Origin of the sequence: Chitinophaga sp. W2I13 (genome assembly GCF_050434005.1) — a bacterium.
In the GTDB taxonomy this organism is placed as follows: Bacteria; Bacteroidota; Bacteroidia; order Chitinophagales; family Chitinophagaceae; genus Chitinophaga.
On record NZ_JBNPWD010000001.1, the window covers coordinates 576,716 to 692,058 of the forward strand.

The 115,343-nt window shown below is 47.3% G+C and carries 91 protein-coding genes, 2 tRNA genes and 1 pseudogene (2 of these 94 running past the window's edge); 42 read left to right on the forward strand and 52 right to left on the reverse strand.

Annotated elements, in window-relative coordinates; translation table 11 throughout:
* The 5 genes from QFZ48_RS02330 to QFZ48_RS02350 all read left to right on the forward strand — a co-directional run.
* On the forward strand, positions 1-2 hold a 2-nt sliver of the coding sequence (locus QFZ48_RS02330; protein ID WP_370912694.1) for an esterase family protein. 706 nt of this gene lie to the left of the window's left edge; a 2-nt sliver of its 708-nt coding sequence is all that appears in the window; its start codon lies beyond the left edge, outside the window; its stop codon straddles the left edge of the window (only 2 of its three bases are visible, at positions 1-2).
* A 5-nt stretch (positions 3-7) separates the two neighbouring features.
* Positions 8-1,075, forward strand: coding sequence for an ATP-grasp domain-containing protein (locus QFZ48_RS02335; RefSeq protein WP_429046070.1), 1,068 nt, complete (start codon positions 8-10; stop codon positions 1,073-1,075).
* A gap of 140 nt (positions 1,076-1,215) precedes the next feature.
* Positions 1,216-2,316, forward strand: a complete 1,101-nt coding sequence (locus tag QFZ48_RS02340) for a carboxylate-amine ligase (protein ID WP_429046068.1) — start codon at positions 1,216-1,218, stop codon at positions 2,314-2,316.
* A 38-nt stretch (positions 2,317-2,354) separates the two neighbouring features.
* Entirely contained in the window at positions 2,355-3,251 is an 897-nt protein-coding gene (locus tag QFZ48_RS02345) for a type 1 glutamine amidotransferase (protein WP_429046066.1), read from the forward strand.
* 10 nt (positions 3,252-3,261) lie between these two features.
* Positions 3,262-4,467: a hypothetical protein gene (locus tag QFZ48_RS02350; protein WP_429046064.1), complete on the forward strand. Its 1,206-nt coding sequence runs from the start codon at positions 3,262-3,264 to the stop codon at positions 4,465-4,467.
* 41 nt (positions 4,468-4,508) lie between these two features.
* Here QFZ48_RS02350 and QFZ48_RS02355 read toward each other — a convergent pair whose 3' ends face one another.
* Positions 4,509-5,261: a hypothetical protein gene (locus QFZ48_RS02355; protein WP_429060979.1), complete on the reverse strand. Its 753-nt coding sequence runs from the start codon at positions 5,259-5,261 to the stop codon at positions 4,509-4,511.
* A 165-nt stretch (positions 5,262-5,426) separates the two neighbouring features.
* Here QFZ48_RS02355 and QFZ48_RS02360 point away from each other — a divergent pair, with 165 nt between their 5' ends.
* Entirely contained in the window at positions 5,427-6,560 is a 1,134-nt protein-coding gene (locus QFZ48_RS02360; protein ID WP_429046061.1) for a hypothetical protein, read from the forward strand.
* Between the two features lie 49 nt (positions 6,561-6,609).
* Positions 6,610-7,002 (forward strand): RidA family protein, encoded by a 393-nt coding sequence (locus QFZ48_RS02365; RefSeq protein ID WP_370912701.1) that lies wholly within the window; start codon positions 6,610-6,612, stop codon positions 7,000-7,002.
* 70 nt (positions 7,003-7,072) lie between these two features.
* Here QFZ48_RS02365 and QFZ48_RS02370 read toward each other — a convergent pair whose 3' ends face one another.
* The 5 genes from QFZ48_RS02370 to QFZ48_RS02390 form a co-directional block, all read right to left on the reverse strand.
* On the reverse strand, positions 7,073-7,378 hold the full coding sequence (locus QFZ48_RS02370; RefSeq protein WP_079468586.1) for a rhodanese-like domain-containing protein: 306 nt from the start codon (positions 7,376-7,378) through the stop codon (positions 7,073-7,075).
* A 34-nt stretch (positions 7,379-7,412) separates the two neighbouring features.
* The gene (locus tag QFZ48_RS02375) at positions 7,413-8,231 is read right to left on the reverse strand and encodes a PASTA domain-containing protein (protein WP_429046058.1); all 819 of its coding nucleotides are present in this window, start codon (positions 8,229-8,231) and stop codon (positions 7,413-7,415) included.
* Between the two features lie 26 nt (positions 8,232-8,257).
* Complete coding sequence (locus QFZ48_RS02380) at positions 8,258-8,776, reverse strand: D-alanine--D-alanine ligase family protein (protein WP_429060981.1); 519 nt, start codon at positions 8,774-8,776, stop codon at positions 8,258-8,260.
* Complete coding sequence (locus QFZ48_RS02385; protein WP_429060983.1) at positions 8,715-9,245, reverse strand: hypothetical protein; 531 nt, start codon at positions 9,243-9,245, stop codon at positions 8,715-8,717. The genes QFZ48_RS02380 and QFZ48_RS02385 overlap by 62 nt, the downstream gene beginning before the upstream one ends.
* Positions 9,246-9,392: 147 nt before the next feature.
* The gene (locus QFZ48_RS02390) at positions 9,393-9,740 is read right to left on the reverse strand and encodes a 4Fe-4S dicluster domain-containing protein (RefSeq protein WP_370912704.1); all 348 of its coding nucleotides are present in this window, start codon (positions 9,738-9,740) and stop codon (positions 9,393-9,395) included.
* 94 nt (positions 9,741-9,834) lie between these two features.
* Here QFZ48_RS02390 and QFZ48_RS02395 point away from each other — a divergent pair, with 94 nt between their 5' ends.
* Complete coding sequence (locus QFZ48_RS02395) at positions 9,835-10,833, forward strand: acyl-CoA reductase (protein WP_429046054.1); 999 nt, start codon at positions 9,835-9,837, stop codon at positions 10,831-10,833.
* Between the two features lie 508 nt (positions 10,834-11,341).
* Positions 11,342-12,916, forward strand: coding sequence for a trypsin-like peptidase domain-containing protein (locus QFZ48_RS02400; RefSeq protein ID WP_429046052.1), 1,575 nt, complete (start codon positions 11,342-11,344; stop codon positions 12,914-12,916).
* Between the two features lie 272 nt (positions 12,917-13,188).
* Here the strand turns inward: QFZ48_RS02400 and QFZ48_RS02405 are convergent, their stop codons facing one another.
* From QFZ48_RS02405 to proS, 3 genes are all read right to left on the reverse strand, one after another.
* Positions 13,189-13,950, reverse strand: coding sequence for a LytR/AlgR family response regulator transcription factor (locus QFZ48_RS02405; RefSeq protein WP_078672331.1), 762 nt, complete (start codon positions 13,948-13,950; stop codon positions 13,189-13,191).
* Positions 13,947-16,871: a histidine kinase gene (locus QFZ48_RS02410; RefSeq protein WP_429046049.1), complete on the reverse strand. Its 2,925-nt coding sequence runs from the start codon at positions 16,869-16,871 to the stop codon at positions 13,947-13,949. Before QFZ48_RS02410 ends, QFZ48_RS02405 begins: the two co-directional genes overlap by 4 nt.
* A 121-nt stretch (positions 16,872-16,992) precedes the next feature.
* On the reverse strand, positions 16,993-18,468 hold the full coding sequence (gene proS, locus QFZ48_RS02415) for a proline--tRNA ligase (RefSeq protein ID WP_429060985.1): 1,476 nt from the start codon (positions 18,466-18,468) through the stop codon (positions 16,993-16,995).
* Positions 18,469-18,752: 284 nt separating this feature from the next.
* On the opposite strand from proS, the gene QFZ48_RS02420 reads away from it, so the two are divergent.
* Complete coding sequence (locus tag QFZ48_RS02420; protein WP_429046046.1) at positions 18,753-19,763, forward strand: hypothetical protein; 1,011 nt, start codon at positions 18,753-18,755, stop codon at positions 19,761-19,763.
* Between the two features lie 158 nt (positions 19,764-19,921).
* A complete protein-coding gene (locus QFZ48_RS02425) occupies positions 19,922-21,475 on the forward strand; it encodes an OmpP1/FadL family transporter (protein ID WP_370912710.1) in 1,554 nt (517 codons plus the stop codon).
* A gap of 72 nt (positions 21,476-21,547) precedes the next feature.
* Here QFZ48_RS02425 and QFZ48_RS02430 read toward each other — a convergent pair whose 3' ends face one another.
* The 6 genes from QFZ48_RS02430 to QFZ48_RS02455 form a co-directional block, all read right to left on the reverse strand.
* Positions 21,548-23,911, reverse strand: a complete 2,364-nt coding sequence (locus tag QFZ48_RS02430) for an ABC transporter permease (protein ID WP_429060987.1) — start codon at positions 23,909-23,911, stop codon at positions 21,548-21,550.
* A gap of 203 nt (positions 23,912-24,114) precedes the next feature.
* A complete protein-coding gene (gene miaA, locus QFZ48_RS02435) occupies positions 24,115-25,014 on the reverse strand; it encodes a tRNA (adenosine(37)-N6)-dimethylallyltransferase MiaA (RefSeq protein WP_429046043.1) in 900 nt (299 codons plus the stop codon).
* Positions 25,015-25,141: 127 nt separating this feature from the next.
* The gene (locus QFZ48_RS02440) at positions 25,142-25,720 is read right to left on the reverse strand and encodes an IS1096 element passenger TnpR family protein (RefSeq protein WP_370912713.1); all 579 of its coding nucleotides are present in this window, start codon (positions 25,718-25,720) and stop codon (positions 25,142-25,144) included.
* 101 nt (positions 25,721-25,821) lie between these two features.
* Positions 25,822-27,258, reverse strand: coding sequence for a CCA tRNA nucleotidyltransferase (locus QFZ48_RS02445; protein WP_429046041.1), 1,437 nt, complete (start codon positions 27,256-27,258; stop codon positions 25,822-25,824).
* A 70-nt stretch (positions 27,259-27,328) separates the two neighbouring features.
* On the reverse strand, positions 27,329-27,895 hold the full coding sequence (locus QFZ48_RS02450) for an L-threonylcarbamoyladenylate synthase (RefSeq protein WP_429046039.1): 567 nt from the start codon (positions 27,893-27,895) through the stop codon (positions 27,329-27,331).
* A gap of 1 nt (position 27,896) precedes the next feature.
* The gene (locus tag QFZ48_RS02455) at positions 27,897-29,039 is read right to left on the reverse strand and encodes a glycosyltransferase family 4 protein (RefSeq protein WP_429046037.1); all 1,143 of its coding nucleotides are present in this window, start codon (positions 29,037-29,039) and stop codon (positions 27,897-27,899) included.
* A gap of 138 nt (positions 29,040-29,177) precedes the next feature.
* On the opposite strand from QFZ48_RS02455, the gene QFZ48_RS02460 reads away from it, so the two are divergent.
* Both QFZ48_RS02460 and QFZ48_RS02465 read left to right on the forward strand, forming a co-directional pair.
* The gene (locus tag QFZ48_RS02460) at positions 29,178-29,990 is read left to right on the forward strand and encodes a 2,3,4,5-tetrahydropyridine-2,6-dicarboxylate N-succinyltransferase (protein WP_429046036.1); all 813 of its coding nucleotides are present in this window, start codon (positions 29,178-29,180) and stop codon (positions 29,988-29,990) included.
* Between the two features lie 120 nt (positions 29,991-30,110).
* Positions 30,111-30,194 (forward strand) — tRNA-Leu (locus tag QFZ48_RS02465).
* A gap of 132 nt (positions 30,195-30,326) precedes the next feature.
* Here QFZ48_RS02465 and QFZ48_RS02470 read toward each other — a convergent pair.
* Entirely contained in the window at positions 30,327-30,869 is a 543-nt protein-coding gene (locus tag QFZ48_RS02470) for a hypothetical protein (RefSeq protein WP_429046034.1), read from the reverse strand.
* 411 nt (positions 30,870-31,280) lie between these two features.
* Here QFZ48_RS02470 and QFZ48_RS02475 point away from each other — a divergent pair, with 411 nt between their 5' ends.
* Positions 31,281-31,979: a hypothetical protein gene (locus QFZ48_RS02475; RefSeq protein ID WP_429046032.1), complete on the forward strand. Its 699-nt coding sequence runs from the start codon at positions 31,281-31,283 to the stop codon at positions 31,977-31,979.
* 51 nt (positions 31,980-32,030) lie between these two features.
* Here the strand turns inward: QFZ48_RS02475 and QFZ48_RS02480 are convergent, their stop codons facing one another.
* The 4 genes from QFZ48_RS02480 to QFZ48_RS02495 all read right to left on the reverse strand — a co-directional run bounded on the left by QFZ48_RS02480 (position 32,031) and on the right by QFZ48_RS02495 (position 37,660).
* Positions 32,031-32,594: a hypothetical protein gene (locus QFZ48_RS02480; RefSeq protein ID WP_429046030.1), complete on the reverse strand. Its 564-nt coding sequence runs from the start codon at positions 32,592-32,594 to the stop codon at positions 32,031-32,033.
* Positions 32,588-33,124, reverse strand: coding sequence for a hypothetical protein (locus QFZ48_RS02485; RefSeq protein ID WP_429060989.1), 537 nt, complete (start codon positions 33,122-33,124; stop codon positions 32,588-32,590). The genes QFZ48_RS02480 and QFZ48_RS02485 overlap by 7 nt, the downstream gene beginning before the upstream one ends.
* A gap of 247 nt (positions 33,125-33,371) precedes the next feature.
* Entirely contained in the window at positions 33,372-35,984 is a 2,613-nt protein-coding gene (locus QFZ48_RS02490) for a DUF7133 domain-containing protein (RefSeq protein WP_429060990.1), read from the reverse strand.
* A 128-nt stretch (positions 35,985-36,112) separates the two neighbouring features.
* Positions 36,113-37,660, reverse strand: coding sequence for a S41 family peptidase (locus tag QFZ48_RS02495; protein ID WP_429060992.1), 1,548 nt, complete (start codon positions 37,658-37,660; stop codon positions 36,113-36,115).
* Here QFZ48_RS02495 and QFZ48_RS02500 point away from each other — a divergent pair, their 5' ends adjacent.
* The 4 genes and pseudogenes from QFZ48_RS02500 to QFZ48_RS02515 form a co-directional block, all read left to right on the forward strand.
* A complete protein-coding gene (locus QFZ48_RS02500) occupies positions 37,661-37,942 on the forward strand; it encodes a hypothetical protein (RefSeq protein ID WP_429060994.1) in 282 nt (93 codons plus the stop codon).
* 5 nt (positions 37,943-37,947) lie between these two features.
* Complete coding sequence (locus QFZ48_RS02505; protein WP_429060996.1) at positions 37,948-38,358, forward strand: RagB/SusD family nutrient uptake outer membrane protein; 411 nt, start codon at positions 37,948-37,950, stop codon at positions 38,356-38,358.
* A gap of 151 nt (positions 38,359-38,509) precedes the next feature.
* Positions 38,510-39,805, forward strand: coding sequence for an AAA family ATPase (locus tag QFZ48_RS02510; RefSeq protein WP_429060998.1), 1,296 nt, complete (start codon positions 38,510-38,512; stop codon positions 39,803-39,805).
* 85 nt (positions 39,806-39,890) lie between these two features.
* Positions 39,891-40,094: pseudogene (locus tag QFZ48_RS02515) on the forward strand (RloB family protein); the annotation flags it as partial.
* 28 nt (positions 40,095-40,122) lie between these two features.
* On the opposite strand, the gene QFZ48_RS02520 reads toward QFZ48_RS02515, so the two are convergent.
* The 9 genes from QFZ48_RS02520 to QFZ48_RS02560 form a co-directional block, all read right to left on the reverse strand.
* A complete protein-coding gene (locus QFZ48_RS02520; RefSeq protein ID WP_429061000.1) occupies positions 40,123-40,296 on the reverse strand; it encodes a hypothetical protein in 174 nt (57 codons plus the stop codon).
* A gap of 49 nt (positions 40,297-40,345) precedes the next feature.
* A complete protein-coding gene (locus QFZ48_RS02525) occupies positions 40,346-40,903 on the reverse strand; it encodes a dihydrofolate reductase family protein (protein ID WP_429046009.1) in 558 nt (185 codons plus the stop codon).
* 102 nt (positions 40,904-41,005) lie between these two features.
* The gene (locus tag QFZ48_RS02530; RefSeq protein WP_429046008.1) at positions 41,006-41,797 is read right to left on the reverse strand and encodes a helix-turn-helix domain-containing protein; all 792 of its coding nucleotides are present in this window, start codon (positions 41,795-41,797) and stop codon (positions 41,006-41,008) included.
* Positions 41,798-41,840: 43 nt separating this feature from the next.
* Positions 41,841-44,216, reverse strand: a complete 2,376-nt coding sequence (locus QFZ48_RS02535) for a hypothetical protein (protein ID WP_429061001.1) — start codon at positions 44,214-44,216, stop codon at positions 41,841-41,843.
* Positions 44,217-44,242: 26 nt separating this feature from the next.
* Positions 44,243-45,376 (reverse strand): hypothetical protein, encoded by a 1,134-nt coding sequence (locus tag QFZ48_RS02540; RefSeq protein WP_429061003.1) that lies wholly within the window; start codon positions 45,374-45,376, stop codon positions 44,243-44,245.
* 32 nt (positions 45,377-45,408) lie between these two features.
* The gene (locus QFZ48_RS02545; protein WP_429061004.1) at positions 45,409-45,741 is read right to left on the reverse strand and encodes a hypothetical protein; all 333 of its coding nucleotides are present in this window, start codon (positions 45,739-45,741) and stop codon (positions 45,409-45,411) included.
* Positions 45,734-46,192 (reverse strand): hypothetical protein, encoded by a 459-nt coding sequence (locus tag QFZ48_RS02550; protein WP_429061006.1) that lies wholly within the window; start codon positions 46,190-46,192, stop codon positions 45,734-45,736. The genes QFZ48_RS02545 and QFZ48_RS02550 overlap by 8 nt, the downstream gene beginning before the upstream one ends.
* 186 nt (positions 46,193-46,378) lie before the next feature.
* Positions 46,379-46,894 (reverse strand): DUF4402 domain-containing protein, encoded by a 516-nt coding sequence (locus QFZ48_RS02555; RefSeq protein ID WP_429045992.1) that lies wholly within the window; start codon positions 46,892-46,894, stop codon positions 46,379-46,381.
* A gap of 237 nt (positions 46,895-47,131) precedes the next feature.
* Entirely contained in the window at positions 47,132-47,944 is an 813-nt protein-coding gene (locus QFZ48_RS02560; RefSeq protein WP_429045990.1) for a carbon-nitrogen hydrolase family protein, read from the reverse strand.
* A gap of 169 nt (positions 47,945-48,113) precedes the next feature.
* Here QFZ48_RS02560 and QFZ48_RS02565 point away from each other — a divergent pair, with 169 nt between their 5' ends.
* Together QFZ48_RS02565 and QFZ48_RS02570 are read left to right on the forward strand one after the other, a co-directional pair.
* The gene (locus QFZ48_RS02565) at positions 48,114-49,259 is read left to right on the forward strand and encodes a PepSY-associated TM helix domain-containing protein (protein ID WP_429061008.1); all 1,146 of its coding nucleotides are present in this window, start codon (positions 48,114-48,116) and stop codon (positions 49,257-49,259) included.
* On the forward strand, positions 49,249-49,431 hold the full coding sequence (locus QFZ48_RS02570; protein ID WP_429045985.1) for a hypothetical protein: 183 nt from the start codon (positions 49,249-49,251) through the stop codon (positions 49,429-49,431). The genes QFZ48_RS02565 and QFZ48_RS02570 overlap by 11 nt, the downstream gene beginning before the upstream one ends.
* 86 nt (positions 49,432-49,517) lie before the next feature.
* On the opposite strand, the gene QFZ48_RS02575 is transcribed toward QFZ48_RS02570, so the two are convergent.
* From QFZ48_RS02575 to QFZ48_RS02655, 17 genes are all read right to left on the reverse strand, one after another.
* A complete protein-coding gene (locus QFZ48_RS02575; RefSeq protein ID WP_429045983.1) occupies positions 49,518-50,321 on the reverse strand; it encodes a DUF4382 domain-containing protein in 804 nt (267 codons plus the stop codon).
* Between the two features lie 228 nt (positions 50,322-50,549).
* Entirely contained in the window at positions 50,550-53,360 is a 2,811-nt protein-coding gene (locus QFZ48_RS02580; protein ID WP_429045981.1) for a M14 family metallopeptidase, read from the reverse strand.
* Positions 53,361-53,377: 17 nt separating this feature from the next.
* The gene (locus QFZ48_RS02585) at positions 53,378-54,826 is read right to left on the reverse strand and encodes an amidohydrolase (RefSeq protein ID WP_429061010.1); all 1,449 of its coding nucleotides are present in this window, start codon (positions 54,824-54,826) and stop codon (positions 53,378-53,380) included.
* Positions 54,827-54,830: 4 nt separating this feature from the next.
* Positions 54,831-57,578 (reverse strand): M14 family metallopeptidase, encoded by a 2,748-nt coding sequence (locus QFZ48_RS02590; RefSeq protein ID WP_429061012.1) that lies wholly within the window; start codon positions 57,576-57,578, stop codon positions 54,831-54,833.
* 36 nt (positions 57,579-57,614) lie between these two features.
* Positions 57,615-58,235, reverse strand: coding sequence for a hypothetical protein (locus QFZ48_RS02595; RefSeq protein ID WP_429061014.1), 621 nt, complete (start codon positions 58,233-58,235; stop codon positions 57,615-57,617).
* 32 nt (positions 58,236-58,267) lie between these two features.
* Positions 58,268-59,878, reverse strand: coding sequence for a SusD/RagB family nutrient-binding outer membrane lipoprotein (locus QFZ48_RS02600; RefSeq protein WP_429061016.1), 1,611 nt, complete (start codon positions 59,876-59,878; stop codon positions 58,268-58,270).
* A gap of 17 nt (positions 59,879-59,895) precedes the next feature.
* Complete coding sequence (locus QFZ48_RS02605; RefSeq protein ID WP_429061018.1) at positions 59,896-63,498, reverse strand: SusC/RagA family TonB-linked outer membrane protein; 3,603 nt, start codon at positions 63,496-63,498, stop codon at positions 59,896-59,898.
* 205 nt (positions 63,499-63,703) lie between these two features.
* Entirely contained in the window at positions 63,704-64,666 is a 963-nt protein-coding gene (locus QFZ48_RS02610; RefSeq protein ID WP_429045971.1) for a FecR domain-containing protein, read from the reverse strand.
* 127 nt (positions 64,667-64,793) lie between these two features.
* Positions 64,794-65,399 carry an RNA polymerase sigma-70 factor gene (locus tag QFZ48_RS02615; protein WP_429045969.1) on the reverse strand — a complete coding sequence of 202 codons (606 nt, stop codon included), beginning with the start codon at positions 65,397-65,399 and terminating at the stop codon, positions 64,794-64,796.
* A 213-nt stretch (positions 65,400-65,612) separates the two neighbouring features.
* Positions 65,613-67,823: a Gldg family protein gene (locus QFZ48_RS02620; protein ID WP_429045968.1), complete on the reverse strand. Its 2,211-nt coding sequence runs from the start codon at positions 67,821-67,823 to the stop codon at positions 65,613-65,615.
* Positions 67,823-68,764 carry an ABC transporter ATP-binding protein gene (locus QFZ48_RS02625; RefSeq protein WP_429045966.1) on the reverse strand — a complete coding sequence of 314 codons (942 nt, stop codon included), beginning with the start codon at positions 68,762-68,764 and terminating at the stop codon, positions 67,823-67,825. The genes QFZ48_RS02620 and QFZ48_RS02625 overlap by 1 nt, the downstream gene beginning before the upstream one ends.
* An 83-nt stretch (positions 68,765-68,847) precedes the next feature.
* Positions 68,848-70,281 carry a RagB/SusD family nutrient uptake outer membrane protein gene (locus tag QFZ48_RS02630; RefSeq protein ID WP_429045964.1) on the reverse strand — a complete coding sequence of 478 codons (1,434 nt, stop codon included), beginning with the start codon at positions 70,279-70,281 and terminating at the stop codon, positions 68,848-68,850.
* A gap of 11 nt (positions 70,282-70,292) precedes the next feature.
* Positions 70,293-73,682, reverse strand: a complete 3,390-nt coding sequence (locus tag QFZ48_RS02635; RefSeq protein ID WP_429061020.1) for a SusC/RagA family TonB-linked outer membrane protein — start codon at positions 73,680-73,682, stop codon at positions 70,293-70,295.
* Between the two features lie 344 nt (positions 73,683-74,026).
* On the reverse strand, positions 74,027-75,226 hold the full coding sequence (locus QFZ48_RS02640; protein ID WP_429045960.1) for a FecR family protein: 1,200 nt from the start codon (positions 75,224-75,226) through the stop codon (positions 74,027-74,029).
* Positions 75,227-75,343: 117 nt separating this feature from the next.
* Positions 75,344-75,943, reverse strand: coding sequence for an RNA polymerase sigma factor (locus QFZ48_RS02645; protein ID WP_429045958.1), 600 nt, complete (start codon positions 75,941-75,943; stop codon positions 75,344-75,346).
* Positions 75,944-76,044: 101 nt separating this feature from the next.
* A complete protein-coding gene (locus QFZ48_RS02650) occupies positions 76,045-76,407 on the reverse strand; it encodes a hypothetical protein (protein ID WP_429061021.1) in 363 nt (120 codons plus the stop codon).
* Between the two features lie 134 nt (positions 76,408-76,541).
* Positions 76,542-76,955, reverse strand: a complete 414-nt coding sequence (locus tag QFZ48_RS02655) for a DoxX family protein (RefSeq protein WP_429045955.1) — start codon at positions 76,953-76,955, stop codon at positions 76,542-76,544.
* 135 nt (positions 76,956-77,090) lie between these two features.
* Here QFZ48_RS02655 and QFZ48_RS02660 point away from each other — a divergent pair, with 135 nt between their 5' ends.
* A complete protein-coding gene (locus QFZ48_RS02660; protein WP_429061022.1) occupies positions 77,091-78,998 on the forward strand; it encodes an AAA domain-containing protein in 1,908 nt (635 codons plus the stop codon).
* Here the strand turns inward: QFZ48_RS02660 and QFZ48_RS02665 are convergent.
* Entirely contained in the window at positions 78,985-79,908 is a 924-nt protein-coding gene (locus QFZ48_RS02665; protein WP_429061024.1) for an alpha/beta fold hydrolase, read from the reverse strand. The genes QFZ48_RS02660 and QFZ48_RS02665 overlap by 14 nt on opposite strands.
* A 195-nt stretch (positions 79,909-80,103) precedes the next feature.
* Here QFZ48_RS02665 and QFZ48_RS02670 point away from each other — a divergent pair, with 195 nt between their 5' ends.
* The 4 genes from QFZ48_RS02670 (at position 80,104) to QFZ48_RS02685 (ending at position 86,665) form a co-directional block, all read left to right on the forward strand.
* Positions 80,104-80,553, forward strand: a complete 450-nt coding sequence (locus tag QFZ48_RS02670) for a KTSC domain-containing protein (protein ID WP_370912759.1) — start codon at positions 80,104-80,106, stop codon at positions 80,551-80,553.
* 48 nt (positions 80,554-80,601) lie between these two features.
* Positions 80,602-80,988: a hypothetical protein gene (locus QFZ48_RS02675; RefSeq protein ID WP_429061027.1), complete on the forward strand. Its 387-nt coding sequence runs from the start codon at positions 80,602-80,604 to the stop codon at positions 80,986-80,988.
* Positions 80,989-81,170: 182 nt separating this feature from the next.
* Complete coding sequence (locus tag QFZ48_RS02680; protein WP_429061029.1) at positions 81,171-85,517, forward strand: CusA/CzcA family heavy metal efflux RND transporter; 4,347 nt, start codon at positions 81,171-81,173, stop codon at positions 85,515-85,517.
* Between the two features lie 11 nt (positions 85,518-85,528).
* Positions 85,529-86,665 (forward strand): efflux RND transporter periplasmic adaptor subunit, encoded by a 1,137-nt coding sequence (locus QFZ48_RS02685; RefSeq protein WP_429061031.1) that lies wholly within the window; start codon positions 85,529-85,531, stop codon positions 86,663-86,665.
* Positions 86,666-86,686: 21 nt separating this feature from the next.
* On the opposite strand, the gene QFZ48_RS02690 is transcribed toward QFZ48_RS02685, so the two are convergent.
* Complete coding sequence (locus QFZ48_RS02690; protein WP_429045947.1) at positions 86,687-87,529, reverse strand: chromate resistance protein ChrB domain-containing protein; 843 nt, start codon at positions 87,527-87,529, stop codon at positions 86,687-86,689.
* A gap of 38 nt (positions 87,530-87,567) precedes the next feature.
* Positions 87,568-88,470, reverse strand: a complete 903-nt coding sequence (locus QFZ48_RS02695) for an AraC family transcriptional regulator (RefSeq protein WP_429061033.1) — start codon at positions 88,468-88,470, stop codon at positions 87,568-87,570.
* Between the two features lie 252 nt (positions 88,471-88,722).
* On the opposite strand from QFZ48_RS02695, the gene QFZ48_RS02700 reads away from it, so the two are divergent.
* The 11 genes from QFZ48_RS02700 to QFZ48_RS02750 all read left to right on the forward strand — a co-directional run bounded on the left by QFZ48_RS02700 (position 88,723) and on the right by QFZ48_RS02750 (position 102,764).
* Positions 88,723-89,607 (forward strand): sugar phosphate isomerase/epimerase family protein, encoded by an 885-nt coding sequence (locus QFZ48_RS02700; protein ID WP_429045943.1) that lies wholly within the window; start codon positions 88,723-88,725, stop codon positions 89,605-89,607.
* A gap of 19 nt (positions 89,608-89,626) precedes the next feature.
* Entirely contained in the window at positions 89,627-90,793 is a 1,167-nt protein-coding gene (locus tag QFZ48_RS02705) for a mandelate racemase/muconate lactonizing enzyme family protein (RefSeq protein ID WP_429061035.1), read from the forward strand.
* 25 nt (positions 90,794-90,818) lie between these two features.
* Positions 90,819-91,307, forward strand: a complete 489-nt coding sequence (locus QFZ48_RS02710) for a VOC family protein (protein ID WP_429061037.1) — start codon at positions 90,819-90,821, stop codon at positions 91,305-91,307.
* Entirely contained in the window at positions 91,304-92,254 is a 951-nt protein-coding gene (locus tag QFZ48_RS02715; protein WP_429061038.1) for a 2-hydroxyacid dehydrogenase, read from the forward strand. The genes QFZ48_RS02710 and QFZ48_RS02715 overlap by 4 nt, the downstream gene beginning before the upstream one ends.
* A 40-nt stretch (positions 92,255-92,294) precedes the next feature.
* On the forward strand, positions 92,295-93,167 hold the full coding sequence (locus tag QFZ48_RS02720; RefSeq protein WP_429061040.1) for a ThuA domain-containing protein: 873 nt from the start codon (positions 92,295-92,297) through the stop codon (positions 93,165-93,167).
* 40 nt (positions 93,168-93,207) lie between these two features.
* Complete coding sequence (locus QFZ48_RS02725) at positions 93,208-93,792, forward strand: hypothetical protein (protein WP_429061041.1); 585 nt, start codon at positions 93,208-93,210, stop codon at positions 93,790-93,792.
* Positions 93,728-96,397 (forward strand): PVC-type heme-binding CxxCH protein, encoded by a 2,670-nt coding sequence (locus QFZ48_RS02730; protein WP_429061043.1) that lies wholly within the window; start codon positions 93,728-93,730, stop codon positions 96,395-96,397. The genes QFZ48_RS02725 and QFZ48_RS02730 overlap by 65 nt, the downstream gene beginning before the upstream one ends.
* Positions 96,398-96,832: 435 nt before the next feature.
* Complete coding sequence (locus QFZ48_RS02735) at positions 96,833-99,967, forward strand: SusC/RagA family TonB-linked outer membrane protein (RefSeq protein WP_429061045.1); 3,135 nt, start codon at positions 96,833-96,835, stop codon at positions 99,965-99,967.
* Positions 99,968-99,994: 27 nt separating this feature from the next.
* Positions 99,995-101,497, forward strand: a complete 1,503-nt coding sequence (locus tag QFZ48_RS02740) for a RagB/SusD family nutrient uptake outer membrane protein (RefSeq protein WP_429061047.1) — start codon at positions 99,995-99,997, stop codon at positions 101,495-101,497.
* A gap of 111 nt (positions 101,498-101,608) precedes the next feature.
* Positions 101,609-102,112 carry a DinB family protein gene (locus QFZ48_RS02745; protein WP_429045928.1) on the forward strand — a complete coding sequence of 168 codons (504 nt, stop codon included), beginning with the start codon at positions 101,609-101,611 and terminating at the stop codon, positions 102,110-102,112.
* Between the two features lie 229 nt (positions 102,113-102,341).
* Positions 102,342-102,764: a hypothetical protein gene (locus QFZ48_RS02750; protein WP_429045926.1), complete on the forward strand. Its 423-nt coding sequence runs from the start codon at positions 102,342-102,344 to the stop codon at positions 102,762-102,764.
* A gap of 78 nt (positions 102,765-102,842) precedes the next feature.
* Here the strand turns inward: QFZ48_RS02750 and QFZ48_RS02755 are convergent, their stop codons facing one another.
* Positions 102,843-103,556: a Crp/Fnr family transcriptional regulator gene (locus tag QFZ48_RS02755; protein ID WP_429045925.1), complete on the reverse strand. Its 714-nt coding sequence runs from the start codon at positions 103,554-103,556 to the stop codon at positions 102,843-102,845.
* Positions 103,557-103,622: 66 nt separating this feature from the next.
* Entirely contained in the window at positions 103,623-104,372 is a 750-nt protein-coding gene (locus QFZ48_RS02760) for a YoaK family protein (RefSeq protein WP_429061049.1), read from the reverse strand.
* Between the two features lie 194 nt (positions 104,373-104,566).
* On the opposite strand from QFZ48_RS02760, the gene QFZ48_RS02765 reads away from it, so the two are divergent.
* The 3 genes from QFZ48_RS02765 to QFZ48_RS02775 all read left to right on the forward strand — a co-directional run bounded on the left by QFZ48_RS02765 (position 104,567) and on the right by QFZ48_RS02775 (position 106,331).
* Complete coding sequence (locus QFZ48_RS02765) at positions 104,567-105,526, forward strand: DUF5996 family protein (protein WP_429045923.1); 960 nt, start codon at positions 104,567-104,569, stop codon at positions 105,524-105,526.
* Positions 105,527-105,605: 79 nt separating this feature from the next.
* Positions 105,606-105,689 (forward strand) — tRNA-Leu (locus tag QFZ48_RS02770).
* A gap of 300 nt (positions 105,690-105,989) precedes the next feature.
* Positions 105,990-106,331 (forward strand): DUF1016 N-terminal domain-containing protein, encoded by a 342-nt coding sequence (locus QFZ48_RS02775; protein ID WP_429045921.1) that lies wholly within the window; start codon positions 105,990-105,992, stop codon positions 106,329-106,331.
* Here the strand turns inward: QFZ48_RS02775 and QFZ48_RS02780 are convergent.
* Positions 106,303-107,676: an aspartate kinase gene (locus QFZ48_RS02780; RefSeq protein ID WP_429045920.1), complete on the reverse strand. Its 1,374-nt coding sequence runs from the start codon at positions 107,674-107,676 to the stop codon at positions 106,303-106,305. The two genes, QFZ48_RS02775 and QFZ48_RS02780, sit on opposite strands and share 29 nt — an antisense overlap.
* Before the next feature lie 207 nt (positions 107,677-107,883).
* Between QFZ48_RS02780 and QFZ48_RS02785 the strand changes: the two genes are divergently transcribed.
* From QFZ48_RS02785 to QFZ48_RS02795, 3 genes are all read left to right on the forward strand, one after another.
* Positions 107,884-111,960 (forward strand): hybrid sensor histidine kinase/response regulator transcription factor, encoded by a 4,077-nt coding sequence (locus QFZ48_RS02785; protein WP_429061051.1) that lies wholly within the window; start codon positions 107,884-107,886, stop codon positions 111,958-111,960.
* Between the two features lie 271 nt (positions 111,961-112,231).
* Positions 112,232-115,309 (forward strand): SusC/RagA family TonB-linked outer membrane protein, encoded by a 3,078-nt coding sequence (locus QFZ48_RS02790; protein WP_429061053.1) that lies wholly within the window; start codon positions 112,232-112,234, stop codon positions 115,307-115,309.
* Between the two features lie 29 nt (positions 115,310-115,338).
* On the forward strand, positions 115,339-115,343 hold the 5' portion of the coding sequence (locus tag QFZ48_RS02795) for a RagB/SusD family nutrient uptake outer membrane protein (protein WP_429061055.1). 1,495 nt of this gene lie beyond the right edge of the window; the window shows 5 of its 1,500 coding nt (coding positions 1-5); its start codon is at positions 115,339-115,341; the stop codon falls past the right edge of the window.

Below are 115,343 nucleotides of genomic sequence, written 5' to 3' on the forward strand. Positions count from 1 at the left end.
AAGTATCATGAAAAAAATCGGGATTCTATTCGGGCAGGAAAACACTTTTCCCCAGGCATTTGTAGACCGTGTAAACCGTATTAACCCTCCCGGCATCTTTGCCGAATTTGTAACCATCGACAAAGTAATGCAGGGCGCCGATCCGGGCTATGCAGTTATTGTAGACCGTATTTCGCAGGATGTGCCCTTTTACCGGTCGTTCCTGAAAAATGCCGCTGCTGCCGGTACTGCGGTGATTAATAATCCTTTCTGGTGGAGCGCCGACGATAAGTTTTTCAATAACGCCCTGGCAGAAAAGATCGGCGTAAATGTGCCACGCACCGTGTTACTGCCTTCTAATAAACTGCCGGATGATACTACCGATAAGTCGTTCCGTAACCTGATCTACCCGTTCGACTGGAACAGTATTTTTGAATACGTCAGTTTCCCAGCGTACATGAAACCCTATGCCGGTGGCGGGTGGAAAAACGTATACCGCGTAGAGGATAAGGACGATTTCTTCCATAAACACAGCGAAACCGGACAGTTGGTGATGATGCTGCAGGAAGAGATCGACTTCAGCCAGTATTACCGCTGCTTTTGTATAGGCGGTAAAGAAGTACGGATTATGCCATACAATCCAAAACATGCGCCGCACCTGCGTTACCAGGCAGATTATGAACCCGGCCCGGAACTCGCGGCCCGGATCACGGAGCAGGTGCTTACCCTGCACCAGCACCTGGGATACGATTTCAATACCGTGGAAATAGCGGTGCGCAGTGATGTCCCTTATGCCATTGATTTCTGCAACCCGGCACCGGACGCCGATATTCACTCCATTGGCGCCGAACATTTTGAATGGGTAGTGGAAACCAGCGCCAGGTACGCCATTGAAAGGGCCATTGCACAGAAACCAGGAAAAGACAATCTTACCTGGGGCAAATTTGTGCAACCCGGCCGGGCAAAAGCAAAGGCAGCAACGACGGTTGAGAAAAAGAAACCAACAGTTCCCAAAGCAAAGAAAACCGCTCCTGAAAAGGAGAAAAAGGTGGCCGCTAAAAAAAGCCCTGCTAAAAAACAACAAAAAGAAAAGTGAAACCGTTTTACTGCCCTACATTTGCAGACAGCGTTCATGTTTTTTAGTCTTTCGATTTGCGGAAAGCACTACACTAAAATGAATCGCTGTAATTACCGCTGCTGGCTATACGCCGCAGCTAAAAGCTAAAAGCTAACAACATGTTTAAGGCGTTCACGCTGGGGATCGAGGAAGAGTATATGGTAATGGACCCCGTTACCCGGGAACTGAGATCACATGAACAAAAAATAGTAGAACAGGCGCATAAAGTGATCAACGACCAGGTAAAAGCAGAGTTTCACCAGGCCGTAGTGGAAGTGGGCACACAGATTTGTGCGGACATACATGAAGCGCGGAAAGATGTAGCTTACCTGCGCCGCACCATTGCGCAAATAGCCGGCGACCTGGGATTCAGCATAGGCGCTTCCGGTACCCACCCTTTCAGCAAATGGGAAAAACAACTCATCACTGATCATCCCCGCTATTTTGAAATAGTGAATGAAATGCAGGACGCCGCCCGCTCCAACCTCATCTTTGGTTTGCATGTGCACGTAGGAATGGAAAACAGGGAGATGGCCCTTCATATCGCTAACTCTGTCCGGTATTTCCTCCCGCATATTTTTGCGTTGAGCACCAACTCCCCTTTCTGGGAAGGACGTAACACCGGCTTCAAATCATTCCGCACAAAGGTTTTTGATAAATTTCCCCGCACCGGTATTCCCGATTATTTCGCCAGCATAGAAGAATATGATAATTATATCAAGCTGCTGGTGAAAACCAATTGTATTGATAACGCCAAAAAGGTATGGTGGGATTTAAGGGTACATCCCTTCTTTAACACCGTGGAATTCCGCGTTTGTGATGTGCCGCTCACCCTCGATGATACCATCATGATAGCCGGGCTTTTCCAGGCGGTATGTGCAAAGATCTATAAGCTGCGGATGCAGAATCTCAATTTCATTATCTATAACCGCTCCCTGATCAATGAAAATAAATGGAGAGCTTCCCGCTATGGGATCGATGGCTACCTGATTGATTTTGGTAAAGAGATGGAAATAAATACCCGCGCGCTTATCTCGGAACTGCTCGACTTTATTGACGACGTAGTAGATGACCTCGGCAGCCGCGATATTATCAGCGCTACTACCCGGTTACTGGAAACCGGCACCGGTGCAGATAAGCAATTGCAGGTATATGCGGATACCAATGACCTTGTGGCAGTAACGGATTTTATCCAGGGTCAATTCCTCCAGGGCTGTTAGTACATTCCCATAAAATAAATTTCGCGTAATTTTGTGGCATGCATCCAATTAAAAATAGCTGGAAGGTGGCTGTGCTGGACATGTATGAGGGTGTTCCCAACGAAGGGATGCGCTGTATCCGTGAAATATTGGCGAAATACGCCAGCATGCATGCACTGGACCTGCAATTTGATGAGTTTGAAGTAAGGCAGCAAATACAGGTTCCTGATACTTCCTATGATATATATATTTCCACGGGCGGCCCCGGCAGCCCCGTGGCCAGTGAAGGCAGCGACTGGGAAACCGCTTACTTCTCCCTGGTAGAAAGCCTCCTGGAATGGAACCGTACCCACGAAGAAAAAAAGCCCGTCTTTTTTATCTGCCACTCTTACCAGCTCATGTGCCGCTATTATAAACTGGGAAATGTATGCAAACGCAAATCGTCTGCATTCGGCGTATTCCCCGTGCATAAAACCGCTGCAGGCATGCAGGAAAAAGTATTCAGCGCACTCCCCGATCCTTTTTACATTGTGGATAGCCGCGACTGGCAGGTGATTGAACTGGATTATGAAAATCTCCAGGCAATGGGCGGATATGTGATTGCACTGGAAAAAGAACGGCCGCATGTTCCGCTGGAACGTGCTACCATGGCCATTCGGTTCAATGAACACTTCATTGGTACCCAGTTTCATCCGGAAGCCGATGCTGCCGGTATGCACATGTACCTCCTCCAGGAAGAAAAGAAAAAACAGGTAGTGAAGCATCACGGCCTGGAAAAATACAACAGCATGATCCGTCAGCTCACTGATCCCAACAGGATTATGCTTACACACGATCGCTTTATTACCGCGTTCCTCGACTATGCTATTTATGGCCGGCTGTCCGACAGGCTGGCGGCCATTGAACGGCTGGTGCAGGTAGCGGCGCATAATGATAACGAGCACTCGTTCTTCTAATTAAAAACTTATGATCCCTGCAGTAAGAAAGGCATATAATCAACAATTCACACCAGCGCAATACCAGGCTTTTTTAGCAGGTATTGCGGCAGATACCGGTGTAGCGCCTGCTTTCCGGGTGGCTGAAACTCCTGTATTTGTGCCGGCAGCCCTACGTAATAAGCTGGTTCAGGCCTGCGAAGAAATAGTGGATGTGCTGCTGCGCCCCGATTTTAAAACCATTACCCGCGACGCTATTCCACCTTCACTAAAGGTGCCCAATGAAAATGAGCATCCGCATTTTATTGTCATTGATTTTGCCGTTTGCAAAGCCGCAGATGGTTCATTGGCGCCGCAGCTCATTGAATTGCAGGGATTCCCCACCATGATGGCTTTCCAGGAAGTGATGGCCCGCCGCTTTAAAACGCATTTCAACATACCGGATACCTTCAGTAATTTTTTCAACGGACTGGATGAAGCAGCCTATTACCAGCTGTTGCGTGAAATGATCATCGGGCCTTATGCGCCGGAAGAAGTGATACTGCTGGAAGTGAAGCCGGAAGAACAGAAGACCCGCATTGATTTTTACAGCACAGGAAAAAACCTGGATATCCCCACCATTTGCTTAACGGCCCTCATACAGGAAGGCAAGCAATTATTTTACCTGAAAGATGGTATAAAAACCCGTGTACACCGTATTTATAACCGGATTATTTTCGACGACCTGCAACGCCAGGCCGAAAGTATTGGCGCTCATGTCAATCTTTTCCAGGAACTGGATGTGGAGTGGATCACGCACCCCAACTGGTTTTACCGCATCAGTAAGTATATCATGCCTTTTATTCACAGCGAGTATGTTCCCAAAAGCTGGTTCCTGCATGAATTACCGGTGGTGCCTGCCGACCTGGAAAATTATGTACTGAAGCCGCTTTTTTCTTTTGCAGGGCAGGGAGTATTAATAGATGTGACTGCGGAAGATATTGACCGGATCAAAGATCCTGAGAACTGGATATTACAACATAAGGTGAAATATGTACCTGCCATAGAAACGCCTACGGGTCCGGCTATCTGCGAAATACGCATGATCTATATCTGGCAGGATGGCGCTGCGCGGCCGATGCTGGTGCATAACCTGGCCCGGATCAGCAAGGGTAAAATGATAGGCGTAGGATTCAACAGCAAAGATACCTGGGTTGGTGGCAGCTGTTGCTTTTTTGAATCCGGCGATACAAAATAAATAACGGGAAAGCATTTGGTATGGCTGCTTTCCCGTTAAGACTAAAATGCAAATTCTTCAATCAGCGGTCCGGTGGTGTATTCACTTCTTTTTCCCACCCCGATAGCCAATTCCTGGTTCTCGCTGTTTTTAACGATCAGGAAGGGCTGACCATATTTCTGCTTACCGGCAAAAATAACGGCAATGTCTGTGCAGGAATAAACGTCTTCGTTGGTGAGCGTAATTTCCTTGTTATCGTCCAGCACATTTTCCGTCTTTTTATTTTCTTTCCGGAGATGTAATTTTCTTCCTACATACTGCCGCTTCAACCATTCGTAGTTGCCGTTAATAATAACCGGTGTGTTAGAAAGATTGTCTTCCGGCACCTGGAAAAGCAATAGTTTCCGCTCCTCATCACGCAGCGTGAAAATAAGTGTGGAAATACCTTCCAGGTTTCTGCGGTCGTAGTCAACGATCCTGAATGTCTTATTTTCTATCGCCTTGTAGGGCGTATAAAAATGTCCGCCTTTGAGTACACTTTTATAAGGCACTTCCACTACGGCTTTCATTTTAAGATTATCCAGCAGGGTATCTTCCTTATTTCTCACCGAACGCCTGGGATTCAGTTTCAGGAAAGTGATTTCCTGTCCTACCAGCGTTAACTGGGCAATATCCGGTGTAAGATGCTGAAAGGCAATGCTGCTGTCGTAAGGAACTAAAGTCGGCTTCTTCTCGGTATCCCTGTATTTAATTTGGGCGGAAGCGCTGAAGGTAGCGGCCATTCCCAAACACAAGGCTAAATGTTTCAATTTCATATACACTAAAATATTGGCAAAGATATATTGTTTCCATGCTGCGGCTGACACAGCAATTTGTTAAAAAACATAACGGAGAGTTTGCAAATACATTGCGTAGTGCCCTTTTATCTTTGGTATAAATATTTACTTTTATGTAAATATGTCAACTTAATACCTATCCTTATGTTTAGTAACCTGGCCATAGATGTGGCCCTCGGCCTTATTTTCATTTACCTGCTATACAGTTTGCTGGCCTCGGTGGTGCAGGAGCTGGTTGCCAGAATCTTCAATTCCAGGGCGCGGCTGTTAACGAAAGGCTTACGCCGGATGCTGGAGGACGATGATCACAGTAAAGACTTGGGCTGGTTTGGGAAGTTTACTTTCTTCAACTGGTTTTATGAACTGGGGTGGAGCGTGGTTTATTTTTTCGAGCCTTTCCGGAAAAGTCCTTTCCTTAAAAAGTTTTACAGCACGTCCTCTATCCGGAACCTGGGTGAGAACAGCGCCACTTCGCGCCCGGCCTATATCAGTCCGCAAATCTTTTCCCAGGCGATGGTGCACCTGTTGCGCAGCAGTGTGCCGGAACACAAGGCAACAGATGCCCTGGCAATCAAAGCGGCGCTGACGCATAATTACCTGCAGCTGGTACCGGGTACCAGGGAGCACCTGTTACAATTATTTGAAGATGCCGGGCACAATATGGCAGCCTTCCGTGTCAACATGGAAACATGGTTCAATGAAACCATGACCCGCGCCAGTGGCTGGTACCGGAAGCAAACGCAAACCTGGCTGCTATGTATGGGAATGGCCATTGCGGCGTTGTTCAACGTGGATTCCATTGCTATTGCGCGGATCCTCATGAAAGACAAAAATGTAAGATCACAGCTGGTGCAGCTGGCATCCAGCCGGGCACCGGGTTATACGGCCATCACTGATACGCTTATACGTAAAAACGTACTGCATAAGGACAGTGCCTTTTTCCGGGCCGATACTTCTGTTCGTATACTCGTCAGCGATACTTCCCTGCTGGGCGTGTATGGCATGCTGCGCAGCGATGCCGGCGATGCAGCAAACGTGCTGGGCATCAAACGCGCCTGCGTAGCCGACAGTACCGGCGGGCATATTACCCTGCGCTGCGGTTACACCCATCCTTTCCAGCAAAACGGCTGGCTGATCTTTGCCGGCTGGTGCATTACCGCACTGGCCATATCGCTGGGAGCGCCCTTCTGGTTTGATTTGCTGGGAAAGGTGGTGAAATTCAGGAACGCGCCGCCCCCGGCAGATACCTCCAGGACCAACACCGCGGGCACACACTAAAGAAGATGTTGTAGATTTGCATATCTCCTCATCTTTCTAAAAAACAGCTATGAAACGCACCAATTATTCCTCCGGGGCACTCTGGGAAGGAAAAGTAGGTTACTCCCGGGCAGTAAGGGTGGGCAATGTAATTGAAGTATCCGGCACCGTGGCATCGGATAACGACAAAGTGGTAGCGGAAGGTAACGCTTATGAGCAAACGAAATTTGCCCTGGCAAAAATAGAGTCCGCCTTAATCAATGCCGGCGCCACGCTGCATGATGTGGTACGTACCCGGATGTTTGTAACAGATATCTCCAGGTGGGAAGAGTATGGAAGGGCACACGGGGAGTTCTTTAAAAGCATCAAACCAGCTACCACCATGGTAGAAGTAAGTAAACTGATTGATCCCCGTTACCTGGTGGAGATAGAAGCGACTGCTATTGTAGAGCAGAAAGCCTGATGGAGGGAATCCTTCTGCGCTTATTTTTCCGGTACAAACCGGGCAAAGCAGGCGCAGAAGGCACTAAATGTTATTTATACAGCTCTGTCCATTTCAGCATACCACCTACCAGGTTTTTGGTATTGGTAAAGCCCATAGAGTCGAGTAACATACAAGCCTGTCCGCTGCGGTTACCGCTGCGGCAATACACGATGATTTCCTTGTCTTTCCAGTCCTCAATTTCGTCCACCTGCATCTGCTGTACAAAGCCCAAAGGAATATGCGTACCGCCAATGTTGAACTCTGCGCGTTCATGTGGTTCTCTTACATCTAATATATAAAGTTCTTCACCGTTGTCTATGCGTTGTTTCAGTTCTTCTGCCGTAATGTTTTGCATGTTATTAAGTATTTAAAATCAAATTACATCATTTTCAATTATCCTCTTCAACTGGTTTAGGAGCAGCGGTACTGTCGGTTACCGGTTTGGTAGCTGATAACCAGAAGTCCACGCTTTCACCGGCCCTTACCATATTAAAATCGCCGATCTCATTTTTGCGGGTAGGCACCTGTTTGATCACGTAGGCGTTTGCTGTATCGGATACGCTGGGATCAATGATCACGGTACCTGAATTAAGATTGCTGGCGCTGAGCATTTCGCGGGCTTCTGCATAGGTAAGTCCCACGAAGTTGGGCACCGGGTTTTCCACGCTGCCGGTTCCGCTGCTCAGGATCAGGGTGATATTGCTGCCTTCCGCTACTTCGGTGCCGGGCTTTACCTTCCTGCCATTCAGCAGTTGTTGTAATACGGTGTTGGTGGCAAAGTCGGGTTTATAAATGGTATCTCCTACGTTGAGGCGCATGCTTTTCAGCATCATTTCGGCGCTGCGGAAGGTAAGTCCTTCGAGGTCCGGCATTTTCACCATAGGCGCCACTGTTTTATTTACGGTCAGGTAAATAGTTCTGCCCACCTTTACCTGTGCTCCCTTGTCGGGCGTTTGCGCATACACTGCCAGTGGAGGAATAGAATCAATATAAATAGAATCCCTTACATCTGCTTCAAAGCCGGCTTTCTCCAGCAACGCAATAGCTTCTTTTATATTTTTTCCATGCACATCCGGTACGGTTTGCTGTTGTCCGTGTTTGGTGATGAAGCCCAGCATGGAGAAAAACAACAGGGCCAGGGCAAAAAACACTACAATAACCGCCAGCAGATTAAATAAAAAAGAGCGTTTGGTAATAAAGTCGAACACGATAATTATATTAAGTGTGATAATCCTTACTTCAGGCTTTCTTCCAAAAGCAGGCCATAAAATTCTGTCAGTGTTTTTCCTGCAGCCCTTACCTGTTGGGGAACCAGGCTATTTTCAGACTGCCCGGGCATTGTATTTATCTCCAGGAAATATAATTTCCCGGTACCTTCTTCATATATAAAGTCCACCCGCACAATGCCTTTGCAATTCAGTTTGTTGTAAATAACAGTAGCGGTTTCCTGTACCTGGCGGGCAATATCGTCCGTTATGGGTGCAGGGGTAATTTCGTTGGAAACGCCCGGGGTGTATTTGGCTTCGTAGTCGAAGAACTCCTTGCTGCTCACTACTTCTGTGATAGGCAGCACGGTAATAGCGCCGTTTGCACGGTACAATCCCATGGTAAGTTCCCGGCCTTTGATAAACTCTTCGATCAGGATCTGGGAGTCTTCATTAAAGGCCTTATCGATAGCTGGCTGCAGCTCTTCAGCGGTTTTCACTTTCGACATACCAATGCTGCTGCCCCCTTCTGCCGGCTTCACGAACACGGGGTAAACGCAATTGCTGCAGGATTTCTGCTGTATTATAGGGCTGATGACGGAAAATATGTACTGATTTAGACACATTTACTATATTCAGTGCATCCACCACCTTATTGCAATAGCTTTTGTTGAATGTGAGTGCGGAGGTGACCATACCACAGCTGGTAAAAGGAATACCAAGCATTTCGAAATATCCCTGCAGGCGGCCATCTTCTCCAGGCGTACCATGAATACCAATAAATACGGAATCGAAAATGACCTTCTTTCCGTTGATGGTTAAGGAAAAATCATTTTTATCTACTTCAGTCACCTGGCCATCAGCGCCTGTATGGCTCCAGCTCTCTTTGGTGATAATAATCTTGTATACGTTATACTTACTGCTATCCAGGTTATTTTCAATAGTTACGGCACTTTGTACGGATATCACATATTCTCCGGAATATCCACCGGCGACCAAAGCTATATTCTTCTTCATAAGAGATTTTACTATAAGCGGGTAAAGTTAAAGGTTATTTGTTAATTGTCAAGAGCCGCAGCGCCTGTGGGCGGTGGCTGTTCAAATTACATAAAAAAACCGTTCCAGCCAGCGCGGGAACGGTTATCAAGCTTCCTGGAGAATATCTTAAATGTGCAGTTTTGCCTTCTTATCCATCAGTTCATCGACGGTTTCCTGGTACATTTCGTCAGGAACGCAGCAATCTACCGGGCAAACCGCCGCACATTGCGGTTCTTCATGAAATCCCTGGCATTCTGTACATTTGTTGGGCACAATATAGTAGGTATCTACACTGATAGGCGCATTTCGCTGGTCAGCATCCAGTACACTACCATCCATTAATGTATAGGAGCCTTTTACGGTGGTACCGTCGGCTAGCGCCCATTCAACACCACCCTCGTATATCGCATTATTGGGGCATTCCGGTTCGCAGGCGCCACAGTTTATACATTCGTCTGTTATCTTAATTGCCATAGTGTAAACTTTTTGGTTAAGTAGTAAGCCATTAATTTTGTGTGACAAAAATAAAATTTTCCCGGTTTAATTAGGTCATTATTTATATAGTTTCATGAACATAGCAGAAAAAGAAGCCGCATTGGTGCGCCTGGGGCAGTATCTGGCGGATAAAAGCCCGGAATTGGAAGCAGTAAAAGAGCGTGCATATATTGCCAATGGTTGGTTTATCCCCTCCTTTATCGACAATGCGCTGGACAATATCTCCCGTTATTTCCTCTCCCCTGCCCCTTTACAGCAGTGGTTGCAGGGATATCCCAAAGCTGCGGAGGCACGCACCCCTAAAACTGTTGGAATCGTTTCTGCCGGGAATATCCCGCTGGTAGGCTTCCACGACTGGCTTTGCGGGTTTATCAGCGGACACCGGGTAAAAATGAAACTTTCAGGTAAAGATGAGATCCTGATGAAACATATCCTGGAAAAGATCGGTGAATGGTATCCGGACCAGGCCGGTCAAACGGAAATACAGGACATGCTGAAAAACTGCGACGCCTATATTGCCACCGGCAGCAACAACTCAGCCCGGTACTTCCACTACTATTTTGCCAAATACCCACATATTATCCGCCACAACCGCACCTCCGCCGCCATCCTTACCGGTAAGGAAACCCCGGAGGAACTGCTTGCCCTGGCTGATGATGTGATGCTGTACTTCGGCCTTGGATGCCGGAATGTTACTAAAATTTATGTGCCACTGAACTACGACTTTGCCCCCCTCCTCAAAGCACTGGAGAAATACAGCCACCTGGCTGACCATCACAAATACAAAAACAACTACGACTATAACCTGGCCCTGCTGCTGCTGAATAGCAGTCCTTATATGACTAATGGCAGTATCCTGCTGCAGGAAAACACCGGCCTGTTTTCACCCATCAGCGTTTTACACTATAGTTATTATGTAGATATGGCGCAGCTGCAACAGGAGCTTTCCGGTGAAGATGCCCTGCAGTGCCTGGTAGGACAACAGTTCACGCCGTTCGGTTATGCCCAGCAGCCGTCGCTTGCTGATTATGCAGACGGGATAGATACGCTGAAGTTCCTGCTGGAGTTGTAGCGCGGCGCGCGCCTTCGGCGCTTGCCACGGAAATTGTCTTGGAGCAGGATTACGCTGATTATGTTGATTACGCTGATTTTCCCACCTTTTATTATGAAGATTTTTCCATTTTTTGTTGTAATGGTAATGGGGAGATTAGAAAAGATAAAGTGTGATAAGACCCATTTTATCTCTTTTTTATTTTATCTCCCCGAAATATAAAAACAACAAGACGTGGGAAAATCAGCGTAATCAACATAATCAGCGTAATCCTGCTCCAAGACAATTTAAAGGCGCCGAAGGCGCCGCCTCCCTAACAATTTGTCGCAATTACTTGTTATCTTGACAGGCAGGCTGTCATTCCTGTCAGTACGGTATTAAGCCGTGTTTAACGATTGATATAAAAATGTGTTAAAGTGAATCACCCCTGTTGCGTTTGATTCACAGGGCGAATTAAATTTGTAGTAAGGGCATGTAAATTGATCATATCCCGGCGTTATTATTAACTATCACGCAAACACACTATAATATGAAATTCAAGCAAATTGTTACGACTGTTCTTATCAGTGCTGTAACGGCAGCTGCCTCCATATTTGTGTATGGCAAATATATTCAGCCGAAGCAGCCGATTGTTTTCCAGAATGGTACTGAAATTCCCGTAAACTATGCCCGCTACATGCCGGGTACGGAAGGGAATGCGAATGCCACCCCACCTTCCGACTTCACCACCGCGGCCAAGGCAGCAGTGCCGGGTGTAGTGCATATCAAAACAAAGATCAACCCCAGGCAGGTAACCAACGGTAATAACCTGCAAAGAAGACGCAGCATCCTGCAGGACCTTTTTGGAGATGATTTTTTCGGAGATGAATTTAACGGTGGCGGAGATGGCCGCAGGTACTACGTTCCAGGCCAGATGGCTTCCGGTTCCGGCGTACTGATCTCTGCAGACGGTTACATTGTAACCAATAACCACGTAGTTGCAGATGCCGATGAAATCAGCGTTTCCCTCAGCAACGAAAACAAAGTATTCAAAGCAAAGATGATAGGCACGGACCCCAGCACCGACCTGGCCGTTATTAAAATTGATGCGAAAGACCTTCCTTATCTGCTGTATGGCAACTCCGACAATGTAGAAATAGGACAATGGGTACTGGCCGTAGGTTATCCGCTGAACCTGGATGCTACGGTGACTGCGGGTATTGTAAGCGCCAAATCACGCTCTATTGGTATCAACAGAAGCGGTGGCAAAGTGAACAGCGCTATTGAATCCTTTATTCAAACAGATGCTGCTGTGAACCAGGGTAATAGTGGTGGCGCATTGGTAAATACCGCCGGCGAACTGGTAGGTATCAACTCTGCGATTGCCTCTCCAACAGGCTCTTATGCCGGCTACTCTTACGCTATCCCGGTAAACCTCATCAAAAAAGTGGTGAACGATATCCTGAAATATGGTAATGTACAGCGGGCGTACCTTGGCGTAAGATATGCGCCTTCCTCTCTCATTGCCAATATGAGCGATGAGCAGTTAAAGGATGCCGGTATTAAAAGGGATGTAAACGGCGTACAGGTAACAGATGTATTGCCTAACAGCTCTGCTGCGGCCGCAGGCCTCCGTACCGGTGACGTGATCACCGCTGTGAATGGCGTAAAAATTCCTACCACTTCGCAGTTGAGCGAACAGGTGGCACGCTATAAACCAGGCGATAAAATCAGTTTAAGCTACCTGCGTGACGGTAAAGAAGTTACCGTGAACAATGTGGTGATGAAGAACCTGAAAGGCAATACAGACCTGGTAAAGGTAACTGCGCTGGATCGTTTGGGTGCGGACCTCTCCGAACTTGATAAAGACCAGGCCGCCCGTTTGGGTGTGAATGGTGGGGTAATTGTAAACGATATCGGCAACGGTATCCTGAAAAAACAGACCACTATGGCCCCGGGATTTGTGATCCTCAAAGCTGGTAATACGCAGGTCACCTCCGTGGATGAACTCAGCCAGATAGTGGAAAAGCAAAAGAACCTCAAGCTGATAGGTTTCTATCCTGAAAGAGGCGGAAATATCTATTACTATAATATTGCTACCGGCACTGAGGCCGAAAACCTCTGATCCCCTTAAAGTAATTGGGTTTTAGGTCTTAAGAAAAAGTCCCGTTTCCGGCAAGCCGGAGCGGGACTTTTTCTTTTTAAGTCATACAGGCCCCGCCTGGAAAAGCAGACCGTGCAATCAGTCATTCTATGAAAACATATTAGGAAAATAATATAAGTATCTGATAAGTTGGCGGGGTAATCCGTAAACAGGAGAATTGGCTTAGGCAACGCATAAAAAAGCCGGTTAAGCGATGGCTCACCGGCTTTAATAATTAAAGTAAATTAAGAATATCAGAGATTAATTACCCCTTTCAGCTGGGTAAAGAACTCGTCCTTTTTACGGGAAGAGATAGGAATATTCTTCTGATCGCTCATCACCACGGCTGTTCCCAGCCCTTTGATGATTTTCACGATGTGATGAATATTAATGAGGAAGGACTTATGCACCCGGTAAAAACCTTTATCGGACAGCATTTCCTCATATTCCTTCAATGATTTGGAGATCAGGTGAGATACGTTGTTGATCAGCTGAATTTTAGTATAGCTGTCAAAGGCTTCACAATAAATAATATCCTTCAGATCGATTACATTATACCCGTCGTTCACCGGTATAACGATCTTTGAGAAGGCGTTATCGTTGTTCTTTACGTAGTCTTTCAGTATGGATGCCAGCTCGTTGAGTCGCCCCTTCTTGCTTTTCTTCACTTTTTCAAGTGCATCTTCCACTTCACTGACCTTGATTGGTTTCAACAGGTAATCCAGCGCAGCAAATTTAATTGCCTGCAGTGCATATTCCTGGAAAGCGGTGATAAAAATAACTTCAAAATTCAGTACCGGAAACATTTCCAGTAGCTGAAATCCATTGTGTGGTGGCATCTCAATGTCAAGAAACAGAACATCAATGGGGTTATTTTTTATCATTTCTGCCGCCTCATTGATATTCTGCGCCTCACCGACAACTGTCACATCTTTGCAGTAGTTCTCGAGTATATTGCGTAAAATATGAATGTTGCGGACTTCATCGTCTACAATGGCAGCTTTTATATTACTCATAACATCTTAACAATGGGAATCAGTATTTCAACTAAGGTACCTTCCTTATTGCCGAAACCAGATTTAAATTTATCAATAATTTCTAACTTTCCAACACTTCCATTAAAAGATTTTATAATCTGCAACCGCTCTTTAATCACGCTAAGTGCAGTAGACTCGTGTTTAATGAGCCTTGAACTTTTAATGCTATTTGACTTATCCCAACCTATTCCGTCATCATCTACCGAACAATATAACAGGTCGTCCACCATTTCCAGGCGGATTTCCAGGTAACCGCTGATATTTTTGGGCGCCAATCCGTGTTTAATGGCATTTTCCACTATCGGCTGAATAATCATGGGTGGGATGTAGATGGTATACTCCTTCAAAGCATCCTCCATGATAAAGTGATAGGTAAAGGAATGTGCAAACCGGATCTTTTCCAACTCCAGGTAACGGGTCAGGAAAGCGATTTCTTCTTCCAGTGATATATACGATTTCCTGGAGTTGTTGAGCATCTGCCTCATGAGCGTAGCAAAGTCTGCCAGGAAATTCAGCGCTTGTTTCTCTTCCTTCTCCAATATAAGGTGTTGAACGGAGTTCAGCGAATTAAAAATAAAATGTGGGTTCATCTGGTTGGTCAGCGCCTTGGCTTCCAACTCCGCAATGCGCCGGTTGTACTCTGTTTTACGCTTTTCCGCCTGTTTAATCCGCCTGATGATATACCGTAAACCGATCAGCACCACCAGCAAACCAGCCAGCAGGAGGATGCCTCTTGCCCACCATTGCTGGTACCACCTGGGTAGTATGTTCACATCTATGCTCACCGGCTTTGACCAGTCGCTCTTATATTTTCTTGCCCTTATCATAAGGGTGTAATTCCCTGGCTGCAGGTCGGGGAACGGAATGATGTTAGACATGGTGGTTACCCAGCCGCTGGTGGTATCTCCGGAAAAATTATACTGGTATTCCACCAGCTCCGGCAGGTCAAAAACGATGGTACCGAATTCCGCTTCAAATGACGCTTTGCGCTGATACAGGTGTACAAAGCTATTGGAGGCGAGGAAGGTGCTGTCGCCATAGCGGATGTTATTCAGGTAAATCACCGGCGGCACGGTATCCACCGGGATATGATCCGCATTAAAAGAACACAGGCCATTGGAGGTAGCGATGAAGAGGGTATCATTATCGGCATATACGCCGCGGATATCGTCCGACATCAGGCCGTCGCTGGAGGTGATATTACGTGTAATCGTCTGCGTTTTTACATCAATCACGGACACTCCGCGGTTGGTGGCCACATACAGCCGGCCCACGCCATCGTAGTAAAGCTGCTGACAGATATCGCTGGCCAGGTTGTTGGCGGTGGACAGGTGTTTGATGACGTTGTCATTTTGCATCACGTAAATCCCCTGGTCGCTGGTACCAATCCAGAGGGAGCCATCAATCCATTTAAGATCCTTGATACTTACCTTCCGCAGGGTATCTGCACCGGCTGGCAACAGTTGCCGCCTGCCGTCTGTGCAAAAAAACAGGCCTGCGTTGGTTCCAACGTAATAAGCGGAGTCGTTGATGCTTGCCAGCGAAGTAACCAGCATATCTAGGTCGCTGATGGCATAATCATCCAGTGCTACTACCTGGTTTTTTGCAGCAATCCTTATCTTCCCGGAAGGCGACACATCCACATCTTTCAGCATTCTCACGGATTTTAACAGTGTTGTTTTCCGGGACAGGGTATTAAACTTGTACAATCCGTTATCGGTGCCAATGAGTACATTATCGTTGGTATACGGGGTAATGGAAAGTACGCTGTTACGGCCGGAAGTGGTATCCACTGTGTATTGCCGGATACTGTTTTCCGCATCCATTGTATTGAGAACGCCGGCATTCTGCCCGATCAGCAGCAGGTCGCTTTTCTTGTCTTTGCTGATACTGAAAATGGAATGTGAATAAAGTCCGTTGGTATTATCGAGATAGCTGAAGTAAAAGTTTTTGTAGGGGATGTTATACACGCCGTCTCCAAAAGTGGTGATCCAGATGTTGCCGTCCCTATCCTTCAGCAGGGAGGTAATGAAGTGATTATCCAGCAGCCGGGTGATCTGCCGTTCTCCTTTAAAATAATCTTTCAGGTAATACAAGGCGCGCTGGGTGCCAATCCACAGGTTATCGTTATCAATACATATGTGGCTGATATCATCTTTAATACCCCATTCTGCGCCGTTAAAAAAACACACGGCATCCTTTGCGGTGTAGGAGTAAAGCGTGTTCCGGATAATTACAATGGCGCTTCCGTTTATACGGTTGTGAAACGCGGAATCATCCAGCGGGTACGGCGATGCGTTATAAATCTCTTGCTTGGAATTACTGGGGTCGCGCAGGCTTTCGAGGTGAAAGGAGGCCTGCAGCGGGTGGAAGATGCTGTCGTTCCGCATCAGGAAGTACAGGTCTGATCCCGAGGCGCCCAGTTTATCATAGATTATTTCTTTACCGTTGTATTGAACAATCCTGTTGTTGCTGTTGAGGAACCAGATATAACCGCCTTTGCCTTCAAATGCATACTGCATATAGTGACTACGGCTGTTAAAAATGAGGGAGGAATCATTTTCTTCGTTATGAATCACTGATTTCTTATAGAACGAAGGTTTTCCGTTGAGGGTGAAAAACCATACCCTTCCCCTGGAGTCGGCGGCGAGTTTCACTACCTCGTTGTCTGTGAGACCGTCTTTTTTGGCGTAGTTACGGAATCTTTTACCATCAAATTTACTGACGCCGGTAGGAGTTGCAAACCATATGAAACCGTCTTTATCCTGCGTAGCAGCATAAACAGTAGCGTTGGCCAGTCCGTCCTTTACATTATAGTTACGGATCATCAGCCCCTGCGCGAGGGTTGTTGTAACAGTGCAAAAGAAGACCAACCCCCATAACATTATAAAACGGCTCAAGGGCATCGGAGTTTAATGGTTTATTGCAGGAGTATTACCTGTAAGTATTACGAGTTACGGATTTTTCCGGAAAACACCCGCAAAAATCCGGCCCCGTAATACTTAATATGAAACTTCTTTCCTAGTACGCTCTTGCGAAAAGCACCCTTTCTTTAGATGGCTTCCCGGTCAGGATACACGTGCCGGCTTCCTGCGGGTTGTTGAGCGGAATACAGCGTATCGTAGCTTTTGTGCGATCTTTGATCTGTTCTTCTGTTTCGGTGGTACCATCCCAGTGAGCAGATACGAAGCCGCCTTTTTCGTCCAGCACTTTCTCAAATTCTTCAAAAGTATCTACACGGGTGATATGACTATCGCGGTAAGCTTTTGCTTTGTTGAACAGGTTGAGTTGTATTTCGTCGAGCAATTCCGTGATGCGGGTTGATAAACCATCGAGCGACAAGCTCATTTTTTCCCTGGTGTCGCGGCGGGTTACTTCGGCCACATTGTTTTCGAGATCTCTCGCGCCAATGGCTATACGAACCGGTACGCCTTTCATTTCGTATTCGGCAAACTTCCAGCCCGGGCGGTTGTTATCGGAATCATCGTATTTCACGCTGATACCGGCGCTTCTCAGTTCCTTAACGATGACATTTACTTTTTCATCGAGTCCTGCTTTCTGATCAGGTCCTTTGTAAATAGGCACAATCACTACCTGTACAGGTGCAATTTTTGGCGGCATTACGAGGCCTTCATCATCGCTGTGCACCATGATGAGTGCGCCGATCAGGCGGGTAGACACGCCCCAGGAGGTGGCCCACACATGTTCCAGTTTATTTTCTTTATTAGAGAACTGTACGTCGAATGCTTTGGCAAAATTTTGTCCCAGGAAGTGAGAGGTACCGGCCTGTAAGGCTTTACCATCCTGCATCATGGCTTCCACGCAGTAGGTTTCCACGGCGCCTGCAAATCTTTCGCTCGGCGATTTCAGTCCGCGTACAACAGGCACGGCCATATAGTTTTCTGCGAAATCAGCATAGATATTCAGCATCTGTTCTGTTTCCTCGATGGCTTCCTGTGCAGTGGCGTGGGCGGTATGGCCTTCCTGCCAGAGGAACTCCGTGGTACGGAGAAACAGGCGGGTACGCATTTCCCAGCGCACAACATTTGCCCACTGGTTGATCAGGAGGGGTAAGTCGCGGTACGACTGTATCCAATCTTTATAAGTATTCCAGATAATAGTTTCAGAAGTGGGGCGAACGATCAGTTCTTCCGCCAGTTTGGCATCGGGATCTACGATTACGCCGCCGCCGTTGGGATCGTTTTTGAGGCGGTAGTGGGTTACTACGGCGCATTCTTTGGCGAATCCTTCCACGTGCGCAGCTTCTTTACTTAAAAAGCTTTTGGGGATGAACAGCGGGAAATAGGCGTTCTGGTGACCGGTTTCTTTGAATTTGCGGTCCAGTACATCGCGCATGGCTTCCCACAAAGCAAATCCGTATGGTTTGATGACCATACATCCTTTTACTGCAGAATAATCTGCCAGTCCGCCTTTCAATACCAGGTCGTTATACCACTTTGAATAGTCTTCCGAGCGGGCCGTTATCTCTTTACTCATAAAAAATTTACATTATTTATATACCGTTATTTTTAAGCTAGTTCCGGTTCAATTTGTCGAGACAAAATTAAACCTATCCGCCGGGTGCCAAAGGCTGGATTGGCTTAGTTTTTGTCCATTTATATTAAGAAGAAAATTCCACAAACATAGATGAAAAACATAACGTTGCAAACACTTATCATAAAATAATATAACATAGTCTGTGTTATTGTAACTTTCTTCCTGTTAATTCCGTTTAAAAGAAGTAAATTTACTACACGAATCACGCTTAAAACATATTTCAAATGAAGCCTATATTATACATTGGACTGGCCGCATCGCTCGCACTGGGAGCGTGTTCCAGTACCTATAAAACGGCTCAGACTCCGGATGATGTATACTATTCTCCGCGTCAGCAGCAGCGTACCTATGCCTCCAGCAACGGTTCGAACGGCAACAGCCGCCAGGATGAAAACGATGCCAACTATGTTGAAGGAACGCAGGATGATGGCGGTACCTATGTAACTTACCAGGACGATGACCAGGGTGACTATCAACGTCGCCTGAACAGATTTGGCAGTGGCAGCAACTATTCCGGTGATTACTGGGATGGTTACAATGCAGCCTCCAACCTTTACATGAGCAGTGGCTTTGGTATGGGATACGGTAGCGGCTTTGGTTTAGGTTACAGCCCATACAGCAGCTTTTATGGTCCTTCCTTTGGTTTGGGCCTTGGATTCGGCTGGGGAATGGGTGGTTACTACAGCCCCTGGAGCACCGGCTTCTATGGCGGATGGGGTTATCCATACGTAGGCAGCTACTGGCCTTCTTACTACTACCCGTACTACGGCGGCTACTATGGCCACGGTGGTTACTACGGTGGTGGCGGTTATTACGGACATTATACCACACGTCCTTCCAACTCCTATGGTTCCGTAAGAGGCGGTAACGAAAGAGTTCGCAGGGCAGATTATACCAACAGTGGCGGCACAGGCGGCGGCGGTTACACCCGTCCTTCCAGAACCGGTACTTTCCAACCTGCCAATGGCGGTACATCCAATGGTGAAAGACCACGCCGTGTATTCCAGCAGTCCAGTTCTGAAAGACCTGTAACCAGGCCTTCTTACCAGAACAACAGCGGCAGCAGCAACAATGGCGGCGGTTATTCCCGTCCGCAGAGAACAGAGTACAGCAGACCTGCTCCTACTCCGGCTCCAAGTTACACTCCTAGTTCCGGCGGTGGTCGCGTAGGTGGTGGTAATTCCGGTGGCGGCGGTGGTGGTGGCTACAGCCGTCCATCCAGAGGAGGCCGTTAATAAATAAAATCATTTACAAGATAAGCGTAGCCTAAAAACCTACGCTTATTTTTTATCTCGCACACGTTTTGCCAGTTCAGCACGTTATACTTATCGCGGCAAGCGTTAGTAACCGTTAAATTAACCTGCAAGCAAATCTCATTTTAAGAATACAGATTATGATTAAAAGACTTTATCCTCTTTTAGGTGGCTTGTTTATATCTGTAACAGCCATGGGCCAGAGTTCCAACGACGCATTACTTTACTCCCCCCTGCAGCCTCACGGTACAGCCAGGACCCAGGCGCTGGGCGGTGCAGGTGTGGGCCTTGGAGGAGATTATTCATCTGCTCATATTAACCCGGCAGGTATTGCCATTTTTAAGACCGGCGAATTTCATATTTCGGGTGGCGTAGGCATCTCTCAAAATACCTCCAATTACCTGGGCAACAGCCAGCTTGATAATAAAGGGAACCGCAGCAATTTCCAGCTGCCATCCATCGGGCTCATTATGGCTACCAATAAGAATAGCGGCAGCAGTACCTGGAACAACATTACCTTTTCACTGGGTATGGAACGACTGGCCAATTACAACAACGAAATTGCCATTGCAGGTCACAATACCTTGTCTTCTTATTCCGACCGTTTTGTAGATGATATATTCGATGGCAGTACCTCCACACAGGCACTGGGCACAGATCTGGGATTCAGTACCGGGTTACTGGCTGACTACCAGCCTACCGGCGGTAACAAAGAACCCATGACACTGGCCTCCCCTTCCAGGCAAATAGGTGGTCTTACGGAAGGCATCCAGCAAAGAGGTACCCTGAAAACAGAAGGTGGTTTGAATGAATACACTTTTGCTATCGGCGGTAACTACGGCGATCGCCTGTATATCGGCGCCAGCTTAAACCTGCCGAGCATTAATTATAAAGAATCACTCGCCTGGTCAGAAGATGACGCCAGCAGTAACAAAGGCAACGACTTTGGCTACTTCGATTATTACAAGGACCTGAAACGTACCGGCTTAGGCGTTGGCGGTAAAATTGGTATCCTGTATAAAGTGTCTGATCATTTCAGACTTGGTGGTACTTTCGCTACCCCTACCTGGTATTCCCTTCATGACAGCTACAGTTCGGAACTGTACTCAGATATAGAAGATGGTCGTGGTGAACAGGGTTCTACTTCCTTTGATCAAACAGAAGGTTATCCTGTAGAATACGACTACAACTACACTGCGCCTTTACGCGCGGCAGCGGGCGCATCTTACTTTTTTGGTAACCTGCAGGAACCACAAAGCCCCCAGGGCTTTATTACAGCTGATTACGAATTCGTGAATACCCCTTCCGGTAAATTCAGGATGAGTGACGACAGGGCCGGGGAAAAAAACCTGAACGATAACATCAGCGCGGTGTATAAATCTACTTCCAATATTCGTGTAGGCGCCGAGGTTAAATTTATGGCGATATACGCGGTAAGGGCGGGTTTTGCTTCCTATGGCAATCCATACAGCGATGATAAATACAACGCAGGCGTAAACGCTTCCCGCAAAGTGTACAGCGGTGGTATTGGCTTCCGCAATAAAGGTCTTTATGCAGATGCTACCTACAGCTACACCCAGGGCAAAGACAGGTACCAGCCTTACACTGTGTACGACGCACAGCTGAGTCCTGCGGCGGCAACACTGGATTTTACCAGAAGCAACATTGTACTGACAGTAGGATTTAAATTTTAAGCAACCTCATTTTACGATACATAAAAAAAGCCGTGGTGTAATTCACCACGGCTTTTTTTTATGTATCGTCTATTACTCCGCCTTCAGATTCTTCACCGGGTTTTCCAACGCTGCCCGGATCGCCTGGAAGCTCACTGTGAGTAAAGTGATTCCAACAATCGTAATCCCTACCAGCAGCGACACGCCGGCTCCCACCTCGATGTGATAAGCAAAGCTATGCAACCACCGGTCCATGCAATACCATGCCAGCGGCAAACCAATCAGCACGGCTATCAGTACCGACCGCAGAAATTCCCCCGACAACATCATCATTACATGGGTAGCGGTAGCGCCCAATACTTTGCGGATGCTGATTTCCTTACGCCTGCTTTCGGCGGTAAAGGTGGCCAGTCCAAACAGGCCCAGACAGGATATCAGGATAGCCAGTGCAGTAAAATATTTTGATAAGGCGGCCACTCTTTTCTCCGCTGTATATTGCGCCTGGTAATCTTCATCGAGAAACTTATAATCGAACGCAAACCCGGGGTTATAGTGCTGGTAGAAGGCAGCCAGTGCATCCAACACTGCTTTTGTTTGCCCGGCTTTTACTTTTACCATTACCGTGCTGTTCAGAGAATCCAGCCGGAAAAACAACGGGCTGATAACTTCGTGCATAGATTGAAAATGAAAGTTCTTCACTACGCCTGCTATCTCCGTTTTCATCCCGTTAAATTCTATCACCTTGCCTACAGGATTATCAATTCCCATTGCCTTGATAGCAGCTTCATTAAAAATGATCCTGGAATCATCTGCACCGTAGTCGCGGGAAAAGGACCTTCCAGCTGCCATTTCGATGCCCAAGGTTTCTATCATATCGTAGTTCACCATAAACGGACGGCACATAATAGTTTCCGTGGTGCCCCTGCCCTTCCAGGTGCACCCTGTGGAAGGCGCGCCCAGCACATTCCCTACCATAGCAGAGGCATTCACCACGCCTGGTATTCTTTTCAACGCTGACAGGAATTCAGGTATATGTTCCGGCACTTTCCCTTCCACATCGAAGTATACGACGTTGTCTTTGTCGTAACCAGGATTTTTATCCTGCACATAAGCTATTTGCCGGTATACTGTAATTACGCCCACCATAAATAAAACTGAGAGTGTAAACTGGAATACCACCAGGCCTTTGCGTGCCATCAATTGCCCCGGTGATCCCGGCACCTTTCCTTTTAGCACTGGCAGAGGATTAAATCCGGACAAATACAACGCCGGGTAGCCACCCGCCAGGATGCCCGTCAGCAGCGCGATACCAGTAATGATACCCACCATTGTGCCACTTAGCGAGAAAGACAATGCTTTGCCGGTGATACGATTGAATTCCGGCAGCAGCAGTGCCACCAGTAGTAATGCGATGCCCAGCGCGAGAATAGTCATCAGCATGGATTCACCGAGGTATTGCAGTACCAGCGCCAGGCGGTTGGCGCCTATTGTTTTGCGGATCCCCATCTCTTTCATTCTGCCGGAAGCCTGTGCGGTGGAGAGGTTTACAAAGTTAATGCAGGCAATTACCAGGATAAAAAGTGCGATGAGGGAGAATAATTTCACGTAGCTGATCCTGCCACCGGCAGCCACACCGTTTTCATAATTGCCATGCAGGTAATGATCGCTGTAGCGCTGCAGGAACAGGTTGCGGGGTGTAGTGCTTCCCTTGGTAAGACCAGTCATGAAGCTGCTCAGCTTTGCATTAAACGCGGGGATATCGGCGCCTTCTTTCATAACAAGAAAGGTATTGAACGGTCCCTGCGGGTCCAGCGCCGTGATGTTCATGATTTCCCGGAATGCATCGAATGGCAGCAGGCAATCGAATTGGGTGGAAGTATTGGTGGGGAGCTCATCTAACACGCCGGAAACAGTGCTGACTTTTTTGAACCGGTCTACCTGCCAGGTGATGGTTTTACCCAGTGCATCGGTTGTACCAAACAGTGTTTGTGCAAGCTTAGAAGAGATGACGATGCTGTTTTTGTCTTGTAGTACCTGCCGGCTGTTTCCCTGCAGCAATGGATAGGAGAATACCTGGAGATAATCCTGACCTGCAAATATGCCGGCGGATTTCGTGCTTTTGTTGCCGGTGGTCAGCGCTATTTTAGGGAACCAGGATGGCGGTGTGCTCACGGTAGCATTTTCCACTTCAGGCATATTTGCTTTCAACGCATCCGCCAGCAGTGCGGGTGTTCCGTTGGAGGTGGTAATGCCTTTTTCGTGTGGCTGATTTTCCATTACCTGGAAAAGGTGGTGGTCGTTTTTATGGAAGTGATCAATGCTGAGTTCATCGTATACCCACAAACAAATCAGCAACGTACAGGCGAGACCGGTAGACAGGCCAATGAGATTGAGGATCGTAAAACGCCTGTTTTTCAGCAGGTGGCGCCAGGCCGTTTTCAGGTAATTTTTAAACATAAGCAACTGTTTTCGTGAGCTGTGCAGACACGGTGCCGCCAAGAAAATGCCATGTTACCAGGCTTTTAAATACAAGAGATTTATATATTTTATATTTATCGCAAATGTTCGGTTTCAGTACAGTGGTTGTCCGTAATTATTTTCCGGGAGATGTATACCGCGGCGTTACAACTGGTGGAAAAATCCTGCGCGGAGCATGCGTACTAGCCTTGTTGCTGCACGTAGTTCATGATATCTGCCGTATTGCGCGGATCAAACCAGGTGAATGCCGGGTCCTTCCTGAACCAGGTGAGTTGCCGTTTTGCGTACTGGCGGGTATGTGTTTTAATATCGTCGATGGCCTGATCGAGGGAGATGTGGCCGTCGAGGAAGCTGAATATTTCCTGGTATCCTACGGTGCGGAGGGCATTGTGTTCGCGGTAAGGTAAAACGGAGCGGACTTCTTCCACCAGGCCGGCGTGTATCATTGTATCTACGCGGTGGTGGATATTGTGGTGGAGTTGTTCTTTGGGCAGGGTGATGCCTATTTTAATTACCCGGAAATCGCGGGGGGAGCGGGTAGCACTGCGGAAGGTGGTGATAGATTGGCCGGTGGCGTCGAGCACTTCCAGCGCGCGGATAAGGCGTTGGGGGTTTTGGGTTTCGGCGGTGGCATAGAAGCCGGGATCGCGTTCCTGCAATTGTTGCTGCAGCCAGGCGAGGCCGTGTTGTGCATACTGTTCATTGAGGTGAGTGCGGATGCCCGGGGCAATGACAGGCATATCGTCGATTCCTTCCGCAAAGGCCCTGATATAAAGACCGGTGCCGCCGCACATTATGGCTACGTCGTTTTTCTCAAAGATTTCGCGGGCGTAGCCCAGGGCCAGTTTCTCGTAAACGCCTGCGTTTACGTCTTCCCGGATGCTGTGGGAATTGATGAAGTAGTGGGGAACCGCCGACAATTCTTCCGCGGAGGGCTTTGCTGTACCGATGCTGATTTCGCGGTAGCATTGCCTGGAATCTGCAGAGATCACTGCTGTATTAAACAGTTGTGCCATTTGAACAGACAACGCTGTTTTGCCAGAAGCGGTGGGACCTGCGATAATGATGACGGTTTTTTGCATAAGTATTGCGCTAAATATTTAGGGATCTGTTTATTTTTTCCGGGAGACGGGCCATTTCAGCTAAGTGGATGAAACGGGTAATCTCTGCAAAAAATAAACAGATCCCTAAAATGACTGACAGTTCTATTTAAAAGTTATTTTCTTCTTCTCCGCCAAATTCTTCTGTGCTATCGCCGCCTAAGGCGTCGCTTTCTTCCCCTTCTTCGCCGAAGCCGTCGGCGTCCATACCTTCTTTATTGAGGTCATATTTTTCTTCCATTTCCACGAGTTTATCACCTACCAGGCCTTTGGTGCCATATTGACTGGGGGCCAGGCCTTCTTTGCGAACGCAGGCAGGGTAAACCATTTTGCTGTTTTCATCTTTGGAAACGCCGATGAGTTCTACGAGGAACGACCAGTTTTTGGCGAAATCGTAGAGATAGATAAATTTCTGATTAGGATCTTTCACTGCGGCAGCAATCATGGTATCCGCCATGAGCAGGGGTTCTGCTTTACGGGGTTGATTATCTGCTTCCAGGATGATTTCCCGGCCACGTTGCCAGTTATCATTGCTGCGGAAAAAGGTGGCTTTGTGTTTTGAATCAAATTCGAATGCCTGCAAAATTGCTTGGTGAAATAATAAAAACGTCTGATTCGGCTTAATGGCAATGTCCCTGTAGACACTTTCATCTTCTTCCCAGTAAACTCTGAATTTCAAAACCGGCATGACAAAAAGGTTATAAGTTATTTAATGATTAAACACTCCGCAATGAGCGGTGGATCCTGAATGCTAGTGTATTTTATTATGGTATTGTAAAATTACCAATTTTATTTAACCGGGCTTAGATTCAATGCGCCGGCTTTTTCCAATAAAAAAGCGTATGCTGCCTCGTAAGTATTTGGGATTTCGCCATCCAGGATGGCTTCCCTGATGGCGCTTTTCAGATCGCCTACGATCCTGCCAGGTTTCAGCCCAAATGTTTCCATAATCATCTCCCCGGTTATAGGAGGTTGCCAGTTGCGGATCCGGTCGCTCTCTTCCACTTCTTTTAAGCGTCTGCGGACCAATTCAAAATTTTCGAGGTAGCGCTTAACCTTGGTTTTATTTTTTGAGGTAATATCCGCTTCGCACAGCATCATCAGTCCTTCTATATCGTCTCCGGCATCGAAGAGTAATCTCCGGATAGCCGAGTCTGTTATGTTCTCTTTTGTGAGACTGATGGGACGCAGGTGTAGTTCTACCAATTTCTTTACCAATCTCATTTTTTCGCTCATTGGCAGTTTCATCCTGCTGAAGATACGGGGAACCATTTTACCACCTACCGCATCGTGACCGTGAAAAGTCCAGCCATGACCGGGTTCAAATTTTTTGGTGGCGGGTTTCCCGATATCGTGTAGCAATGCGGCCCACCGAAGCCAAAGATCCCGTGTATTTTCCGATATATTGTCTACTACCTGCAAGGTATGATAAAAATTATCTTTGTGCCCTTTTCCCTCGTACATCTCTACTCCCACCATATCTATCATTTGGGGGAAAATAATTTTGAGCAGGCCGGATTGATATAAGAGGTCCAGTCCTACCGAGGGTTTTGTTGAGAGCATTATTTTATTGAACTCATCGGAGATCCTTTCCTGGGAAATGATCCTGATCCGTTCAGCATTTTCCTGTATGGCGGTAAAGGTGCTTTCTTCGATGGTAAACTGCAGCTGGGAAGCAAACCGGATGCCACGCATCATGCGCAGGGGATCATCGCTGAATGTTTGAGCGGGCGCCAGGGGCGTCCGGATGATTTTCTTATCGAGGTCCACGAGGCCGTCGAATGGGTCGAGCAGGGAGCCATAATCGATATCCCGGAGGCTGATGGCCATTGCGTTGATGGTGAAATCGCGGCGGTTCTGGTCGTCCTGCAGGGTTCCGGCAGACACTTCGGGGTTGCGGGATTCTTCGCGGTAGCTTTCTTTGCGGGCGCCAACGAATTCAATTTCCAGGTCATTCAGTTTAACCTGGGCGGTACCATAGGTTTTGAAGAAGTTAACGGGAATGTTGTCACCTAAATTTGCTGCGACTTTGTGTGCGAGTGCGATGCCATCGCCTACGCAAACAATGTCCATATCTTTTGTTTTCCTTCCCAACAGTTTATCCCGCACAAAGCCCCCGATCAGATAGGCGGGAACGCCCAGTTCCTGGGCGGCCAATGCTATCTTTTCCAGCACTTTTCTTTCCTGCAGGGAGCAGGGTATGTCCAACGGCTTGCTGCTGATCATATTTAAATATTCCTGTTAATTTTTATTCCTTTCTCTGAAACCAGGGCGCAAATGTAATAAATAAACGATTTTAATCCCGGATTATCACGATTGAACCATCTTTGTTTATCCTGATTATCCTGGATGCGGCGCTGGGGGTTTCATCGTTTTGCCGGTAGTTCACCACATAATCCACGCCATTCCGGATGCTGGCGGACACGTCGCGGAAGCTGGCCGGCGAGGGTTCCCCGCTGACATTGGCGGAGGTGGACACCAGTGGTTTGCGTAATCTTTTGATCAGGTGGCGGCAAAAAGGATCTTTTACAATGCGGATGGCGATGCTGCCATCTTCGCTGATCACGTTGGGGGCCAGGCCGAGTGCGCCTTCATAAATAACAGTGGTAGGGCGGGTAAAGCCGGCAATGATGTCGGCCATATCGGGGCGTGGATTTGCCACATAATGCAGCAGGTCTTTCACATCGGCCAGCAATACTACCAGGCTTTTGCTTTCGCTCCTTTTTTTCAGGGTATAAATTTTCTGTACGGCCTTTTCATCGGTGGCATCGCAGCCGATACCCCAGATGGTGTCTGTAGGATAAAGGATAAGTCCGCCGGTACGCAGCACCGGCATGGCTGCACTGATATCATCTTCAAACATTTTATATTTCCTTATTTAATTGTTTATATACTTTCATCATGGCGGCGGCGCATTTTTCCGGGGTAAAACGCTGTGCATGCTGCCATCCTTTTTCCTGCATTTGCCTTACCAGGGAAGGATTTCCCATGATTTGCCTCATCGCGTCAGCTATGGAGCCAGGCTCCCGTGGATCTACGTACAGGGCTGCATCTCCCGCTGTTTCTGCAAAACAGGACCCGTGGGAGGTAATTACCGGTGTACGGCTCCAGAGGGCTTCCAGTATGGGAATGCCGAATCCTTCAAAGAAAGACGGATAGATAAGCGCTACCGCGCCCTGGTACAGGAGAGGCAACTCACTGTTTTTAAGCCGTACCTGTTCATTGAGGAAAATCACCTGTTGTGTGAGCCCGTTGGCTTCCAGGTATGCTTTTACTTTCTTTTTATAGCCACTGCCATTGCCCAATACCACCAATGGAAAATCCAGTGTTCCTTTTAGTGTATTCATGGCCGTTACGATGCCTAACAGGTTTTTCCGTTCAATAATCGACCCCACGTACAGGAAATACTGGGACGGCAAACGGTACCTGGCGCCCATTGCGGCGATATCATCATCGGGGTATGTAATGGCAAAAGAGGGATCGCAGCTTTGGTATACCACATCAATTTTACCGGCAGGCGTGTGATAGTAAGTGATCAGGTCCTGCTTTGTCTGCTCGCTGATGGCCACTACCCTGTCTGCCTGCTGGCAGGCGTAGCGGGCCTTGCGGCGATAAGTGATAACATCAATAGGATTATACTGCTCCGGGTATCTTTCAAAAATAAGATCGTGCATGGTAACTACCGACCTGATACCGCTTTTATGAATACCAAAAGGCAGTTCATGACTGAGGCCGTGGTAAATACCGATCTGGTAACGCAACAGGTCCTTTACCACAAAACGGCTGCGCCAGGCCGACTTAAACCAGCGGTACAACGGGTTTTCCGGCACCACTACTTTAAGATCCGGCAGGGCACTGAGATCGTACATACCGGTTTGCCTGGGGGCAAACAGATAATATTCATCTTCCGGGAAATCCTTTACCAGAGATGATATCAGGGTACGACTATAATTCCCAAGACCAGTGTCGTTCTGGAATGCACGTTTGGCGTCGAATCCTATTTTCATAAAGTTCTTTCTTCCACAAAAGGCAAAATTACGGATTACGGATGGCGAATTACGTATATCTGATAAGATTTCCGGAAATACCTCTTTGTAATTCGTAATTTTATTTTCTACGTATTATGTTTGCAAAAAATAAAAAAAATGGATTTACAACAACAAATACTGGCTGCCTGGGCTGATCGCAGCCTCTTACAGGAGACACAGTACACAGATGCAGTTAAGGCGGTGATAGAAGCGGTAGACAAAGGACATCTGAGAGTTGCGACGCCAACAGAAAACGGCTGGCAGGTGAATGAGTGGGTGAAACAGGCTATTTTACTGTATTTCTCCGTTCAGCCAATGGAAACAATGGAGGTGCCTCCATTTGAGTTCTATGATAAAATGAGATTGAAGTCGAACTATAAAGAACTCGGCGTAAGAGTAGTTCCCCATGCAGTAGCGCGTTATGGCGCATTCATTGCCAAGGGCTGTATCCTGATGCCTTCCTATGTTAACATCGGCGCTTTTGTAGATGAAGGAACGATGGTAGATACCTGGGCAACAGTAGGCTCCTGCGCACAAATCGGTAAACACGTGCACCTGAGCGGTGGCGTTGGTATTGGCGGCGTACTGGAACCGTTACAGGCCAGCCCTGTAATCATTGAAGATGGTTGCTTTATTGGCTCCCGTTGCATTGTGGTAGAAGGCGTTATTGTGGAAAAAGAAGCGGTATTGGGCGCCAATGTAGTGCTGACGCAATCTACCAAGATCATTGACGTAAGCGGCAGCGAGCCGATAGAATACAAAGGCCGTGTACCTGCCCGCAGCGTGGTAATTCCTGGAACTTACACTAAGAAATTCCCTGCTGGCGAATACCAGGTATCCTGCGCACTGATCATTGGTCAGCGTAAAGCCTCTACAGACCTGAAGACCAGCTTGAACGACACCCTGCGTGAGTTTAATGTAGCGGTATAAATTTTTATATATTGATGAACGGCGCCTGTTATAGGCGCCGTTTTTTTATGTCCTGAAAAAAAATTTGGTTAGTTTAAAAAAGTGTTTACTTTTGCAATCCCTTTTATGGGGACAAGCGATGCCCAGATGGCGAAATTGGTAGACGCACTGTGTTCAGGTCGCAGCGTTCGCAAGGATGTGCTGGTTCGAATCCAGTTCTGGGCACGAAATTAAAAAAGGCTTTAAGTCATTAGACTTGAGGCCTTTTTTGTTCGAATCAGTTTTGTTCTTTTGGGATGCTGAAGAATACCTCTCTTACCTTTAAATTCCGTAAAGATCTTTCCATCATAACTTTACTCAGCAGCCACCTTTGCGAGGAGCACGTTTATAAATTATTCTACCATCTTGTTCTACATAGTCGCCCGATACAATTGGATATGAATACTTGGGCGCGTACGATACAAAATGACTTCTTATAATTATTTTGTCGTTAACCTTCAGGCTATGCATTTGCTGAAATTCATTAGCGTTTTCCAGCCCAAAACTAAGAATATAATCGTCACCATTAATCCTGACCATCACTCCGAAACCTAATCGTGAGCCTGGCGGAAGAGAAAGAGAGGTTACAACAGCTTCCATATTGGTAGAAGCACTTGTTTGCTTCTTTATTTTAGCCGCACCGGCAAGCACCTTTTGACCTTCAGGAGACGCTTTCCATTTTTTGAACCTTATACCCTCGGGGGTGGCTTCCCATTTTTTTAATTCGGCTTTCATTTCAGCAGCAGAGAGTGGCTTTGGGGCTGATTTTTTAGCCGTTTCATTTTTGATTTCGCGATTGGCAAATACTAGTCCGCCTACCACCACCAGCGGTAAGATCAGCGCATAAATAACTTTTTTCATATTTTTTAGGTTTAATTAACATAAATCTATCTTCTGATAAATCAGATCCGTTTAAGGCATTCCTTTTTATTTTTCGTATCCTTTCAAGTTGGTGCAACAAAAATACTTTGATTTATTTCAGCCTAAGGAATCTGTATTGTAAATAGAAGTGTAAACTTTGTAAATAATATCTTGACATTGTGTTTGTTAGAAGAAAGCTCCTGCCCGTCAGACGAAAGCACCAGGGCGGATGGTTATTACGCTTGTTTTGGTTCGAAAACTTACTGCTACCGGGCATACATAAAAAGCCCGCTCAATGAGCAGGCTCTTTCTTTTTTGTAAATTCCCCCCCTATTGTACATGGCTGGAGGTTAGCTTTTTGTTGTTATCTTCATCAAAGCTGGCTTGACCGGCTGCTTTATATTAACTATCATGACAGATTTATCTCCTGCAGAGCATCAAATTCACCGTGTCACGAATTTTCAGGACCTTGTTGCTACGCCATTCAGTGGAGAAATGAATGCGATTTGCTGGCCCCGTCAACTAACAGGTAATTTTTCTGAGATTGTAAAAAAGGTAGCGCTAAGCGGAAATATTACGACCATTGAACAAGAGGAACTTCATGAACTTCAGCTGAGTGAACAAGGGCAACTTGCCCGTGAAATTCTTTTACATGACCTGGAGGTATTGAAAGCTCACGGTGCATCGCCCATCCTCAATGTGATCAGCTACTACGACCGGGATGATACCTTCCCTTTTTTTCCAACCGATGTTTATTCTTTTCATGTAGATCGCTCTCCTATACCAACCGATACCTTTTTATGCACTTACTATGGTGAGTCGAGTGAAATATTACCAAATTCACAAGGCAAAAAGAAAGTACTTATTCCCGCGATACGTGATGAACTCAAAAAACTATATCATGGAGCAGCGGAAGGCTTTGAATCATTCTTAAGCGACCATTTCTTTGATCTGCATTACCAGGCTACGCCTGATGCACGGCCAATAAGCTTAGGGCTTGGTCACCTATGGAGGCTGGCGGTTGATCACCCTGAAAGCCAGGTGCCTCCCTGTATTCACCGTGCACCAACAGAAAAACCCGGAGAGAGCAGGTTGTTACTGATCTGTTGAAGCAAACGATAAAGAGGTGGTCTCCATTACTTTTGACCACCTCTTTATTATTTATGGCTTCATCCAAACCAACTTCCAGTTTAAATCCCTGCCCCGTTGTTCCGCTTTTACAACTACATAGGTCTTACTCTCTGCATTATAATCATACGCTTTAAACAATCCCTGGTCATGATCCCTTTTCTCAGATGGTTTAGCAAAAAAATAATCCACTGCAGGTATTTCCTTATTACCACTCAGTTTATAGCAAAACGCATCACAATCGTCCAGTGATTTTACTTTACGGGGATCTTTTCCTGCCTGTACCCTTTCAATATTATCTGCATCATCATTCAGGAACAGGTAATTAGTACCCCCTGCACTCAGGTAGTTAAATGCTTCCAGCGGAGAAGGCTGTTTATACGACATTTCGAAGGCGTTATATGCATTGTAAAACATAGGAGATCTAAGCATCTCTGCACGTAAATGACGTCTTGGCACTCTATAATGTTGTATTTCTTCTCCATCATTTGCCAGCACACTCACGGTATAATCTTCCATATCATAACCGGTGGAATATTTAGTGGAATATTTATCAGTCAGGGCATCGCGCGATTCCAGCGATAACTTAATTACCATTGGCTATGGCCCCGCACAGGAGAGTATATGGGGGAATAAAAGGGAGAATTACCATTGTAGCTGCCTCTGCTTACGCCAACGCTACCGGAAATGGAGAATGTTTTGTCGTTGCTAATATACATTACCCCAATTTTGGCATCAGACCAGGCGGCAAAGTTATTCGTTTGTATCCAGCTCTGGTTCTTGTTAACCGCAGGCCGATAAGGCACGCTGTTATAACGGAAAACGTAAGGCGTTACCGATACCCCGCCGAAGGCGTACAGGTTATTGGTTAACTGGCGGTTAACCTGCAATGCCAAAGGTACCGACAGGAAGGAACTGCTACCTCCTTTAAATCCTATGAAGCCGGTAGAAAGGCCGGCATACTTTGTAACAAACCATTTCTTATGGATATTGGCAGTATCACCTACCTGTTGACGGTGTCTGAAAGCCGGTTCCATGCCATTTATAGCCCCGAAAGAGGAGTCTATCTGTGCATTTACCGTCATACCTGACATAAAAATAACCGCAAAAAGAAGTGTCCGTAACATACCAATAAAGATAAGCATCCTTTTTTACTAAAATGCTAACATAATCACAATATGTGAATGGCTACCTGAAATTATTTCAGAAAACCCCGATCGTTTTGCGCCGCTAAATCGTCAAAAGATAAAATAAAAGGCAATAGATAGTTTACCGCATATATGCTATTAAGTAAAAGTTAATCGTTCTCATTTAAAACAAAAAGCCCGCTCAATGAGCGGGCTTTTAATATAAAGTCAATATTATGCTAACCAGTTATTTTTTCTGCTGCGCAAGATAACTAACGAGCGATGCAAGTTCCTCGTATGATAATGCGTTGGCAAGGCCGGTTGGCATCATCGATGTTTTCATTTCCTTACGGGTCAGGATATCGGCCGTTTTAACGGTGAATACCTGGCCGGTGATATCTCTCATGACTACCCTGGCGGAAGTTTCTTCCGTAACAAATCCCATATAAGACTTGTTGCCTTTCGCCGTGATCATCACCGTGGCAAATCCCTGTGAAATAGATGCGTTAGGTTTGAGAATAGATTCCGTGATCTGCTCCCGGTTCATGATGGATCCGATCTGTCCCATAAAAGGACCTTTCATTGTTTCTCCTTTATTGATACTGTGGCAGGCCACACAACCCTGGATGGTAAACAATTGCTTTCCCCTGGCCGGATCTCCTTTTAATTTATTGATGGCCAGCAACACATCTTCGATAGATGACTTACCTACCTGACCTTTTTTACTTTTTATCTTTTCCAGGTCTACTTTAGGTTCTTTCACCGGAGCCGCTATCACTTTTTTCTCTGCTGCGAAAGCAGGAATATCCATCCTATTGCGCGCATCGAGATCCCTGAAAAACGCTTTGCCGGTGGGGCTTGTTTTCAGCGATTCTTTTTTAAGGAATTTTTCGATAGCCGGTGATGCTTCCCAGGTTACTGCTTTGTAGTAGGGGCTATGCGAATCGGGCCTGGTTCCCCACCACCATGATGCATCATAGGTATCTTCTTTTTTGTAGAGGCGTGCTAAGGTGGTGATGATCTGCCGTTTTAGTTTCGCATCTTTCGACAGCTCGTAAGCATTTATCAGGCCGTCCACTGCCTTCGGATCATGCATGTATCGTAGCGCCCACAAGGCAAGCGTGGCGTTTTCGGTGTTGATGGCTGCTATGGTGGCATCTACGGCGTGCAGATTTACAAGGGCCCGAACTGCCAGGTGAGGCAGTACGATAGCTGCATTAGGCGTAGCATGCGGTCCTTCGATATCTTTAACAGGTGCAACAAATGAGGCAGGCACTTTGGTTTGCAGCAAAGCGCTGGCAGTTTCAATGCGACCTAAACGTCCAAGACCTATTATTGCAGCAGCCTGTACGCGCGGAGATGGATCTTTAAGTCCTTCCAGGAAAGGTTCAGTGGCAACATCTTTCAGGAGACCTTTCCGGTCGGCCAAAGCGCGCAATGCATGTTCCCTCATGGTGGCATCTTTTGTTAAGGCTGTTAAAGCGGGAATGCCTTCTGCACCGGCAATTTGTGCGTATGTATAAAGACCGGCCACACGTGCAAATAACGGCAACTGCACATCTGAAGCGATTCCAAGAGCAGCAGCAATAGCGTCTTTACCGGCGCGTGCGATTAATTCCTGGGAGGCATTTAAACGTGCTACCGCGCTGGCCGATTTAAGCAACCGCGCCAATTCTTCAACAGAGGCTTTGGCCACGTCAGGGAATGGCTGGTAAGTCCAGTTGTTTGGTACCGCGCGGATTACATAGCCTTTCTCCGGACTGCCGGAATAGCCTGCGCCATCCCATGCGGAAAGGTAAAGCCGGCCGGAGCCGTCAACATCCAGATCTGTAATCTGAGGCAATCCTATAAACTCCTCTTCTTTTTGGGTGAAGGTTGGGCCATCAGGCGTTACACGGTGAATATACAGCATGCTCCGGCCCCAATCTGCCATCATGGGAACGTTATTGTATTTCTCCGGCCAGCTTGGTTCCGCCATGTATAAAGCGCCTGTACCTGAGCCACCGCCAAGGTCTGCAAGTGCTGGTAATATTTCGTCTGTAAAATGCTGAAACAATACCGGGTATCCATATTCCCCGGATTGGATATGGTGGGAAAACCGCACATTCCATCCACCGCCGTCATTGGTATTTTCTCTTGTAAAAATATTCATGTAGGGGTCAATGGCCACGTCATACACATTGCGTGTACCATGGGTAAATATCTCCATTTCCGTACCGTCGGGGCGTACCCGTACGATACCACCCCCAAGCATGGTCAGTTTCTTACCGGAACGGTCTGTTGCGTCATGAAATCCAAAATCACCTACCGCAATATAGATCCAGCCATCAATACCCATCCGGATACCATTAGTGGCATGATCCGTTCCCCGCTCCTGGATGTATTTGGTATTACTGAGGTTTTCGATCAGTGGCTGGGGAGGTCCGTCTGCTTTTCCGTCACCGTCTTTATCTTCAAAAACAACCAGCGCCATTCCTGACGCTTTACCGGTTTCTTTGGAAAATGTGGTATGCAATACAAAAACCCGGCTGCCCTGCACAATGATGCCACGCGGGTTATCCACCGTTGCAAATTCAATATGCTGGTCCATTTTACCGTCGTTGTCCTTATCAATAAGCTTAAGAATCCGGCCTTTGCCCGGGTCCTTTCCTAATGAACCGATCATATCCACTCCTACAAACACTTCGCCGGTTGGCGCCACTGCAAGGCAGGCGGGGCTGGGCGTTATATCCGGACCGGAAAATCTTGTAATAGTTAATTCAGGGGGATTGGGAGCAGTGGTTTGAGGGTCTCCAATAAATTGATTTGAGCCAATAAATACTGCAAGAGAATAGATCAGGCCGAGAGAAATTTTCGTCATTTTGGTTCGCTGTGTTAAGAAGATAGTATTGTTCAGTGCTTTGCCAAAAGCAAAGGTCAATATAGAAAAAATAAACTTTCAGGCCGGAATTATTTGGCGAACGGCACCAGGTGCTGTTGAATGCGGTGCTATTTCCCCTCTGTCAGCTTCAACACATATTCCATCTGTGTATCGCGGTTTTGCATAAAATCGCTGAAGGAAGGCCACACGGTATAATCGGGAATAATCCCTCTACCTTCCGGCTGATCCGGTTTTACAGGTGCGTCCTGCTCCACATAAACAACAGAGAATTTCGTTTTTATTTTTGAGTGCGGCAGTTCGTATATCATGGATGCATGGCCGTTGTGGACATAATAACCACCAACAGTTTCCACCCCCACAATGGTCACATTGCGGGCATAGGCTTTTACGAGAGAAGCCAGGTGGGAGGCCGCCGATGCCACGTTTTCATCAATCAGTAAATATAACTTTCCTTTGAAACCGGGACTCTTAGGGTGGTACACCGGGTTGTACTTCGGGTTTTGCATATTCCTGCCGTTGTGCAGTGCCGGGAAATAATCTTTCAGAAACGCTTTTCCGGCAACTTTGCCAGCCGAATCCAATCTTTCCGCGGTGGACACGCCCCAAAAGTATTCTTCATACGGAATTCCGTTGTCAAAGATGGTATATGCCAATGTATTCTCTTTGAAGCTTGTATCCGTGAGGTACATCATCGGTTGTTCAAAAGTAGGATCACTGCCGCCGGGATTACCGCGGATATCCAGGATGAGGTGCGGGATACTGTTGTGGCTAAGCGCCTGGAATACGCTGTCGAGAAACGCCACATATACCGGGAAAGCCGGATCAGCCGCGTCGCTGGCCATGGAGAATATCCGCAGGCTCACTAAACCTGTTGAAGGGTTTACCATCTTAAAACTATATTTGGGCTGCACGTTATAATCGATCAGGCTGTCGACCGGCGCGCTATGACGCCGTATTAAGTTTGCTTTTTGTTCTTCCAGCGATACCGCCGGTACTGTAATGGTTTGCTGCCGGGTAGTGCCCGGAGCTGTAAACCGGATGGCGAAGCTGTCATTAATGCCATACTCATACAGGTAACGCAAACCATAGCTCCTGTTCACGCTGCCTGATTGCTTTTGTGTCTGGATAAATCCATCGGAGGTCATGTACTTGTAAAAGGATTGCATCAGGTCTTTGTCTGCAACGCCGTTGATACTCATTATCCTTGATCCTACCGGAATATCGGGCGTTTTGCTATTGAAGATCATATTGCCGTCAATATACTTCAGGGCAAAAGGAAAGAAGCCACGCTGCCGGTTGAAATACCCGACCAGGGCGGCATCCGGCTCCGTATAATTATGACAGCTTCCTTCAAAATCGGTGAGCTGCAAAATGATCTTATAAAAAGCCACAGTGGACATAGGTTGACGCACCTGGCGGAAGGCCCATTGGTAGATGCTGTCGACTTGCTTCGGGGTGCGGTAGCGATACAAACCAGAGTTGGCTTTTTTACGGATATCGAGGAACACCTGCAGGTCCTGCTTCATTTCACCGGGGTTGAGCTGCCGGTTGTAGATGGAGAGGCTGTCGATAGATTGGTTGGCCCTGGATAGATGTTTGGTTGATTGTGCCCATCCCTGGTGCACCAGCAGTAGCAAAAACAGTACTTTTCTCATTTGGTTTTTAAGATATCAGGGACGAATCTACAAAAACCTGCTCCATTTCGCGCGGACAGCCTGGCCTATTACTGGAAAAATCCACTGTACAAAAACAACCGTGATCCAAGGCTGACAGCCAGCGTTCTTTTACCGGGGCAAACATTTGTAAACCATTTGCTGGACCCATTCACGGCGGGATCGGTAGATCAGATCGGGGCTGCGCAATCCACGCAAACCGGCTTCTGGGTGAAGAAATATCTCGATGCCAAAGATGTGTCCCGCAATATGCCGGCACCTTAAATTTTATGATCATCCGTTACGCAGAGATCTTACTGAGTTATGTAGAAGCCTTAGTAGAATCGGGCGACTGGCAAAACCCGGATGTATTGCTGTATCTCAACAAGATCCGCAACCGCGCAGGAATGCCAAATGTAAATACGGCGGTGTATAACACCGCTGAAAAAATGCGTGAATTATACCGCCGGGAAAGAAAAGTGGAGCTGGCATTTGAAGGTACCCGCCTGTTTGACATACGCCGCTGGAAGATAGGAGAAGAAGTTCTGAAAGGGCCTGCGATGGGTGCTATCAATCCTAATACAAGTCAGCCGGTAATTGTAGAGAACAGGATATTTGACCGGGAGCGTGATTACCTGTGGCCGATTCCCCTGGTGGAGATTAATGGGAATCCGGCGATGAAGCAGAATCCGAAGTGGTAATTTGATTAGACCGACCTTTCTACCAGGCTCTACTAACTGAGCGCCTTTCTTATAGTAATTATAGTCAAAATTCGAATTTTTCTCATTTTTATACTATACAATGAATTCATTTTACTATATTTGAGATAATTTCTCATAAATAGACAATTCTATGTTATTAGAGTTTTCCGTTACTAATTATCTTTCCTTTAAAGAAAAGACTACATTAAGCCTTTCAGCTACAGCTATTAAGGAACATGTTGCGTCAAATATTTTCACCTCCGGACGCCATAACTTGCTTAAAGGGGCTGTTATCTATGGTGCTAATGCCAGTGGCAAAAGTAATTTTGTAAAAGCCATGTCTACTATGAGGCGACTTGTATTACAATCATTTGAACAATCTTCTACAAATGAGTTGGATATTACGCCTTTCCTGTTAAACACTGAAACAGAAAATGCTCCCTCCTCTTTTGAAGTTGTATTTCTTATTGGCGAAAGTAAATATCGTTATGGCTTTGAGGTGGATAACCGCAGTGTATTATCTGAATGGCTTTTTGATGCCCCGAAACAAGCCGAAAGGCCTTTGTTTATCAGGGAAAAAGATGGTATTGAAGTAATGCCAAGGGTTTTCCCGGAAGGGAGAGATCTGGAAGAAAGAACAAGGGACAATGCACTATTCCTATCAGTGGTAGATCAGTTTAATGGCAAGATTGCCAAGCAAATAATGCGTTGGTTTCATGATTTTATCACCATTTCCGGATTAAGTCATGAGCGATATAAAGGCGTAACATTTGATTTGCTTGAAAACAAACACACCCAGCATCTTTTACTTGATTTCTATAAAAAAGTTGACCTGGGATTTGATGACATTACCATTTCCAAAGCCCCTTTTGATCCGAGAGAACTGCCCAATGACCTGCCTGAAAACCTTCTGAAACAATTAATTACCGATCTTGAAGAGTCTTACAGAATAGATATTAAAACCGTTCACAAAAAATACAATGCAAAAAATAAGGTGGTCGGCAATGTTGAATTTGATATGCGTAGCCAGGAGTCTTCTGGTAGCAATAAACTGTTCAATATCTCAGGCCCCATCTTTGATGTACTAAATGATGGTGGAACACTTGTAGTGGACGAGTTAGATGCCAGCTTGCACCCTTTATTAACGCTGGCAATTACCAGACTTTTTAACTCCGCCGAATTTAACAAGAACAACGCACAGCTGATATTTGCTACACATGATACCAATCTGCTGAATTATGGTAACTACCGTAGAGATCAGATTTATTTTGTAGAAAAAAATAAATACGGAGCTTCTGAAATGTATTCACTCGTGGAATATAAAGAAGAAGGAAAAACCATTCGTAAAGACCGCTCCTTTGAGAAGGATTATATAGAGGGCCGGTATGGTGCTATTCCGTTTATTGGCAACCTTTCAAATGTAATTACGGAATGGCAAGAAAAATAAGATTCCAAATGAACATTTAAAGCGTTTCAAAAGAGAGGAACAAAAGCGCAAAATTAATGTAAGAAATAAACGCAGATATTACCTGATAGTTTGCGAAGGTGAAAAAACTGAACCTAATTATTTTCAGGGCCTTAAAGAGGATTTGCCTAAAGGTGTACTAACCTGGTGTCAAATAGATATTGAAGGTACTGGCAGAAATACCCAGTCGCTCGTTGATGAAGCACTGCGCCTAAAAAAGTGGTATGAGCAGGAGTATAACAGACCTATTGATAAACTTTGGGTTGTTTTTGACAGGGACAGCTTTTCTGCAAATGATTTCAATAATGCTGTTCAACGATGTCAGAACACAAAACCTGTTGAGCTTCCTCCAGCGGTGGATGGATGGTGTATTTATGGTAGCTGGCGCCGAATACTTTCAGCTGTTTATCTTTTTGTTTTGCTGCTTTTAATTTGGTGCTGATCCGTTCTATTTGTTCCTTAAACTGATGCATGGGGATTATTTTAAATTAATTAAAATTAATTTTTTTTCCCCACAAACCGTTACTTCTTCTCCCGCTGATAAGTAAGCACTACTACCCCGCCATCCAGTATTTTTGTATCAGAAAGATGCAGGCCACCGGGAAGTTTTCCATCTTTAAAGAAACGTTTCCCACTTCCCATGATGACGGGATGTACAAAGAATTTGTATTCATCAATCAGATCGGCTTTGATAAGCGCGTCTACCAGGATGGCGCTTCCTTCTACCTGGATTTCCTTTCCGGGTTGTTGTTTCAGCCGGGTAATTTCTTCTATGACATTGTTTTTTATGATCGTGGTATTTTCCCACGCGGCTGTTTCCAGCGTTTCAGATACTACGTATTTGGCTACACTGTTTAGTTTTGCGGAGATGCCCATTTCGTTGTTCTTCATCTGCGACCAATAAGGCGCCAGCATTTCATATGTTTTACGGCCAAAGAGGATGGCATCGCAGGCGTGAATACCTTCGCTGATCAGCTCCTGCCGGGCGGGGCTGTCGTAGGGCATAAACCATTCTCCCATTGTTTCTGCATCGAAGATACCGTCGAGTGTGATCCATTCGGAAATGACTAACTTTCTCATGTTATTTTGTTTTTGTTTTTTGAGATGATTGTTTACAGGTACAAAATAACAGCACCTTTCCTCCTTATGATAGAAGAAACCCGACAAAATGAAAAGGATGGATTAACCGGGGAAGTTGTTCGCCTGTTTTACATACTCCAGGGGAGAGTAATGGGTAAAGTCTTTAAACGCGCGGATCAGGTGACTTTGATCTGCATAGCCGTTTTCCAGTGCCACGTCGATCATGTCTGAAAAATTATTCTGACTGAGCTGCCGGAAGGCGGCGTTGAACTGGCAGATCCTGCTGTACATTTTCGGCGTAAGACCAATATGTTGTTCAAACAACCGTTGCAGTGTGCGTTCTGTGGTATATACTTCTTTCTGAAGATCGTTCATTAACAGGGTACCCTTATTTTTCTGAATAAGGCGGGTGGCAAAAGAAATGGTTTCATTTACCCGGATCTTTTTTGACCGCACCAATGTGAGTACATAATTATTCATCAGTTCCAGGCGGCCGTTTAAAGAGGGCGTATTGAGCAGCTGTTCTTTCAGGCTCATTTCCCTGGCGGGATCATCATAGCTCAGGTCTATACCCTGATCTGTGAGTTCTTTGGCATTGTATCCAAAAAGGGAGGGCAACATAAAGGGATACAGGAAATAGGCAATCACGGTTATTTCACCTGCCGTGTGAAGCCGGATGGGGCGGGTATTCTGACCGTACAATACCAGGTGATGACTTTTTTTTGTGGTGCTCAGCATCCTTGCCGGGTCTGTTAACTGAAAAGTAATACTGGGATACCCGTTGGCGATGAGGGGAAGAACCGCTTCATAGAACATACTGTTATTTTCAAGCACCACGATGTTGCTTACATAATCAGCTATAGCAGGAGGAGGCGTAAGTGTTTGTACTTTCATTCCCGGGAAAGATATAGGCTAATTTAGGAAAAAACAATTGATGTTATTCGACCTTTTCTCTCCGGAGCCTGAATTCCAGTCCGTCTACCACGTCTCCTTCCATGCGCAGCCTGATGGTAAGCGGCAGCTTCGCAGGAGTGGCGGTCATGCCGAGTTTTTGCAACTGCAGCGGGTCTATTCTTACCGTATAGGTTCCGGGCGGCAATCCCATATAATTGAAATAGCCATCTGCTTCCGTTTGGGTACGGGCCACCAATGTGGAATCATTTCTGTAAAAACCGATGGACAGGCGGCCTATTCCCTTTGTTACATTTTGTTCTTCCAGGATCACTTTACCGGATACTTCGCCCATAATCACCACCGGCACTTCCACCAGTTTCATCTGGTTGGGATCTATTGCTACACTGATAGCGGGTTTCTTTATCTGCCAGGCAACATTCTCAAAACTGTTCTTTCCCAGTTCGATAAAATAGTATTCGTAGGGCTCCATATTAACGATGCGGATGGTGGTGTCGTGTTGATTCTGGAGAATCCGGCCGCCGTTACAATTTGTTTTCAGGCCGTAGGCTTTGGGCTCACCGGGATCGCGGCGGTCATTGGCGTTGAGATCCAGGAAGGGCAGCAGTACTACGCCTCCTGTTCCCACGCTGGTGCGGTTGCTGAATCCTGCGAATTTGGTTTTATCATCGTATACCAGGCTGCCGCGTGCAGATTCCACCAGGGTAGTCATGTTAGTTCCTTTCCAGGCAGAAAACCCGATTTGTGAGAAAGCGAAATCATAACGCAAACCGATGCCCACATTTGTGATATTACTTTTATAGTTACGTTCATAGGATACGTTCATGTAACCATGTCTGAAAAGATATTTACCCAGCTCGCATCTTACCGCCATCAGGCTGTTGCTGTTGTATTCATATTGTACCTGGGGAGTAATTAAAATTTCTCCCGGCAACCGGTAGGTGAGCGCGAGGTTGGTATATACAAACGGCGGTTCAGGTTTTATAAAGATGGCATAGGTATTCACGTTAACGCCTACACGGAAAACTGCCCCGGACACCAGCCATTCAGCGGTCGTATATTTTGTTTCCGGTAAGATGATCTGGTTGAGTGTGACGCGGTTGAAGAAAGAGAATTTTTTTGCCAGGAAGGGCTTTGAAATAATCAGCTTTCTTTCTTCCACAAAATTATAAATAATGGCCTGCTGACCTTTCTTATACCTCGTATAAAACAGTTCGAACTGTAAGTTGGAGGGCATTCGATACGTGAGTATACCGCGTCCCCGTACTCCGTAGGTATAATCGCCCGCCAGCAGAAGATTGGACGCCACACGGGCAGAAGCCATCACAAAAGGCATGGCCTTTCCAGTGGGTATGGACGACAGGTACTCCATGCCTCCGCCCACTGTTACATTCCGGCTGAGGCCATAGTTCATTTGCACCCTTGAAAAGATACTCCGGTGTCCATCTTCCACCATACCGGCGCTGGCAGTATATTCAAATTCATGCAATGGCAGGAAGTTGAAAGGGATGCTGATATTTTCTTCTCTCGACCGTTCCTCTCCCCAGGGGCCATAAAAGCGGAGCCGCACCACAGAGTTACCATATACAAGCGGTACCTGGAAAGTAAAGAAGCCGGCTGCATCTGCAGTTGTATAATCTACCAGGGCATTGTTCACATATAACTCCACGGTCCATCCGGGATCCGTAAAATCGCTCAGGGTATAGGAACCATAAGAGCGCCTGTAGGAAGTGGGGGTATTTGTAAACTGCACGCCTACCACCGGATCAAAGATAGATGCCGTGGATGGTGTGAATATTTTACCTGCAATGATCTGCCGAAGGGCGCTGTGATCATTATTCACATAGCGCCACCGGTAGTATTGCTGCCGTTGATCAAACGGCTTGATCAGGGCGCTGTCGTGGCTATAAGGAAGTTGCTGTTCTGCGTAGTTATTGTAATTAAGTGATACGCTGGTTTCACCGCCCAGAACAACGCCCCCCATAGCAAGGTTTAACCAGGTATTACCGGCGCCGCCTTCAGGGCGTTGTGTAGCTACCACCGACCAATCGGCCATCCCGATACTGAACATCTGCCTGCGGGGGCCGATGATGGTATCTGCTTTCAGTTCTCCTTTTAGCCGGCTGATATTCCGGCGCATCATTTCCTGCCGCATTTCCCTGATAGCAGGCAGCTCCTGCCTGGTTTCCAGTTTAACAGAGAGCGAGCGGAAACTAAATTTACACTGTAGTCCGAACACGCTTGCAAACATGCCGGTTTTCAGGTAAAGCGCGGTTTCTGTGCTCACCATATCATCTTTATTCAACGGCACGATTTTATCCTGGTAGTGAATCACATTGTTTTTTTTATCTACCAGGAACGGGGCGTTTTCATTGATAAAGAAACCATATATAGAATCCATATGGGGTGAGGCCGTGTTTCTTATCTTCAGAAAATTAAAAATATCGGTGATAGATAAGTAGGCAGAATCATACCATTGTATTCCACGGTACTGGTAAGGCCAAGTGAAACGGTAGCATAGTTAACCGGGAAGGTGTTCACACCACCGATCTTCAGGATAGCATTGTTGACTACGGTTAAACCGCCACCGGCCACTGTAGTGCCCCTGTTGGCGGTAAAGGTGGACAGGTCGAGTGTGCCGGCGAGCACTTCTATTATCCCGGCTGTTGCCGTAGTTGCATTCAGCGCGTTTAAATTTCCGCCCAGTGTTTTTATACCAGTGCCGCTGATGCGGAGGGTGGAATAGGTAAGGGTGTTCCGGACGGTTTGATTTACCAGGGTACCGCTATAATCTACAATACTGCCGGCGGCAAGGGTTACTGTACCTGTGAGGCCATAGTTCCCTCCGATAGCTGCCGCTTTTACGTGTAAGATGCCACCGGCGGCTACAGAGGTGGTGGCGGCCCCGGAAATAAGCACGGGAGTGGCCACATCTGCCGGAACGAATGTGCCGTTCACCGCAAAGGTACCGGAGACGGTCATGTTCACATTTTGCGTAGTGGTACTACCCACGCCGATGGTGAGTTTCCTGAAAGTGGTAACCGAGGCGCCGCCTATAGACTGGGTGGTTCCTGCAAAGGTTACTTTGGCATTGGTACTCGAAGTGCTGTAAGTGCCTGAGTTGGTCCAGTTACCTTTTAAAGTAAGGGTAACGCCGCGTTGGGAAATAGTGCTGCCGGAACCAATTACCAGGTCGCCCGCCACGGTGAGGCTTTGGGAAATGGTTAATACCGCATTAGTGCCTGCGCCTACGGTAAGTGATTTACAACTGGCGCTGTAGCTGATCACGGGGTAAAATATCCCGGTAAAAGCGGCATCGCCAATGATAGCGTCCACATTGGCATTGGGTACACCAGCGGTCCAGTTGGCGCTGTTAGACCAGGAGCTGCTGAATGTTCCTTTCCATCTTGTTTGCGCCGATAACATAACCGGGAAGAGCAGTAACAGTATCAGCAGGCCTCTGCCGCAGGCGGACATGGGTATACGGGGGACGCCGGAAAGAAGAGCCCTGATTATCCTGATGTAAAACTGATGAACGAACCAATGTACAATCACTTCCATAGGAGCGTTATTTGATGAAGACTTTCTCCCGGCTACCGTAACTGCAACTCGGCCTGGGCCAGTTGTTCTGTTGAAGCTTTTGATTTGGTGATATATGCTACCCGTAATTTGCCGGTATGGTAATTAATACCGGGTTTGTTTTCAAGTGGAAGATGAAGATAACGCTGTGTGTTTGGTGTGTATACAGCCAGCCCCCTGGCGACTCCTACCTGTGTTGTTTTTCCCTGTGGCGACACATAATCCACTGTGAGATCACCGTACACGGAAGAGTTACCCAGCCGGTTGAATAATACATTCAGGCCCGGGTCTTTTGCGAGGTCAACAGAGAGGTCTGACAACTGCACGCTGGCGGCGGTTTCACCCACCCGTATAATTACCGGGATGGTGATACCAAAAACGGGGGGTGAGCTTTACATTGATGCCGGTGCTGTCTTTAGGCGGATCATCTTCACCGATGGGTTTTTCATCCGGTACCGCCCGGAAATAAAGATGCGAACGGTATTCACCGGGTTCCAGCTGACTGGCCCCGGTTAACTGCAGTTTTATTGCCTGTGCTTCATTGGGGCCTAGTACCACGCTCCGGGGAAAGAAGCGCAGGTATTTACTGGCGAACTGTTGCCCTGAATCAGGTTCGTTGATCTGTTGAAAGGTGCCGTTCTTATTCATCCTGATTTCAACAAATGAAATAAGATACCTGGCGGTATCTTTTCCTGAGTTCGCAAGATTCAGTTCTTCTGCACGTTTCGTGCCTTCAAAAACGACCCGTACAGGGGTTACGAGCAGGTTGCCCTGTGCGCATGTTTCCTGTATTGCCATGCAAAAACATATCATACATATGATTACAAAATAGTAAGGATATCTAACGACGGAATTATTCGGTGGTACCGATACATTCATGGGTTCATGCTTTGGAATAAGCGTGTAGCTGCGCGCTTCGCAGCTACACAGGATATGATTAAGGTTGTTGTAAAGCGTGGGCGGTTATGTGTTATAACCGTTTGATCAGTTGTAATTAACAGTTACATCAAAGGGGGTAGCTGAAACATATGTTCCGGCAGCCTGTGCGGCACTTACATTCAGGGTAGCGCCCACATTAAGTGTTTGCGTACCGGCAGTAAGTGTACCAACTCCTGAAGGGTCGCTGGTGAAATTTGTAACCGTCATCGTATTGGATCCGCTGGTGATAGTAAGCGCAGTAGACGGCAATGTAATGCTGTAGGAATAACTGCCGGTACCTGTTACAGTAAAGGAAGCGGCTGTAATCGTTCCTGTAGCAGTGGTGGGCAGTGTAACACCGCCCGTAGCGCTGCGAACGCCTGCGGGAGTAAGCACAACCGTTCCTCCAGTGGTTGACTGTACTGCAACGTTACCAAAATTCATATCCACATCTTTCACAATGCTGATGGGTGTCACAATAGTAGCGGTAGCAGTAGCGGAAGCGGTTTCCTGCGCGAATGCGTTGGTTGTAAGGGCTGCAAATACGAGCGTAACGGCGGAAATAAGACTAGTTCTTTTCATTCTCGGCTGTTTTAATGATGAGGGAATGTATTTGAAGATTGTTTTAGGATACAGAACAGTAAAATGACTAACGTACCGATCACAGATGTCAAACAGGGCTAAGGCTTTCATAATCCAGTCATTATAATCACGACAATTTCTACTGAAGATAACACAAAATATCTAGAACCGTTTACTCCGAGCTGATTCTTTATCCAATATTTACGTATTAATTTTTCATGTGGTTTGCTCAGTCCGTCATTCAGCGGCTTCCTTATTACGATTTTCATATAACGCCGATCTGTATCTCTTCGCCAGCAAACCTGTAGCCAGCGCCGGATCGATTGCAGCTACTATTACGCCCGGTTTACCATATTCCCCATGTGCTATGCAGGTACCATCGGGGCCAATGATGGAGCTGGCTGAATCGGGATATGTAAATGCATAATTAGCGCTGGCGAAGTAGATGGTATTTTCCAATGCGCGCATCATCATGGCTTTCTCGTAGTAGGGGTTATTGATATGGCCCCATTCGGTGAGTAGTTCACCGGTAGTATTGCTGCCGGTGCAATGCGGGTGAAATACTATTTTAGCATCGTGCCGCGCTGCCCACCGGACGGATTCGGGATAGCGGAATCCCTCATGACAGATCGTGATACCAAACTTCACACCATTCACTTCAAAGATGCTGCGTGCGGTACCGGGTATCCAGATATTATCTTCTGTGGGATCTAACTGGTTTTTAGTTTGGTATCCCAATACTTCACCGGTGGCTGCAATCACAAAGGCCACATTCAGCAATGCATCTCCCTGATGCCAGTCCATGGGCATAATAACGGCGATGGAATTTTCAGCGGCGAGTTTACCCACTTTTTCCAGCGCCTCCTGCAGGTTCCGGGGAGAACGTTCTTCTTCCGGAAAACCCATACCCGGATAACCGGGAATATAGGACTCCGGGAAACAGATAATTTCCGCGTGTTGTTTTGCTGCCTCTCCTATCAGTTTTTCAGCCCATAACAAACCATCGCTGATAGATGTTGGAGGTGGTGGAGCTGCCAGTGCTATTTTCATAAGATGCAGATTATGACAACAAAGTTATTCAGAATTATTAAAGAAGAGGCTGACTTTAAATGACCGGTACCCGATAAAATTCCGGATTTGTAAAAAGTAATTCCGGATTCCGTAAACGAAAATTAAGGGAAGCGATCAATCTTTGGGGTTGAATTATACCTGTTAAATAATGAATATAAGAACCGCAAAGCGTTGGTTTCTGTGGCATAAATGGACCAGCCTCGTTTGCACTGTTTTTTTACTGATGCTGTGTTTAACTGGTCTCCCGCTGATCTTTCATGAGGAGCTGGATGGACTGCTGGAGAAACAGGTAGCAGCTGAAATACCGGAGGGCACGCGTAAACTAAGCCTGGACTCTCTCGCCGTACTTGCCGGCCAGCAATACCCGGCAGAAAAAATACGGTATATTTTCTGGGACGAGAAAGATGAAAACAAGATCTTATTTGACCTCGCGGCCAAACCCGATGCTCCTCCTGAAGGAAGCAGGTATGTAGCGCTCAACATGTATACCGGCGCCGTGCTGGGCAAGCCAACTACTGATGGATTAATGGACGTTATATTAAAGATCCACATCAATATGTTTCTTGGTATTGGCGGGAAATTATTTTTGGGCCTGATGGGCATCTTATTCATTATTGCCATTGTTTCCGGCATAGTACTTTATGGGCGTATCATGAAAAAGTACGATTTCGGGATGGTCCGGAAATATAAATCGAACCGCCTGAAATGGCTGGATACCCATAACCTGATTGGAATTGTTACGCTCACCTGGGCCAGCGTGGTAGGGCTTACCGGTGTGATCAACACGTTGTCGGATGTAATCCTTGGCCTGTGGCAACAGGGGCAGTTAAAAGAGATGGTGGCGCCCTACGCCCAACAGCAACCGCTTACCGGCAAGCTGAGTTCACTGGACGGTGCAATGGAGGTAGCGCGAAAAGCAGCGCCGCATATGGAACCGCGCATCGTCACCTATCCCGGTACCTTGTTTTCCAGCAAACATCACTACGCTGTATTTATGCGGGGCAATACCGCCCTCACCTCAAGGTTACTGATGCCTGCACTGATAGATGCCAAAACCGGCGCGCTTACCGATGCCCGGCGCATGCCCTGGTTTGTAAACACCCTGTTTTTATCGGAGCCCCTGCATTTCGGCGATTATGGCGGGATGCCTCTAAAAGTCATCTGGGCATTATTTGACCTGGCTACCATCATTGTATTAATTACCGGCCTTTACCTGTGGTTTGCACGCAGAAAGGCTGCCAACCTGCAATGGAGCAGGCTAACCGAAAAAACTGTATACCAGGATGAAGAATAGTGCTTTTTTCAGATTATGGGGAAAACCGCTGCTGATGGCATTGCTGTCGATAGCTGGATTAATTACAGCGCTGATGGGCGACGGTTACTGGGATGTATTCTCCTGGATAGCGCTGGCCATACCTGTTATCATCATTGTGCGCAACTATTATTTTACGGGGAAGCAGGGTTAAGCACCTGATATCTTCGTTATTACGATAAAAAAAATCGGCCAACCAGTCAATCTGGTTGGCCGATTTTTTCAATGCTATTTTGATGATTACTTCAATGTGATCGTGCTTACGGTAGATACTTCCCCTGTTTTTACTGCTACGGCAGCAACAGTAGTATCTTTTAAGATACCATTACCGGCAATAGCCACATTATAGGTACCTGCGCTTAAGCCTGAAATTACATAGGCGCCGGTTAATGCGTCCGGTAATGCGGAAGCCACGGTATCAGTGTTCTGAATAGCATATACGCCTTTCACCTGCAGTAATGGTAACGCAATTCCTTTAATAGTACCGCTGGTTGCTGCTGTATAAGTACGGATCACTGGTTTCAGGATGTACTTATTGCTTCCGGTGGTAACGATAGAGCGACCGGCATCAAAATCGATCCAGAGGCGGTATTCGATGTCGGCTACCAGGTCGGCATGCACATTCAGTTTTAAACCTGATTGCTGAGCAGAAGGCGTTTCCAGCGGGTGGGATACCCCATTCAATACTACGCTGTTGTTGGTGCCCAATACCAACCGGATCTGTGAAATTTTACCGGCGGGTAATTCTTTTGACGCCAGTAAGGTGTCTAATCCATTTCTGAAATCAAGCAGGTTATACACGCCGGGACGTGCCAGGGGAACAGATACCCAACCTGCACCTGTTTCTGCTGCATCAGCTGATGCATTTACCTGGATGTCCTGGATATCGATGTTCACTTCATCGTAAATAGCCGGATCATCTGTCAGGTACACTGTGAGCTTCGACTTTCCACTGTTGGAGGAAGACTCGTCTTTGCTGCACGCACTAAAGAATAGCATGGATGCGGAAACCACCATTAACGTGGCGAAGAATTGGTTTTTCATGATTCAAGAATTGAATTGAATAACAGTTTTCGGTTAAAATTTGAATTTGAGTTGATAAAGTTGACAACAGATAGTGACAGATTTCGTGTTTGAGTTGTAAGTATACTCCCCGGAAAACAAAAACTGTACCGGAAAACGGACACACCGGTGGATGAGCGTTTTCCTGTCAACAGAACGGCCAGGCAAATTGCCTGGCCGTTCTGTTGACATATGCATAAACAGTATCTCTTATCCCTTCTTTCTCACCAGCTTTGCTTCTTTGGTGTCCATTCCATAGAGGTCATTGAACAACAATTTGAAGGTGCCTAACGACTGGGCGCGGAAAGTAATTTCAGGGCCAAAGGCATAGAGCATGCCGGCGCCCACGGGGGCAGAAAATGCGGCCACGCCATCTTTCAGGTATGTTTGTCCCCATGCCCAGCCGCTATGCAGCGGTTTATCTGTGGAAAACCAGGCAATGGGCTTAATTCCTTTATCAGCTGCATCTGGGTCCAGGCGGAACACGGGACTGTTATCGAAGTTCACATCTCCAACAGCGGGAAGGCCCCATGCGGCGGGGTGTGTGCTATCGAAAGACACCTGCAGGATGCTTCCGGGTACAAAATACTTTGTACCGGGTAATGGTTTTTCCTTGCCGGCTTTATCTGTTTCGACCAAGGCATTGTGCACCGGCAGGCCGAGATGATAGGCCAGGTTGGTGCTGCTGCCGATCGTGATCACGGTGCCGCCTTCTTCCAGGAATGTTTTTATCTGCGGAATAGATTTCTCTTTCGTGATCTTCCCTAACAAATGCCGGTATTGTTCCGGGATATCTGCGGGCGAAGGATCTTTGGGGGCATAGCCATACCTGTTGGGCTCTGCTCCTGATACCGGTGGAATAGCACGGGTAGCGAAGATGATGGCATCGTATTTACTGCGGAGATTACCGGTATCGATATCCTGCGGGTATATTACCTCGAAAGGGAAATGATACTGCTCCATGATCCACCGCATCCAGCCGGAGGGCATAGAGCCGCCGTAGGTGTCCCATAATGCAATGCGCATGGGCGCCATACTCACTGTTCCGGCCGGGCGTTTGCTGATACCGGTGGTTTTAAGTCCGAGGGTATTGGCGGATTGTTGCAGGATCTCTTTTGCTTTGCCATCTGCAGGCACATAAAAGCTACCCGCAACGGCTTTATCGTTGCCGGCTACTCCTTTGGTAAGACGGTATACTTTCACGCCTGCTTTCATAAGGTCATTTACCGCGATGAAGGCGTTGTTTTCCCGCGCACTCAGGAGGTAGCCGCCGGCAGTAGCCAGCGCTGCTTTGGGAGGTGATTGTAAAGCGCCATAGGGCAATTTTATAAAGGGTCCGTCGAAGCTATCCAGGATCCTGTCGAACTGCACGCCCATTTGAAACGCCAGTGTCCATCCGGCAGCATCATAAGGCCGGATGGGAGGACCACCAGGATACTGAAAATCGTTTGGATGATCCTGTGGTTCAAACATATCCAATACATGCGGGCGGAAGGCCTGGTTTGTTTTTACGATGTAGGAGCCGGCTGGGTATTGTTTACCGGCTACTGTGAACGGTGCATCTGCCTTCTGTACCTGTATGCCGGCTTTAATGAGGGCATTGATAAATTTCACGGCGGTGGGGAAATCGGCCTGGTCGGCGGGGAGGATGTATCCGCGGGGATCCCTTCCGGCAGGATCTTTAAACACCGCATCATAATACTTCATCGGGATATTGCTTCCCCTGCGCATCCATCCATACGGATCGCTGCCATCGTTTTTGTCGGTGGAGTCCACGTTATCCTTTTTAAAAGCAGCGGTAATGGCTTCGGAGCGTTTGGGTGATAATGTCCACGAATCCTGGTTGCCTTTATCGATAGCATTCTTCCCCATTTTGTAAATATTGAAAAGCACTTCATCACGTTGTCTTGCTGCGTAATCGAGCACCGCGTAGTTGAGCGATACCGAGTAATCAATCGAGCGTTTGAAGCGCCAGTCGTTTTGCGGTGTTACCGGGTTCGGGGTAGCGCCGTTAGGGATCAGTCGTTGCGGCACTACCGGAATTTTTTCCGGTGTAGGGTTGCCGATAATTTCCGTAAGCAGCCCGATCATGTTATGATACTGCGTGGTTGTGCGTAAGCCGCCATTGTACCAGGTAGAGAAGCTGGAGCCATTGAGGCGGGTGTAGCCGGGTTTATCTTCTGCATTGAGGCGGTTATACATCGCTGCGCCGAGTGCATCGATGCCAGTGATCATCAGCGGGTCAAAGAAATAATTGAAAGGGTCGCGGTAAGGAGGGCCTGCGAGTACGGATCCTTCCGGCCCGCGCTGGTGGTGATTGTACATAATTTGCGGCATCCATTCCAGGAACAGCTGGCGCCCCATGTTCACGCTTTCCTTCATATTCATGATGTAGAAATCGCGGTTATTATCGTGCCCGATGTACTTCTGGTATAGTACGGGCAGTTGATCAACCGTACGTTTCAGTGTATCTGGATTCCGCATGTACCAGTTGGACACCAGCTCCTGGCCGTCGGGGTTGGCGTGTGTCATGAGAATGATCACATTGTCGAGAATGCGCATGGTTTCCGGGTCTTTCCGGCTACTCAGTTCCCAGGCGGTTTCAATGAGCTGGTGAGTGCCTACTACTTCCGTGGCGTGCAAGCCGCCATCTATCCATACCACTGCTTTTCCTTCTGCGGCCAGTTCCCGTGCCTGTTCAGTGGAGATGCCTTCTGCGCGTGCCAGCTGTTGTGATATCTTTTTATATTTTTCCAGCAGTTTAAGGTTTGCGGGAGAAGAGATGATCAGCATGTACTGATCGCGGCCTTCTTCTGTTTTACCGATGTCCACCAGCTGTACGCGGTTCGACGTGGCAGCCAGTTTCTTAAAATACGCGGCTGTTTGCGTGTAGTTAGCCAGCTGATAATCGTCCCCGATGTTAAAACCAAAATGATCTTTCGGGGAAGGAATATTTTGCGCCATCGCCGTTGTGCAATACAATCCAACAGCGGTAAGCGTGACAAGCAGTTTATTTCTCATAACATTTACTGATTGAGTTATTTACGATAATCCAGTGCGGGTTTTCTGTCGCCCAGCATTGCTTCATATTTGAACCCGGTTCCCTGTCTCTTATCCAGTTCTTCTTTTGCCACTTTCAGGGTTTCCGGGCTTTTGAATAAATCGTATGCGGTGAGCGCCATGGTTTTGGCGGCCACCATCATGCCTTTTATGCCGATGCTGCTGCCGGCAGCGGCTACGTTCTGCCAGCTGTGACCGGAAGATCCGGGCACAAAGGTGGCCGTTACAATGCCGGCTGTAGGAGCCACCCAGCTTACATCCGCCACATCGGAAGAGGCGCTGCCGCCTTCGCGGATCATTGCAAAAGGACTCACGCGGGAAGTGACCGTATCAGGATCGGGGGTATTATCTTTTTCCACGAAGCTGGCCTGGATCTTTTTTGCAAACTCCTTTTCTTCTGGGGTGTAGCTGAAACCGCCCACCTGGTGGAGATTTTTATCCATTATTTGCGACAGGGTAATATTGGGCAACATGTTATACACCCCTCCTATTACCTCGTAATCCATGCGGGTACCGGTTCCCAGCGCAGCGCCTTCCGCGCACTTTACCAGCCGTTCCCACACGCTTTTCACCACTTTCATTTCCGGGTGCCTTACATAGTAATATACTTCTGCAAATGCAGGTACTACGTTGGGAGCGTCGCCACCTTTGGTGATCACATAGTGAATGCGGGTGGTAGAAGGAATATGCTCCCGCATCATGTTCACCATATAATCCATTGCTTCCACGCCATCGAGGGCGGAACGGCCTTTTTCAGGAGAGGCCGCCGCATGAGCCGCCGTGCCATAAAACCTGAACTTTGCGTTCTTATTGGCCAGCCAGGGCGACACTGCCGCAGAATTCTGGTTACCCGGATGCCAGTGCAGCACTGCATTTACATCTTTAAATAATCCTTCCCTTACCATGTATACTTTCCCGGAGCCGCCTTCTTCCGCAGGGCAACCATATAACCGGATCGTTCCTTTTGCACCGCTGGATTGCAGCCAGTTTTTCACACTGATGGCCGCCGCCACGGAGGCGGTTCCAAAAAGATTATGACCGCAGCCATGTCCGGGACCGCCGTCTTTCACCGGGTGTTTTTCAGGAACTGCTTCCTGTGACAAGCCGGGTAACGCGTCGTATTCTGCCAGTATGGCGATTATTGGTTCGCCGCTGCCATAGCTGGCTTCAAAAGCAGTAGGAATACCGGCGATACCCGCTTTTACGGTGAAGCCCTGTTGCTGTAAAGCTGTTTGCAGCAGTGCCGCACTTTTTTCTTCCAGGTAACCCGGTTCCGCATAGCTCCAGATCTTTTTTGCAATGGAATCGTAACTGGCGGTATGCTGATCAAGATACGTGATCATGGCTGCTTTATCTTTCTGTTGTTGCGCTGCCGCGGAAAATGCGAAACCGCACATTATGCTGCTCAAAATGATTTGCTGCCTCATAAAATTATTTATACAATTGGTTAAACAGTAATTTGAAGGTACTGTGAGATTGACCCCGGAACGTGATTTCCGGACCAAAGGCATACAGTTTGCCTTTGCCTACCGGCGCCACAAATGCTGCAATGCCATTTTTGAGGTACTGCTGGCCCCAGGCCCATCCGCTGTGTAATGGTTTATCGTCTGAAAACCACATCAGTTTTTTAATGCTGGCGGTATCACCGGTGGCACTCAGTTTAAAAACGGGGCTGCGCTCAAAATACACATCATTTCTTGCCGCCATGCCGAAAGTTTCCGCAACGGTAGTATCTATATCCGCCAGCAGGAGACTGCCCGGAATATAGTATTTGGTACCGCTGAGTGGTTTCCATTCATTTTTGCTGTTCTTTTCCACCAGTGCATTCTGTACCGGCAGTTGCAGGTGATAGGCCAGGTTGGTACTGCTGCCAATGGTAACAATACGGCCGCCGTCTTCCAGGAATTTCTTCAGCCGGGGAATGGAGGTATCCGCGGTAATTTTCCCCAGCCAGCCGCGGTATTGCGTTGGCAGTTCAGCTGGTTTAGGTGGTTTGGTTTCAAATCCGTTGCGTGTCTTTTTAGGTTTGCCGGTATCGGGTATGGCGCCGGTAGCAAAAATGATCATGTCGTATTTGCTGCGGAGCTTTCCACTGTCAATAGCGGAGGTATAAACGAATTCATAAGAGAAGTGATACTGTTCCATCAGCCAGCTGATCCAGCCGGCGGGAATAGATCCGCCGTAGTTGTTCCAGATGCCGATGCGCATGGGCGCTACTGCTTTCAAGCCGGCAGGTTTGCTGTCACTAACGGTAACGGGTATACCAAATGAGGCCGCATCTCTTGCGAGCAGTTCATGCGCTTTAGCAGAGGAAGGGATGTAGAAGCTACCTGCCTCTTTAACGCCAACGGGCACACGAAATACTTTCACGCCTGCTTTCAGCAGATCGTTCACTACGATGAAAGCATTGTTGATGCGGGCATCAATGAGGTAACCTTTGCCCATGGCAACTTCCTGCTTTGGCGGGGATTGCAGGCTGCCGTATGGCAGTTTTTCAAACGGACCACTGAAGGCTTCGGGAATACGATCAAACTGTACACCCATCTGGAAGGCCAGCGTCCATCCGGCGGCATCGTAGGGCCGGATAGGCGGACCACCTTCATATTGAAAATCGTTCGGATGGTCCTGTGGTTCGAACATGTCTATTACATGCGGGCGAAAAGCCTGGTTGGTTTTTACAATGTATGAGCCGGCAGGATATTGTTTTCCTCCCACTGTAAAAGCAGCCGTGGCTTTCTGCACCGCTATGCCTGATTGAATGAGGGCGTTGATAAACTTCACGGCGGTGGGGAAATCGGGCTGGCCTGCCGGGATGATGTAGCCGCGGGCATCCCTGCGTCCGGGGTCTTTCAGCACAGCATCGTAGTATTTCACCGCCACAGTATCCTCCCGGCCGAAGGAGAATTCGCCACCACCTTCTCCTTCTGTACCGGGTTCGGATTTTTTATTGTTCTTATTGGCAATTTTTATGCTGTCGATATAGCTCGGGTAGAACGTCCAGTTGTCACGGTTTCCTCTCGCAATAGCGTTGGCGCCCATGCGGTAGATATTGAACAACAGTTCGCTGCGATAGCGGGAGGCGTAGTCGAGTACGGCATAGTTGAGCGATACGGAGTAATCAATCGACTGCCGGAAGTGCCACCGCTGTGGCGTTACCGGGTTGGGTGTAGCGCCGTTCGGGATGAGCCGTTCGGGTACCAGGGGTACATTTTCCGGTGTGGGACTGCCTATTATTTCCGTCAGGATTCCTACCATATTATGAAAGTAGGGCGTAGTGCGCAAGCCGCCGTTCCACCAGGTGGAGAACTGTGAGCCGGCGCGCTGGGTATAGCCGGGTTTTCCTTCCACGTTGAGCCGGTTGTTCATAGCGGCGCCTACGGCGTCTATACTGGTTACGATCAGCGGATCGAACACATGGTTGAAGGGATCGCGGTATGGCGGACCGGCCAGCACGGAGCCCGCGGGGCCGCGCTGGTGATGATTATACATGATTTGCGGGAGCCACTCCACAAACAGCTGGCGGCTGATGTTCTGGCTCTCTTTCATGTTCATCATGTAGAAGTCGCGGTTATTATCGTGTCCTACATACTTTTCGTATAGCCGTGGTATGTTAGTAGCTCTTTTGCTGGTATCGGGTTCGCGCATGTACCAGTCGGACACCAGTTCCTGTCCGTCGGGGTTGGCATGTGTTAAGAGGATGATATCGTTGTCCAGGATATTCATGGTTTCCGGATCTGTACGGCTTACCAGCTGCCACATGGTTTCTATAAGCTGGTGGGTGCCTACTACTTCGGTGGCATGCAATCCGCCGTCGATCCAGATGATGGACTTCCCTTCTGCGGCCAGTTCGCGGGCTTGCTGGTCGGTAAGACCTTCCGCGTGTGCCAGTTGCTGTGAGATGGCTTTATACCGTTCCAGCCGCTTTATATTTTCCGGGGAAGAAACGATGAGCATATACTGATGGCGACCTTCTTCTGTAAGCCCGATATCCACCAGTTTTGTACGGGGAGAAGCCGACAGCTTTTTAAAGTAGGCGGCCGTTTGTGTATAGTTGGCCAGTTTATAATCATCTCCTATATTAAAACCAAAGTGTTCTTTGGGAGATGGCACCTGTTGTGCCCATGCGCCGGCTGCGACAGTCAGCAACAGAAGTAGCAGGCCGTAAAATTTCCTATTCATACGGGTTATCAGTTTCAGTTGATCAAAACGGGTTCTCTATTGTTTTTTAAACCTCACACCTACGCGGCAGTCGCCGGGTTCGCCTCTTGCTTCATCGCAGATATTGTTGAAGAAGGTGACGATCCTGCGGCCATCGGCCAGGTTGAGGATAAATTTGAACAAAAAGTAATCGTTTACGCCCACATTTGAAAGACTTACATGATTCAGTGTTGCCAATTGCGCTGCTGTAAAGGAATACGTTTTCGGGAAGGTGGTCACGGTTTCATATAAATGATCGTTGGTGCCTACTATGCTGGGCAGCGGAAACTGTGCGATGTTCGTATATTGGTTACCGGGAGAAGAGATCACTAACGGATAAGCAGGTACGCTGGTTTCGGCTTTATTATAGCTGGTATACACTTCAATAGAAGTAACGGTTTCTTTCCCGAATCCTTCCCAGTTGAGAGCAAAGGCAAACTGCTGACTGGCCACGTCCGGATCTTTCAGGTTAAAGAAAGCTACTTTGCCTGCCTGCCGCGTTGGCAGGGCTGTTTTGGTAGTATCTATCGTAACTACCGGCACGGCGGTATAGGTATATCCCTCCCATTCGTACTTCACCTTTTTACAGGAAAATGCAACCGATGAAATAAGCACTATAGCAACTATAAAATGTTTCATAATTATAATTTTAGTCCCGTAAAATTTTTTACTTATTTATCCCAGAAAACCGGTGTTGTTTGTTGCGCTACCTGCAAGCGGCCGGCGTCATCCCCTAAACTGGTATTGGCGGTAAGCTCTGTTTCTGAATAATACAGGCGCAACGGGAAGGTGTTGAGCGGCGACAGCGGTGTGCGCAGCGTTGGCAAACCGGTACGGCGATAGTCGTTATACGCTTCCATGCCATTGCCGTATTCCGCGATGTATTTCTGTGTCATCACCAGTTCCAGTTTACCGGCATTGCTGGCGGCGTCATATTTCACCAGCAGGCCTGCGGCAAAGTCGGCGATGGTGGTGGTGGTTAATGCAACGCCGCCATTCGCGGCGGCATAGGTGCTCACGCTGTTGAGATGTGCGGTGATACCGTCTTTAAACGCCTGCCGGGCATCGTCGCCGGTGTTGAGCGTAAGGGCTGCTTCTGCACGGATGAACTTCACCATGGCGTTGGTGATCATAGGCATGATGCCTGCGCCGGTACCATCTGTAGGGCCCACTACTTTGAGGGCGCCGGTGGCATTGGTATTTGTAAGGAATTGATTGGTGACGGGCATATTATTTACCGGTGCATTGTCGTACAAACCGCCGGCGGGATAGATACCGAAGGTAGAGCGCCGGTTCAGATCGGCCGGTGCGGCGGTACCATCGCCGGGGTTGCGGCCATAGTAGCCGTTGCTGTTGGCCGAATTATTTAATCCTGCCGTGGCGTTCTGGCGAATGATGTAGTAGCGCAACCGGGGATCGTCGTTGTTAAAGAGCAGGTCGATCAGCGACTGGCTCATATAAAACGTTTTGCTGCCCTGGTATTCCGACCGGTGCCAGGGATGCCTGTTGTTGGGATTTTGCCCGGGCCCGAAGCGGAAGGTAAAGTCCGATGCGTTGGTATTGGTGGCGCCACCAATCAGCGTGGCCGGATCGGCGATCAGCGCCTGTATAGCGGTAGCGGATCGTGCAGGATTCACCAGGCGGATCTGGTTATACAGCTTTAGCTTGAGCGAGTTGGCCATCATGAGCCAGGAGCTTTTAAGCCCGCTGTACAGGAGATCGGATGTAGCGGGAACCAGTGTGGTGGCAGAAATTTTCCCGGCATCAACAGCTGCTTCGTCGATTATCTTCAAAAGATCTTCATAAATATCCGCACCTTTTTCAAACGGCGGGCTCACCGTTTCCTGGCCTTTTTGTGATTGTGAATAAGGAATATCTCCCCACATATCCACCATCAGGCTTACGAGGTATGCCTTCTCCAGTTTGGCGATGGCCACGTAGCCCCATTGTTCCTGTGCCGTGCCCGTTTTTATAATAGCCTCCAGGTCGTTCAGCGTTTGTGTGTAAAACCCGTCCCATGAGTCGTTGAAGCTGGTGCCCTGTTGCTGCAGCCTGCTCAGGCCGGAGGAGAAAACGGTGTACTGCATAAAAGTGGCGGTGCCGCTGTTCAGCTGGTACATATTGGCTGCCATTGATACTTCTGTCGCCGGCAGCAATAACGATAACTGGGCAGTGGTGGGATTGTTTGGATCTGTATTGATATCTACAAATTTTTTACAACCGGTAACTGTGAAAACACCTGCCAGTGCTATTGTATATGCAATATATTTAAGTGCCATCATCATATCAGGTTTTATGATCAGAAAGAACATTTCAGGTTTACACCAAAGCGACGGGTGGTGGGTACTGCCAGGTTATCGTATCCCTGCGAGTTACCAACGCCGAGCGAACTGACTTCCGGGTCGAAGTTGGTATACTTCGGGAAGTTGGGAGCGCTGTACCAGAGGTTTCTGCCGGTAACAGAAATGAAGGCAGACCCGAAAGGTGTTTTACCTAAAAAGCTTTTGGGAAGTTCATATCCCAGTGCCACTTCCCGCAGGCGAAATACGGTAGCATCGAATACTGATCCTTCATTAATACCGCCGTTGCCGGGGCCCATACTGCTGCTGAAGAAATGATCTTCAAAAGACAGCGCCACGTTATTCGGGATCTTATTGCCTTTGTCGTCCAGCAGCGGCGTTTGTGTATTGATATCGCCCAGCACACCCGGCGATACAATGGTAAACTCGCGGTTTTCCATATCACGGGTAACGCCGCGCGACAGCATCTCCGCTACGGTGCGGGAGTACAGTTGTCCGCCTTGTTTCCAATCGAACAGGATATTCAATGAGAAGCTGCGGAAGCGGAAAGTATTGGTAATGCCTACCATGAAATCGGGATTGGGATTACCGATTGCTTTGAGTGCGCCGGAGATCAGTGGTTTACCTGTGTTGGGATCTATGAGCACATTGCCTTCCTCGTCGCGTGCATAGGCTGTTCCCTGGATAAGGCCGTATGGTTGTCCTACTACATGCACACTGCTGGTACCGTTGGTGCCGCCATAGCTGAAGCGTTCATATCCTCCCAGGTCGCGGATGATGTTCCTGTTGCGGGTGAAGTTGGCCGAGATATCCCAGTTGAGGCCATTATTGGATTGCAAGGGCACTACCGTTAAACCCAACTCCACGCCTTTGTTGGTGGCTTCACCCAGGTTAAGGATCTGGGTAGTATAGCCGGAAGAGGGTGCAGCAGTAACCTCGAAGATCTGCGAAGTACTTTTCTTATTATACCAGGTAAAGTCAATGCCTATACGATTATGAAAGAACTGCAGTTCTGTTCCCAGTTCCAGTTCCGTGATAAATTCCGGTTTCAGGTTAGCGTTGGTGAGCAGGTTCGCCTGTGTAACGACGTTATATACGCTGCCACCTGCCGGCGTAAAGGGCAGTCCTACGTTTGCCGGCGTAGTGCTGGCGCCGAGGATCGGGTTGATCTGGTAAAAGTTTTGTGTTTGATAAGGAGAGGCTTCGTTACCTACTTTGGTATAACCTGCTCTTATTTTACCAAAGTTAAGTACTCCTTTGGGCAGATGCAGCGCTTCTGTGAATACCAGTGATCCGTTTACACCGCCGTAGAAATAGCTTTTGTTATTGGCGGGCAGTGTAGAGGAAATATCGTTGCGTCCTACAAAGTTAAGAGAGGCAAAGTTTTTATAATCAAAGGTGATGTCTGTAAAGAAGGCGTAGTAGCGTTGTTTCAGGATGTTCCTGTTATTGATCAGCTGTATCGGTGTTACCGAGCTGGTGTTGTTCATGTCTATCAGGTCGGCCACGATGATATTATCCCCGTAAAATGCTTTCCTGTCTGTAAGCCGCTGGTTTACATTGTTACCAACGATTGCCCGCAGCGATATATCTGATGTAAGAGGTTTGGTGGCGGTTACCAGCAGGGTGTTATCCAGTTCCTGGCGGTAAATATTATCTGATGTGATGCTTCCGTTGGGATAGGAAGAGCTGCCTTTACCGCGTACGCTCATTCGCCTGTCGGTGTATGCGTTAAAGCCGATGGTATTCTGCACATTCAGCCAGGGCAGCGGATCGAAGCCCAGTACGAGGTTACCGTAGTACCTGTCCACGTCGCTGGTAGAAGGACTGTGTTTCACTGACCAGTAGGGATTATCAATTCCCGTATAGTCGTATACGTTACTACCATCCAGCGGGTTCTCGTAAGGGTAGTTAGTGAGATCGTAGCTGGTTGGTACGTACATGAGGGTAGACATGATAGAGCCTGTGAGGCCGCCTACCGGTGGTGTTTTTTGCCTGGTGGTGACGTAGTTGATAGCGCCGCTGGCATAGAATTTATTTTCCAGCCGGATATTTCCGCCGATGTTGACAGAGGAACGGGTTATTTCATTGCCGGGTACTACGCCTTTATTTTTTGTGTTGGAGAAGCCTGCGTTGAAGTTTCCTTTTTCGCTACCGGAAGAGATGGTGATGGCATTTTCGTATACGCTACCCTGGCGGAAGAAATTTTTCGCATTGTCCTTCGCATACGATTTGTAGGGCACCTGGATGGGCGTTACGCCATCTGCTTCGTAGAACTGCGGGAACACGGCGGAAGAGAACTGCCGCGTGAGCTGATGCGGAACGGTAGCGCGTGTGGGCAGGATGCTTTCCACTCCTTCAAAGGGCTGGCCCCAGGAAGCGTATACCCCTTGCCGGTAGTCGTTGTTGGTACCTTGTCCGTATTTGGTTTGATAATCGGGCAGGCCGGACACCTGTTCCACGGAATAGCCGGTGTTGTAAGTAATTTCTGTGCCTTTCCTGCTTTTCTTTTTACCTGCTTTCGTGGTGATGATGATAGCGCCGTTAGCGGCTCTTGATCCATACAATGCGGCGGCGGCAGCGCCTTTCAGCACCGTCATGGTCTGGATATTATTCGGATCGAGGTCGAATGCGCGGTTGGTAACGCCTGCGCCGCCTACGGTGGTCGCGCCCACGTTGGCGAAGCTGGAGTTATCGAAGGGAACGCCGTCTACCACAAACAGCGGCTGGTTGTTGCCATTGAGTGAGGAGTTACCGCGGATGGTGATATTGGTACCACCTCCGGCTACGCCGCCGGCAGATTGTACATTCACACCGGCTACTTTCCCGGTAAGGGCTCTTACGGGGTCCGGTTCTGATTTCTGTGCCAGTTTATCCGAGGTAATGGTGCTTACGGAGTAGCCTAGACTGTTTTTCTGGCGGGCAATTCCGGCGGCTGTAACCACGAAGTCCTGCAATTGTTTTACGGCGGCTTTCAGTCGTACGATACCGGCATCAGCGGCTTTTACTTCGGTGATGCTGTAGCCGATGGCGGTAACTACGAGGGTGGCGCCTTCTTTGACTTTCAGGGTGAAGGTGCCGTCGCCTGCCGACGTGACGCCATTGCCGGTACCTTTTTCCATGACGGTAGCGCCGGGGAAGGGATCGCCTGTTTCATTCAGTATTTTTCCTTTCACTACAATATCCGCCAGTGCGATGGAGGTCATCATATCCGGGCTGGCGGTACGTTTAGCGGCGGCGTCATTATCTGTAAGAATGATATAGTCATCGTTCACTACAAAACCTATTTCGAGGCGGCCGAGGAGCCGGTCGAGCACCTTACCGAGTGCTTCCTGGTCGGCCCTTGCGGATACTTTCCTGTCGAGCGCGATGTGGCTGGAGCTATATACAAATTTCACTTCTGCTTTGCTGTGGATCTGGTTCAGCACACCTTTCAGGCTCATATCATCTGCCTGCAGCGATATTTTCCTGTCGAGAACTCCCTGGGCGTATGCCGCAGCGGGATGCGTAATACCATAGAGTAATACGCCTGCCATCAGGTTGGCCGCCGTTACTTTCTTGCATTTGGACAGGAAGGCATTTGTCTTTAAATTTATGAGCATAGACCTTGTACTTTGTTAGATTTCGGAAAGAATTTGACAAAGGAATTCCCTTACCGCGCTGTCACGTGGTGATAAACAGGGCTATTTATCATAAGCTGGCGGGGCTGTCACCCCTCCGGCTTTTTTAGTTGGAAATGATGTTAGCCATGATGTTAGATTTTTGTGTTTGACTCGGTTTGATTGTGGTTGATAACAGGTTCATTTTTCACTTTTTTTGTTTGAGTAAAATAGTTTTGCCGTTGATCCCGAAGTCCAGGTTGAGTGCCTGGCTGATCATCTCCATTGTGTGTTGTAAAGACTGGTCAGTAAAATCTGCCGTGATTAGATTTGTGTTGATTACTGCGTCCTGCAGTTGTATGTTTATCTCAAATTTATTTTCTATCCGTTGTAAAACCTGTTGCATGGTGGCATCGTTGAATGCCATGTTATATTCTGTGCCTTTTGTGATATCGCTGATGGGCGGCGTTCCTTCTTCCTCTTTCCGTATAGCCGTTCCTGTTGTGGCATATATTGCCTGTTGTTCCGGGTACAATACGACAGGAGCCGATTGCGGCGCGCTGAGTGCAATTTTTCCCGTCAGCAGGGTCACCTGTGTTTCTTTGCCTGTTTCCCGGATATTGAAACTGGTACCCAGCACCGTGGTGGTGAGTGTGCCGCACTTCACCAGGAACGGATGCCGCGGGTCTTTCGCAATTTCAAAGAGGGCTTCGCCCTGCAATGTTACTTCGCGGTTACCGGCGCCAAAACCTGCCGGGTAAATTAATTTACTATTTCCTTTGAGCCAAACGATAGAGCCATCGGACAGGATATGTTTTTTAGTTTTGCCGGGAGTACTTTGCAGCGACACCAGGCGATGCGGCGCTACTATGTTCAACATTTCCTTTTTGAATATAGCGCCGGCGATAATGATACCCGCGATGCAGGCAGCCGCTTTCCAGTAGCGGAACAGCGATGTTATCATGCCGGGTTGCCGGTGTTGATTGATGCGCTTTACCAGGTGATGGTATCCTGCTATTCTGGCTGCTTCCTTTTCTGCTTCGGGCATCGCATCAAATGCGTGTTCCTCGCCTGTTGCATCCAGCCACTGCTCCAGCTGTTGCGCTTCCGCAGCTTCCAGCGTGCCATTTAGATATTTCTCGATTAAATTTTTAAGATCCTGGTTGTTCATCAGTTTTTCACACTTGTATTTAATCAGGCAGTTAATAGTGTCACCTATAGATAAGTACACTTTGAAAAGCGTAACACCTACGTCTTTAAAAAAAAAATTTAAAAATAGAAAGACCGGGTAGGCCATATTACTGTTGCAGGGCTGTATTCAGCACCAGGATGATGAGGCACAGGTGATGCCCCAGCACCATTCTAAGCTGCCGGAGCGCTTTGGTAAGATGGTTTTCCACTGTTTTGTGAGAGATGTTCAGTGTATTGGCGATGTCGGTAACAGAAAGATGTTGATGGCGGCTCATCCTGAATACCTGCTGGCATTTTTCCGGGAGCCGTGATACTTCTTTCTCCATGGTATTTTTCAGATCGGTAGCCGCGATATTTTCCTCGTTGGAATTATCGGATCGCTGTTCAGGTAATTGCGCAAACTGGTGGATATAGGTTTTGCGGATACGGTCTGATTTGAGATAGTTGAGTAGCTGGTACTTTACCGCGGTAAATAGATACGCGGAGAGCGTGTGTGTGAGTTGCAGTTCTTCATGTTTTTTCCAGAGGGAAAAAAATACTTCCTGGATAATTTCTTCTGCTATTTCTTTACTTTTCAGCCTGTTGTAAACATATCCGTATAAACGGGGCCAGTATTCGTTGTAGATAGCCTCATATGCACCCATATCACCTTCCTTCAGTAAGGCTAATATGTGAGATTCATCTGATTGATTATATTTTTTTATAATGTTCAATATTTTCGTTTATTCAGATGTTATAAACATAAACAAACGAAAAAAATACCAATTATCATAATAATAGGATGATAATTTATGTTGGAACACTTAAATAAATTGATTTTTTATAGGTAACGTGTTAAGTAACATGATAAAATGGCCTGGAATAAAAAAGAAAAGGCCGCCTTGTTACGGGACGACCTTTCCTGCCTATGAGTGGTTGGTTAAATATTATCTTCTCTTCCTGTAAAGTAGTAGTGTAGTAGCAAAAATCAGCAGTGATACGGGTATTACGCCAAAGAAAAGTATTCGCATGGTCAGGATCCCCTGATCATCGCTGTCGATTACATCTTTTGATCTGATGGCGCCGGTATTTACGGGGAAATCGCCGTAGGTAAACCAGCGGAATAATTCTGTGATCAGCGACTGGTTCCATACGGAAGGTTTGCGCCGCGCCAGCTCGCCGGTGCTCATAAAATCGGCATCGCCGGTAACAATGATGCGTTGGGTTTTGCCCGCCACTTCTCTTTCGGCGGCAATGGCCAGTGCCTGGTTATTTTTTGCCAGCAGCAGCGGTACCGTGTGGAAACCGTGCTGTTGTGCATACTGAAGATTCACAGCGCCCGGCATGGATACCACCGCACTATCACCCTTGAATGCGGCGAGCTTTGGTGAAATTTTCCCGGCATCGTCTGAAAAACGGGCGAGGATAAAGTCGGGTGCATAGTCCCTGCTTTCCTCCTGTACCGGCGCTGCGCCGGGTTGCACGCCCAGTTGTTGCAGTAAAGGTTGCAATATTTCCTGTGATCCTGGTTCTGTGATCACGAACAGGTTTCTGCCGCTGGCAATATATTGGTCCAGTTTTGCCTGTGCTGCCGGCGGGAGGGCTGTTTTCGGATCAGCAATTACCAGCACTGAAGTGGCGGCAGGAATTTCTTCACTGGTAAGATTTACGGTATCTACATTAAATCCCTGGTTAATCAACGCCCCCCTGAAGGTGAGTTCATTTACAAACATCCTGAATGCGGCATCACCTGCTTTTGTGATGCTTCTTTCGCCGTTGCCGGCAACAAACGTAACCAAGGGTATTTCAACAGGTGTTACGATACGTTTCAGCGCAGCGGTAAATTCCTGTTCGCCGGGATATATCATGATATCGTTGTAATACCGGAGAAAAGTTTTCTTATCACCATATTGCAGGAGCCTTACCAGCCGGTTTTCTTCAGGCCCGAGATCCACCATTTTCCGGATCTGTGCAGGTGGAATTACTTTCTTGTAATCCAGGTCCTGGATATCTGCTACTTTTTTTGCGATGGCGGCATCGCTTTCTCCGGGGTAATTTTTATAGAGATTTTTGTTGTTGGCGAAGTCGTAGTAATACACATATTCCATTTGCAGGTTGGGCATAAACCGGCGGTAGGGTGTGAGTATTCTTTCATCCGCGCTTTTCTTCTCCGGTGCGCCGAGGTAGTAATTATCGTCGAGGATATTCACATAGGTGGTAATTTTCAGCGGCTTGTCCATCGCCTTTACCAATTCGCGGCTTTGCAGGCCGAGTGTATGGGTTTTGGTAGCCGTCATATCCACATACCCTGTAAAGGACGGGCGGGAGCTGATATACCCGGTGAGGAAGCAAAGCGCTATCAGTCCGAGGTACCTTGCGGTACGTATCCACGGTGACTTTGCCTCCCGCTGGTCTTGCAGCCGCATGCCGGTAATGGCCAGGAAAAAGCCGATTACAAGGAAGAAGTAAAAGGCGTCTTCTGTGCTGATCAGTCCATAAATAAATTGTTCGGTTCTACCTGAAATAGACATAAAATAGGTAATATGCCGCACTGCATCATTGCCCTGGAACAGGCCGCCGATAAAGTTGAGACCGGCCAGCACTGCCAATGTGCTGATAGCTGCCACCACCTGGTAGGTAGTAAGCGAGGACATGAACAGCCCGATAGCGGCATAGGCGCAGATGAGCAGGTACAATCCCAGTGCGCCCGAGGCCAGCAGTTTCCAGTCGATATGCTCAATAAAAAACGAACCGGAAATTCCATAGAGGCAAATGATAACCAGCAATAGTGCGCCGTATCCCATCATGGCTACATACTTTCCCAGTACGATGTCCCTTACTTTAATGGGAGACGACAATAATAATTTAATGGAACCGCTGTGTGTTTCCCGGCTGATGAGGCCCATCGTTAACAGTGGAATATAGAAGTACAGGGTATTTTTCACGCCGGGGTAAAATCCTTCCTGCTGACCAGTGAAGATCATGGAAGTAACATCGGTGAAGTGATGTCCCATACGTTGTGCGCGTCCTATCATCTGGATATAGTGAAGGAAGTCGATTCCTATTTGTACCGGGAATACAATTAAGATAAGCCAGGCTACCGGCGAATGGAACAGGAGGCTCAGCTCCTGGCGGGCTATTCTGATAATTATTTTCATTACTGTATGGCAGGTTTAGATTTTTTATTGGATAACTGTGCGAAAATGGCGTCCAGGGAGCTTTTCTCCAGTGTTATTTCTTTGAGGCGCCATTTTTTTTGCACGCTCATTTCCACGATATTTTCAGCGATATCGGTGGCGGGCTCAAATCTTACGCGGATCGTTTTTTCTGTCAGGAACTCCACGTCTTTAATGCCTTTGATGGCTCTCAGTTCCTTTTCTTCCGGAGGGTTTTCGAGGGTGGTGATGAGGCTGTCCGGTTCTATATAATTGTTGAAAGATTCCATGGTGTCTTTAAACACCATTCTGCCGCCTTCTATCATAATAATATCCTGGCAGGTAGCCTGTATTTCCGAGAGAATATGTGAAGAGAAGATTACGGCGCGATCTGTGGCTATTTCTTTGATCAGCTGGCGTACTTCCAGGATCTGGTTGGGATCCAGGCCATTGGTGGGTTCATCCAGCACTACCAGCAGTGGCGTGTGAATGAGTGCCTGCGCGATGCCTACCCGCTGGCGGTAGCCACCGGAGAGGTTGCCGATGAGCCTTTTGCTGAAATGTGCCACACCGCATCTTTCCTTCACGGTATCTACCGCTGCTTTTATACGGCGTTTATCTATCAGGCGGAGGTGGGCGCAAAAGGTAAGGTATTCATCTACTGTTTGTTCGAGGTAGAGCGGTGCATTTTGCGGCAGGAAGCCAATCCTTTTCTTTGCTTCTTCCGGGTCGGCCCTCATATCGATGCCTTCAATGAGCACCTGGCCGCGGGTTTGACTTAACACTCCGCAAAGAATGTTCATAGTAGTGGATTTGCCGGCGCCATTGGAGCCAAGCAACCCTACAATGCCTTTCTTGTTGATTTCGAAACTGACATCTTTCACTGCCCAGTCTTTACTGTAACGGTGTGATAGTCCTTCAATTTTAACGATGTTGTCTTGCATGTGTGATTTAATTAGTCAATAGGAGGTCAATGACGCCGGCAGGTTACCGGCGTCACAAATGGAACAGGGAGGACAGGAATGACTTATGGATTCAGCGGCCAGTCCGGGTTGAATACAGTAGCATTGGGCCACAGCTGGCGCAGGTAATTATTACTACCGGGCAGCAACTCATACGTTTTGCCTTCTGCGGTATGCTTTATTATTTTCTGAAAACGGGTTTCTTTGTTCAGGCGTTTCAGGTCGATGACCCGCATCCCGGTGAATGCCATTTCCCTTCTTCTTTCTTCCAAAACAAACCGTAATACCTTCTCACCATCATTACTGAAGTCTGCCGGGGTAAAGGCTTTATAGGCAGCGGGTGTAATCCGGTTGAGTCTTAATTTATTGATATCTGCGAGGGCAGCTGTTAAATTGTTTTCACGGGCAAAGCATTCTGCGCGGGTCAGGTACATTTCCGGCACATTGAGATAGTTGCTATAGAAATCTCCGCGGAGGAAGATCTTCACCTGGTACCTGGACATGTAATTAAACGGTGGCGCGGGAGGCCAGCCATCGGCATAGTATAATGTCCAGCGTTTATCGTCGTTGGTAAAGAGTGCACTTAATTCCGGGGAGGCGCAAACATCCATGGCCAGTCCGAATGGTCGCAGGAAGTGCCGGGCCACGATGGTTTCTGTATTAAGCTGTGCGTCGGGGATGTTGGTCCATCCGAGCGGCGCACCGGGAACATTTGGAAACGGCCCGGGGATCGTGATCTTATAATCATTCATGTTGGCCAGCTCACTTTGCAGCGACAACGCCAGGTCCGCATTTTTGCGGGCATTGACGTAATCGCCCATAAAGAGATAGGTTCTGGCCAGTAAGGCGTATCCGCCTGCTTTACCTGCCCTGAACTTTGTGAGCTTATGATTTAGCGGCAAATCTGTGATGGCGGCGTTGGCATCGCTGAGTACCTGGTCGTATACTTCTTTTACCGTGTTCCTTTTGAATTTTGCGTTGATGTCTGCAATCAGTGCAATGGGAATACCGTCCTGCGTGGCGGCGGTGGCGGCATCATAATGCTGTGCGTATACATTTACCAGCTGTAGGTGTTCCATTGCGCGGCCCAGCAGGGCTTCCGCGCGAACACTTTTTTTGTTGGCTTCTGTACCTTCCGTTGCATCCATGATATTGTTGATGATGCTGTTGTAATAAAAGATCCTTTTATAGCCTTCACTCCAAAGGAAATCGTTGGTACCTTGTTCATACGGCGCGGGGTTGAAGGTATAAATTTTCCGGCCGGGCAGTTGTTGCTTCGTGAAGAGGTTGCCGGGATTTCCTTCCGGCAGGAAAGCATCGTCTGAGAGCAGGTCCCAGAAGTAATCACCGAAGTTCACTACGGTGCCGGAGTTAAGCATATTCTCGTAATCGGCTACTGTTACCGGGATAAATTTATCCTTTGGTTTTATATCCAGGAACTTTGTGCAACCGGATAAGATCAGTATGCCGTAGATGATATAAAGATGTAATTTTTTCATGTTTCCTGGTTTTAAAAGGTGATATCTATTCCTGCCATGTAAGTGGACATTACCGGTAATGTTCTGTTAGCGTACTGGCTGGCGATTTCATAAGCTTCAGGATCAATTCCAACGGAGTTGTTGTACCAATGGAAAGGATTTTGTACCTGCAGTGTTAATTTGGCGGAAGATAATTTTTTGACACGGGACAATACGGGCGCAAAATTATAAGAGAGGGCAATATCCCTTACTTTGATATAATCTGCCTTGAGTACATTTTGATCTGAGGCGTACCAGATGAGCGTATAATAGTTGCCGCCATTACCTTTGAGATCGGGCGCCGGTAACATGCCGGGTTTATTTTCATCGCCGGGTTTGCGCCAGAAGTTCATCACCCTGCTGTCTACATTGCTGCGAGGGAAACCATAATCGATAACAGGCACCACATCTCTCATCACATTTCCTCCATTGGCAATGATCATGATACTTAGCGTGAGTTGCTGATAAGTGAAGGTGTTGGTAAAACCAGTTGTGTATTTCGGTCTTAATGTGCCGCTGTATACAAGGCCGTTTATATCCGTCATGTTGGCCACAATGGTACCGGACTGGTCATAATTCTTTACCACTTTTCCTGCGGCATCGTACACCATCATGGAACCGTTAGCCGGATCAAGACCTGCCGATCTGAAACTGAAAACGGCATCCATCGGGTAGCCAATGCGATTTACGCCGTAGCCACCGGTAAGGCCGTATACATTTTCATCCCTGGTATTTATTTCTGTCATCTTGTTTTTATTGAAGCTCAGTGCCAGGGTGCTGCTCCAGGTGAAATATTTCTTGTTTATATTGAGGGTGTTGAGTGCCAGCTCAATACCTTTATTATTTAAGCTGCCGTAGTTAATCAATGCGCTGGGAAATGCGTTGGTGGGATCGATGGCCTTTTCTCCCAGCAGGTCGGTGGTTTTTCGGATGTAGTAATCTATTGATCCTGACACCCGGTTATTTAATACGGCGAAGTCGACACCAATATTGGTAGTAGCTGTTTTTTCCCATCTTAATGATTTATTTGGCGGATAGATGATATCCGTTGCGGTGGCATTGGCTTCAGAAAAGAAGGTAGATCTTGCCTGGAGGTAGGGTCCTACCGTTCTGGCCACGTTTCCGCCGAGGCCGTAAGTAGAGCGGATGCTCAGGCTGTTTAACCAGCTGATATCTTTCATGAAATCTTCTTCAGACATTCTCCAGCTGGCGCCAACAGACCAGAGCGGCAGGTAGCGGTAGCGGGGGTCGGTACCAAAGAGGTTGGAGTTATCTACCCGTACGCTTCCGGTAACGTTATACTTCCAGTTGTAGGTATAGCCGGCATTACCATAGGCAGAGATGTATCTGTCTTCTCCATAATAAAAGTTATTATTTTCGTTATACCTCATGGAGAAGGTGCTGCCCAGGGATTCTGTTCCTTTCAGATTGCCGAGGGCAATTTCATTTACCGGCAGGTATTGCAGGTTATTATCGTTATAGCCCATTTTAAACACGGAGGTCGACGTTTGTGATACTGCCCTGCGTTCCACACCGGCTAATGCCGACACGTGATGTTTTGTGCTGATATTTTTGTCGAAGTTCAGTTGTGCGCGGGCGGTATAGGATTTTGAATTGCCACGTGTTTCGTATAGTTGTCCACCGTCAGGTACATTCTTCACCAACTCCCCGTCGATGACCTGCGCTGCGTCGTTGATCATATTTTTGGTGTAGTAGGAGTCGGGAGAATAATATGATTTATTGTAACTGCTGCCGCGTTCTGTCTGGTATTTCAGATCCAGTGTAAGGCCGCTGATAATTTTAACGGTGAAGCCACCCTGCAGCCTGAAGTAATTTGACCAATAGGAAAGATCTGATTTATACAGCTCATCCAGCGGATTAAATGTTTCATCATACAGCCCGAGGTTTTTCAGGCGGTCTATTTCATAGGGTGACTTTAATTTAGTGAACGGGGCGGAGCTGCCATCGGGATTTTTCAGCACTTCGTAAGGCATATTCCGGTAAAAGGATTCGGGGCTTTCGCGGAGATACTTCCCGTTGCGGATATTGGTATTGGCGCCTACTTCTGCGTCCAGCCATTTAAACACTTTCACTTTATCTTTCATGCCCACGTTAATATCTTCATTGCCGGTACGGAAACCGTAGTCCCTGTTACCTGTATAATTCATCATGATATTATACTGGTGAATTTCGTTTCCACCGCTGGCGGAGAAGCTGTGGCGTTGTTTGACACGGTTACGCATGAACAGGTTTTCCAGTTGGCTTTGCCCGTTAGCGTTCCTTAAATTATTGAGGGTATTGTCGAGATCAGTTTTGCTGATGAGATTTTGCTCATAATTATAAAGTGCTTCCATTGCTTTTGGCTGGCCTGCACGTTTGATGACATCGTTATAACCAGGATGCCAGCTATTGAACAGTTCCTGTTGCAGATCCACCATCTGGGAGGAATTGAGCAGGTGCATATAACCTGCGTCGGGGGTGCCTGTTATAAACGCGGTGCTGTTGAAGTTGACCGTGAGTTTCCTGTTGCTGCCATACCTGGTGGTAATAGAGATCACGCCATTGGCTGCCCTGGTTCCGTAGATCGAGGCGGCGGCGGCGTCTTTCATTACTGTTACATTCACTACATCAGCGGGGTTGATATAGTTAAGGTCTCCTTCGAATGGAAAACCGTCCACCACATATAGCGGGTTTTGGTTGCCGTATAAGGTGGAAAGTCCGCGGATATTAACGGCGCCGTTCTGCATAAAGAGGCCGGGCACAGTGCCTTCCAGGCGGTCCATAATATTGGTTTCCATCCTGGCGCCGAGTGTTTTTTCTGTAATCACGCTGAATGATCCGGTGGCACGTTCTTTTGGAATTGATTGATAGCCGGTATTGGCCGTAACATTTAATGCTGATAAGGTAGCCGAGATGACAGACAAAACGATGTTACCGATATTCCCGGTTCGCAACATACCGGAAGTCACTGTCACCTCTTTTGTTTTATATCCTATAAAGCTGATGCGAAGTACATCCCCGGCAGATACCGGCAAGGTGAAGTTGCCTTCTGAGTTGGTAATAGCGGGTTGACTGGCGCCAGGCACCTGCACCGTAGCCCCGATGAGGGGAATGCCGGTGCTGTCGGTAACATGCCCTGTTACCGGTGATTCTTTCTCTGGTGTGGCGCTATTCGCAGCAGCAGGAGGCTTGCTGTACAGCATGATGGTGTTGCCTGCTATTTTATAGTTGAATGGCTGGTCCTTCATCACCAGTTCCAGGAAGCTGATCAGGGGCATATTCTGCACTGATACTGATACGGTGCCGGCCTGTTTCAGGAGTTCAGATTTACCCCACACCACGAAACCTGTTTGTTTTTTGATGGCGGCAAAAAGTTTTTCCATTGGGACGGCTCGTCCGGAAAAGGTGACAGATTGCGAAAATGTGTTGGCTGATACATGTAAGCAAATGGTAAGAAGGAGAACACTGGTAAATCTCATAATCCGGAGCATTTTGGTTGGGAGCCGGCACGGCAAGTCCCAACGGCTCCAATAAGCAGTTTTTTGCATAGATTTGCAACGTTTGGTTGTTAAAAATGGAGGTCTCGAAACCTGATTTAAGTCAGCCAGCAACTTTCCGGAAGTGTTGGTCGCACTTCCGGTTTTTTTTGCCGGTCAACCTGTTTTAGTTGATATTCATTACTGGCATAGTGTTTCAGTTTTACGGTATCCGGGATAAATAATATACGTTAAGGCATTACGATCAGCCGCCGGCCCTCTTCCAGCCGGAAATGCACATCCGACCGTTCCAGCCCCGCGAGCACATCAGAGAGTTGCAGGGTTCTGCTCATCTCACCAAAAAAATGAACATCGGGCACATTTCCTTCATACACTACTTCCAGGTTGTACCAGCGTTCCAGCTGCCGCATCATTTCCCGCAGGCCCACTCCTTCGAGGTTAAACAGGCCGTTTTTCCAGGCGATGGCCTTTTCCACATTTGCGTTCCGCGTTACTTTTATACCTGTATCACCTGCCTGTAGCTGATCTCCTGGTTTTAACACCACGCTGCCAGCGGTTTGATTGGTAAGGGATATACTGACCGCTCCTTCCACCAGCGTAGTATAGCTATTCTTTTCATTCGTGTATGCGTTTACGTTAAAACCGGTACCGAGTACCTGGATGTCCATTTTCCGGAGCACATTCACCCTAAAGGGTTGTGCTGCGTTGCCGGCAACTTCGAAATAGGCTTCCCCGGAGAGTTCCACTCTCCTTTCCTTTCCTTTGAAGGCTACAGGAAACTGCAGGGAGCTGGCGGCATTGAGCCATACTTTGGTGCCATCCGGCAGTACCACCTGGAATTGCCGTCCTTTGGGTGTGGTGATAGTATTGTATTCCATTTCGCCTGCACCCGGGGCTTCCTGCGTGTATTGGAGGCCGTTACTTTTCAGGACTAGGGTAGTTCCGTTCTGATGGGTGATGATACCGTTTCCCATGCTGTCGAGCACCATCTGTGAGCCATCCGCCAGCGTAAGGATGGCGCCATTTTTCCCGGGAGCTATGTCCTGCAGCGTGTTTCCGGCGATAACAGCAACCGGTTGCCGGCGATGATAGTGGCTGATAAACCAGGCAGCTGCCCCAAACAGTAACACTACAGCGGCGGCCCATCCCCATTTGTGGAGGAAATGTACACGGTGAAGCGGTTTGGTAACCGGGTCGTTTGATAGTTTATCCGATGACAGGATCTGGTCAGCCACCTGCATCCAGTGTTGCTGGTTGTAAGCCGGCAAGGCGGTTGAATGATGTTCCTGCAGCCAGCCTTCCACGTCGTCGATAGAAGCGCCGGTTTCGTCCCGGTCAACCCAACCGGTTAATTCGTCCAGTTCTTCCTCTGTGGCAGTGTGTGTTGCCAGACGATCGAGTAAATATGCCAGTCGGTGGTGATGTTCCATTTATGAAGGTGATACAGGTAAATGAAAGTGATGTATGTCCCCTTATCTATACCAGACAATTGAGCGGGGAATTGGTACCGAAAAAAAGTGAAGTTTTTTTTCAGAGGGACTGTTTATTCAGATGAGTATATCTATCAATATGGCCAGGAGCAGCGGGTAGCCGGCCTTTTGCAGGGAGGAGCGGATATTTTTCAACGCCATTACCAGCAGGTTTTTCACCGTGCTGATGGCGAGATCCATATGTTGTGCGATTTCACTGCTGGAGAGTCCCTGTTCACGGCTAAGGCGGTAGATTTGTTGCTGCTTCTCCGGTAATTGCTGCACAGCCTTGTTCACCAGGCCCAGCAACTGCCGGAATTCAATCATGTCTGCCACCGGCAGGTCCTTACCCGAGCTGTCTTTTTCATAGCCAACGGTATGCATTACTTTATCGCGGATGGTTTGGCGACGGACATAGTTCACGGCCAGGAAAAAACAAATTTTTTTAATCCAGGCGCCTGGTTGTGCCACTTCCGTGAGTTGGTCGCGGGCTACCCATATTTTGAGAAAGGTATCCTGTACCAGGTCGTCTGCCACTGTCACTGATCCGGTAATACGTGCTGCCATCGCCTGCAGGCGTGGTGCATAAATTTCAAAAAGACTCCTGAACGCAGATTCGTCGCCGGCCGCTATCCGCTTATAAAGGTCAGGAGCATCAATAGAATGGCCCTCGCTCATTGACAACCTTGCTTGCGTGAAATAACAAATGTGACGGCAAGGTAGAATAATAATGTAAAATTCCATAGCACCCGGGGAAATGTGCTGACGGACGTATTTTATTAACGGGAAAGCATATAAGCTACCAGCGCCATGGCAGTGATACCTGCTACATCATTCCAACGGAAAGGGGATGTCTGGCGATAGTTGTTTAAATGATGGTGAGATGGATAGGCCTCGTATATCAAGCTACTGCTGTTGCTGCTGTCCTTGACAGCGGGCAGGTATTGCTGCCATGACCACTGTTTATGGTTGGCAGTCTGCCCAAAGAAATTGGTTTTCGGGGCCGGCAGCAGCAACATTTCTTTCTTGCCGGTGATCGCGCTGCTGTCCTGCGCAGGTGCGGTTAAAGTAACGCCCACGGCCAAACCGGCGGTGAGCATGATTGCCCGGAAATAACTTTTCAATTGATCTGGTAGTAGCATGGTAATAGTCCTCCTGTATTCAGGACGCATGGAATTCTCCGTTCCCCTATGCGCGGGGTATTTTTTTTCCGGCAAAATAAAGAGCCTTTGTACTGCAGGGCAATACAAAGGCTCTTTATTTTTATAGAGATAAATTACGCCTGGTTGTTTTGCACCGGAAAAAGCGTGCGCAGCGCGGGAATACGTAAAAAGAGGCTTACCCATACCAGGATACCGAACACCACCGGGAAATAATAGGGTTCGTTGATCCTGGACATGATGGCTACAGCGCCGCCGAGGTAAGCGGTGACCAGTATCGCACCCAGTATAGCCGTACGGGGAATGGCATACAAAATAGTGGCGATGAGCAATATAATGCCGATACCCTGTACCTGTTCTGCCGGCCAGCCCAGCTTTACGCTGCCTTCCATGGAAGTGATGTTCTTAATTACTTTCATGATGGCGTCTACCAGGAGAAAGAGTACACAAAGAACGGTGATTACCCAACCGGTAACATTAGCTGCTTTAGAAGGAGCTTTCTTATTCAGATAAATTGTTTGCGCTTCCATATAAGTTGTTTTTTTGTTTTTGTTTGATTTGATTGACAATACAAACTTACCGGCATTTGTGCGCATTCCTGCTGGGGAAATACGACATTCTTACTGGTTGATTGCGACAATTCAGGAACATCTTACCTTTGCGTCATGGATTATTTCAAAAAGCAGCTTGATTTATTAAAAACAGAGCGGGAAGAAGACAGGAAATCATACAAACAAATGACGGAATCCACGTCTGTAGCAGATCGCAGGGCAAACGGACTTACCTGGTACCCTATTGCTATCAGGGGATCAGAGATGAGCCGGGGAGATTACCTGACGGTGGAAGTGGAGCGTACCACTCACCAGGACCTGCCGCATCAGCTGCGTTTTGGCGCTTCTGCCGTATTATTTTCCAATCATGATCCAAAGCAGGATCATCTTGAAGGCACCATCACTTACCAGGGCGGGAACAGGCTGAAGATCACCCTGCGCACCGACGAGCTGCCGGAATGGGCCAGTGATGGTAAACTGGGCATCGACGTACTTTTTGATGATAACAGTTATGACGAAATGCAAAACGCCCTGAAACAGGCGGATGCATTGCAGGATAAAGTACCCGAAGGACGGCTGATAAAAATACTGACCGGGGAAAAGAAACCCGTGTTTCATCCGGATATTACTCCTTATGTAAATCCCGCGCTGAATGCCTCCCAGCAATCGGCCGTTAATAAAATACTTTCCGCCGGCGACCTGGCCATTGTACACGGTCCGCCCGGCACTGGCAAAACCACTACCCTGGTACAGGCCATTAAAGCGCTGATCAAACAGGAGCAACAACAGATACTTGTGGTGGCGCCTAGTAATACCGCAGTGGATCTGCTCAGCGAAAAGCTATCGGATGAAGGACTGAATGTGTTGCGGGTGGGCAACCCGGCGCGCGTATCAGAGCGGCTGATGTCGCTCACGCTCGACAGCAAAATATCTGAGCATGCCAGTATCAAAGAAATCAAGCGAATGAAAAAGCAGGCGAATGAGTTCCGCGACATGGCCCACAAATACAAGCGTAACTTTGGCAAAGCAGAAAGGGATCAGCGGAAAGCCTTGTTTGACGAGGCCCGCAAGATCATGAAAGAAGTAGGCAATACAGAGCAATATATTATTGACGACCTGATCTCCAAGGCACAGGTGATTACGGCCACCCTGGTGGGCGCCAATCATTATACCGTGAAAAATTTAAAGTACCATACGGTTGTAATAGATGAAGCCGGGCAGGCACTGGAACCTGCCTGCTGGATCCCTATCCTGAAAGCGCAAAAGGTAATCCTTGCCGGAGACCATTGCCAGCTATCGCCCACCGTAAAATCGGAGGAAGCCGCCCGTAAAGGTCTCAGCACTACCCTGCTGGAAAAATGCACCGCCCTGCACCCCGAAAGCGTAACGCTGCTGGAAGAACAGTACCGTATGCATGCCACTATCATGGGATATTCTTCCAGTATCTTTTATGAAGATAAATTAAGGGCTCATGCCTCTGTTGCCGGACACCTGCTGTTTTCCGAAGATAACCCGCTCAGCTTTGTAGACACTGCCGGTTGCGGTTTTGATGAAAAGCTGGATGGCACCAGTACCACCAACCCGGAAGAAGCTGTTTTTTTATTTAAACATCTTACCCGGCTGGTAACTGCGCTGGGGGAACATTACCAGCCGAAAGACTTTCCCACGGTGGCGGTTATATCTCCCTATAAACAACAAATACAATTATTAAAAGAGCAGCTGCATCACTCCCCGTTGTTGCAGCCCTATGCAGACAAAATATCTGTGAACACCATCGATAGTTTCCAGGGACAGGAGCGCGATATTGTGTATATCAGCATGACGCGCAGCAACACCGAAAATAAAATAGGCTTCTTATCAGACATCCGGCGGATGAATGTAGCGATGACCAGGGCCCGCAAGAAGCTGGTGGTGATAGGCGACAGCGGCACCCTTTCCCAGCTTGGGTTTTATGCGGACTTCATCACTTATGCGGAGCACAAAAACGCCTACCAGAGCGCATGGGAGTTTATGGATGTGTAACGCTGGTTGTCATTACCTTTTCCAATACCTCAAAAAAAGCGGGTTGCTGTTCAAACATCGGGAAGTGACCCGAAGCCTGGATCCAATGCAGTACGATATCCGGGCGGATGATCTTCAGTTCGTAGGTATAGAAAGCCAGGGGATCCTGGCGGCTGCCGATCACGGTTACCGGCCCTTTATATTGCGGCAGGTTTTTACTGAGATCAAAATGGGTCCGTTGCAGGTCTGATACCATTAACCCCTGCATACGGACATTGGGTTTTGCCACATAAATCTTCCCCATGAGGCTGTCGATGTCCGCTTTGTTGTAAATGTATGCCAACCGTATGGTGCGGTTATACAGCGCACTGTCTGCGCCAGTTGCCCTCCCTCCTTCTATCTTTTTGCCCAGGGAATCCATCAGCGCCAGGTCGGATACACCCAGGCGTGCCCGCAGGTTGTTCATGTGCGTGGTCATGAAATCGGCGGAGAACTTATAGTAGCCAGGATTTGCCAGCACCAGGGCGCGCACCTTTTCCGGGTGGGCAGCTGCGTAACTCATGGCCAGCATCGCGCCCCAGGAGTGGCCGTAAATAACGGTTTTGCTGATCCCTTCTTTCTGCAGCAACCGCTGAATGTCTTCCACGGCGGCTTTGAGGTTAATAGTGGTGGAATCGAACGGTACGGGGATGGATAAGCCGGTGCCCCGCTGTTCCAATAAGATGGCCCTGTAATGCTTTCCCAGCTCAATCGCCACTTCTTCCTGCTGCAAACAGGAGTTGCCAGGGCCGCCAGACAACACTAAAACAGGGCTTCCCTTCCCATAAGTATGATAATAAAGCCAGCCGTTGGGGTATTTCAGTGAGTCCAGTTGCTGTGCATGGATGGGCAGGCAATACAGCAACGTGGTTAACAATAACAACAGTTTCATAAGACGGTTTTTCTCCATTAAAATAGGTGATTTCAGGCATATAATGCGCCTGTTCCCCTGAAAGCCGCTGCTGTAAAGGACAAATAAATCCTTGCCGGAAGCCTGAAAAACCGTAACTTTGCCCGTTTTTCGGGATAAGATAAATGGTAGCCTGCTCATAATGATCAGCCTGTTTATTTTTTGAATAAATACATTATGAGTAAAATAGTTGATTACAGGAAGTTACTGGGTGTTACCAAAACTACTGAAGTAAAAGAATTGAAAACGATCTACAGGAATTTAATGAAGGAGTGGCATCCCGATAAATTTGAAGGCCTGGCAGAAGAACAGAAACTGGAAGCAGAAGCAAAGAGTAAAGAATTGATTGAGGCTTATCACTTTTTAGTAAGTATAGCACCTGAAACAATTGCTGCTGCTTTACCACAGTACACAGCCACCATTTCTGCTTCTACCCTGGTGGATTTCTCCTATCAGAAACAAACGCTTCAGCTTCACTTTGAAGATGGCAGCAGTTATGAATACCTCGACGTTCCGAAAACATTATATATAAAGCTGATCAACTCTGATACGCCGGGCAGGTTCTGCCGCAGGCATATTTACCACGAATTTGTATACCGTAAAGTGAGCAAGGCGGTTGAAGCATAGCATACCTGTTAGTATGCTTTGTTTTAAAGAATAAACTATATTTGCGCCATGCGTTCATGGATCACAAAGATATCGTTGATGCTGGCAGTAATGGTTATTACTGCGCACAACGTTATGTTTCATGACCATCAGCATATCATTTCATCGTCCGGACACTCCGTCCACGATGATGATGATGATGACCACGATCATGATATGCAGCATTCGCTGGCGCTGAACCTGATTGATCACAGCTTCACTTCTCCCTCTTCCAGCCACCTGCAACACGAAGTGCCCGTTTTAACGCTGGCGCCTGCACCTGACCTGGTTTCTCTTCCGGAAGTTATCTGCTTTCTGATATCGAAAACCAGCTATCAGCAAAAGCAGGAATTTCCACCTCCGCTGCAAAGCCTTTCATTTTCGGCATTAAGAGCACCCCCTATTTTCCTTGCATAACTTCACCGGAATTTTGTTTATAAGACGGTTGTATTAATGCTATTGCGTTTAATGCATTCAATCTGATAAATCTGTCTACTGGGAATACCAGCACCGGTGGCTGCTTTCCGACCTTCCCTGCATTTTATTTTTAGTACTTATGCCCGCTCAACGGGGCGGAATGAGTATGCCAATTATTCGATATGCTGAATAAGATCATTGAATTTTCAATCCGGAACAAATTGATTGTAGGCTTATTTATACTCGGTCTTATCGGCTATGGTATTTATGAAGTCACCCGGCTGCCGATAGATGCGGTACCTGATATTACAGACAACCAGGTACAGGTAATAACCGTAACGCCTTCATTAGGTGCGCCGGATGTTGAGCGGCTGATATCGTTTCCTATAGAACAGGCAAACCGCAGTATACCTGGACTGGCAAAGATCAGGAGCTTTTCCCGGTTTGGGTTATCTGTAGTGACCCTTGTTTTTAATGAGGACGTGGATGTTTACTGGGCAAGACAACAGGTTACCGAACGGCTGCAGGAAGTGCAAAGCCAGATACCCGGCGGAATAGGTGTTCCCAAGCTGGCGCCGGTTACAACTGGTTTAGGAGAGATTTACCAGTATACGGTACGACCTAAAAAGGGCTATGAAGACCGGTATACGGCAATGGAGCTCCGCACTATCCAGGACTGGATTGTTCGCCGGCAACTGTTGGGCGTTACCGGCGTTGCGGATGTGAGCAGCTTTGGCGGCTACCTGAAACAATACGAAATAGCGGTAGAACCGGCCAAACTGAAGTCTTACGGACTTTCCATCAATGATGTATTCAAAGCACTCGAAACAAATAACCAGAACACCGGTGGTGCTTACATTGAAAAAGAGCCAACGGTACTTTTTATTCGCAGTGAGGGCCTGGTCGGCTCAGAAGAAGATATCAGGAAAATTGTCGTTAAAAATACCGGTAACGGCACGCCGTTGCTGGTAAGGGATATTGGTGAAGTGCGGTTAGGCTATGCCACCCGGTACGGCGCTTTGACCTATAATGGCGAACGTGAGGTATCAGGTGCGGTAGTAATGATGCTGAAAGGAGCCAACAGTAATGAGGTGATCAAAAAGATCAAAGCGCGTGTAGACCAGATCCAAAAAACACTTCCGGAAGGAGTGATGATCGACCCCTTCCTGGATAGAACAAAAATGGTCAATAACGCCATTGGCACTGTTGAGAAAAATCTCCTGGAAGGCGCATTGATCGTAGTATTTGTACTGGTGTTGTTCCTGGGTAACTTCAGAGCCGGATTACTTGTTGCTTCTGTTATTCCGCTGGCGATGCTGATAGCGGTAATTATGATGAATACCTTTGGCGTAAGCGGTAACCTGATGAGCCTCGGTGCGCTGGATTTCGGGTTGATTGTAGACGGCACCCTGATTATAGTAGAAGCCTGTATGTTCAGACTGCATCATTACAACAAACCCTTTATCACGCAAACGGAAATGGACGACCTGGTGTTGGAAACATCAGGCAGGATGCGAAATGCAGCGGTTTTCGGAGAGCTGATCATCCTGATCGTATATCTTCCCATATTTGCCCTCGCAGGCGTGGAGGGTAAGATGTTTAAGCCCATGGCGCAGACAGTAGCCTTCGCGTTGTTTGGCGCTTTCCTGCTTTCCCTGACCTATGTACCCATGATGAGCGCACTGGTTTTAAGTAAAAAAATTCCCGCTAAACTTTCCTGGTCCGACTGGATGATGGAAAAACTGGAAGTCCGCTACCAGCGTCTATTAAACAAAGTACTGAACATACCCAAAGCAGTAATTGGAACAGCAGCAGGTTTATTAGCCATTGCTTTATTTGTTCTTTCGCAGCTGGGAGGCGAATTTATACCCCGACTGGAAGAGGGGGATTTTGCGGTAGAAACCCGCGTACTTACCGGCAGTAGCCTGAAAACCTCTACTACTGTGGTGTCGCAGGGTGCGAAAATCCTGCTGGAGAAATTTCCTGAAGTGGAGAAGGTGGTTGGAAAAACCGGTAGCAGCGAGATTCCTACTGACCCTATGCCGATTGATGCGAGTGACCTGATGGTAATTTTGAAAGACAAAAGGGAATGGACTTCTGCAAAAACCTTCGATGAATTAACAGAGAAAATGTCAAAGGAACTGGAAGCCATACCCGGCGTTACTTTCGGATTCCAATATCCTGTACAGATGCGCTTTAATGAATTAATGACAGGCGCCCGTCAGGATGTTGTCTGTAAAATTTATGGCGAGGACCTGGACAGCCTGGCTACATATGCCACCCGCCTCGGGGCAGTGGTCAATACCGTGAAAGGTGCTACCGATCTGTATGTGGAAGCCATCACCGGGATGCCGCAGATTGTTATTAAATATAACAGGGATGCCATTGCGCAATATGGCCTTAACATCAATGATATAAACAGAATAGTAAATACCGCCTTCGCGGGGCAAAGCAGTGGTCTTGTTTATGAAGGAGAAAAGCGTTTCGACCTGGTAGTCAGGCTGAGCGGTCAGCAGCGGCAAAACCTTACTGATGTGCAGCATTTACTAATTCCTACCCAACAGGGTTCACAGATACCCTTATACCTGGTGGCAAAAGTAGCTATAGAAGAAGGGCCCAATCAGATACAGCGCGAAGATGCCCAGCGCCGGATCATTGTAGGATTCAATGTGCGTGGCCGTGATGTGCAGACTGTAGTAGAAGAACTGCAGCAAAAGGTATCCGGTAAAATAAAATTACCACCGGGTTACTACGTTACCTATGGTGGCGCATTTGAAAACCTGGAAGCTGCGAAAAAGCGTTTAGGCATTGCCGTACCCGTTTCCCTGCTGCTTATCCTGCTGATGTTATATTTTGCTTTCAACAGTATCAGGCAAGGGTTGCTGATTTATTCGGCTATTCCTTTATCTGCCATAGGAGGCATTTTTGCCCTTGCATTGCGGGGAATGCCGTTCAGTATTTCAGCCGGCATTGGTTTCATTGCATTATTCGGTGTGGCTGTACTGAATGGTATTGTGCTCATTGCAGAATTTAACCGGTTACATAAAGAAGGACTGAACGATGTCCGGGAAATTGTATTAAAAGGAACGAGGGTACGTTTACGGCCCGTGTTGATGACCGCATCCGTAGCCTCTTTGGGCTTCCTGCCGATGGCACTGAGCAATGGCGCCGGCGCCGAGGTGCAACGGCCATTGGCTACTGTGGTTATCGGGGGACTGATCCTGGCAACGTTCCTGACCCTGTTTGTACTTCCAATTCTTTACATCATTTTTGAAAAGAAGCATCTGATGAAGCAACCCAAGCATTTACCGGGCGCTGCACTCTTATTATTACCATTCCTTTTGCTGGCAGCACCTAACGCACGGGCACAACAACCGATCTCCCTTAATGCAGCGCTGGATACCGCTATGAAGAATAACCTGTCTGTCCGGAACCAACAGCTGAATGCAGACTATCTGAAAAAATTAAAAGGAGCGGGATGGGATGCCAACCAGGCGGTTATTACCGGTGAATATGGTAAAATCAACAGCGCTTACAATGATAACCGGTTTACCATTTCACAGACCATCAAATTCCCAACCATATACAGCAGGCAAAAACTGTTGCTGAATGAAGAATGGAAAGAAGGACTGCTGAATGTTTCCGTTAAACAATCTGAATTAAAAAAGCAGGTCACTTCGGTGTACTACCAGCTCCTGTTCCTGCGCAATAAAAAAGAACTGCTTCAGTATACGGATAGTATCTATGCGCTTTTCCTGGAAAAGGCGGCAATACGTTTTAAAACGGGGGAAAGTAACATACTCGAAAAAACGACCGCCGAAACCCAGCGTGGACAAATCGCTTTGCAGGCGGGCCAGTTACAGCAGGACTACGCCATCCTGCAAGCGCGGCTGAAAGTGCTGCTCAACACGACTACTGATGTAGAACCTGATGATACACCGCTTAAAATGCCGCTTCCCGGTGATATTGATAGCACGGAGCTTAAAAAGCATCCCTACCTCCAATTACTGGAGCAACAGGAGCAAACAAGTCTTTCCAGGTACAAACTGGAAAAATCCAGACTGTTACCCGACTTACTGCTGGGATACAATAATATGACCATGCGTGGTATGGGGGCGGATGATAAAGAATATTCGGGAGACACCCGGTTCCAGTCGGCCCAGATAGGTGTTGGTATTCCGCTATTCTTTGGTGCGCAGAAAGCAAAGATCGGCGCTCAGAAAATAAACCAGGAACTGGCAAAAAGCACTTACCAGGCAGGATTACAGGAATTACAATTAAGATATACCGAAGCTGAAAAGCAGTATAGTAAAATGATGCAGGCGGTTTCCTACTATGAACAAAGTGGGCTAAAGAATGCGGACACCATCATTGCTACCGCAAATCTGCAATTCGTAAACGGGGAAATCAATTACCTGGAATGGGTGATGCTGAACAACCAGGCTTTCAGTCTCCGGAATGAATACCTCGATGCCGTAAATAACCTTAACCAGTCTATCATTGAATCCAATTCTTTATTGAACAGGTAAATATAAAATTCATGAAACAATACATCATCATATTAGCTACATCCTGTTTACTGGCGGCATGTAACAACAAACCGAAGGAGGAAGAAAAAGCACCGGCCGGCGATAAAGGAAATCTCATTGAACTGACGGATGCCCAGCAAAAAAATGCGGGCATAGAAACCGGGCACCTGGAGAAAAGGCGTATTGCTGCTGCAATCCGGGTAAACGGGCAGATTGATGTCCCCCCGCAGAATATGGTCAGCATCAGTTTCCCGTTAGGGGGCTTTTTAAAATCCACCACGTTACTTCCCGGTATGCATGTTACCAAAGGAGAAGTAATCGGCGTTATGGAGGATCAACAGTTTATTCAGCTGCAGCAGGATTATCTCACTTCAAAAGCGAAATTGGCGTACCTGGAAAAAGAATATGCCCGTCAGCGTGAACTTAACCAGAGCAAAGCTACCAGCGATAAATTATTTGAGCAAACCGAAGCGGAGTATAAAAGCCAGCGTGTACTGAACAGATCTGTTGCAGAAAAATTGCAACTGATTGGTATTAATGCCTCCAGGCTTGATGAGAACGGCATTTCCAGAAGTGTTAATATCCACTCTCCCATCAATGGTTTTGTGTCGAAGGTAAATGTGAACATAGGCAAGTATGTAAATCCTTCAGATGTTTTATTTGAAATAGTAAATCCGGCGGATATTCACCTTGCGTTGACCGTTTTTGAGAAAGACATCAATAAACTGGCTATCGGTCAAACGGTGGTGGCTTTTACCAACAGCAATCCCGAAAAAAAGTACGATTGTAAGATCATACTGATAGGCCAGGATCTTACGGCAGACAGGAGTGTGCAGGTACATTGCCACTTTGAGCAATACGACAAATCACTGATCCCGGGAACTTTTATGAATGCTGATATAGAGTCAGCCAATGATAGTACCTGGTCGCTGCCGGCGGATGCGGTGGTACGTTTTGAAAACAAAGAGTATGTTTTTTGCCGGAAGGATGAAAATGTATTTGAAATGATACCTGTAAAAACAGGCAACAGCGAGAATGGATATGTGGAAATAATATTGAATGGCAATACACCCGCAGTCAACAGTGAATATGTAATAAAAGGCGCTTATTCTCTTTTAATGAAAATGAAGAATACGGCAGATGAATAAGTTGCTGAAGATTGATGGTGTTTACTTCTTCAATAAATTTTTTTTATAGACAGAAGGACTTTTCCCGGTATGCACTTTAAAAACCCGCGTGAAATGGCTCTGGTCCGAAAACCCGGTGAGATATGCTATTTCCGTAAGTGAATGCGACGTGGTGGAAAGCAGCTGTATCGCTTTGTCTATCCGGAGTTTTCTGATATAATCACCAAAGGAAAGGTCATCAAAATATTTTGAAAATTCCCGTGATAAATAGGCGGGATGTACCTGTAAAGTTTCTGAAATTCCCTTCAGACTCAGATTCAGGTTGGTATCTATCTGGTCCTGGATGATCTCTTTCAGTTCCTTTGCCCAGTGAGGTACCTTTTTACTGTCTTTTTCATGTTGCAGGAAATTTTTAAAGATGTCCAGCAGCTGACTTTCAAATGGTTGCTGCGTGTGCTTTACATGTTGCAGGTATTTTGCCCAGCTGTATAGCGAATCGTATAACAACATTCCTTTTTCCAGCAGCTGATAGTCGTCTGGTTCATCATGCGCCATACCAGCGGAGATAGCCCATAAACCGGCAGCTTGCGGCGCCAGGTTGTGGCGGTCGGTATCAGCACCGCGAACAATTGGCGCCAGCGCGTGAATGGCCGGATCTTCAAGGTGGTGTTTTTTTATGATGTAGTCAAATGTACATAAGTCGTCATAGTGTGTGTATTCCACACCGGCTATATCAAAAGGAATGGCGTTCAGCTCAGCGGCCTTTGACAATACTTCATTGAACGGCACGTATATAAATTCAGCCGCCTGGTCCACAAATCTTTTTATAAGCCAGGGACAAGCCAGTCTGTCTATTTTCGGGCGCTCGCGGGTGATCCATTTCATACCTGATAATTAATTATGATAGTTACGTGTAGAACAATTTAGTTCCCCGTAGGCCGGAAGCTGGGGGTGCTTACATTACTTTCTATAAATGCCTTACGGTATTCCCTGGGAGATTTCCCCTGGTAAATTTTAAACTGCCTGTTAAAGTAAGAGATATTATCAAACCCACAGGCATAGCATATTTCAGATATGCCATTTCCTGTGCCTATCAGCAGTTTTGTAGCATGACTGATCCTTATCTCGTTTACAAACTGTGAGAATGTTTTCGTGGTTCTTTTTTTAAAGTAGCGGCAAAATGCAGCTTCGTTCATACAGGCGAGAGAGGCGGCAGATTTGCTATCTACATGATCAGCATAATTTTCCAGTACATATTTAAATATCGGTTCCAGCTTTTTTGAATCTGCATCCTTATAGCGTGTCTTTCCCGGATCATCTGTTAATAGTTGAACACTTTCCCTGCCCTGCAACGATAATTCGTCCAGGATCTGTAAAAGGATGATCAGGTTTTTCATCTGCTGATTTGCCTGAAACTGGAAAAACAGGGTATTCACAACAGGCGATATTTTATTAAATTTTATGCCGTATTCAGATAACTGCATCAGTTCTTTTATCTTTCTCAATTCCAGTTTTTCAAAAAAATCCTTCCCGATAAAATCTTCTGTAAACTGCACTATAATAGCGTGCGCTATTTCGTCGGCCCCAACAGGCGAGCTATTATTGCAAAAGCAATGGACCAAACCCGGACCGAACATATAAATTTCTCCTTCATTGTAATTCATCACTTTGTTTCCCGCATACATTCTGCCCGCACTTTTTACAATCAGGATCAGCTCGTGCCCATGATGAAAATGAAATGTATTGGTGAACCGGGGCTGACAGAATTCTTTTATTACAAAACTGGCATCCTCCGGAGTAGATATGTGTCGATAAGAAACTTTCATAATGTCTTTATCTTTAGTACACTATTTATTTTCTAAAGCAAAAAAAACAGAAATATGGTAAATATAGTATTGATATCTTGCAAATGAAGTACTTTTATTTCAATGGAAGTCTGAATAAGTTTGTGAAACAATGAATTCTTAAAAAACGTTCCGGTTATGAAACCAACAGGCTTATGCCTTACAGATGCCACATGATTCGACGTAGCTATTATCTGCAGCATACATTAATCCACTTTTATATATCAATGCGTTATGGAATTAGGGATACACAACTGGATGCGGTCTGAAACGATAGAAACTACCATCAGGAGAGTTTCTGCGCTGGGATATACCAGGCTTGAAATTGCCGGCACCCCCGAACATTATGATACGAAAAGTTTAAGAGAACTGATGAAGACGCATGGTTTGTCTTGCTGGGGAGCTGTAACGCTGATGCTGGGTGACCGCAACCTGCTTGCCAGGGATGAGGCGCAGCGCGCAAAATCAGTGCAGTATGTAAAGGATGTAATCACCATGGTAAAGGAACTGGATGGTCACATGGTGGCTGTTGTACCTTGCACCGTTGGAAAAATTGTACCGGACGGAAGGCCTGATGAAGAATGGAAATGGGCCGTTGGTGCGCTAAAGGAAATTTACGACTATAGCGAGGCTGCAGGAATCCGGATAGGCATTGAGCCTATCAACAGGTTTGAAACCTATTTCATCAACAGGGCCGATCAGGCATTGGCTTTAGCAGCCTCCGTAGGGCCTAATTGCGGTGTTTGCCTGGATACCTTCCACATGAATATCGAGGAAGCGGATATGTTTGAGGCCATCAGAAGGGCGAAGGGGAAACTGGTTGGTTTTCATGTGGCGGACAACAACAGGATGGCGCCGGGAATGGGACACCTCAACTGGAAGAAGATCATAGATACGTTGAGGGAAATAAATTATGATGAGGTGCTTTCCGTGGAATTTTGCGCTTCGCTGGATCGCACGCCGGCCAATCCTTACCCGGATTCTATTGATGAAAATCCTGAAAACTTATCTGCTGAGCAGGCGAAATTCCTGGTGGACCACGGCAGTGCTTCTGTTACAGAAGCGTTTTATACCATGCTGACTACCCAATCATTTAATACTTTATCAAAACTTATTTAAAGAAGTCAACTGCTAACAGATGAAAATAGCTAATGTAGAGGCATTTTGGTTGCGCTGTCCTGTTCCTAAAGAAAAACAACATACTTCAGACTATGGATTACTGGCCAATTTTGACATGACGCTTGTTGTGATAACTACAGAGGACGGTCTTCAGGGATTTGGAGAAGCCAAAGCAGCGGTTGGATCTTCAGGCGTGTGTGCTTCCATCGTGAATTGTATTGAAAATGAGTTGAAGCCAGCTTTACTGGGTAAGGATGTTAAAGACATTTCCAGGTTATGGGAGGAGATGTATAATGGCACACGGGATCATTATGCATTGCTGAGAGGACGGAAGTTTCCTATCCTTGGGAGAAGGGGCCTTACTATATCAGCCATGAGCGGCATTGATACCGCCTTGTGGGATTTGAAAGGCAAAATGTTGCATGTTCCGGTAATGGATTTGCTCGGTGGCGCCTGCAGGGATCAGATGCCGGCATATGCAAGTGGTGGCTGGGCAGATGCAGACAATATTGGCAAACAGTTGAAAGGATATATAGATAAAGGCTTTAAGAGTGTTAAGATGCGTGTTGGCGTGATGGATCAGACCGTACAAAACAGCATTGAAAGGGTAAAAGCTGCGAGAGCCGCTATCGGTCCTGATATTAAACTGATGGCTGACGCACACGGTACCTTCAGTGTTCCCGAAGCGAAACAATTTTGCCGGGGTGTAGCAGATTGTAACTTGTACTGGTTTGAAGAACCTATCAGTCCTGATAACAAAAGGGGGACTGCAGAAGTAAGGGCTTCCACGCATATTCCTATCGCAGCAGGTGAAAGTGAATATACCAGTTTTGACATACAGGCTCTTTTGGAAATAAGGGCCATTGATGTAATACAGCCGGATGCGGCCATCATTGGCGGCATTTCGGAAGCGGTGCGGGTATCGCACCTCGCCAGTGTGCATCAACTGGAGCTGGCGCCGCATTGCTGGGGTTCTGCCTTTTCTTTTATGGCAGGACTGAATGTAGCATTTGCATCGCCTTCCGCAACCATCATTGAGTTCTCCGTTGGAGGAAACCCGATGATGTATGACCTGGTGAAGGAACAGATTACCGTTACAAATGGCTCCATCCAGGCGCCCACCGCACCTGGATTAGGAGTAACGCCAGACTGGGATTTTGTACGGCAGTATAAACAAAAAGTTTAGAAGTGGTATTTGTAAATATTTATTTATGGCCAAAGCACTTAAAATTAATCACGTAACACTGATTGTAGACAACCTGGAAAAAGCAGGTCATTTCTATCAGCATGAATTGGGCCTGGAGCCACTTGCCGCCTTCCGGTTTGATTACCCCGTTATGTTTTTCAAGTTCAATGATGAGCAGCAATTGCATATCTCCGAGTGGGAAGACAAAACCTCTTTCCGTGGACATGTATGTGTGCAGGTAGATGATTTCAGCAGTCTTTTTTTCCGAATGAAAGCACTGAATATAATTGATATTCATCCGTGGGGAAAGGTAAGAAAGCTGCCTGACGGGGCTATGCAGATGTTTGTGCGCGATCCTGCCGGCAACCTGGTGGAAATATCTTCCATCCCAGGAGTTGAAGTGGACTCGCGGATATTCACTGATGAACTTTATGAAGAAGGGTTGTATGTTTCAAACAGAAATGACTTCAGGGGATACCGGTCTGATGATGCCACCTTATATCACAACAAATGAGAAAAAACGTACTGTTGCTTGAAACCATTGCAGAGGAAGCGTTAGCCGTTCTTCAGAAAAATGTGAATGTATTCACAGGATACGACGAACCTAGCTTACAGGAGGTTTTGAACAAAGAGGACATTCATGCCATCATTACAAGAGGGAAAGGCCTGATCACTCAACCACTCATGGATGCCTTCCCGCATTTACAGGTAGTGGCCAGGTGTGGCGTTGGGTTGGATAATGTAGATGTAGCTGCAGCAACAGTAAAAAAGATCAAGGTAATTAATGCACCGGGCAGTAATGCCGCCACTATTGCGGAGCATACCCTGAGCCTGATGCTGATGCTGATGCGTAATATGTATGAATCGGTTTCCCAGGTGAAACAAAACAACTGGAGCTGGCGCAATTCATATGCAGGAGATGAGTTGAACGGCAAAACCCTGGGGGTGCTGGGAATGGGAAACATAGGAAAACGTGTTGCCCGGCTTGGAGAAGCTTTCGGGATGGAGGTTGTGTACTGGAGTAAATCTGTTCAGGATCTGCCTTATAAATACCTGGCCATGGAAGATGTATTACGGCAGTCAGATGTTGTTAGCCTTCATCTTCCACTCAATAACGAAACAGGTAAGATCATAGGAGAAAAGCAATTGCGTTTAATGAAACGGGGTTCTTTACTGATCAATACAGCAAGAGGCGCGCTTATCGACCATCCGGCGTTATTGCAGGCATTAAATTCCGGGGTGATTTCGGGTTTTGCTGCGGATGTATTACCGGATGAGCCACCAGTTGAGAGCGTTGATATAGTGCGTCACCCGCGGGCCATTATCACGCCGCATACCGGCAGTCTTACATCGGCCACCTACCGGCAGATATGCCTGCTTACCATCAATAATGTAGTAGCCGTGCTTACCGGTGGGGAGCCGGAGCCAGACAGCATATATAACCGCAAAGCGTTGTTTTGAAATATATCGTATTCAAACGGTCATCATAATCTCTGTTCAAATGAAAAAATTTTGCGTTTGTTTATTGTTCATAGTAAGCACTGGTATAACATCTGCCGGATGGCTCTTTGCACAATCTTCCAAAGAGATAAAAAAGCCGCTGGTTGTTTTCGTGACCGGTGATCATGAGTACAGCAGCGAAGAAACCATGCCTTTGATCGCCGCCGCGCTGGAGAAAGATTACGGCATGAAAACGATCGTTCTCAAAGCATCTCCCGATTATAACAGTGAAGAAAATATTCCGGGCCTCGAGGCATTGAAACATGCAGATCTGGCCGTTTTCTTTTTGCGCTGGCGCAGGCTTCCGCCTGAGCAACTTGCCTATATCGACGCTTACCTGAAATCCGGCAAACCTGTTATGGGTTTCCGTACCACCACGCATGCATTCCATTTTCCGGAGGGGCATGCCAGTGAGAAATGGAACGCCTTTGGAGAATTTGCATTAAATGCACCTCCCGGATGGGGCGGCGCCGCCAAACATACCCATTATGGACATGAGAGCAGCACGGATGTACGCATCATTCCTGAGCAGGCCGGCAATCCTATCCTGACAGGCGTTGCAAAGAATTTTCATGTGCGTTCATGGCTGTACCGTGTTTTACCGGATTATCCTGTGAAAGGGTCTACCTGGTTGCTGATGGGAAAGGCCGTAAATCCTGATAAAGAAGCGATTGAAAACCCGGTTGCCTGGACTGGCACCAACGCTTTTGGCGGACGTGTTTTTATGACAACCCTGGGCCACCCTGAAGATTTCAGCCAGGAGTCCTTTCAGCGCCTGGTGATCAACGCCATTCACTATGAGCTGGGCCTTAAAATTCCACGAAAATGGAAAGGTAAAATGAATATCCAGGTACCCTACCGCGAGGCGAAATAGTATTTCACGTTTCCTGATGCTGCTAAACTTGTTTAATAAGATGTCCAAACTATTAAAAATTGGCATTTACGCGCCTTTTATTCCCATAGTATTGGCGATAATGATACTGCATGCCTGCAAATCCCAGGGGCCTGCTCCGCTCACTATTTCCGATACCTCCCATATATCCCTGATCGGTAACAACCTGGGATCGAGGATGATCAATTATGATAATTTTGAAACGGAACTGTATCTCCGTTACCCGGAATATAAACTGCACATCCGCAACATGTGCGATGGTGGGGAAACACCCGGATTCCGGCCACATGCCGGCAGGAATTCCCCTTGGGCATTTCCCGGTGCAGAGAAATTCCATCCTGAACTGGCCAGCCAGGTTCAAACAATAGAAGGCCCGAGCGAAGGACGCTTTGAAACACCCGATCAATGGCTCACCAGGCACAAAACAGATGTGATCATTGCCTTCTTCGGTTACAATGAATCATTTGAGGGGAAAGAAGGACTGGACAGTAATAAAGCAGAGCTGGATGCATTTATAAAGTGGACATTGAAGCAGAAATACAATGACGCCTCGGCGCCGCAACTGGCCATTGTTTCACCCATTGCTTTCGAAAAACCTTTCCGGTAAATATGACCTCCCCGATGGCAGGAAAGAAAATGAAAACCTGGCTTTATATACCCAGGCCATGAAAGAAGTGGCTGCCCGTAATAATGTATTATTTGTTGATGCATTCACACCTTCTCAAAAATGGTATAAGGATGCAAAGGAACCTTTGACCATCGACGGTTCTCAACTGAATGAAGAAGGTTATAAAAAGCTGGGACTTTTGCTGGCAGACCAGATTTTTGGAAATGTATCCCCAGCCGCAACAGCTAACAGGCAGCTGGTGCACGATGCCGTGATGGAAAAAAACTGGATGTGGCTAAATGATTACAAAATTCCCAACGGTGTACATGTATATGGCCGCCGGTATGATCCTTACGGGCCGGATAATTATCCTGCAGAAATAGAAAAGATCCGCGAGATGACAGCGATCAGGGACACCGCGGTTTGGCTCGCTGCTGCTAAAGGAACGAAAATGGATATTGCAGCTGCTGATAAAAATACCAAAGTATTGCCCGCCGTTAAAACCAACTATAACCCCGCTAAAAATGGCAGTCTCCGGTATCTCAGCGGAGAGGAAGCGGTAGCAAAGCTGAAAGTGCCACCAGGATATAAGATTGAGCTATTTGCCTCAGAAGAGCAGTTTAAAGACCTTGCCAAGCCAATGCAGATGTCATTTGACAATAAGGGCAGGCTGTGGGTAGCCGTGATGCCGAGCTATCCCCACTATAAGCCGGGCGATGCCAAACCCAATGATAAAATTATTATCCTTGAAGATACTAACAACGACGGCAAAGCCGATAAAGAAACGGTATTTGCAGACAGCCTGCACCTGCCCATCGGTTTTGAGATTGCAGCAGAAGGCGTATATGTTGCCCAGGGAACTAATCTTAAATTGCTTACAGATACGGATGGTGACGATAAAGCGGATAAAACAGAAATCCTGCTCAGCGGATTTGATGATCACGATACACATCACAGCAGTCATGCGTTTACTGCAGATCCTTCAGGAGCGATCTATTCGGGAGAAGGCGTGTTTCTTCATACACATATAGAAACTTCCTACGGGACTATTCGTGCGTCTAACGGCGGCTTTTACAGGTATGACCCGCGTCGCAGGAAACTGGAACGTACTGCACAACTTTCCATTCCAAACCCCTGGGGTATTGCGTTCGACGACTGGGGACAGCCCTTCTTTGCAGAAACCTCCAGTCCGGATGTACGCTGGATGCTGCCAGGCACCGTACTGCCCAGGTACGGCCAGGCTACACATAAATCGATCCAGCTGATAGAAGATAAACATAAAGTACGACCAACATCAGGACTTGAATTTGTGTCCAGCCGCCACTTTCCCGATGAGGTACAGGGCGACTTCCTGATCAATAATACCATAGGATTCCTCGGAACAAAAGAACATACGCTGCAGGACGATGGAACAGGCTACAAAAGCCGTCATCGCACAGATCTGCTGGTGAGCGGGGATCCTAATTTCCGGCCGGTTGACCTGGAGTTCGCGCCCGACGGATCATTGTACGTGATCGACTGGCATAACATCCTGATCGGGCACATGCAACATAATGCACGGGATCCTTTGAGGGATCATTCCCATGGGAGAGTGTACCGCATTACTTATCCGTCGAGGCCCCTGATGAAACCGGCAAATATAGCGGGAGCCTCCATAGAAGAATTGCTGGACAACCTTAAACTACCGGAGTACAGGACCCGCTACAGAACCCGCCGCGAACTGAGAGGACGGGATGTTTCCGCCGTACTGTCCAAACTGCAAACCTGGGTTTCCCAACTGGATAAAAACGATCCGCGATATGAGCATCATTTGCTCGAAGGACTTTGGGTGAGTTGGGGTATGGATAAAGTGAATCAGCAGCTTTTAAAACAGGTATTAAAAGCCCGCGATTATCATGCAAGAGCCGCAGCCGTGCAGGTACTGCGTTATACAGGACACCAGGTTCCTGACCAGGCAGATTTGCTGATGCAGGCGGCAAGCGACGAAAATAGCCGTGTACGCCTGATGGCGATTGTGGCCGCTTCCTGGATCGGTAAAGAAAAAGGGCTTCCCATTTTGGCAGCAGCTAAAAAAATGCCGCTGGATGAATGGATGATCCATGCGTATGAAACCGCCGTAGCCCACTTAAATGGAGAGAATGTGAAAAAGGGAAAAGAGAAAGATGACAATACCAACCTGAAAGGTGCTGAACTAGCCCTGTTTAACCAGGGCAAGAAAATTTACTCCATAGAGGGCTATTGTAAAACATGTCACCAGGCGGACGGTAAAGGCCTTCCTGATTCTGGCTTCCCTCCTCTTGCTGGTTCCAGGTGGGTAACGGGAAGTGATGAACGGCTCATCAAGCTGGTGATGAAAGGACTCTTAGGTCCGATAGAAGTAAACAATAAAGTATATTCCGGCCAGGTTCCCATGACGCCTTTCGGCGGCTTACTAAAAGACGATGAGGTTGCTGCCGTGCTAACCTATGTCAGGAATTCGTTCGGCAACAAAGGATCAGCTGTTTCTCCGGAAAAAGTAAAACAGGTAAGGAAGCGCATAGAAAGTAAAAAGGATTTTTATTCTTCAGAGCAACTGCTTAAAGAACATCCAATGGAAAAGAGATAATAAAAACACCTGTCCGTTCAACACATCTCAGCGTTTAGGCGCTGGTGTTAATTTACTACGTCACTTAGTGAAAATATCACAAGGAAGTATCATTTCGTATACTTAATATTGTTAGGATTACTATCAATATAATTTGTTACACGATTTAAAAACCAATTACGCCATTTACTTTTTTAACAGTGAAAGATACCCGAAATGGACTGTAGCGCCTACTGGCATCAACTATTAATCCTTTTCACGAATATGAAAAACCATTCAGTATAGAACAATCACCGACAAGCCATACTCATTTGCCTGAAAAACACTAATAGATCATTCAACCAAAAACACAACGCATTTTCTGCGAAAGCTTTACGCTGCCCTTAAATTCTGCTACTTAAAAAAATGTATCCGGAACAACGGATACGATCAAATTAACCTGATAACTTTTTAACTATGAAACAGTTTTCCACGGTGACTTTCAACATGCCAGCGTTACGCCAAAAAATCATTTATGCCGCTTTTGTTTTATTCACGGGAGTAGTCCCGCAGCTCCATGCGAAAGATCCGGTAACAGGTAACTATTCACCTGCATTCCTCATGGATGTGCGTGGTAAGGTTTTGGAAGAGAATGGCGTTGGTGTGCCGGGAGTAAGTATTAAAGTAAAGAATGTTAATAAGGCCACGACTACCGACGGCGACGGGAACTTCAGCATTAAAGGCGTTAATGAAGATGCAGTGTTGATCGTTTCTTATATCGGCTATGTTACCCAGGAAGTGAAGGTTACTGCGGACATGGTGATTAAGCTTGTTCCGCAGGTTAAAAAGATAGATGAGGTAGTGGTGGTAGGTTATGGAACGACCAAAAAATCAGATCTGACCGGGGCGGTTGGTACTGTTAAAGCCGAAACGTTACAGGAACGTCCGGCCTCCTCGTTAAACCAAAGCTTATCCGGCCGTGTATCCGGGGTGAATGTTTCTTCCAACTCCGGTAGACCTGGTGGGAGAACCAATGTTCGCATCCGCGGATCAAGCTCCCTGAGCGTTTCCAATAACCCATTGTATGTAATAGATGGTGTGATACTGAACCCGGTAGGCTTGAGGAATGGCAGTACGCCGATTGACTATATCAATCCTAACGATATTGCTTCTATTGAAGTACTGAAGGATGCTTCTTCCACCGCGATCTATGGGGCCAGGGGAGCCAATGGCGTTATCCTTGTTACCACGAAAAGAGGCACTTCCGCCGGTGGAAGAATCACGTATGATCCGGATTTCAGTATTGGTGTGCTGCCTAAAAAACTGGAACTGCTCAATGCAAAAGAGTTCCTGGCGGTGGAGGATCTGGCTTATGCCAACGCGCAAAAATATGATCCGGTTGGATGGGCAACGGGAACAAAATACACCGATCCCAAAACCAAACGCACCAATCCCAAATTATTTGATTCACAGGGAAACCCGCTGTACGACACCGACTGGCAGGACGAAGCATTTCAAAAAGCTTTTACGCAGAATCATCAACTTGGATTTACTGATGGTGATGAAAAAAGAAGCATAGGCGCTTTCCTGAACTATCGCAGCCAGGATGGATTGGCGCGGGGTTCCTGGCAGGACCGGTATGCCGGCCGTGTGGTATACGACAGCCAGATAAAAGACTGGTTAAAGATCGGTGGTACCATGAGCTATACGGATCAGCGGGAAAAACAGGTGGATCAACTCGATGGAGGCGGTATTACCATGATGCGCCAGGTATTGGAAGCGCTGCCTATTATCCCGGTAAAATATGCAGACGGGTCGTGGGCGAGCAACAGGGACTATCCGGGCATGGAGGGCGGCGATAATCCTTTAAGGGTATCCGCCGACAGGATCTCCATACTGCATACCCAAACGCTTCTTGGCAATATGTATACAAACATTCACCTGGCGGAAGGGCTGGAATTGAAATCGACGATTGGTGTCAACATCATTAACCAACGGGAAGATTATTTCGCCGCCAAGGGAATGCAATACATTTCAGACAACGGAAATGCTTTCATCAATAACAACAGGTACAACTCCTGGCAGTTTGAGAACTACCTTACCTACAACAGGCAGTTTGCAAAAGTACATGCTTTAAATGCGATGGCAGGAGTGTCCTGGCAGCATATCGACCGTTTCGAAAATCAGGCAAGTACAGAGGGCTTCACCGATTCGTACTACCGGTATTACAATCTTGGTGCAGGATCCAGCCCTCAGCCTCCTTCTTCAGTAGGAACTGCCAATGGGCTGAATTCTTATTTTGGCCGTGTAAATTATGGTTTCCGCAATAAGTATTTAGTCACTTTCACCGGCCGCTTGGATGGATCTTCCAAATTCGGAAGTGATAACCAGTTTGCATTCTTTCCTTCTGCCGCTCTCGCCTGGAGGGTAACAGAAGAAGATTTCATGAAGAGTATTGCTGCTATATCCAATTTGAAAGTACGTGCTAGTTACGGAGCCACCGGCAACTCTGAAATCCCTGCCTACCGGGCGCTTGCGGGCATGGGAAATTATAGCGTAATTTTCAATGGGGCACGTAATTCCGGCGTGGGTATTGACCGTATCGCCAATCCTGGTTTACAGTGGGAAAAAACAAAGCAGGTCGACTTCGGTCTTGAACTCGGTTTATTTTCCAACAGGCTGAATCTCGAACTGGACTTATACCGCAGAAAAGTAGATGGTATGTTGCTGGATGCGCCGTTACCCTATACCAGCGGGCGTGATAAAATTTTCTCCAATGTTGGCAGTATGGAAAACAAGGGTGTTGAGTTTGCCATCAATTCTATTAATATTCAAAACGATAATTTTTCCTGGAATACCACCTTCAACATTTCTGTCAATAAAAACAGGGTACTTGCTTTGGCCAATGGTGATATATCTTCCGGCAACGGGATCATCAGGGTGGGTGAACCGGTTGGTTCTTTCTTTGGAAGAATGCATCTCGGCACCTGGGGCAGCAAGGAAGCTGACGAGGCAAAGAAATATAATATGCTGCCCGGCGACGTAAAATATAAGGATATTAATAATGACGGTATCATCAATGATTTAGACAGGACCATCATCGGGAAAGGTATACCAGACGGGTATGGTACCTTCCTGAACACCTTTCAGTATAAATCATGGTCGCTGACCGTAGACCTGCAGTTTATGTATGGCAACGATGTATTAGACAGGAGCATACATTCAGCTGAAGACCGGCAAGGTATTGCCAATAGTTATAAAACCGTGCTTAATGCATGGACGGGAACCAATCAAAACACTCCTATTGCGCAGATACGCCCTATTAACGCCTATTACACCACCAATAACGATAGCCATAAGGTAACCGACGGATCGTTTATCCGTGGCCGTAATTTGTTACTGGCTTATGTATTTCCGGCAAACACCGTTTCTGCTTTAAAGCTTAGTCGCCTGAGAGTATATGCTTCCGTGCAGAACTTTTTCCTGGTCACGAAATACAAAGGATACGATCCTGAAGTTTCCAACTCCAGCTCTCCTTTCGATCAGGGTTTGAACTTGTACGATTATCCGAAGCCACGGGTATTTATGCTGGGTCTTAATGTGGGATTATAATACAGAATAAACTTTAAACGAAAAATTATGAAAGCAACAACAATAAGATACGGACTGCTGGTATTAACAACCGGCGCACTATGGATAAGCGGTTGCCGGAAATTTTTAGATGAAACGGATCCCAGCAACTATACAGAAGATACTTATTTTACAAAGCCAGAACACGCAAGGAGTTCTGTAAATGCCATTTACGCCAGTTTGCGGGAGCCTATGTCCGGTGAGTTTGGCGGCGGCCCCTGGACCATGACAGAATTTGCTACCGGGCAGGCGGGTACTGATCTCGGGCAGGCTGTTAACAGCTACTTTGTAAAAGACCTCCACAATACCGCCGATAATGCTTATGGAGAGAATTACTGGAGAAACTATTACAAAGGCATCAGCAATGCTAATTTATCTATCGGCAAAATACCAGGTATTTCTATGGATGCCGCAGAAGCCAAAAGCCTGCTGGGCCAAGCTCACTTTTTACGGGCCTGGTATTATTTCAACCTGGTGCAAATGTTTGGCAATATTCCTTTAATTACGGAGCCCGTTGATTTGAAGTCGGATCAGTTAAGACCCATGCAGGCAGCACCGGAAGATGTTTATAAATTAATTGTAGATGATTTAACAACGGCGGAGAATGCCGGGCTACCCTGGAAGGACGCCAGCGGAAAAGTATCGCTGGGAGCTGTAAAATCATTGCTGGCAAAGGTGTATCTGACAATGGCCGGTTACCCTTTACAAAAAGGAGCTACCTACTTTGACCTGGCAGCCAAAAAAGCAGCAGAGGTATTGGATTCAAAACAATTTAAACTATTTGACACTTATGGTGATTTGCATAACCCGGCAAAGAAAAATACAGAGGAAAATATTTTTATGATCCAGTATAAAACACAGGTCATTCCCGGATCCTGGCAACCGCTCATTATTCCTTACAACAAGAATATTTCTGCCTATTCTGCTGAAACAGGCGGTATTTATGCAACGGCCGACTTTGTAAGATCCTATGATGCCGCTGATCTGCGCGCCAAGGAAGGTCAGTTCTTTTTTACCGAATTCACCAACCAGGACAACCGGAACCTGAAGGTAGACCTTGGCGGATATTTTATCTACAAGCTTTTTGACGTGACGGCGCAAACAACTACCGCCAACAGTGATCTTAACTGGTCGTTGATCCGCTACGCCGATATCCTGCTTGTGTATGCTGAAGCTGCCAACGAAGTAAGCGGTCCGGGTGCAAAAGTGTACGATGCGGTTAACCAGGTAAGGTCAAGGGCTACCTTACCGGCGTTGGCAGGATTGTCTAAAGATCAACTACGGGAAGCCATCTGGCGGGAACGCTGGTACGAGTTGTGCTTTGAAAACATTACCTGGTTCGATATGGTACGCCTCCGCAAAGCATTCAACCTCACTACTAAAGGCTTTGATAACTATGTGGGACATAAATTTTCATACGGACCGGTTTTAACGGAAAGAGAACTGTTATTCCCGATACCAAGTACGGAGTTAAGAAATAACCCCAACCTGGTACCTACCAAAGGATATTAATATCGGATAGTTGATTACACCGGTAAGGCACTGGAGAGGCATGTCCTCTTTAGTGCCTTATCGATTTTAGTATCAATCCTCTTTGTTATCTTTATTAAAAATTCATGAGACATGATACTGCAATATTTAACACAGGAATTCGAACATGAAGTAAATAACACACGTAAATTATTACAAGCCATTCCAGAAGATGACCTCGGTTACAAACCCTCTGAAACTTCCTGGACGATGGGTGAGCTGGCACAGCACATTGCCACCATTTACCACTGGTACTCCGGCACATTCACGCAGGACGTGTATGATTTGGCCAAGGATCGCCCGGAACGGGGCGACACGAACGATATCAAAGCTACCCTGGCGTTTTTTGAAAGTAATGTTGAGAAAGCCAGGACTGCAATAAAATCGCTTACCGAAGAAAAATTGCAGGACAACTGGACCATGAAAGCAGGAGAACGGGTAATTCTGGGTCCGGTGCCGAGGGGAATCGTAGCACGGGGATTTCTTTTTAATCATATCTATCATCATCGTGGTGAAATGATTGTTTACCTGCGTGCCACAGGAAACAAGGTACCGGGTTTATACGGCCCTACTTATGAAGAAAGCAAAAAAAGCTGAACCATATCAAAGGAGGCTTGAAAATACTGGATGTTCAAGCCTCCTTTGATGTAGTGTTAATTTGTTTACTCCTTTTCTATTGCTGATCTCCAGCGTATAAACGCCCTTAGCCAGGTGACTGTTTTAGCTACATTATCATCCCTTGATTTAACAATAAAATCTTACAAAATCCAGCAATAAAATTCTAACTTAAATACTCATTTGAAAACCTAATATTAAATTTTAACCCATGAGAAAAGCAATCTTCCTTAGCTTTCTGTCCGTACTCTTTTTATTACAGAGCAATGCAACTCCCACTTCCGGCAGAAATGATGACATCAGCAGCGCCCATTGTATTGTTCCCGGAAAATCCAGCAAAATCCTGACGGAATTTAGTGTCCGTATAACGCTGGTAGACATTTATGGCGCGCCGGTTACAGGCGGCACCGGGTTACGCGGTTACTGGGCAAAAAATGTAGCCACTGGTGTGTACTATTATCCCGGCGGCCAGGAAGACGAGGATAAATTTGAAAACCTGCCGGCCGGCACATATACCTTTGGTGCGTACCCGGGCAACTGGGAAGGGGCTGTTTCCTCTACTGTTACACTCAGCAGCGATGCTGTTGGATCTGATGGCTATATTGTTGTGCCGTTAACCTACTGGGTGGAATAATTTAACCAGCTGGTTATAAAGAAGGGTTGTAAGTCTTTCGATCTGCAACCCTTTTTTATGAGCCCCTGTTTCAGGCTATCATATATTTCCATAACCTGACAATTTAATCAGTTGCTTCACATCTTTAATACAAATATTTTTCCCCTGCGTCGTTAAAATACCGGTGGCTTTAAATTCGGATAAAAACCTGGTGATGTTTTCGTTGCCGGTACCTACCATGTTGGCCAGGTCACTACGGGAAAGATTGATCAGGATATCGTTTCCGGAAGGAGTTTCTTCTTTGAATTTCTCCCGTAAAATGATTAATACTATAGCCAGTCGTTCTTTAACAGACCGCTGTGCAAATACGGAAATGCTGTTTGCCAGCACGGTATATTCATGACTGAGCGTTTTCAGCAACCTGCGTGGCAAAACATCCGACCGGTTTAAGGTAGCCATAAAATCTTCTTTGGGAATAAAAGAAAGGAGGCATTCTTCCAGGGCAGCCGCAGCATCAGGGTAACGCTCTCCTGCTAAAATTGCATGGTATCCGATTAATTCTCCTTTATTGGCGACGTATATTATCTGTTCTTTTCCTTTATGGTCTACGTGATACTTTTTAATCTTTCCCTTTTTTATAAAGAAAATACCTGACGCTACTGTTCCTTCCCTGAATATCACATCCCCTTTACGGTATCGTTGTTCCTCCATGTGGGAACAGAGTTCCGCGTACTCATCTTCCGGCAGATCAGTTAAAATGGATTGAGATTTGAAATTCCATTTATCAATAGGAAACAGGCCAGCTAAACTCATAAAAACGACCTTTGATTTATCCGGGAAAGCAAATATCATCAAAGGTACCCTTATGGTATGAAAATGTCAACTAATTCCCGTTCGCGGATGCGGCATTGTTCTTATGCGACGCATCCATTTAAACAAGCGGATCCGGAAAACGTCGTAAAATACAGCAATAGCGAGGATGGCAGCCGGTAAATAAAAGGTGAAGTACTGGTATCTGAGGAACACGTATCCTCCTGCTATTCCTCCAGCCAGGAAAAAGGCGATAATGACAAGCCGCAGTGTGACCTTCTTTTTTACATGATCCACATTTTTACCATGAGCAGCTGCCAGTGTATACAGGTCGATTCCCAGGTCGGTGAACATGCCTGTAAGATGTGTAGTTCTGACAACATAACCGGAGATGGTGGATACCAGCGCATTTTGCATTCCCATTGCGAAAAGCAAACTGCCGGCGAAGAGTTCTGTTTTGATAATAGACTGATCAAATGAGCTTCCGAAGCTTCCCACCTGCAGGAGAATAATGATCTCAATCACGATACACGCTACGTTACCCCATCGTTTGTTTTTACCGGCTTTCCCGGTTAAGAAGCTTGAGAAAAAAGCCCCGGCAAGAAAAAGGATCAGCCATAAGCCTACCATCCTTGCGGCGCGCAGATCGCCGGTTGCCAGTTTGTGAGCCAGCAATGCGGCGTGCCCGGTAACATTAGTGGTTAGCACAGCGAAGGCAAAAAAACCAGCCGCATTTACGATACCTGCTGTAAAACAAAGCAACACTGCCAATTGCAGGTTGTGTTTATAATTTCTCTTTCTTCCAATATGGCGTAGCATTTATTATCTCCGGTAATTTTTCAGGAAGACATCATGGTTCTTCCCCTGCAACCAACAAAGTTACTGGCAGGTGGATTCCGTTTAACTGATATTTTTCAAGATAATGATTGCAAAAAGTCACTTTTACCCGGAACATTACCCCCACCCCATTTGTTAATCCGGGTACTGAATTGCTCATCTTCAATCATTCACCCATGCAAAATGCCAATTCCAAACAGGATCAATGGCCTGTGCTGACCTATAACGACTGGAAAGATACCTTAGCTACCGTACACCTGTGGACGCAGATCGTGGGAAAAATCCGCCTCCGGAAAATGCCGTGGTTAAACCACTCGTGGCATGTAACACTGTATGTAAGTCCGGATGGACTCAGCACCGGGAGCGTGCCGTACCAACACGGCATATTCCAGATCGACTTTAACTTCATGCAGCACCAGCTGGTCATCATCACCAGTACCGGCAAAAAAGAAATAGTGGAACTGCGGCCCAGAACGGTGGCCGACTTTTACCATGCGTTATTTGAAAAACTAAAGGAACTGGATATTGATGTAACTATTTACACAGTGCCCAGTGAAATAGCAGAGGCGATTCCGTTCGAAAAAGATGAGGTTCACCAGTCGTACGACCGCCAAAAAATGGAGGACTTCTGGCAGGCCCTGGTGAAAATCCACAACATCTTCACCCGATTCAGGACACGTTTCACCGGCAAATGCAGCCCCGTCCACTTCTTCTGGGGCGCCTTTGACCTGGCAGTAACCCGGTTCTCCGGGAGGGATGCGCCGCCTCACCAGGGGGAAGCACCCAATATGCCGGCAGCGGTAATGCGGGAGGCCTACTCCAAAGAAGTGAGTTCCTGTGGATTCTGGCCCGGCAGTGAACAGTATCCGCATGCTGTTTTTTACGCTTACTGCTACCCGGTTCCCCCTGCTTTCAGCGAACAACCTGTTCAACCTGCCGGCGCTTTTTACAGCCAGGAGATGGGGGAATTTATGTTGCCTTATGAAGTAGTACAACAGGCAGCAGATCCGGAGGAGACGCTGCTCGCGTTCATGCAGTCGACCTATGAGGCAGCGGCCAACACGGGGCATTGGGACCGCGCAGCACTGGAATGCGATCTTTCCCGTTTGGAGGTTGCCTATGGGTGTTACAAATAGACTCCACTATTTTTTTGCAAAAATATTTGGTAAAAAGTTTTAGCTGCTTATCTTTGCAACCCCTGACACAATATCAGTTGCCCAGATGGCGAAATTGGTAGACGCACTGTGTTCAGGTCGCAGCGCCTGCAAGGGTGTGCTGGTTCGAATCCAGTTCTGGGCACGAAAGTGGACAAATCGAGATTACTCTTGGTTTGTCCATTTTTATTTTTAGGAAGACTCGTGTCCAGCGCGTATATTAGCTTTACTGCTTCATTCAGTCGGGCGGTTCGATAATGGCTTCCATCAAAAATGAGTTTTAGAGGGAAATCGAACCACACTTCCTTTTACAATTGAATTATTCTCCTGTCGCATTAACTTCCAATTAACGCTTATAATTCTTTCGTTATCTAATTTTCAGGTTATTCATCTAACGTGAGAATCTGGCATTCCTCAATACTGGATTGCTAATAAATTAAGCACAATGGCAAAAGGAAGAAGCGTAACGTCAATCGAAGAGTCCTTATTCAACGAGCTCTCGCAGCTTATTGAGCAAAGTCAACGACAAGTATTTTCACATGCTAACAGTACTCTTACAATACTTTTCTGGCAGATTGGCCAGCGCATCAACAATGAAATCCTTAAAAATAAACGGGCGGCGTATGCCAAACAGATTGTGTCGACGCTGTCGACACAATTGAGGAGTCAATACGGGAGAAACTTTGAGACTTACAACCCTACTTTATTTGTATCAATGTCGATTTTCCTGAAGCGAAAAAATAAGAAGGAAAATAAAATTATCCTACCGCTTTATTCAGTGCAATGATCGCTGCTTTGAAGTGTTCCCTTGTAATCACGAACTGGAAATTAACCTTTCTCAATGCTACTCCAACGCTTAATATATTGATATCTGCATTGGCCAGTGCAGCAGTAGCTTTGGCTAACAATCCCGGCTGATCCATATTAGAACCCAGCAAACATACCATTGCAATAGGTTCCAAAGTCACATGTTCATATTTTTCCTTCAGTTCCTTCAGCAGCTGCTGTTTCAAATCACTTTCCCAAATAACGATACTAATGCTGTTGGCGCTGGTAGCCTTAAAAGTATAGCTGACACCGTAACGGGCAAATACCTGCATGATATCGAGATCGCTGCCTACGGCGCCTACCATTAGCGGATCATAGATGTCGATGAGCAATTGCTGGTCTGAGCCGGTGATGACTTCTACCCTCTTATGTTCAGAAATATAATTTTTAGTGATCAGCGTGCCCGGATGTTCAGGTTCAAAGGTGTTTTTGATCCGCAGGTTAATACGCGATATCTCCAGTGGCTTTGCAGCTTTAGGATGAATAGCTTCCATCCCGACATCGGCCAGTTGATCTGCAATATCGTAATTGGTATAGCCAACCGGTTTTACGTTTTCTATGCCTACCAATCCGGGATCCGCGGTGGACAGGTGGTACTCTTTGTGGATAATAGCTTCCTCAGGCCGGAGTAGTTCTGCTATTCTGCTGAAAGTTACCTCAGAATAACCGCGGTCAAATTCTCTCATGATCCCTTCTGTTCCTTTCACATACCCCGTTGCAATACACAGGCAGCTTTTAAGATCGAGACGCTCAAATTCTTCCCTGATGCGTTCATCAATGGTTAGTGAACGTCCATCCCCCAGGCCGCTCAGGTCCGCCAGCGCTACGTTAAGCCCTTTGTTCCGCAGGATATTTGTCAGCACAAAAGCCGAGTGACTTTCTCCTACGGAAGCCAGGATCTCACGAACAGCCAGCAGGATGCCTTCATTAAGGTATCCGGAGGCCAACATGGTGTTTGCGCTGTCGAGATATGTCAGCACCCGGTTAATAATGCCGTCCGTCACTTCGTTGGCTTCTGCTATGTTCAGCCCAAGCGGTTGGTAATAGGCATTCAACTCTTTAAGGTGAAGTCTTACAGATTCAAGTGCCTGATGGTAATCATTTCCAGTGGCGAATTGATGATAGGCTCCAGGCGCTTTTGTTTTTTTATTCTCCAGCAGCAGGTTTGTAACACCGGAAAAAGCAGAAACAATAAAGACACGATTGTATAACCTATCGCCGGTACGGCCATAATAAATGATATTGTCGATTACATCTTTCAGGGCACTCATTGACGTGCCACCGATTTTTTCCACAGTTAACATGCTGCGAAGCTATATAATTTATTAATGGAATAAAAGCTATCAAAAACTTCATAAGGTATGCTATCCGGAGGAAATGGGTATTATTCCGGCAAAGGCGTATATGAAAAATCATCGTTGAAATGTTTAGGCATTCCCTACGTTCCTCACAACCAGAAATTTAGTACCTTAACAGATGTCAACGGTAATGCCACCGTAAACCGGCACGTTATGAAGCGATTGTCTCTGGTCTGTTTCCTGCTGATCTGTATATTCACCTGTGCACCAGCTGTTTTCGCGGGTGACACAGCGTCTTACTATACCCAACAACTTGATAACCGCAACGGTCTTTCCAACAGCGCAGTTAATTCCCTGTTCCTGGATTCCGATAAGCTGCTGTGGGCCGCCACCTGGGACGGGCTGAATATGTACGATGGCACCGCCTTTCATGCATTTAATTACAGCAAAGACAACCCCCTGCACAGCATCGGCAATAACGTGGTGCTGCAGGTAACGGAAGACGGCCAGCGGCGCATCTGGCTCAGCACCATCGAAGGGGTATCGCGATACGATAAACAAACCGGGAAATTTTATAATTACTTTTACGGCCGCCAACAACGCAGCCGCATCAGCGAGCAGGAATACCGGCTGATCGCCGATACCGCCGGACAGCTTTACTGCCTGAGCCGGCAGGAGGGACTTACCCGTTACAATGCCGCCACCGATTCTTTTGTGGTATGCCCGCTCCCGGCTGGTAATAACCGTATCAGCAAAGCAGTATTTGACAGCGCTAACCACCTGTGGGTACTCCGCGGCGATGGCAGCCTGGAGATATATGCCGACTGGCAGGCACAATGGCCTTTATTACAGCGCTATACCAATGTGCAGGCCTTGTTCTCCGTTAACGGCAGGATCTTTTTCACCACCGCCGCACACGAGCTGATGGCAGTATCGGGCGGTACCCACCAGGCACAACTGCAGGCGCTGCTTCCGCATGCCGTAAACGCCATGACTATCTACAACCAGCATTACCTGCTGGCATGGGTAACACAAGGCTTTGGAGAGTATGATGCGCAGTTCCGGCCCACGCACCTGCTGCCCGAAGCCACGCGGCAGCTGCAGGACATGAAAATCATATCCTGGGCCAGCGGCAGCAACGAACAGGTGTTATGGTGCGGAACAGATGGCAATGGCATCATCAAAATATACCCGCAAACAAAATACTTCGGCACCGTAAACAAAATTACCGGCGGCGCCGCTTTTAATAAACCGATACGCGCCTTCTGTGCCAATGGCAACGATCTTTGGGTGGGCACCAAAGGCAGCGGCATCATCTGTTTGTCCAACTTCACCCGGCAACCCGCCGCTACGCACCAACAGCTATTTTCGGCAGAACTGGAAGATAATTCCGTTTTTGCGCTTTGCCGTGGCATGGATAGTATCATCTTTATTGGCACCGATGGCAAAGGTCTTGCTATTTATGACCAGCTGCATAAACGCTTCATCAACTGGCAACAGGTACGCGGCAGCAACAAATTACCCGTGTTTGGCTCTGTATATGCCATACTGCCGGATGCCGACAGCTCCCTATGGCTGGGCACCAGCGGGTACGGGCTGGTACATCTGCGTATTCAGCGGCAGGGTGGCGATATCGCCGTAACGGCATTCCAACAATATACTTTTAATGGCAGCAATAGCGGCCCTGCCAATGATATCATTTATTCACTGGCTCCCGGCCCTGCTAACTCGTTATGGATAGGCTGCCGCTACGGCGGACTTAACCTGTTCAATAAAAAGCTTCAACAATTCCAGGTATTTAAGGCCTTTAGTTACGAAGGCAGCTTATCACATAACGATGTGCTGGCACTTTACCGCGATACCAAACAGCGGTTATGGATAGGTACCAGCTATGGGTTGAACTATATTGCAGAAGCAGATATCAATAAACCGCGACCAGCATTTACCCGCTATAATACCGGCAACGGCCTGCCCAATAATACCATTCATGCCATTACGCAGGATAACGACGGCCTGATCTGGGTGAGCAGCAATAAAGGGCTGGCGCGCATCAATCCCGCTACTGCGGAAATATCTCATTTCCAGGAGGCCGATGGATTGCAAAGCAACGAGTTTAGTGATGGGGCCGTTTGGAAAGATCCCGCAGGACGGCTTTACTTTGGTGGCGTATATGGCTTCAATTATTTCATACCGGCTAATATACAGGAACGCCGTGTATATCCTAACCTGCTGGTATCAGGATTACAACTGGCCGGCAAAACAAATGAAACCGGCCTGGAGGTACTGCAACCCGGGGAACATAATACCGCCGCCTATACGCTGGCAAGGCGGGATAACTTTTTTGAATTGCAGGGAAAAGCCGTCAGTTTTCTTCACGCAGAAAAATGTGAATACGCCTGGCTGTTGGAAGGCTACGATAAAACCTGGCAGTACACCGGTGGTAACGGCAGAATCGCTTACAGCAATGTACCTCCCGGCCGGTATGTGCTGAAAGTAAAATGGAGTAACGGGGAAGGCGTATGGACGCCGCCCAGCGTACTGTTCACCCTTACCATTCAACAATATTTCTGGCTTACGTGGCCTGCGTTCCTATTGTACCTGGTACTGTTGAGCAGCGCGGGTACTGCTTTCTGGCTGTACCGGAAAAATAAACTGGCCATGAAGCATCAGCTGGAAATGGAACACCTGCTGCGTAAAAAAGAAGAAGAAGTACACGAAGAACAACTCCGCTTTTTTACCAACATCGCCCACGAACTGCAAACACCGCTCACGCTGATCGTTGGTGCGGCAGAACGCAGCCGGGAACAACCCGGCGACACGTATCACCAGGCGCTTGTACATCAGCATGCCTCCAGGCTTACCTACCTGGTGCAACAGTTGCTCGAATTCCGCAGGGCCGAAGCCGGTTTTCTGAAAAACTATTATTCCGCGCTTAATATTTCCGCGCTCCTGGAAAATATTGCGGCCTTGTTTAAACCTATGTGCCAGCAAAAAGCCCTGCGTTTTGACACCCATATTGCACCGGCTATGATTGCAGCGATGGATAAAGATAAACTGGAAAAAATCCTGTTTAACCTGCTGAGCAATGCCTGTAAATATACCAACCGGGAAGAATCCATCCTGCTTCGCGCCCAACAAACGAACGACTGCCTGCACCTTTATGTGTATAATTCCGGTAGTCACATCTCCAACGAACAACTGGATAACTTGTTTACCCGTTTTTTCAGTACCGCTACTGCCACACACGGCACATTCGGAACGGGCATCGGGCTGGCTTTTACCCAGCAAATGGTACACCTGCTCAATGGCAGCATCCGTGCGGCAAATGAAAATAACGGCGTGGCCTTTTATGTACAGCTCCCGCTTTCAGAAACGGGCAACACTTACCTGCAGCAACAGGAGGCGCCTGCCAATCCTGTTCCCTCCTACCTGTTGCAATCCATTACTGCCGACCTGTTACCCCAGGCGGCGCCGGTGATTGATCCCAACAAACTGTCCCGCATCCGAAGCGTACAGGAGGCGGGTAAAAAAAGTATTTTGTTAGTGGAAGATGAATACGCCATCCGGCAGCTATTAAAAGACCTGCTTGCCGGTCAGTATATTATATATGAAGCCGGTAATGGGAATGAAGCACTGGAGCTGATCCGGCAAACCCTGCCCGACCTGATCATCAGCGATATCATGATGCCCGATATGAACGGCCTGGAACTCTGCGACAAAGTAAAGAATACCGCCAGTACCTGTCATATTCCTTTTATTATCCTGTCGGCCCGCAGCGCCATCGACCAGCAAACAGAAGGCTACGAAGCAGGTGCAGATGCCTATCTTCCCAAACCCTTCTACGCTGATCACTTACAGGTGAGGGTACGTAAGCTGCTGGAATACCGCCAACGCCTGCACGAAATCTTCCGGAGGGATCATCCATTCGGCCAACTGGAAGAAACCGATATGCCGGATACCGACAAACAGTTCCTGCAGGAACTGGTACAGATAATAGAAAACCGGATGGATGAAGAAGGATTAAATGCCGAAGCATTGGAAAAGCATTTGCTCCTCAGCAAAATGCAATTATACCGGAAGCTGAAAACACTTACCAATATGACACCGGCAGAATTTATCCGTTACATCCGGTTAAAACAAGCTGCCCAACTCCTAGTAAAAACCCGTTTTACCGTGGCCGAAATATTCTACAAAACAGGTTTTAACAACCAGTCTTATTTCTTCCGTGAGTTTAAAAAGATGTACCACTGCTCCCCCAATGAATATCGCGAACAACAAACCATGGTATAGTTTGGCGCACAAGACAAGTAAACATACAACCACTTGATTATCAATATATACCAATTATAAATTCTCCCAATTGTACAGTTATTTGTAACTATAGTACAGTCGCTTCCCGCTCCTTACACCTATCTTTAGCTCATCCAAATCAATCAAAAAAAATATTCCGGCGTATGAAAAAACAGGTGATGCACGGCCTGTAAATTCCATTCAAATCCAACGTTAAATACATTTCTCAAACCGGTTCTTCCAGGGGGACGGAACCATTAAATTCTTACGAATGAAAAACTGGACACAATTAATGTCAGCTATGATACTGCTGCTGCTTGGCGGGGCAACTTATGCCCAGGTGAAAGTAAGCGGCCGTGTTAGCGACGAGCAGGGTGGCGCCCTCCCCGGCGTCACCGTAGTACAGCCCAATACCAAAAACGGCGCTGTTTCAGGGGTGGATGGCAGCTATACCATTACCATCAGCGGCGGCGGTCCTGCTACGCTGCAATTTTCCTTTATGGGATTTTTGACCAAAACAATCCCGTACTCCGGCAGCGGCGCCCTCGATGTAACCCTGCAAAAAGATGAAGTGGCCTTGAAAGATGTGGTGGTAATCGGTTATGGTACGCAACGGCGAAGCCAGGTGACCGGCGCCATCTCCTCCATAGATGGAAAAAGCCTTGCTAAAACGCAGGCGGTCGATCTCAGCACTGCGTTGCAGGGACAGGCCTCCGGTGTTTCCGTTACCTCGCCTACCGGCGCACCCGGTACCGAAGCCGTCGTACGCATCAGGGGTATTGGCTCCCTCAGCCAGAGCAGCAACCCGCTTTATATCATTGACGGAGTGCCTATGAACAGCGGGCTGAACACCATTTCACCCAACGACATTGCCTCCATTGAAGTGCTGAAAGATGCAGCAGCGGCAGCCATTTATGGTTCGCGCGCAGCCAATGGCGTAATACTCGTAACCACCAAAACAGGACAAGCCGGTAAAAACGAAATTAATCTCGACATCGCCTATGGCATTGCCAATGCCAGCGGGTTACCCGATATGCTGAGTACCAGCCAGTTTATAGAATTGCAAAACGAGGCTTTTGCCAACGACGGCTCTTCCACGCGCAACCAGGACGATGCCGCCAAATTGCCCAATACCAACTGGCTGAACGCCATTTTCCGGCAGGCGCTCACCCAGCGTTATAACCTGGCTTTCTCCGGCGGCTCGGATAAAACCCGCTATTACCTGGCCGGCAACGTAGTAAACCAGGATGGTACTATCGTAAACTCCAATTTCAAACGGTACGGGCTCCGCTCCAATGTAAGCAGCGAAGTAAAAAGCTGGCTGCGGGTAGGGGAAAACCTGAACCTTACCTACGACCGTACCCAGGAAATAGGCGCTTCCGGCGATGGCGCACGGCCAGGCAGCTTACCAGGCGTAGTACGCTATGCCCTTATCAGGCCCAATGGGCTTCCGCTCTATGATGATAAGACCGGTTTTTATACCGACCTGCCGCCGGCGGATCTCTATAAAAATCCTTTGCTCTATGGTGATGGAAAAAATCCACTGGCCATTGCTGATTACCGTACCCGCACCATGAGCAAATACCGCCTGTTGGGTAACGTGTTTGCAGAAGCCCGCTTTCTGAATGATTTTAAACTCCGCAGTGATCTGGGTACCGATTTTTATGTGGCGGAACAACAGCAGTACAGCGGGCAAATACCCGGCGACCGTACGCTGATGCAGGATAAAGACAAAGGGCTCGATAAATTCCGTAACCGCTATACTACGTATAACTGGACCAATGTACTCAGCTACAATCACCTGTTCAATGAAAAACACAATGTGGGCGTAACACTGGGTTCCGAATATATTTCTTCCAAGGTAGACTACCTCGCAGCATCCCGTAATGGCTACGATAACCGCGCCGATGCTTCCTCCAGCCTGCGTTACCTCGACTACGGTTCCGGGCAGCAATTTAACAGTGGCAACCTGGAAGAATGGGCGCTGATGTCTTACTTCGGCAGGGTTACCTACGCATATGATAACAAATACATGCTGAATGTAAACATGCGGACGGATGCTTCCTCCCGGTTTGGCGCCGACAACCGCTGGGGCTATTTCCCCTCTTTCTCTGCCGGCTGGAACATTGCCCATGAAAATTTCATGAAAGATGTGACCTGGCTGAATGACCTCAAAATCCGCGGAGGATGGGGACAGCTGGGCAACCAGGATATCGGCCTTTATCCATTTGCCACCATTTACTCCACCAGCAATAATATTTTACAGGTAATCAGCCGTGGTAACCCCGATGTGAAATGGGAAACCACTACCCAATCCAACATCGGTGTGGACGCAGGTTTCCTGAAAGGCGCACTGACCCTCAGCGTGGATTATTTCAACAAACAATCTTCAGATATTCTCATACAGCTGCCCTCTTCCTACACCAACGGCGATGCCACACCACCATATGTAAACGGCGCTAAAATGAGTAACAAAGGACTGGAAATTACCGCCGTCTATAAACAATCCCTGCAGAAAGACCTCTCTCTTAATATAGCCGCCAACGTTACTACCCTGCGCAACAAGGTAGTGTCGTTATACAAAGGCCGTGAACAGATATTTTCCGCCGGCTCCGGTCGCGTAATCCTGAGGGAAGGCCAGCCTATCAGCTCTTTCTATGGTTACAAAACAAATGGTTTATTCCAGAACGACCAGGACGTAGCGCAGTATACAAACAGCAAAGGCGAACTGTATCAGCCTAATGCCAAACCCGGTGATATCCGTTTTGTTGATTACAATAACGACGGAAAAATTGATGATGCAGACCGTACTATTATCGGCAATCCTAATCCCAAGCTGCTGTACAGCCTGAATGCCGGTATCAATTACAAACAGTTTGACCTCACCCTGTTCTTTAACGGGGTACAGGGCAACCAGATCTATAATGAAGTAGATAACATCATCAACAGTTTCGACGGACGGGGATTTAATAACAAGGAAGATTTCTACAATGAGCGCTGGCATGGAGAAGGCACCAGCAACAAAACACCCAGGGCCACCTTCCTTGACCCTAACAACAATCGCCGCACCTCCGACCGCTATGTGGAAAATGGCAGCTACCTGCGGCTTAAAAACGCGATGCTGGGTTATACCTTGTCGCCTTCCCTGCTGCAACGCATCGGTTTTACCAATGCACGCATCTATGTAAGCGCCCAAAACCTGTTTACCATTACCAAGTATGGCGGCATGGATCCGGAGTTGTATACCAACGAGAACCTCGCCAATTATGCTGATATGGCGGTGGGTATTGACATGGGTACTTATCCGCCTTCCCGCACCTACACTTTTGGTTTGCAATTCGGTTTCTAGGAATGCCATTTTATTAAAATCAACACACCATGAA

Bases quoted from the DNA above. Each gene is read 5' to 3' on its own strand.
- QFZ48_RS02335 (WP_429046070.1), top strand. From the start codon at position 8: ATGAAAAAAATCGGGATTCTATTCGGGCAGGAAAACACTTTTCCCCAG.
- QFZ48_RS02340 (WP_429046068.1), top strand. From the start codon at position 1,216: ATGTTTAAGGCGTTCACGCTGGGGATCGAGGAAGAGTATATGGTAATG.
- QFZ48_RS02345 (WP_429046066.1), top strand. From the start codon at position 2,355: ATGCATCCAATTAAAAATAGCTGGAAGGTGGCTGTGCTGGACATGTAT.
- QFZ48_RS02350 (WP_429046064.1), top strand. From the start codon at position 3,262: ATGATCCCTGCAGTAAGAAAGGCATATAATCAACAATTCACACCAGCG.
- QFZ48_RS02355 (WP_429060979.1), bottom strand. From the start codon at position 5,261: ATGAAATTGAAACATTTAGCCTTGTGTTTGGGAATGGCCGCTACCTTC.
- QFZ48_RS02360 (WP_429046061.1), top strand. From the start codon at position 5,427: ATGTTTAGTAACCTGGCCATAGATGTGGCCCTCGGCCTTATTTTCATT.
- QFZ48_RS02365 (WP_370912701.1), top strand. From the start codon at position 6,610: ATGAAACGCACCAATTATTCCTCCGGGGCACTCTGGGAAGGAAAAGTA.
- QFZ48_RS02370 (WP_079468586.1), bottom strand. From the start codon at position 7,378: ATGCAAAACATTACGGCAGAAGAACTGAAACAACGCATAGACAACGGT.
- QFZ48_RS02385 (WP_429060983.1), bottom strand. From the start codon at position 9,245: ATGAAGAAGAATATAGCTTTGGTCGCCGGTGGATATTCCGGAGAATAT.
- QFZ48_RS02390 (WP_370912704.1), bottom strand. From the start codon at position 9,740: ATGGCAATTAAGATAACAGACGAATGTATAAACTGTGGCGCCTGCGAA.
- QFZ48_RS02395 (WP_429046054.1), top strand. From the start codon at position 9,835: ATGAACATAGCAGAAAAAGAAGCCGCATTGGTGCGCCTGGGGCAGTAT.
- QFZ48_RS02400 (WP_429046052.1), top strand. From the start codon at position 11,342: ATGAAATTCAAGCAAATTGTTACGACTGTTCTTATCAGTGCTGTAACG.
- QFZ48_RS02405 (WP_078672331.1), bottom strand. From the start codon at position 13,950: ATGAGTAATATAAAAGCTGCCATTGTAGACGATGAAGTCCGCAACATT.
- proS (WP_429060985.1), bottom strand. From the start codon at position 18,468: ATGAGTAAAGAGATAACGGCCCGCTCGGAAGACTATTCAAAGTGGTAT.
- QFZ48_RS02420 (WP_429046046.1), top strand. From the start codon at position 18,753: ATGAAGCCTATATTATACATTGGACTGGCCGCATCGCTCGCACTGGGA.
- QFZ48_RS02425 (WP_370912710.1), top strand. From the start codon at position 19,922: ATGATTAAAAGACTTTATCCTCTTTTAGGTGGCTTGTTTATATCTGTA.
- QFZ48_RS02430 (WP_429060987.1), bottom strand. From the start codon at position 23,911: ATGTTTAAAAATTACCTGAAAACGGCCTGGCGCCACCTGCTGAAAAAC.
- miaA (WP_429046043.1), bottom strand. From the start codon at position 25,014: ATGCAAAAAACCGTCATCATTATCGCAGGTCCCACCGCTTCTGGCAAA.
- QFZ48_RS02440 (WP_370912713.1), bottom strand. From the start codon at position 25,720: ATGCCGGTTTTGAAATTCAGAGTTTACTGGGAAGAAGATGAAAGTGTC.
- QFZ48_RS02445 (WP_429046041.1), bottom strand. From the start codon at position 27,258: ATGATCAGCAGCAAGCCGTTGGACATACCCTGCTCCCTGCAGGAAAGA.
- QFZ48_RS02450 (WP_429046039.1), bottom strand. From the start codon at position 27,895: ATGTTTGAAGATGATATCAGTGCAGCCATGCCGGTGCTGCGTACCGGC.
- QFZ48_RS02455 (WP_429046037.1), bottom strand. From the start codon at position 29,039: ATGAAAATAGGATTCGACGCCAAACGTGCATTCCAGAACGACACTGGT.
- QFZ48_RS02460 (WP_429046036.1), top strand. From the start codon at position 29,178: ATGGATTTACAACAACAAATACTGGCTGCCTGGGCTGATCGCAGCCTC.
- QFZ48_RS02470 (WP_429046034.1), bottom strand. From the start codon at position 30,869: ATGAAAAAAGTTATTTATGCGCTGATCTTACCGCTGGTGGTGGTAGGC.
- QFZ48_RS02475 (WP_429046032.1), top strand. From the start codon at position 31,281: ATGACAGATTTATCTCCTGCAGAGCATCAAATTCACCGTGTCACGAAT.
- QFZ48_RS02480 (WP_429046030.1), bottom strand. From the start codon at position 32,594: ATGGTAATTAAGTTATCGCTGGAATCGCGCGATGCCCTGACTGATAAA.
- QFZ48_RS02485 (WP_429060989.1), bottom strand. From the start codon at position 33,124: ATGTTACGGACACTTCTTTTTGCGGTTATTTTTATGTCAGGTATGACG.
- QFZ48_RS02490 (WP_429060990.1), bottom strand. From the start codon at position 35,984: ATGACGAAAATTTCTCTCGGCCTGATCTATTCTCTTGCAGTATTTATT.
- QFZ48_RS02495 (WP_429060992.1), bottom strand. From the start codon at position 37,660: ATGAGAAAAGTACTGTTTTTGCTACTGCTGGTGCACCAGGGATGGGCA.
- QFZ48_RS02505 (WP_429060996.1), top strand. From the start codon at position 37,948: ATGATCATCCGTTACGCAGAGATCTTACTGAGTTATGTAGAAGCCTTA.
- QFZ48_RS02510 (WP_429060998.1), top strand. From the start codon at position 38,510: ATGTTATTAGAGTTTTCCGTTACTAATTATCTTTCCTTTAAAGAAAAG.
- QFZ48_RS02520 (WP_429061000.1), bottom strand. From the start codon at position 40,296: ATGCATCAGTTTAAGGAACAAATAGAACGGATCAGCACCAAATTAAAA.
- QFZ48_RS02525 (WP_429046009.1), bottom strand. From the start codon at position 40,903: ATGAGAAAGTTAGTCATTTCCGAATGGATCACACTCGACGGTATCTTC.
- QFZ48_RS02530 (WP_429046008.1), bottom strand. From the start codon at position 41,797: ATGAAAGTACAAACACTTACGCCTCCTCCTGCTATAGCTGATTATGTA.
- QFZ48_RS02535 (WP_429061001.1), bottom strand. From the start codon at position 44,216: ATGGATTCTATATATGGTTTCTTTATCAATGAAAACGCCCCGTTCCTG.
- QFZ48_RS02540 (WP_429061003.1), bottom strand. From the start codon at position 45,376: ATGGAAGTGATTGTACATTGGTTCGTTCATCAGTTTTACATCAGGATA.
- QFZ48_RS02550 (WP_429061006.1), bottom strand. From the start codon at position 46,192: ATGGCAATACAGGAAACATGCGCACAGGGCAACCTGCTCGTAACCCCT.
- QFZ48_RS02555 (WP_429045992.1), bottom strand. From the start codon at position 46,894: ATGAAAAGAACTAGTCTTATTTCCGCCGTTACGCTCGTATTTGCAGCC.
- QFZ48_RS02560 (WP_429045990.1), bottom strand. From the start codon at position 47,944: ATGAAAATAGCACTGGCAGCTCCACCACCTCCAACATCTATCAGCGAT.
- QFZ48_RS02565 (WP_429061008.1), top strand. From the start codon at position 48,114: ATGAATATAAGAACCGCAAAGCGTTGGTTTCTGTGGCATAAATGGACC.
- QFZ48_RS02570 (WP_429045985.1), top strand. From the start codon at position 49,249: ATGAAGAATAGTGCTTTTTTCAGATTATGGGGAAAACCGCTGCTGATG.
- QFZ48_RS02575 (WP_429045983.1), bottom strand. From the start codon at position 50,321: ATGAAAAACCAATTCTTCGCCACGTTAATGGTGGTTTCCGCATCCATG.
- QFZ48_RS02580 (WP_429045981.1), bottom strand. From the start codon at position 53,360: ATGAGAAATAAACTGCTTGTCACGCTTACCGCTGTTGGATTGTATTGC.
- QFZ48_RS02585 (WP_429061010.1), bottom strand. From the start codon at position 54,826: ATGAGGCAGCAAATCATTTTGAGCAGCATAATGTGCGGTTTCGCATTT.
- QFZ48_RS02590 (WP_429061012.1), bottom strand. From the start codon at position 57,578: ATGAATAGGAAATTTTACGGCCTGCTACTTCTGTTGCTGACTGTCGCA.
- QFZ48_RS02595 (WP_429061014.1), bottom strand. From the start codon at position 58,235: ATGAAACATTTTATAGTTGCTATAGTGCTTATTTCATCGGTTGCATTT.
- QFZ48_RS02600 (WP_429061016.1), bottom strand. From the start codon at position 59,878: ATGATGGCACTTAAATATATTGCATATACAATAGCACTGGCAGGTGTT.
- QFZ48_RS02605 (WP_429061018.1), bottom strand. From the start codon at position 63,498: ATGCTCATAAATTTAAAGACAAATGCCTTCCTGTCCAAATGCAAGAAA.
- QFZ48_RS02610 (WP_429045971.1), bottom strand. From the start codon at position 64,666: ATGAACAACCAGGATCTTAAAAATTTAATCGAGAAATATCTAAATGGC.
- QFZ48_RS02620 (WP_429045968.1), bottom strand. From the start codon at position 67,823: ATGAAAATAATTATCAGAATAGCCCGCCAGGAGCTGAGCCTCCTGTTC.
- QFZ48_RS02625 (WP_429045966.1), bottom strand. From the start codon at position 68,764: ATGCAAGACAACATCGTTAAAATTGAAGGACTATCACACCGTTACAGT.
- QFZ48_RS02630 (WP_429045964.1), bottom strand. From the start codon at position 70,281: ATGAAAAAATTACATCTTTATATCATCTACGGCATACTGATCTTATCC.
- QFZ48_RS02635 (WP_429061020.1), bottom strand. From the start codon at position 73,682: ATGGAAAAACTTTTTGCCGCCATCAAAAAACAAACAGGTTTCGTGGTG.
- QFZ48_RS02640 (WP_429045960.1), bottom strand. From the start codon at position 75,226: ATGGAACATCACCACCGACTGGCATATTTACTCGATCGTCTGGCAACA.
- QFZ48_RS02645 (WP_429045958.1), bottom strand. From the start codon at position 75,943: ATGAGCGAGGGCCATTCTATTGATGCTCCTGACCTTTATAAGCGGATA.
- QFZ48_RS02650 (WP_429061021.1), bottom strand. From the start codon at position 76,407: ATGCTACTACCAGATCAATTGAAAAGTTATTTCCGGGCAATCATGCTC.
- QFZ48_RS02655 (WP_429045955.1), bottom strand. From the start codon at position 76,955: ATGGAAGCGCAAACAATTTATCTGAATAAGAAAGCTCCTTCTAAAGCA.
- QFZ48_RS02660 (WP_429061022.1), top strand. From the start codon at position 77,091: ATGGATTATTTCAAAAAGCAGCTTGATTTATTAAAAACAGAGCGGGAA.
- QFZ48_RS02665 (WP_429061024.1), bottom strand. From the start codon at position 79,908: ATGAAACTGTTGTTATTGTTAACCACGTTGCTGTATTGCCTGCCCATC.
- QFZ48_RS02670 (WP_370912759.1), top strand. From the start codon at position 80,104: ATGAGTAAAATAGTTGATTACAGGAAGTTACTGGGTGTTACCAAAACT.
- QFZ48_RS02675 (WP_429061027.1), top strand. From the start codon at position 80,602: ATGCGTTCATGGATCACAAAGATATCGTTGATGCTGGCAGTAATGGTT.
- QFZ48_RS02680 (WP_429061029.1), top strand. From the start codon at position 81,171: ATGCTGAATAAGATCATTGAATTTTCAATCCGGAACAAATTGATTGTA.
- QFZ48_RS02685 (WP_429061031.1), top strand. From the start codon at position 85,529: ATGAAACAATACATCATCATATTAGCTACATCCTGTTTACTGGCGGCA.
- QFZ48_RS02690 (WP_429045947.1), bottom strand. From the start codon at position 87,529: ATGAAATGGATCACCCGCGAGCGCCCGAAAATAGACAGACTGGCTTGT.
- QFZ48_RS02695 (WP_429061033.1), bottom strand. From the start codon at position 88,470: ATGAAAGTTTCTTATCGACACATATCTACTCCGGAGGATGCCAGTTTT.
- QFZ48_RS02700 (WP_429045943.1), top strand. From the start codon at position 88,723: ATGGAATTAGGGATACACAACTGGATGCGGTCTGAAACGATAGAAACT.
- QFZ48_RS02705 (WP_429061035.1), top strand. From the start codon at position 89,627: ATGAAAATAGCTAATGTAGAGGCATTTTGGTTGCGCTGTCCTGTTCCT.
- QFZ48_RS02710 (WP_429061037.1), top strand. From the start codon at position 90,819: ATGGCCAAAGCACTTAAAATTAATCACGTAACACTGATTGTAGACAAC.
- QFZ48_RS02715 (WP_429061038.1), top strand. From the start codon at position 91,304: ATGAGAAAAAACGTACTGTTGCTTGAAACCATTGCAGAGGAAGCGTTA.
- QFZ48_RS02720 (WP_429061040.1), top strand. From the start codon at position 92,295: ATGAAAAAATTTTGCGTTTGTTTATTGTTCATAGTAAGCACTGGTATA.
- QFZ48_RS02725 (WP_429061041.1), top strand. From the start codon at position 93,208: ATGTCCAAACTATTAAAAATTGGCATTTACGCGCCTTTTATTCCCATA.
- QFZ48_RS02730 (WP_429061043.1), top strand. From the start codon at position 93,728: ATGACGCCTCGGCGCCGCAACTGGCCATTGTTTCACCCATTGCTTTCG.
- QFZ48_RS02735 (WP_429061045.1), top strand. From the start codon at position 96,833: ATGAAACAGTTTTCCACGGTGACTTTCAACATGCCAGCGTTACGCCAA.
- QFZ48_RS02740 (WP_429061047.1), top strand. From the start codon at position 99,995: ATGAAAGCAACAACAATAAGATACGGACTGCTGGTATTAACAACCGGC.
- QFZ48_RS02745 (WP_429045928.1), top strand. From the start codon at position 101,609: ATGATACTGCAATATTTAACACAGGAATTCGAACATGAAGTAAATAAC.
- QFZ48_RS02750 (WP_429045926.1), top strand. From the start codon at position 102,342: ATGAGAAAAGCAATCTTCCTTAGCTTTCTGTCCGTACTCTTTTTATTA.
- QFZ48_RS02755 (WP_429045925.1), bottom strand. From the start codon at position 103,556: ATGAGTTTAGCTGGCCTGTTTCCTATTGATAAATGGAATTTCAAATCT.
- QFZ48_RS02760 (WP_429061049.1), bottom strand. From the start codon at position 104,372: ATGCTACGCCATATTGGAAGAAAGAGAAATTATAAACACAACCTGCAA.
- QFZ48_RS02765 (WP_429045923.1), top strand. From the start codon at position 104,567: ATGCAAAATGCCAATTCCAAACAGGATCAATGGCCTGTGCTGACCTAT.
- QFZ48_RS02775 (WP_429045921.1), top strand. From the start codon at position 105,990: ATGGCAAAAGGAAGAAGCGTAACGTCAATCGAAGAGTCCTTATTCAAC.
- QFZ48_RS02780 (WP_429045920.1), bottom strand. From the start codon at position 107,676: ATGTTAACTGTGGAAAAAATCGGTGGCACGTCAATGAGTGCCCTGAAA.
- QFZ48_RS02785 (WP_429061051.1), top strand. From the start codon at position 107,884: ATGAAGCGATTGTCTCTGGTCTGTTTCCTGCTGATCTGTATATTCACC.
- QFZ48_RS02790 (WP_429061053.1), top strand. From the start codon at position 112,232: ATGAAAAACTGGACACAATTAATGTCAGCTATGATACTGCTGCTGCTT.